The organism is Cupriavidus sp. 01T418, assembly GCF_056398885.1.
In genome coordinates this window covers 57,310-150,936 of sequence record NZ_JBFTQG010000011.1, presented here as the reverse complement: position 1 = coordinate 150,936, position 93,627 = coordinate 57,310, and the positions used below count along the sequence as shown (strand labels likewise).

The 93,627-nt window shown below is 61.6% G+C and carries 82 protein-coding genes and 2 pseudogenes; 50 read left to right on the top strand and 34 right to left on the bottom strand.

What is annotated here, in order from left to right; genetic code table 11:
- Positions 1 to 140 precede the first annotated feature (140 nt).
- The gene (locus AC1DQ3_RS14440; protein WP_477120864.1) at positions 141 to 818 is read right to left on the bottom strand and encodes an alpha/beta hydrolase; all 678 of its coding nucleotides are present in this window, start codon (positions 816 to 818) and stop codon (positions 141 to 143) included.
- 210 nt (positions 819 to 1,028) lie between these two features.
- On the opposite strand from AC1DQ3_RS14440, the gene AC1DQ3_RS14435 reads away from it, so the two are divergent.
- Positions 1,029 to 1,469 carry a GFA family protein gene (locus AC1DQ3_RS14435; protein WP_477120863.1) on the top strand — a complete coding sequence of 147 codons (441 nt, stop codon included), beginning with the start codon at positions 1,029 to 1,031 and terminating at the stop codon, positions 1,467 to 1,469.
- 170 nt (positions 1,470 to 1,639) lie between these two features.
- Here the strand turns inward: AC1DQ3_RS14435 and AC1DQ3_RS14430 are convergent, their stop codons facing one another.
- Positions 1,640 to 3,253 carry a methyl-accepting chemotaxis protein gene (locus AC1DQ3_RS14430; RefSeq protein ID WP_477120873.1) on the bottom strand — a complete coding sequence of 538 codons (1,614 nt, stop codon included), beginning with the start codon at positions 3,251 to 3,253 and terminating at the stop codon, positions 1,640 to 1,642.
- Between the two features lie 436 nt (positions 3,254 to 3,689).
- Here AC1DQ3_RS14430 and AC1DQ3_RS14425 point away from each other — a divergent pair, with 436 nt between their 5' ends.
- The 3 genes from AC1DQ3_RS14425 to AC1DQ3_RS14415 all read left to right on the top strand — a co-directional run bounded on the left by AC1DQ3_RS14425 (position 3,690) and on the right by AC1DQ3_RS14415 (position 8,636).
- The gene (locus tag AC1DQ3_RS14425) at positions 3,690 to 6,557 is read left to right on the top strand and encodes an ATP-binding protein (RefSeq protein ID WP_477120862.1); all 2,868 of its coding nucleotides are present in this window, start codon (positions 3,690 to 3,692) and stop codon (positions 6,555 to 6,557) included.
- A 322-nt stretch (positions 6,558 to 6,879) separates the two neighbouring features.
- A complete protein-coding gene (locus AC1DQ3_RS14420; RefSeq protein WP_477120861.1) occupies positions 6,880 to 7,569 on the top strand; it encodes a dienelactone hydrolase family protein in 690 nt (229 codons plus the stop codon).
- A 242-nt stretch (positions 7,570 to 7,811) separates the two neighbouring features.
- Complete coding sequence (locus AC1DQ3_RS14415) at positions 7,812 to 8,636, top strand: alpha/beta fold hydrolase (RefSeq protein ID WP_477120872.1); 825 nt, start codon at positions 7,812 to 7,814, stop codon at positions 8,634 to 8,636.
- Between the two features lie 73 nt (positions 8,637 to 8,709).
- Here AC1DQ3_RS14415 and AC1DQ3_RS14410 read toward each other — a convergent pair whose 3' ends face one another.
- Complete coding sequence (locus AC1DQ3_RS14410) at positions 8,710 to 10,362, bottom strand: winged helix-turn-helix domain-containing tetratricopeptide repeat protein (protein ID WP_477120860.1); 1,653 nt, start codon at positions 10,360 to 10,362, stop codon at positions 8,710 to 8,712.
- A gap of 71 nt (positions 10,363 to 10,433) precedes the next feature.
- On the opposite strand from AC1DQ3_RS14410, the gene AC1DQ3_RS14405 reads away from it, so the two are divergent.
- From AC1DQ3_RS14405 to AC1DQ3_RS14395, 3 genes are all read left to right on the top strand, one after another.
- The gene (locus tag AC1DQ3_RS14405) at positions 10,434 to 11,165 is read left to right on the top strand and encodes an alpha/beta hydrolase (RefSeq protein WP_477120859.1); all 732 of its coding nucleotides are present in this window, start codon (positions 10,434 to 10,436) and stop codon (positions 11,163 to 11,165) included.
- 82 nt (positions 11,166 to 11,247) lie between these two features.
- Positions 11,248 to 12,036: an alpha/beta fold hydrolase gene (locus tag AC1DQ3_RS14400; RefSeq protein WP_477120858.1), complete on the top strand. Its 789-nt coding sequence runs from the start codon at positions 11,248 to 11,250 to the stop codon at positions 12,034 to 12,036.
- Between the two features lie 151 nt (positions 12,037 to 12,187).
- Positions 12,188 to 12,928, top strand: coding sequence for a hypothetical protein (locus AC1DQ3_RS14395; RefSeq protein WP_477120871.1), 741 nt, complete (start codon positions 12,188 to 12,190; stop codon positions 12,926 to 12,928).
- Between the two features lie 63 nt (positions 12,929 to 12,991).
- Here AC1DQ3_RS14395 and AC1DQ3_RS14390 read toward each other — a convergent pair whose 3' ends face one another.
- On the bottom strand, positions 12,992 to 14,296 hold the full coding sequence (locus AC1DQ3_RS14390; RefSeq protein ID WP_477120857.1) for an MFS transporter: 1,305 nt from the start codon (positions 14,294 to 14,296) through the stop codon (positions 12,992 to 12,994).
- Positions 14,297 to 14,610: 314 nt separating this feature from the next.
- Positions 14,611 to 15,213: an NADPH-dependent F420 reductase gene (locus tag AC1DQ3_RS14385; protein ID WP_477120856.1), complete on the bottom strand. Its 603-nt coding sequence runs from the start codon at positions 15,211 to 15,213 to the stop codon at positions 14,611 to 14,613.
- Between the two features lie 131 nt (positions 15,214 to 15,344).
- On the opposite strand from AC1DQ3_RS14385, the gene AC1DQ3_RS14380 reads away from it, so the two are divergent.
- Positions 15,345 to 16,274, top strand: coding sequence for a LysR substrate-binding domain-containing protein (locus tag AC1DQ3_RS14380; protein WP_477120855.1), 930 nt, complete (start codon positions 15,345 to 15,347; stop codon positions 16,272 to 16,274).
- A 42-nt stretch (positions 16,275 to 16,316) separates the two neighbouring features.
- Here AC1DQ3_RS14380 and AC1DQ3_RS14375 read toward each other — a convergent pair whose 3' ends face one another.
- Genes AC1DQ3_RS14375 through AC1DQ3_RS14360 form a run of 4 tightly spaced genes read right to left on the bottom strand, consistent with a single transcriptional unit; the run spans position 16,317 to position 19,829 of the window.
- Entirely contained in the window at positions 16,317 to 16,619 is a 303-nt protein-coding gene (locus AC1DQ3_RS14375) for an aldo/keto reductase (RefSeq protein WP_477120854.1), read from the bottom strand.
- A gap of 46 nt (positions 16,620 to 16,665) precedes the next feature.
- Entirely contained in the window at positions 16,666 to 17,637 is a 972-nt protein-coding gene (locus AC1DQ3_RS14370) for a tripartite tricarboxylate transporter substrate binding protein (protein ID WP_477120853.1), read from the bottom strand.
- A 51-nt stretch (positions 17,638 to 17,688) separates the two neighbouring features.
- A complete protein-coding gene (locus AC1DQ3_RS14365) occupies positions 17,689 to 18,837 on the bottom strand; it encodes a CaiB/BaiF CoA transferase family protein (RefSeq protein ID WP_477120852.1) in 1,149 nt (382 codons plus the stop codon).
- A 20-nt stretch (positions 18,838 to 18,857) separates the two neighbouring features.
- A complete protein-coding gene (locus tag AC1DQ3_RS14360) occupies positions 18,858 to 19,829 on the bottom strand; it encodes a hydroxymethylglutaryl-CoA lyase (RefSeq protein ID WP_477120851.1) in 972 nt (323 codons plus the stop codon).
- A 132-nt stretch (positions 19,830 to 19,961) separates the two neighbouring features.
- Between AC1DQ3_RS14360 and AC1DQ3_RS14355 the strand changes: the two genes are divergently transcribed.
- Positions 19,962 to 20,891 (top strand): LysR family transcriptional regulator, encoded by a 930-nt coding sequence (locus tag AC1DQ3_RS14355; protein ID WP_477120850.1) that lies wholly within the window; start codon positions 19,962 to 19,964, stop codon positions 20,889 to 20,891.
- A gap of 34 nt (positions 20,892 to 20,925) precedes the next feature.
- Positions 20,926 to 21,510 (top strand): TetR/AcrR family transcriptional regulator, encoded by a 585-nt coding sequence (locus AC1DQ3_RS14350; protein ID WP_477120849.1) that lies wholly within the window; start codon positions 20,926 to 20,928, stop codon positions 21,508 to 21,510.
- 57 nt (positions 21,511 to 21,567) lie between these two features.
- Here the strand turns inward: AC1DQ3_RS14350 and AC1DQ3_RS14345 are convergent, their stop codons facing one another.
- The 4 genes from AC1DQ3_RS14345 to AC1DQ3_RS14330 form a co-directional block, all read right to left on the bottom strand.
- Positions 21,568 to 22,977: an efflux transporter outer membrane subunit gene (locus AC1DQ3_RS14345; RefSeq protein ID WP_477120848.1), complete on the bottom strand. Its 1,410-nt coding sequence runs from the start codon at positions 22,975 to 22,977 to the stop codon at positions 21,568 to 21,570.
- Positions 22,964 to 26,128, bottom strand: a complete 3,165-nt coding sequence (locus tag AC1DQ3_RS14340) for an efflux RND transporter permease subunit (RefSeq protein WP_477120847.1) — start codon at positions 26,126 to 26,128, stop codon at positions 22,964 to 22,966. The genes AC1DQ3_RS14345 and AC1DQ3_RS14340 overlap by 14 nt, the downstream gene beginning before the upstream one ends.
- A gap of 4 nt (positions 26,129 to 26,132) precedes the next feature.
- Positions 26,133 to 27,347, bottom strand: a complete 1,215-nt coding sequence (locus AC1DQ3_RS14335; protein ID WP_477120846.1) for an efflux RND transporter periplasmic adaptor subunit — start codon at positions 27,345 to 27,347, stop codon at positions 26,133 to 26,135.
- Between the two features lie 105 nt (positions 27,348 to 27,452).
- Positions 27,453 to 28,322, bottom strand: coding sequence for an alpha/beta hydrolase (locus tag AC1DQ3_RS14330; RefSeq protein ID WP_477120845.1), 870 nt, complete (start codon positions 28,320 to 28,322; stop codon positions 27,453 to 27,455).
- Positions 28,323 to 28,483: 161 nt separating this feature from the next.
- On the opposite strand from AC1DQ3_RS14330, the gene AC1DQ3_RS14325 reads away from it, so the two are divergent.
- On the top strand, positions 28,484 to 29,461 hold the full coding sequence (locus AC1DQ3_RS14325) for a LysR family transcriptional regulator (protein WP_477120844.1): 978 nt from the start codon (positions 28,484 to 28,486) through the stop codon (positions 29,459 to 29,461).
- A gap of 3 nt (positions 29,462 to 29,464) precedes the next feature.
- Here AC1DQ3_RS14325 and AC1DQ3_RS14320 read toward each other — a convergent pair whose 3' ends face one another.
- Positions 29,465 to 30,031: a TetR/AcrR family transcriptional regulator gene (locus tag AC1DQ3_RS14320; RefSeq protein WP_477120843.1), complete on the bottom strand. Its 567-nt coding sequence runs from the start codon at positions 30,029 to 30,031 to the stop codon at positions 29,465 to 29,467.
- Between the two features lie 251 nt (positions 30,032 to 30,282).
- Here AC1DQ3_RS14320 and AC1DQ3_RS14315 point away from each other — a divergent pair, with 251 nt between their 5' ends.
- Positions 30,283 to 30,420, top strand: a complete 138-nt coding sequence (locus AC1DQ3_RS14315) for a helix-turn-helix domain-containing protein (protein WP_477120842.1) — start codon at positions 30,283 to 30,285, stop codon at positions 30,418 to 30,420.
- Positions 30,421 to 30,719: 299 nt separating this feature from the next.
- On the opposite strand, the gene AC1DQ3_RS14310 is transcribed toward AC1DQ3_RS14315, so the two are convergent.
- Positions 30,720 to 32,141 (bottom strand): aldehyde dehydrogenase family protein, encoded by a 1,422-nt coding sequence (locus AC1DQ3_RS14310; protein WP_477120841.1) that lies wholly within the window; start codon positions 32,139 to 32,141, stop codon positions 30,720 to 30,722.
- A gap of 100 nt (positions 32,142 to 32,241) precedes the next feature.
- Between AC1DQ3_RS14310 and AC1DQ3_RS14305 the strand changes: the two genes are divergently transcribed.
- Entirely contained in the window at positions 32,242 to 33,165 is a 924-nt protein-coding gene (locus tag AC1DQ3_RS14305; protein ID WP_477120840.1) for a LysR family transcriptional regulator, read from the top strand.
- A 374-nt stretch (positions 33,166 to 33,539) separates the two neighbouring features.
- Positions 33,540 to 34,661: a substrate-binding protein gene (locus AC1DQ3_RS14300; protein WP_477120839.1), complete on the top strand. Its 1,122-nt coding sequence runs from the start codon at positions 33,540 to 33,542 to the stop codon at positions 34,659 to 34,661.
- Positions 34,662 to 34,985: 324 nt separating this feature from the next.
- On the opposite strand, the gene AC1DQ3_RS14295 is transcribed toward AC1DQ3_RS14300, so the two are convergent.
- From AC1DQ3_RS14295 to AC1DQ3_RS14285, 3 genes are all read right to left on the bottom strand, one after another.
- A complete protein-coding gene (locus AC1DQ3_RS14295; RefSeq protein ID WP_477120838.1) occupies positions 34,986 to 35,510 on the bottom strand; it encodes a DUF417 family protein in 525 nt (174 codons plus the stop codon).
- 126 nt (positions 35,511 to 35,636) lie between these two features.
- Entirely contained in the window at positions 35,637 to 35,954 is a 318-nt protein-coding gene (locus tag AC1DQ3_RS14290) for a hypothetical protein (RefSeq protein WP_477120837.1), read from the bottom strand.
- Positions 35,955 to 36,063: 109 nt separating this feature from the next.
- A complete protein-coding gene (locus AC1DQ3_RS14285) occupies positions 36,064 to 36,405 on the bottom strand; it encodes a CzcE family metal-binding protein (protein ID WP_477120870.1) in 342 nt (113 codons plus the stop codon).
- A gap of 339 nt (positions 36,406 to 36,744) precedes the next feature.
- Between AC1DQ3_RS14285 and AC1DQ3_RS14280 the strand changes: the two are divergent.
- The 5 genes and pseudogenes from AC1DQ3_RS14280 to AC1DQ3_RS14260 form a co-directional block, all read left to right on the top strand.
- Positions 36,745 to 36,891, top strand: a pseudogene (locus tag AC1DQ3_RS14280) (SDR family oxidoreductase); the annotation flags it as partial.
- Positions 36,892 to 37,203: 312 nt separating this feature from the next.
- Positions 37,204 to 37,743, top strand: coding sequence for a carboxymuconolactone decarboxylase family protein (locus AC1DQ3_RS14275; RefSeq protein WP_477120869.1), 540 nt, complete (start codon positions 37,204 to 37,206; stop codon positions 37,741 to 37,743).
- 348 nt (positions 37,744 to 38,091) lie between these two features.
- Complete coding sequence (locus AC1DQ3_RS14270; RefSeq protein WP_477120836.1) at positions 38,092 to 39,129, top strand: extracellular catalytic domain type 2 short-chain-length polyhydroxyalkanoate depolymerase; 1,038 nt, start codon at positions 38,092 to 38,094, stop codon at positions 39,127 to 39,129.
- 385 nt (positions 39,130 to 39,514) lie between these two features.
- Positions 39,515 to 39,670, top strand: a complete 156-nt coding sequence (locus AC1DQ3_RS14265; protein ID WP_477120835.1) for a hypothetical protein — start codon at positions 39,515 to 39,517, stop codon at positions 39,668 to 39,670.
- Positions 39,671 to 39,699: 29 nt separating this feature from the next.
- Positions 39,700 to 41,463 carry an MOSC domain-containing protein gene (locus AC1DQ3_RS14260; RefSeq protein ID WP_477120834.1) on the top strand — a complete coding sequence of 588 codons (1,764 nt, stop codon included), beginning with the start codon at positions 39,700 to 39,702 and terminating at the stop codon, positions 41,461 to 41,463.
- Between the two features lie 150 nt (positions 41,464 to 41,613).
- On the opposite strand, the gene AC1DQ3_RS14255 is transcribed toward AC1DQ3_RS14260, so the two are convergent.
- Positions 41,614 to 42,228 carry a CGNR zinc finger domain-containing protein gene (locus AC1DQ3_RS14255; protein ID WP_477120833.1) on the bottom strand — a complete coding sequence of 205 codons (615 nt, stop codon included), beginning with the start codon at positions 42,226 to 42,228 and terminating at the stop codon, positions 41,614 to 41,616.
- A gap of 279 nt (positions 42,229 to 42,507) precedes the next feature.
- Between AC1DQ3_RS14255 and AC1DQ3_RS14250 the strand changes: the two genes are divergently transcribed.
- The 3 genes and pseudogenes from AC1DQ3_RS14250 to AC1DQ3_RS14240 all read left to right on the top strand — a co-directional run.
- On the top strand, positions 42,508 to 43,359 hold the full coding sequence (locus AC1DQ3_RS14250) for an alpha/beta fold hydrolase (RefSeq protein WP_477120832.1): 852 nt from the start codon (positions 42,508 to 42,510) through the stop codon (positions 43,357 to 43,359).
- Positions 43,360 to 43,555: 196 nt separating this feature from the next.
- Positions 43,556 to 44,533 (top strand): zinc-binding alcohol dehydrogenase family protein, encoded by a 978-nt coding sequence (locus AC1DQ3_RS14245; RefSeq protein ID WP_477120831.1) that lies wholly within the window; start codon positions 43,556 to 43,558, stop codon positions 44,531 to 44,533.
- A 122-nt stretch (positions 44,534 to 44,655) separates the two neighbouring features.
- Positions 44,656 to 44,733 (top strand): annotated as a pseudogene (locus AC1DQ3_RS14240) (integrase); the annotation flags it as partial.
- Between the two features lie 153 nt (positions 44,734 to 44,886).
- Here AC1DQ3_RS14240 and AC1DQ3_RS14235 read toward each other — a convergent pair.
- Positions 44,887 to 46,230: an MFS transporter gene (locus tag AC1DQ3_RS14235; RefSeq protein ID WP_477120830.1), complete on the bottom strand. Its 1,344-nt coding sequence runs from the start codon at positions 46,228 to 46,230 to the stop codon at positions 44,887 to 44,889.
- A 1,519-nt stretch (positions 46,231 to 47,749) separates the two neighbouring features.
- On the opposite strand from AC1DQ3_RS14235, the gene ggt reads away from it, so the two are divergent.
- Positions 47,750 to 49,486, top strand: a complete 1,737-nt coding sequence (gene ggt, locus AC1DQ3_RS14230; protein ID WP_477120829.1) for a gamma-glutamyltransferase — start codon at positions 47,750 to 47,752, stop codon at positions 49,484 to 49,486.
- Between the two features lie 276 nt (positions 49,487 to 49,762).
- Entirely contained in the window at positions 49,763 to 50,215 is a 453-nt protein-coding gene (locus AC1DQ3_RS14225; RefSeq protein ID WP_477120828.1) for a VOC family protein, read from the top strand.
- A gap of 73 nt (positions 50,216 to 50,288) precedes the next feature.
- On the opposite strand, the gene AC1DQ3_RS14220 is transcribed toward AC1DQ3_RS14225, so the two are convergent.
- The 4 genes from AC1DQ3_RS14220 to AC1DQ3_RS14205 form a co-directional block, all read right to left on the bottom strand.
- Entirely contained in the window at positions 50,289 to 51,836 is a 1,548-nt protein-coding gene (locus AC1DQ3_RS14220; protein WP_477120827.1) for a class I adenylate-forming enzyme family protein, read from the bottom strand.
- A gap of 203 nt (positions 51,837 to 52,039) precedes the next feature.
- Positions 52,040 to 52,549, bottom strand: coding sequence for an acetone carboxylase subunit gamma (locus AC1DQ3_RS14215; protein WP_477120826.1), 510 nt, complete (start codon positions 52,547 to 52,549; stop codon positions 52,040 to 52,042).
- A 23-nt stretch (positions 52,550 to 52,572) separates the two neighbouring features.
- On the bottom strand, positions 52,573 to 54,897 hold the full coding sequence (locus AC1DQ3_RS14210; protein ID WP_477120825.1) for a hydantoinase B/oxoprolinase family protein: 2,325 nt from the start codon (positions 54,895 to 54,897) through the stop codon (positions 52,573 to 52,575).
- Between the two features lie 11 nt (positions 54,898 to 54,908).
- Entirely contained in the window at positions 54,909 to 57,053 is a 2,145-nt protein-coding gene (locus AC1DQ3_RS14205; RefSeq protein ID WP_477120824.1) for a hydantoinase/oxoprolinase family protein, read from the bottom strand.
- Between the two features lie 457 nt (positions 57,054 to 57,510).
- Between AC1DQ3_RS14205 and AC1DQ3_RS14200 the strand changes: the two genes are divergently transcribed.
- Positions 57,511 to 58,050: a lecithin retinol acyltransferase family protein gene (locus AC1DQ3_RS14200; RefSeq protein ID WP_477120823.1), complete on the top strand. Its 540-nt coding sequence runs from the start codon at positions 57,511 to 57,513 to the stop codon at positions 58,048 to 58,050.
- 300 nt (positions 58,051 to 58,350) lie between these two features.
- Positions 58,351 to 60,354, top strand: coding sequence for a sigma-54-dependent Fis family transcriptional regulator (locus AC1DQ3_RS14195; protein WP_477120822.1), 2,004 nt, complete (start codon positions 58,351 to 58,353; stop codon positions 60,352 to 60,354).
- A gap of 267 nt (positions 60,355 to 60,621) precedes the next feature.
- On the opposite strand, the gene AC1DQ3_RS14190 is transcribed toward AC1DQ3_RS14195, so the two are convergent.
- The 5 genes from AC1DQ3_RS14190 to AC1DQ3_RS14170 form a co-directional block, all read right to left on the bottom strand.
- Positions 60,622 to 61,575, bottom strand: a complete 954-nt coding sequence (locus AC1DQ3_RS14190; RefSeq protein WP_477120821.1) for a LysR family transcriptional regulator — start codon at positions 61,573 to 61,575, stop codon at positions 60,622 to 60,624.
- Between the two features lie 120 nt (positions 61,576 to 61,695).
- Entirely contained in the window at positions 61,696 to 63,162 is a 1,467-nt protein-coding gene (locus AC1DQ3_RS14185) for an N-acyl-D-amino-acid deacylase family protein (RefSeq protein ID WP_477120820.1), read from the bottom strand.
- Positions 63,163 to 63,199: 37 nt separating this feature from the next.
- Positions 63,200 to 64,315 carry a DSD1 family PLP-dependent enzyme gene (locus AC1DQ3_RS14180; protein WP_477120819.1) on the bottom strand — a complete coding sequence of 372 codons (1,116 nt, stop codon included), beginning with the start codon at positions 64,313 to 64,315 and terminating at the stop codon, positions 63,200 to 63,202.
- A gap of 11 nt (positions 64,316 to 64,326) precedes the next feature.
- A complete protein-coding gene (locus AC1DQ3_RS14175) occupies positions 64,327 to 65,298 on the bottom strand; it encodes a Bug family tripartite tricarboxylate transporter substrate binding protein (protein WP_477120818.1) in 972 nt (323 codons plus the stop codon).
- Positions 65,299 to 65,766: 468 nt separating this feature from the next.
- Positions 65,767 to 66,729, bottom strand: a complete 963-nt coding sequence (locus tag AC1DQ3_RS14170; RefSeq protein WP_477120817.1) for a LysR family transcriptional regulator — start codon at positions 66,727 to 66,729, stop codon at positions 65,767 to 65,769.
- 83 nt (positions 66,730 to 66,812) lie between these two features.
- On the opposite strand from AC1DQ3_RS14170, the gene AC1DQ3_RS14165 reads away from it, so the two are divergent.
- The 4 genes from AC1DQ3_RS14165 to AC1DQ3_RS14150 all read left to right on the top strand — a co-directional run bounded on the left by AC1DQ3_RS14165 (position 66,813) and on the right by AC1DQ3_RS14150 (position 69,407).
- Complete coding sequence (locus AC1DQ3_RS14165; RefSeq protein WP_477120816.1) at positions 66,813 to 67,034, top strand: hypothetical protein; 222 nt, start codon at positions 66,813 to 66,815, stop codon at positions 67,032 to 67,034.
- Positions 67,031 to 67,432 carry a hypothetical protein gene (locus tag AC1DQ3_RS14160; protein ID WP_477120815.1) on the top strand — a complete coding sequence of 134 codons (402 nt, stop codon included), beginning with the start codon at positions 67,031 to 67,033 and terminating at the stop codon, positions 67,430 to 67,432. Before AC1DQ3_RS14165 ends, AC1DQ3_RS14160 begins: the two co-directional genes overlap by 4 nt.
- Before the next feature lie 231 nt (positions 67,433 to 67,663).
- The gene (gene gstA, locus AC1DQ3_RS14155) at positions 67,664 to 68,275 is read left to right on the top strand and encodes a glutathione transferase GstA (protein ID WP_477120814.1); all 612 of its coding nucleotides are present in this window, start codon (positions 67,664 to 67,666) and stop codon (positions 68,273 to 68,275) included.
- Between the two features lie 163 nt (positions 68,276 to 68,438).
- A complete protein-coding gene (locus AC1DQ3_RS14150; RefSeq protein WP_477120813.1) occupies positions 68,439 to 69,407 on the top strand; it encodes an MBL fold metallo-hydrolase in 969 nt (322 codons plus the stop codon).
- A gap of 62 nt (positions 69,408 to 69,469) precedes the next feature.
- Here the strand turns inward: AC1DQ3_RS14150 and AC1DQ3_RS14145 are convergent, their stop codons facing one another.
- The gene (locus AC1DQ3_RS14145; protein WP_477120868.1) at positions 69,470 to 70,510 is read right to left on the bottom strand and encodes a GlxA family transcriptional regulator; all 1,041 of its coding nucleotides are present in this window, start codon (positions 70,508 to 70,510) and stop codon (positions 69,470 to 69,472) included.
- Positions 70,511 to 70,628: 118 nt separating this feature from the next.
- Between AC1DQ3_RS14145 and AC1DQ3_RS14140 the strand changes: the two genes are divergently transcribed.
- From AC1DQ3_RS14140 to AC1DQ3_RS14055, 18 genes are all read left to right on the top strand, one after another.
- On the top strand, positions 70,629 to 71,162 hold the full coding sequence (locus AC1DQ3_RS14140; protein ID WP_477120812.1) for a tautomerase family protein: 534 nt from the start codon (positions 70,629 to 70,631) through the stop codon (positions 71,160 to 71,162).
- 74 nt (positions 71,163 to 71,236) lie between these two features.
- A complete protein-coding gene (locus AC1DQ3_RS14135) occupies positions 71,237 to 71,698 on the top strand; it encodes a hypothetical protein (protein ID WP_477120811.1) in 462 nt (153 codons plus the stop codon).
- A 58-nt stretch (positions 71,699 to 71,756) separates the two neighbouring features.
- Entirely contained in the window at positions 71,757 to 72,221 is a 465-nt protein-coding gene (locus AC1DQ3_RS14130; RefSeq protein ID WP_477120810.1) for a MarR family winged helix-turn-helix transcriptional regulator, read from the top strand.
- An 80-nt stretch (positions 72,222 to 72,301) separates the two neighbouring features.
- The gene (locus AC1DQ3_RS14125) at positions 72,302 to 73,294 is read left to right on the top strand and encodes a carbon-nitrogen hydrolase family protein (RefSeq protein ID WP_477120809.1); all 993 of its coding nucleotides are present in this window, start codon (positions 72,302 to 72,304) and stop codon (positions 73,292 to 73,294) included.
- Between the two features lie 64 nt (positions 73,295 to 73,358).
- Positions 73,359 to 74,294 carry an SDR family NAD(P)-dependent oxidoreductase gene (locus AC1DQ3_RS14120; protein ID WP_477120808.1) on the top strand — a complete coding sequence of 312 codons (936 nt, stop codon included), beginning with the start codon at positions 73,359 to 73,361 and terminating at the stop codon, positions 74,292 to 74,294.
- Between the two features lie 72 nt (positions 74,295 to 74,366).
- Positions 74,367 to 75,719, top strand: coding sequence for an epoxide hydrolase family protein (locus tag AC1DQ3_RS14115; protein ID WP_477120807.1), 1,353 nt, complete (start codon positions 74,367 to 74,369; stop codon positions 75,717 to 75,719).
- A 165-nt stretch (positions 75,720 to 75,884) separates the two neighbouring features.
- Positions 75,885 to 76,517 (top strand): LysE family translocator, encoded by a 633-nt coding sequence (locus AC1DQ3_RS14110; protein ID WP_477120806.1) that lies wholly within the window; start codon positions 75,885 to 75,887, stop codon positions 76,515 to 76,517.
- A gap of 598 nt (positions 76,518 to 77,115) precedes the next feature.
- Positions 77,116 to 78,135, top strand: coding sequence for a zinc-dependent alcohol dehydrogenase family protein (locus AC1DQ3_RS14105; protein ID WP_477120805.1), 1,020 nt, complete (start codon positions 77,116 to 77,118; stop codon positions 78,133 to 78,135).
- A 118-nt stretch (positions 78,136 to 78,253) separates the two neighbouring features.
- Positions 78,254 to 78,880 (top strand): TetR/AcrR family transcriptional regulator, encoded by a 627-nt coding sequence (locus tag AC1DQ3_RS14100; RefSeq protein WP_477120804.1) that lies wholly within the window; start codon positions 78,254 to 78,256, stop codon positions 78,878 to 78,880.
- 322 nt (positions 78,881 to 79,202) lie between these two features.
- Positions 79,203 to 79,877, top strand: coding sequence for a YciI family protein (locus AC1DQ3_RS14095; protein WP_477120803.1), 675 nt, complete (start codon positions 79,203 to 79,205; stop codon positions 79,875 to 79,877).
- Positions 79,878 to 79,961: 84 nt separating this feature from the next.
- The gene (locus tag AC1DQ3_RS14090; protein WP_477120802.1) at positions 79,962 to 80,870 is read left to right on the top strand and encodes a LysR family transcriptional regulator; all 909 of its coding nucleotides are present in this window, start codon (positions 79,962 to 79,964) and stop codon (positions 80,868 to 80,870) included.
- A gap of 418 nt (positions 80,871 to 81,288) precedes the next feature.
- Complete coding sequence (locus AC1DQ3_RS14085; RefSeq protein ID WP_477120801.1) at positions 81,289 to 82,695, top strand: NAD-dependent succinate-semialdehyde dehydrogenase; 1,407 nt, start codon at positions 81,289 to 81,291, stop codon at positions 82,693 to 82,695.
- A 178-nt stretch (positions 82,696 to 82,873) separates the two neighbouring features.
- Positions 82,874 to 83,305, top strand: a complete 432-nt coding sequence (locus AC1DQ3_RS14080; RefSeq protein WP_477120800.1) for a tautomerase family protein — start codon at positions 82,874 to 82,876, stop codon at positions 83,303 to 83,305.
- Positions 83,306 to 83,569: 264 nt separating this feature from the next.
- A complete protein-coding gene (locus AC1DQ3_RS14075) occupies positions 83,570 to 84,280 on the top strand; it encodes a 3-oxoacid CoA-transferase subunit A (RefSeq protein WP_477120799.1) in 711 nt (236 codons plus the stop codon).
- Positions 84,277 to 84,924, top strand: a complete 648-nt coding sequence (locus tag AC1DQ3_RS14070; protein ID WP_477120798.1) for a 3-oxoacid CoA-transferase subunit B — start codon at positions 84,277 to 84,279, stop codon at positions 84,922 to 84,924. Before AC1DQ3_RS14075 ends, AC1DQ3_RS14070 begins: the two co-directional genes overlap by 4 nt.
- A 173-nt stretch (positions 84,925 to 85,097) precedes the next feature.
- Entirely contained in the window at positions 85,098 to 85,874 is a 777-nt protein-coding gene (locus AC1DQ3_RS14065; RefSeq protein WP_477120797.1) for an enoyl-CoA hydratase/isomerase family protein, read from the top strand.
- A gap of 1 nt (position 85,875) precedes the next feature.
- A complete protein-coding gene (locus AC1DQ3_RS14060) occupies positions 85,876 to 87,171 on the top strand; it encodes a CaiB/BaiF CoA transferase family protein (protein WP_477120796.1) in 1,296 nt (431 codons plus the stop codon).
- Between the two features lie 246 nt (positions 87,172 to 87,417).
- Positions 87,418 to 87,714, top strand: a complete 297-nt coding sequence (locus AC1DQ3_RS14055) for a DUF1330 domain-containing protein (protein WP_477120795.1) — start codon at positions 87,418 to 87,420, stop codon at positions 87,712 to 87,714.
- Positions 87,715 to 87,747: 33 nt separating this feature from the next.
- Here AC1DQ3_RS14055 and AC1DQ3_RS14050 read toward each other — a convergent pair whose 3' ends face one another.
- Positions 87,748 to 88,245, bottom strand: a complete 498-nt coding sequence (locus AC1DQ3_RS14050) for a winged helix-turn-helix transcriptional regulator (RefSeq protein ID WP_477120794.1) — start codon at positions 88,243 to 88,245, stop codon at positions 87,748 to 87,750.
- A 119-nt stretch (positions 88,246 to 88,364) separates the two neighbouring features.
- Between AC1DQ3_RS14050 and AC1DQ3_RS14045 the strand changes: the two genes are divergently transcribed.
- Positions 88,365 to 89,549, top strand: coding sequence for an MFS transporter (locus AC1DQ3_RS14045; protein ID WP_477120793.1), 1,185 nt, complete (start codon positions 88,365 to 88,367; stop codon positions 89,547 to 89,549).
- 31 nt (positions 89,550 to 89,580) lie between these two features.
- Here the strand turns inward: AC1DQ3_RS14045 and AC1DQ3_RS14040 are convergent, their stop codons facing one another.
- Together AC1DQ3_RS14040 and AC1DQ3_RS14035 are read right to left on the bottom strand one after the other, a co-directional pair.
- Positions 89,581 to 89,751 carry a DUF1059 domain-containing protein gene (locus tag AC1DQ3_RS14040; RefSeq protein WP_477120867.1) on the bottom strand — a complete coding sequence of 57 codons (171 nt, stop codon included), beginning with the start codon at positions 89,749 to 89,751 and terminating at the stop codon, positions 89,581 to 89,583.
- 155 nt (positions 89,752 to 89,906) lie between these two features.
- Complete coding sequence (locus AC1DQ3_RS14035; RefSeq protein ID WP_477120792.1) at positions 89,907 to 90,734, bottom strand: hypothetical protein; 828 nt, start codon at positions 90,732 to 90,734, stop codon at positions 89,907 to 89,909.
- Between the two features lie 595 nt (positions 90,735 to 91,329).
- Between AC1DQ3_RS14035 and AC1DQ3_RS14030 the strand changes: the two genes are divergently transcribed.
- Positions 91,330 to 92,882, top strand: a protein-coding gene (locus AC1DQ3_RS14030) for an IS3 family transposase (protein WP_477120791.1) whose coding sequence is annotated in 2 segments (ribosomal slippage) — positions 91,330 to 91,792 and positions 91,792 to 92,882 — 1,554 coding nt in all. Because the reading frame shifts where the segments join, the coding sequence is not laid out codon by codon here.
- Between the two features lie 61 nt (positions 92,883 to 92,943).
- On the opposite strand, the gene AC1DQ3_RS14025 is transcribed toward AC1DQ3_RS14030, so the two are convergent.
- Complete coding sequence (locus tag AC1DQ3_RS14025) at positions 92,944 to 93,546, bottom strand: cysteine hydrolase family protein (protein ID WP_477120790.1); 603 nt, start codon at positions 93,544 to 93,546, stop codon at positions 92,944 to 92,946.
- Positions 93,547 to 93,627 lie beyond the last annotated feature (81 nt).

The following is a 93,627-nucleotide window of genomic DNA, read 5'->3' as shown; positions in this document are numbered from 1 at the left end:
AATGCGGTAGCCAACCCGCGGATATCAGCGTGATCCACCGTCGAGACTTACTGCTACGTCGCCCTCAGGAAATTGGGTGAGGAACAACATGGAACTGTGAAACTGAATCAAACCAATCTCGATTGACACGGGGAGTCATATCAGCTCGCAGCCCGGCCAAGCCTTTGGCGGCTATCGAGATACTCCGCCACGGCGCGCTGGAACACGGGCAGCTTGCCGGTGAAGAAATGGTTCGCGCCGGGGACCACCACAACGGGCAGCGCCTGCGGGCGCGCCCAGTCGAACACCGCTTGCAGCGGTACGTTGGTGTCCAGTTCGCCGTGGATGACCAGGGCATCGGCAGGCACCGCGGGCGTGTCGTAGGTGCGCCCGCCGGCCGCCGGCCCAGCCGGCATGCCAGCCAGGATCAGGCGCGCGATCTGCTCGCCGTCCTCCAACAGTTGCTTGATCACTCGCGTCTGCACATAGGCGCCGAACGAGAATCCGGCCAGCGCCAGCGGCAGGCCCGGGTGCGCCTGCCTGAGATGCCGGACGACCACAAGCAGATCGTCGGTCTCGCCCTCCCCCGCATCGTGGCTGCCTTGCGTGCCGCCCACTCCCCGGAAGTTGGGCCGCACGGCCAGATAGCCCCGCGCCTGGAAGATCCGGGCCAGCGCCACCGGAATCTTGTGCCCGGCGCTGCCGCCAAGCAGCGGATGCGGGTGCGCGATCAGCGCGATGCCCTTGGGCGGACGATGCGGCGAATCCGTCAGGGCCTCGATGCGGCCGGCGGCGCCATCGAACCAGATGCGATTGTCTGAGGGAGGAAGCGAAGACATAGGGTGTACGGGGGAGGGCAAAAAAACGAGCCGCCAGCCTTGACGTCAAGACCACGACTGCAAGGCTGCATTGTAATGCCGGCGCCTGTCTTCGTTCGGCGCCATGCTGGACGCGGCCATCGCCGGATGACCGGCCAGCGGGCGCCGAGCAGCGTGGCGCGCCGCCAAGTAGAATGCCCCTCGTCGTTAAAAAGACAGGAGACAACGCCCATGACGATCCCCGCTACGTTGGAGTGCCTTTGCGGCAAGGTCCGGCTGCGCATTGCCGGAGCGCCAGTGGCCAAGGCCAATTGCCATTGCCAGGCTTGCCGGGATTACTATGCGGCGCCGATGTTTGCCGCCACGGCCTGGGAACCGGCCAACGTCGTGGTGGAGCGCGGCGCCGAATACCTGGTGACGTACCACCACAGCACCCGGCAACTTGAGCGCCAGTTTTGCCCGCAGTGCGGCGAGACGCTGTTCGGCACCAATCGCCTTGGCATGTCGGTCATTCCCAACAGCCTCTTCGCGCGGGCGGCCGGTGGAGAACTGCCGGAGGCTTTGCAGCCGGCCATGCACCTGTTTTACCGGCATCGCGTGGTGGACGTGGACGATCAGTTGCCAAAGTTCCTGGATGGCTGGGATGGTCCGCTGCATAAGGCAGGGTTTTGAGATGAAGAGCGGCTGACAATTTGCGCGCACCATCAAGCCGCAGAGGACCTATGCGTCTTCAGTCATGCGGATGCAAATGCGGATGCGGATGCGGATGCGGATGCGCGTGGCCTGACGGAGGCGACGGCCCACGACCGGGGCCGGCATCCTCCGTGGCAACGGCCCCGCGATCAGGCCACGGCGATGGAAACGGGGCTCCGCGCCTGCCTGCCGCCCGCCAGCGCATGCGTCGGCTCGGCGCCGGGCAGGCGGAAGAACGCCACCACCTCGTTGAGTTGCCGGCCCTGCTCCTGCAGCGCGAGGGATGCGCTGGCGGCTTGTTCGACCATGGCCGCGTTCTGCTGCGTCACCTGGTCCATCTGCGAGATCGCCAGGTTCACCTGCTCGATGCCGCGGCTCTGCTCCAGCGACGCGCCGGCGATGTCTTCCACGATGGTGCTCACGCGCGCCACGGCCTTGGTCACCGATTGCATGGTCTGCCCCGCTTCACCTGCCAGCGTGGCGCCGTCCTTGATCTGCTGGAGCGAGCCCGCGATCAGTTCCTTGATCTCCTTGGCGGCGCTGGATGAGCGCTGCGCCAGGCTGCGCACCTCGGTGGCCACCACGGCAAAGCCGCGGCCCTGCTCGCCGGCCCGGGCGGCCTCCACCGCCGCGTTCAGCGCCAGGATATTGGTCTGGAAGGCGATCCCTTCGATCATGCCGGTGATATCGGCAATCTTGGCAGAACTGGCGCTGATGCCCTGCATCGTATCGACGACCCGGCCCACCGCCGTGCTGCCGCCCTGCGCGATATCGGCAGCCTCCCGGGCCAGTTCATTGGCCTGTTTGGCACTCTCGCTGCTCAGGCGTACCGTGGCGGTCAGTTCCTCCATGCTGGCGGCGGTTTCCTCGAGCGACGCGGCTTGCTCTTCGGTGCGGCGGTTCAGGTCCGCATTGCCCGCGGCAATCTCCGCCGAGGCGTCGGCAATGCTGCCGCTGCTCTGGCGCACGCGGGAAACAATCTCGGTCAGGCGCTCGTTCATATCGCGCAGGGCCGACAGCAGCCGGCCGGTCTCGTCCCGCGCCACCACGGCAATCCTGCTGCCCAGGTCGCCGCGCGCCACCGTTTGCGCCACCTCGACGGCCATTTGCAGCGGCGCGGTGATCGCGCGCGTGATCAGCAGCCCGCCCAGCGCGGCCAGCACCACGGCGGCAATTGACATGACCATCACCAGGTTGCGCTGCGCGGCGTAGTCTGCTTCCATCTGGCGCACGGTATCGGCCTGTCGGGCCGCCGTGAATTCGGAATAGGTACCGGTGGCCTTCACCAGCGCGGCCAGCAAGGGCCGGCATTGCGCGTTCATCTTCTGGATGGCTTCATCGCGCTTGCCGGCAAGCGCAAGCCCGACGATGTCGGTTGCCACGGGACCATAGCGCGACTCCACGCGGTTGATCTCGCGTACCAGGTTGCGCGCGGTATCGCTGGCGTCGCTGGCTGTGGCCATCATCTCATTGAGCCGCGCCAGGCGCGCCTGTACGTCGTCATGGGCACGCAGCGCTTCGGCCTTTTCTATTGCCAGATCCTCGGGTGTGGTGACCAGCACCAGGTTGCGCGCAGCAATGGCGCGGCGGTCGACCGCGGTGCGCACCTTGGCGGCTATCTCGGCGCGTGCGTTCATGCCTTGCAGGTAGCGGGAGAAACCGTCCATCGTCTGATGCAGTGCGTGCAGCGATAAGGCGGAAACAGCTAGCGCGATCATGGCTAACGCGCTGAAGCTCAGCAAGAGCTTGCCCTTGATGGTCATGTTGGCGAATTTCACTGTCTATCCCCTTGTCCCGTAGGGACGTTGGCGCTAAGGATGGGCCCATAGGCCATGGCTGTAGTCGGCAAGCCTGGCCATTGCGCTGCCATCCCGTTCCCGTTTCAATTGTTTGCCGCGATCGTCTTCGCGTCGCGCCTTCTGCCTATGGCATGGGCAGCCACATTCCGAATTGGTTAATTGGTTAATTGGTTAATTGGCGAATGGATTCGGAATCAGACTGCACAAAGATTAACGGCAACAGTCGGGAGATATTCCCCCTCCTGAAGAGGGGGCAGTTTTTTGAATGACGGTTTAGGTGCTGTTATCGCCGCTTACGCAGGCGGGACGAGTAAGCGGCAATTCACGGCGGCCGTTCGTGTTCGATCGCTGGGACATAGCCTATGCTTTGTAAAACAAGCTTTCAGCATCGGGGGAACGCGTGTCTCCTGTCATCCCTCCGGTCGACGACGCCATCACGTTCGGGCCATTCCACCTGTTTCCGGCACAACAAATGTTGCTGCAAGCAGACAAGCCTGTTCACCTCGGAAGTCGCGCACTCGAAATCCTGGTTGCTTTGGTCGAGCAGCCAGGGGAAATGGTCAGTAAAAGGGACCTGGTCGCGCGAGTTTGGCCGGATACCGTTGTCGAAGACGGTAATCTCAAAGTCCATATCGCCGCACTGCGTAAAGCGTTGGGCGATGGTCGGGACGGCAATCGATACCTGGTGAATGTGCCTGGCCGCGGCTACAGATTCGTCGCGCCGGTCGTGCACCCTCGGCAGTCGGCGCAGCCGACTGCCCAAGTTGGTGCCGGCTCGCACCCTTGCCATATACCGTCTCCGCTTACACGCATCCTCGGCCGCGAGGATATTGTCGAGGCGATCATCGAGAAACTGTCCAAAAACCGCCTGGTGACCATCGTCGGACCGGGCGGCATCGGCAAGACTACCGTAGCGCTCGCGGTCGCTGCCAAGCTCGTCGGGACACAAAAGGACGGCGGCGGCTTCGTTGATCTGGCGCCGCTGGCCGACTCCCTGCTCGTGCCGAGCGCACTAGCCACCATGCTAGGGGTCCCGGTGCGTTCAGGCAATCCGGTCCCGAACCTGATTGCTTTCCTTGCGGACAAGCAGATGCTCATCGTGCTCGATAGTTGCGAGCATGTCGTTGCCGCGGTGGCGGTGACCGCGTCGGCGTTGCTCGAAGGTACCTCTGGCTTGCACATCCTGGCGACCAGTCGCGAACCGCTGAGGCTGCCAGGCGAAAGTGTCCAGCGCCTGCCGCCGCTGAAGACGCCTGCCTCGTCGGAGGCGCTGACGGCTGATAAGGCGCTCACCTTTGCGTCCATCCAGTTGTTCGTGGAGCGCACTGCCGAACGCTTTGATGCGTTCCGCCTGACCGACATGGACGCGCCGGTCACCGCCGATATCTGCCGCGAGCTCGACGGCAACCCACTGGCGATCGAGTTGGCGGCGGCCCGCGTGGACGCCTTCGGCCTTCAAGGTGTAGCGACGCAGCTTGACGATCGCTTTCGTCTGCTGACGAGCGGTTGGCGCAACGCGCCGCCACGTCATCAGACGCTCATGGTAACGCTCGACTGGAGCTACGATTATCTGTCGGGACTTGAGCGTGTGATCCTGCGCAGGCTGGGGATCTTCGCAGGCTATTTCGATCTGGCGGCAGCTGGCGAAGTGGCTGCAAGCGGTGCCGTCACGCAGTCGGACGTCCTCAATGGCGTCGCCGACCTCGTTGACAAATCGCTTGTCTCGGCCGATGTAGGCAGTACAGTCGCACGCTATCGTCTCCTCGACACGACAGCCGCCTATGCGCGCAAGAAACTGCTGAATCACGGTGAGTTCGAGCAGGCGGCGCGAAGTCATGCCAAATACTATCTCGGTCTGCTGGAGCGAGCGGCCGTGGAAGCTGCCCTGCGGCGCAATGGGGACTGGCCAGTCGCCTATGGAGCCCATGTCGACAATGTCCGCGCAGCGCTGGACTGGGCATTTTCCCCAAGCGGCGATCCCACCATCGGCGTGTGCCTTACCATTGCGGCAGTGCCGTTGTGGCTGCATTTGTCACTAGTGAACGAGTGTCGCCTGCGCGTAAATCGCGCGCTCGAAAGCGTGAAGCACAGCGCGGGCGGAGGCAGGTATCAGGAAATGCAGCTTTTGACCGCGCTCGGCGTGGCGTTGTATTCCATCGGACCTGGAGCGGAATCCGGAACCGTCTGGACCAGGGTTTTGGAAATCGCTGAGGAGCTTGGAGACATAGACTATCGATTACGCGCACTATGGGGGCTTTGGGTTGTGTGCGTCACGGGCGGCAAGCATCGAAGCGGGCTATCGCTTGCAAAACAATTTGCCGTTCTTGCTTCCAGGACGACGGATCCTGTGGCCCTGTTCGTCAGCGAACGATTGATCGGCACCTCACTGCATTTCCTGGGCGAGCAGCGGGGGGCACGACACCACTTCAATCTCATGCTTGGCCGCCCGCTCTCGGGCAGTATCCGAACACAGATTGTTCGCTTTCAGTTTGACCAGTCTGTCGCCGGACGCGCGTTTCTTTCTCGAATCCTTTGGTTGCAAGGGTTCCCTGACCAAGCCATGCACGAGGCCGAAGGCGGCGCTGCCGACGCGCAAGCACTGGGACATTCTCTCTCACTATGCTATGCGCTGGGGCAGGCGGCATGCCCGATTGCATTGCTCACGGGCGATATGACAGCAGCGCAACGGAGCGTATCAACGCTGCTCGAACATTCAGTGCAGCATGAACTGCCGCTCTGGCAGAGCATGGGCCGCTGTTTCAGTGGCATATTGAAGTTCAGGAGTGGCGATCGCAGGGCAGGATTGCTACTGCTTGGCGAAGCGGTGGATGAACTCCGTGAAGCAGGATTCGTCCTGTATCACACGGCGGCACTCTGTGARTACGCGGGGGCCCTGGGAAGCTTCGGGGAGATTGCCCGCGCGCGGGCGGCGATCAACGAAGCGCTGGCGCAATCCAGGCGTAACGACGAACTGTGGTGCATGCCGGAACTGCTGCGCGTCAAGGGCGAACTGTTGTTGCTCGAAGCCGGCTCCAACGGGGCGCCTGAAGCCGAGAATCACTTTCAGAAGTCCTTCGCGCTAGCGCGGCAGCAAGGCGCGCTGTCGTGGGAATTGCGTGTTGCCACAAGCCTTGCCCGGTTGCAGATGACGCAGGGCCGTGAGGAACAGGCGAAAGATCTGCTTGCGGATACATGCGCCCGCTTTACCGAGGGATTCGGCACTGCGGATATGCGAGCGGCCAAGGCGATGCTGGACAACATGCCCTGACGGGCATGGATGCCATAGGCAATTGGGCCTGCCTGCTGGCCGGCCACGCGCATGACGGGCGAGAGATCGCATTGCGCTCCCCGCCGGCGCGCGGGTTCGCGACTTTACCGGGATTTACCGCGATTCACCACGCTTGACCCGTCCTTGCCCAATTCCGACCTACACTTTCTTCCAATCGGACGCTGATCGTCCCAGGGGCGAGCGCCAGGAAAGCTGGCGGATAGATTCACATCACACAGCGCGGTGACACAAACGACGAGGCGCTATCGTCGTGAAGCGTGGGTGTGCCAGTCGGCAAGATCACCTATTCAGGATGAGCATCATGAACTCTCGCATTGACATCGTTACGCCGGACGGGAGTTTCTACGCCTATATGGCGGAGCCGAAAACCATACCCGCACCAGCAGTGGTTGTCCTCCAGGAGGCGTTCGGCGTCAACGCAGACCTCCGCGCGACCTGTGATGAACTCGCAGCGAACGGACTGATTGCCGTTTCTCCGGATCTCTATTGGCGTCAGGAACCCATGCTCCAGTTGTACGAGACGACCGACTCGCCAAAAGCATTTGCGCTCTACCGGGCGCTCAACCTCGATACGGCGGTCGCGGACGTCCAGGCTACCGTGGAACACGCAAGGGCCATGACGTGGTGCACCGGCAAGGTGGGTGTCATGGGATTCTGCCTGGGTGGCTTACTGACCTATCTGGTTGCCGTGCGGGGTGGCGTCGATGCAGGCGTCTGCTACTACGGCGGCAGGACTGAAGAGTTTCTCGGCGAAGGTCCTCGTTTGAGTGGGCCACTCCTGATGCACTTCGGCGATCTGGACGAGTACATCTCCACGACGGCACAGGCCGCCATTGCCAAGGAATTGGCGCCGAAAGGCGTTGAAATACATACGTATCCCGGGTGCTCCCACGCATTTGCCCGGCACCAGGGCACGCATTACGACGCGGCCGCCGCGTCGCAGGCAAACGCGCGAACGGTGGCATTTTTTCATGATCACCTTCGAGGTTGAACTGAAAGGCTGAACAGGAAGAGCGCATCACCACTAGTTCAGTGATTCAGTGATGGCAGAGAGGGAGAACTAACCATATGGAAAATCTGCATCTACCAACGCGGCTCATGGCAACGCGTCGTGCGCTTTTAAAAGCCGCCGCGGCCGTCGGTGCGTTCGCCGCGATGCCTTTCGCAACGTTTGCCGCCGGGCCCGCCACAAAGACTTCGGCCCCTGGCGGCCACAACCCTGGAGACCAGGCGATGAACACGATCAAGACCAAAGACGGCATTGACATCTTCTACAAGGATTGGGGAAAGGGCCAGCCAATCGTCTTCTCGCACGGCTGGCCGCTGAGCGCCGACGACTGGGACGCCCAGATGATGTTCTTTCTGAACCACGGCTTTCGGGTTATCGCGCATGACCGCCGGGGTCACGGGCGTTCGACCCAGACGGCCGACGGCCACGATATGGATCACTATGCCGACGACCTCGCGGCTGTTACCGCGCATCTGGATCTGAAGCACGCCATCCACGTTGGCCACTCCACCGGGGGCGGCGAGGTCGTGCGCTATCTGGCACGGCACGGCGAGAGCCGCGTGGCCAAGGCGGTGCTGATCAGCGCCGTACCGCCGCTGATGGTCAAGACGGCCACGAATCCGGGAGGGTTGCCCAAGGACGTCTTCGACGGATTCCAGACGCAGGTTGCCAACAACCGGTCGCAGTTTTACCGCGACATCGCCGCTGGACCGTTCTACGGCTATAACCGGCCGGGCGCCAAAGCGGCCGAAGGGGTCATCCAGAACTGGTGGCGCCAGGGCATGGAAGGGGGCGCCAAGGCGCACTACGACGGCATTGTCGCCTTCTCCCAGACGGACTTTACCGCGGATCTGAAGAAGATCTCGGTGCCGACGCTGGTGATGCACGGCGACGATGATCAGATCGTACCCTACGCGGACTCCGCGCCGCTGAGCGCCAAGTTGCTGAAGAACGGCACGCTGAAAACCTACAAAGGGTTCCCGCACGGCATGCCCACCACGGAAGCGGACACGATCAATGCCGACCTGCTGGCGTTCATCAAGTCCTGAAGGTGACGGCCAGGCGATCTGGGAACTTGCCCCCCGATTGCCTGCCGTCGCGCGACCGCGGCAAAGCCGATACTCAGGGAAGCGTGCTGGAGGATGTAGGCAATCCGGCTCTGTCGAGACCCTTCGCGATGCGGGCCAGATCCTCCGGATTCCTGAAGGGCATACGGGCGATGCGGTCGGCGAACGAGTAGGCCGGGTTGATGGCGATGAGCTCGTCCCAGATGCCACGCGCTTCGTCGAGATAACCAAGGTTCCCGAGTGCCGAAGCGAGATACGCCCGGCTCATGTCTGTCTGGGGGACAAGGAGGATGCGCTCCCGCAGGATCGCTACGGCTGTCTCATAGTCGCCGGCAACGATATGGGCCACGCCGAGATGGTGCAGATAGCCCTGGGTGAAATAGGGATCGAGCCGCATGGCCCGCTCCAGGTCGCGAATCGCCACCCGAGGGTGACCCGAATAGATGTTCAGCGTTGCCCGGAGAGACAGTGCCGGGGCGAAGTTCGGGTTGAGCGAGAGCGCTTCGTCGACTTCGAGAGCCCAGCGCCGAAAGTCTTTCCGGTACATCGCGACCAATGCGGCCACGCCGTGCGCGAACGGCTCGCCCGGGTCGCGCTCGATCGCTTTGTCGGCCAGTTCCCCGGCTTCGGCGAGCGAGCGTTCGGGGTCGTCGGTCCAGCGATTGTAATGGGCCTGGGCGAGGGCCATGCCTAGCGCCGCATAGGGGGCCGGATAGCCGGGATCGAGAGCGATCGCCTGCCGGAACAGGTCGCTCGTCCGCTCGAAGACGGCAACATTCTGCGTCGCGCCCCGCTGCATCGCCCGGCCACGCAGGAAGCACTGGTAGGCCTCCATATGCGTCGTTCCGCCGGATGCAACGCCGGGCCATAGCGCGACCTCGGCCGGGCTCAACGCGGCGCTGAGTTCGGCAACGATCTTTCGGGCGACCTCGTCCTGCACCGCGAACATGTCATGGAGCTCCCGGTCGTATCGTTCGGCCCACAAATGGCTACCGCTTATCCCATCACTCAATTGTGCGACCACGCGGATGCGGTCGCCGCTCTTCCGGATACTCCCGTCGACGATGTAGCGGGCGCCGAGCTCGCTGGCGATGCGTCGCACGTCCATGGGCATGCCCTTGTAGGCAAAGCTGGAGCTTCGGGCGATCACGATCAGGCCCGGGATCTTCGATAACGTCGTGACGATCTCGTCGGCCAGCCCGTCGGCGAAGAAGTCCTGATCGGTATCGTTGCTGAGATTGGCGAACGCAAGGATCGCCAGTGACGGCTTGGATGAAGGCTGGTCGACAGCCTCTTGCGAAGTCGTAATGGAAACCTTAAAGCAATATCCAATGCGCGGAATGGTGGTGATCCACCCCTCGCCGTCGGGCGCGAGGCCCACCGCCTTTCGCAGCAAAGCGATCTGAACCGAAAGATTGCTCTCCTCGACGGGGGTCCCGGGCCAGGCCGCATCCATGAGCTCCGCCTTGGTGACGATCTCTCCCTGCCGCCTGAGCAGAGCGGCCAGAAGCAGGATGCCCCGGCGCCCAAGCGCCACGCGCTCCCCCTTGCGCTGCAGCGTCCCGTTGTCGAGATTCAGTAAGAACGAACCAAAGGTGAAACGCTGTCCCTGCATATGACTCCGTGCCACAACAGTTTCGGGAATTATTCGGACATTATTCGGCAGCCCTTCAATACGCCAGCGCTTGCCGTCGCGATACTGCTCCACGACGCGGCGGCCCTTTGGTCCACCTGGCCGCGCGGAAAAATCACCGCAGGCTACAAGGGGAGGCAGACGAAATGACAATCCTACCATCGGCCGCGCCGTCGGTCGCGAACCAGACGGCCATCGTGCTCGTGCATGGCGGCTTCGTGGATGGCTCCGGCTGGGAGGGCGTCTACACGGTCCTGAAGCGGAACGGCTTCGATGTCAGCGTGGTCCAGAACGCCACCGAATCGCTTGCCGGCGACGTGGCGGCAACCCATGCCGCCATCGACGCGCAGGAGAAGCCCGTCATCCTGGTCGGCCATTCCTATGGCGGCGTGGTCATCACGGAAGCCGGCAACCATGCCAAGGTGGCGGGGCTGGTGTATATCACGGCGTTCGCACCGGACGCCGGCGAGTCCGTTGCGACGCTGATCGCCAATCCTGCGCCAGGTGCGCCTGTTCCGCCGATCCGGCCGCAGCCGAACGACTTTCTCCTGCTGGACCAGAACAAATTCGCCGAGGCTTTCGCGGCGGATCTCGCCCCTGCCAAGGCGGCCTTCATGGCCGACTCCCAGATCCCGTGGGGCCCCGACGCACTGAATGGCGCGGCCACCATGCCAGCCTGGAGGACGAAGCCGAGCTGGTACCTGATCGCCAGGGACGACCGGATGATCCCGCCCGACGCCCAGCGCGCCATGGCGATGCGTGCGGGCTCCATCGCCGTCGAACTCGACGGAAGCCACGCGATCTACGTGTCTCAGCCCGGTGGCGTGGCCGAACTGATCGAGGCGGCCGCCGAAGCGGTCACGGCTTCCACGATCTGAATGCCGCCGTGCAATTGACCTCCGACGGCAGTCACGCCTGACGAGCACATTCTTCCATTACATCCTGTCGACGAGGTATCAGATGCAACCCAAACCTGTCTCTTCCTGGCGCACCGTTCTTGGCGTGCTGGGCTTTGCTTCCCTGGCTATCGGTGCCATGTCGCCAAGCACTGCCGCTGCCGCCGACCGTGTTAACAACGTGGTACTCGTCCACGGCGGCTTCGTCGACGGTGGCGGCTGGGAATTGGTATACAAGCTCCTGAAGGCCAAGGGCTTCAATGTCAGCATCGTTCAGAACCCCACGACGTCGCTTGCGACCGATGTCGCTACCACCAAAGCGGTGGTCGATGCGCAGGAAGGCCCCGTGGTTCTGGTGGGCCATTCGTACGGGGGAGTGGTCATCACGGAGGCCGGCAACGACCCCAAGGTCTCGCGCCTGGTCTACATTGCGGCGTTCGCCCCGGACAAAGGCGAATCCGTTCAAAAACTGATCGCCAATCCCCCTCCCGGCGCGCCGGCGCCCCCCATCCTGCCGCCGGTCAATGGCTTCCTGATGCTGGACAAGACGAAGTTCGCCGCGGCCTTCGCTGGCGACGTGAAGGCCGAACGTGCCTCCTTCCTGGCGAACGCCCAGGTGCCATGGGGCGTGGACGCTCTGGCTGGTGAAGTCACCTCGGCTGCCTGGCGTGCGAAGCCGAGCTGGTACCTGGTCACCAAGGACGACAAGATGATTCCGCCGGACGCCCAGCGCGCGATGTCCAAGCGCGCCGGCGCCACGGTCGTTGAAACTTCGGGCAGCCATGCGGTATACGAGTCGAAGCCCGCTGCTGTCGCAGCCCTCATCGAGCAGGCCGCTATCTCGAAGCACTGAGCGCGGCGCTTAGTGCATGACGCCCTTCGAGCTTAGCCTTGAAGGGCGTTTTTCCAGGCGGGCCTCCACTTTAGAGCACCTCGGCATCCAGCGGCGGGTTTTTGATATCGAAGTGCTACATTACCCAGGCAGCCGCATTACACTGATCCAGATGAGCCACCGCCCTCAACAGCACCGAGTACAAGACCTCCTCACTTCCTATTTCTGGAGTGGCGATGCCATCCGCAGTCGACGCGTGAGTGACATCGTGCTGTCAGGCACGGTCGACGTGCCTGAGCCCCCTGCGCGTCTGCTTGCAGATTGGGCAAGGGAAACATCGTCCCGCCTGGTCCTGGAACCCGGGGATGTCGAGGCAATGCCTTTGGCACGAGCGCGAGCGCGCTGGCCGGACTACACGCGCTGCGTGCAGGCAGTGTCCGATTGGGCGTGCGCGCTTGGACTGCCTGGGGTGCTTGCCTCCAGTGACGTAGCCCTCATGGCCTGCCGCGGCGCGAAGTACCACCATGACGGTACGCAATATGGCGGTGCGGCCTTCTGCAATCTCTTCCTGAGCGAGGACAGGGGCCAGGACTTGCATTTTCCCTCTTTGGGTCATCGAATCCCCCTGTCCCGCGGCACCGCTGTGATATTCGATACTTGCCAGCCTCATGGCGTAATTCAACGCCGCAGCAGCGGTTTTGATGTGGCCGACTTCCCGCCCGACCAGGATTGCACCCAACTATTCCTGACCTGGGAGCTTCCCTTCGAAAATGCCCATGTCGGGCACGCACTTGAGGTTGCCTTCGACATCGCCCCTTCGACCTCGTTGCAACTGAATGAAGAGCAAGTCTGGCTTAACGGTGCAAGGGCCAGCGTGTGCCCGGATTCCGGTCGGTGGTGCCGGGCCGAATGACCGCTGCGGCAAGTTGGCCGATCATCTGCCGACCAGCAAGGCTGAGAGAACGGCCACGGGAGTCTATGTACGCCCAGTTTCCTGGATCTCGTTCAGCACCTCGGCCTCGACCTCCGGGTTTGATTCGCCATCCCTGGTAGCAATCAATGCTTTCGGCGTCAGCGGGATCAAKAGCAGGATCAGTGCGTACACCACGGTCGTCGCGATCACACAATATGTGAATCCGTGCGTTGGGCTGCTGTTATAGATCCATGAGCCCAGTAGATCGCCGGCACGCGCCGAGAGCGCGAAAACGCCATCCACCAGCATCATCAAGGTTCCTTGCAAGCCTGGCGGACACGACCGCATCGCGAGATCGAAGTATGCTGCCGTGGCTACACCGCCCATCAGCCCTATCGGTGCCGCCAATACAAGCGCGAGATTGGCCGAGTGAATGAATGCCAGCGGAATCATCTGCGGCACTGCGACGATCGTTCCCCACCACAGCAGCTTGTTCAGCGATACTTTCTTGCACAGAAAGCCATACAGCAAAAATGTCGGGATGAACGCGGCGGCAAAGATCCCGTTGTAGTACGAGTAAACGGCATCCGATGCATGCAGCTCATTGGTCAGATAGAACTGCAGCGGAGTGGCCGATCCTGGCGCGAAGTTCCACAGAAAGCAGATGAGAACCGCTGGATAGACGGCCTTATGCTTCACCAGCCGCCTGACATTCCCAACGAGATCCGCGCCCTTGGCTCGCGGCTTCTCGTAGATGTGGCCGAAGACGGAAACGGGCTTCAAGAGCCCCGACACGGCGATCAATAAAGTGACCATCGCCACCAGGAGGAAGGTTTCCTTCGCGGCAAGATGATCGGAGATGTACCCTGAAGCGAACGCTCCCGCAACGACCGGGACGGAGCCGACCACGTTCAACAGAGCGCTCAGGCGCCCGGACATGAGCTTCTCCTGGCCCACCAGAGCGATCAACCCCTGATAGGCCGCGGCGACAAATCGGGACGACAGCATTGCCAGCAGCATCCCGATGACCAGTCCCGCGTATGAGAAACCTGAAAACGCCATCCAGACGAATGCCACCGCGGTCACCGGAGCGAACATCAGGAAGAAGCCGCGATCCCGCATTCCCAGCGGGTTCCATTGGTCGCGCGCGAGGCCAAAAGCGAACGCGAAATACGCTGGTATGCCCGTAACCAGCCGGAATGTCGAGATCTGCGTCGCCGTCGCATGCAACTGGTTCTTGAGTAGGTACGACGTCTGTATATCAACCAGGTAACCGGCGGGCGTTGCCAGATGGATGAACAGGGTCAGCCAACCGAAGTACAGCAGGGTTCGGTCGCTGCCCTCGGAGCATTTGAAGTTCTTGGACATGGGGGACCACGTACACGTCCTCGGAAAACCGGAGAACCGGAGAACCGGAAAGCCAATCGAAGGGGCTCCCGTGAATGTGCGGGCTGTTCCACCGGAGCGGTTGTAAAAGAATACAGCGTCAGTCCGGAAAAAGTGTAGGCAAAAAATGGGATCCGATGTTCCTGCCTCATCGAAGCGAAAGCACCTTCCGGCCGTAGGCATTGGCACCCGGATACGATGCGGGCCGTTCGCAGGCCGAGCGTCCGCCACCCGTGGGGCGTGTCTGGGTTCTTGTGCGAAAGGCGCGATATACGGCGCCTTTCGCATTCCTTTTGCTATCCCAATTTGACGAGATTGTGCACCGGCAACGGGCCGCCCGGGATTTGAACCAGCCGGCCCCCGGCTTCGAGTGAACCCAGGTCGATGCCGAAGAAGCCGAGCCGCTCGATCAGTCCGCTCACTGCCGCCTTCGCATGCGCGTCGTCTCCCGCGAAGAACAGCACCCGGCGTCCGCCCTCGGCCTGCGGATCATCGGAGATGAGGTGCGCCGGAAGATGGTTGAACGCCTTCACGACGCGTGCGCCCGGCACGCGCTCCGCGAAGATGTCGCTCGACGTCCGGCCATGCAATTCCGCCGGTTTGAACAGTGGCGCCTCGATTGGGTTGTTCGCGTCAATCACGATGCGTCCGCCGAAGTCCGGCAGCCCGTGCAGGGCAGTCGGCAGCTTCGACCAGTTGACTGCGACAAGGACGATGTCCTGCGCGGCCGCTTGTTCGCGCGTTCCCGGCGTGATCGAAGGGCCGAGCTCGCGCGCGAGGTCTGCGAGTGAGCCCGGGCCTCGGCTGTTCGCAATGATGGCTTCGACGCCTTTGCCCGCCAGCGCTCTCGCGAACGCGGACCCGATGGCGCCTGCTCCAATGATACCGATAGTGCTCATGGCGATTCTCCTTGTGAATGTGAAGGGTGATGAATCAAGTAGTAAGGCCAGTGAATATTGCCGCCTTCATTACTCGATGATTAGCCAGGAATTGCTTGAATTATTTTCAATTAACGCTTTAAGATTCCCGGATGGAAACCCTCGCCAACCTCGAATCGTTCGTACGCAGCGCCGAAACGGGCAGCTTCTCCGCAGCCGCGCGGCGTCTTGCGCTGACGCCCGCCGCGGTCAGCCGGAACGTTGCGCTGCTCGAACGCAATCTTGGCGTGCGACTATTCCAACGCTCGACGCGCAAGCTCACGCTGACCGCGGCGGGTGAGCGCTTTCTTGTGGAAATCGGCGGCAATCTGGACGCGCTGCAGGCTGCGATTGCGTCCGTCTCGAACGATCGCAGCGAACCGGCTGGCGTGCTGAAAGTCAGCATGGCGCCGACCTTCGGCATCACGTACGTGATGCCGCTGCTACCGGCATTCCTCACGCGCTATCCGATGATTCGTCCGGATTGGCACTTCGAGAACCGACAGGTCGACCTGATCGGAGAGGGATACGATGCGGCGCTGGGTGGTGGATTCGATCTCGCGCCGGGCGTCGTGTCGCGCACATTGGCGCCCGCGCACCTCGTGGCGGTGGCGTCTCCGGCCTACATGGCCGGCCGCGTGCCGCCGACCGATCCCGGTGATCTTGCAGGCCTCGACGGCATCGTGATGCGCTCCGGCCGTACCGGCCGCGTGCACCACCGGACGATGCGCAACACCGTGGGCGGCGAAATGCTCGCGCGGCTCGGCGAAACCATGATGGTCAACGACCCGGCAGCGATCCGCGAGGCTGCGATTCTCGGACTGGGCGTTGCGCTGCTGGCCGTGTCGGACGTGCTGTCGTCGATCGAGCGGGGCGAACTCGTGCGATTGCTACCGCGCTGGTACGCGGATGCCGGCGCGATCTCGATCTATTACGCGACGCGAGCGCTGCTGCCGGCGAAAACACGGGTCTTTGTCGATTTCGTTGTCGAGACGTTCGAGCGGGAGCGGTTGGCTGAAAGGTTTGCGGGAAGCATCGAATGAGTCGCGCCCGGACGATCGCCACGCGCAAGCTTCAGCGCCGCTTCATCTCAAAGCGTCGAAGTCTCCTGGCGCCAGCCTGAGGGCGGCTGCGTGCACGTTATCTTCGAGGTGATCGATGGATCGAGTGCCGGATGTGCTCGCCGCGTGCGAGCGTCTCGGCATTGCCTTTCTGCCCTCAGCCAGGGCTCCGCCCGACTCGGCAAATGGCACGTTCGGATCAGGTGCATGGAACTGATACAAATCGATGCGCTCCAGCCGCAAGCGCTGCAACAGCGCTGCGCGCCGGGCATAGTCATCGGCATTGGCGCGCAGATTGCTGACCTCTTCCTGTGTCAGCTCGCGCACGGCTGTTCGCCGAGTTGGCAGACGGGCATGTTCTCGATGGGATGGATCATTCGACTTTCACGTTAGCCTTCTTCACCAGGCCGGCGTAACGGTCTGCTTCGGTATGGAAGTACTGGGCAGCGGCCTCGGGCGAGCCCGGCTTGATGACTGTTGCCTGCTTCTTCAATGCTTCCACCACCTCAGGGCTGGAAAACGCTGTGGCAAAAGCATCATGCACGCGCTTCACGTCGGCAGGCTTCATGTTGGCGGGGCCGATTACGGCGAACCAGCCTTCGACGCTGTAGCCGGGCAGGCCCTGTTCGGCGATAGTGGGCACGTCGGGTGCCACGGGCGAGCGCGCATCGCCACACAGGCCAATGGCACGCAAGGTTCCGGCCTTCAGATAGGGCAAGGCAGCATTGAGTGCGACGACGCCCATGTCCACCTGCCCGCCCAAGAGGTCAGTCACCATCGGGCCCGTTCCCTTGTAGGGGATATGATTGGCCTTGACGCCGGCTTCGCTGAGGAACATCTCGCCGGCGAGATGGATGATCGTACCGTTACCGGAAGACGCATAGTTGTAGGCGTCGGGCTTCGCCTTGAGGAGCGCGACCAATTCCCTGACATTCTTCGCAGGGACTTTCGGATTGACCACAAGCACGAGCTGCGTGGCGCCAATCACGCTGATGGGGGTAACGTCCTTGACCGGGTCGAAGGGCATGGACTTGAATACGCTCGGATTGATCACGTGATTGTTCGAGACCAGTCCCAGCGTCGTCCCGTCAGGCTGTGCCTTGACCACGGCAGCGGCGCCGGTGATGCCGCCCGCCCCTGGCAGGTTCTCGATCACCACGGGTTGGCCCAGCGCCTTGCCAAGCGCGGGGCCTGCGGTGCGTGCGATGGCATCGACGCCGGAGCCCGCGCTGATCGGCAGGATCAACCGCACCGGCTTGCCGCTTTGGGCCAGCGCGGGCAGCGCGGTGCAGAGCGAAAAGGCGGTGGCAGCGGCCACGGCCTTCCATCGGGGGCGTGAATTCATGGTTGTCTCCGTCATGCTTTGTTATAGGAACCAAGATACGGCGAGGCTTGGTTAGCCAGGCTTGGCAATTCGTCCGAGCACTTCCTCGTTATGCTCGCCGGGCTTCGGCAACGGATGCCTGACGCCGGGGCGCCTTCCCCCCATGAGCAGTGGCAACAGTACCGTGGGTGCGATCGAGCCGTCGTCCACCTGCATCGGCACCAAGCCACCACTTTCCTTCAGGTGCGGATCGTCGAACAACTGGTCCGGCCGGACGATCGGTGCATAGGGAATGCCGGCTACTTCGAGCTGCGGCATCAACGCTTCAGCGCGATGGTGTTGAAGGATTGCTCCCAGTTCTTCCAGCAACTGCGGTCGCACGGCCACGCGCGATGCGTTGTCACGGTATTCGGGCCGCTCAGTCAACTGCGGGTGGCCGAGCACGTGGCAAAGCGTCGCGAACTGCTTGTCGCTGACCGCGCCGATGAAGAGCTGCTCGCCGGCAGCGAGCGTGAACACGTCGTAGACGCTCCATGCCGACACGCGCGACGGCATCGGCGGCGGCGCTTCGCCCGTCATCGCGAACTGCTGCATATGCTGCGACGCCAGGAACACGCAGTTTTCGAACAGCGCGCTCTGGATCTCCTGTCCTCGGCCCGTATGGTCGCGTTCGCGCAGTGCAGCCAGTACGCCAATGGCACCGAACATGCCGCCCATGATGTCGTTGACCGAGGTGCCCGCTCGCAGCGGCCGGCCCTTCGGCCCCGTCATATAAGACAAGCCGCCCATCATCTGCACCACTTCGTCCAGCGCCAGGCGCTTCTCGTACGGCCCGGGCAGGAAGCCCTTGTGCGAGACGTAGATCAGGTGCGGGTACCTGGCCGCCAGCGTCGCGTAGTCAAGTCCGAGTTTTTCCATCAGACCGGGGCGGAAGTTTTCAAGCAACACGTCGCATTGGCCCGCCAGTTCAGCGGCCGTGGCGCGCCCTTCCTCGGTGGTGATGTCCAGCACCACGCTTTTCTTGTTCCGGTTGAAGGCACGGAAGAAGCCGATGCCGAGACCAGGAAGATTGCGGGTTTTGTCGCCGCCCGGTGGCTCCACCTTGATCACCTCGGCGCCAAGGTCCGCCAGGATCATGCCGCAGGTGGGCCCCATCACCATATGGGTGAATTCGACGACGCGAATGCCGGCCAGCGGCAGCGGTGTGCTCTCTTGTTGCATGGTTTGGTTCATGGTGTCGATCAGGCCGCCGCGCGGCGGGCACCGGCAGCAAATGTTCTGGGCAATCCGGCGCGCCACAGCGTGCCGTGCAGCGCTTCTCCGTCGAGCCAGCCTTGAACCTGCTGGCGTAGCGCCAGCAGCGCGTCGATGTCGACGCCGGTCTCGATGCCCATGCTGGCCAGCATGAATGCGAGATCCTCGGTCGTGACGTTGCCGCTTGCGCCGGGCGCGTGCGGGCAGCCGCCAATGCCAGCCAGGCAGGCATCGAAACGCGTGACTCCGGTTTGCACCGCCGCCAGCACGTTGGCCAGGCCCAGGCCGCGCGTGTCGTGGAAGTGGCCGCACCAGAAGCGCTCGCCGGCAATCGCGATGGCGCGCTCGAACAGTTCGCGCACCATGCGCGGATCGGCATAGCCGACCGTGTCGGCAAGGCTCACGCGATCGGCACCCGCATCGAGCAGCGCCTGCATCAACCGCAGCACGTCTTCGGGGTCCACATGGCCTTGCAGCGTGCAGCCGAAAGCCGTGCCCACGCCGCCTTCGATCAGCGTCCTGGCTCCGGCGGCGTCGCGCGCCGCGCGGATACGCGCCACCTCGGCCACCACGTCATCAGGTGTCTTGCGCAAATTCGCGAGGCTATGCGCATGGCTGGCGGACAGCGGCACGATCATCAGGTCGGCGCCGCTGTCGATGGCGCTTTCCGCGCCACGCAGGTTGGGCACCAGCACCGAGACAAACAGCCCCGGCAGCGTACGTGCATACGCAACCAGCTCGCCGGTATCGGCCAGTTGCGGCAGCAGCCTTGCCGGCACGAACGAGCCAACCTCGATCTCGCGCTGGCCCGCGGCATGGGCACCGCGAATCCACGCCTTCTTCTGCTCGGTGGGTACGATGGTCTGGATACTCTGGAGCCCGTCGCGCAATCCGACTTCGCGAATCACGGCACGCGCCGGCCAGGTGGCCAGTGGGGCAATGTCTGGAACAGTGGTCATAGCTTGCGATGGCAGAAAGGCGCCGGGGTTCAGGCGATACCGGCAACTTTATATCGTTCCAAAAACGAACAGAAGCGATCTTTTGAGATCCTCATCGTTCCGAATCGGAATGTCTCAGCCTACAATCAGGGCATGAGAGATCTCGATCTGACCACCCTTCGGCTGTTTGTCGCCGTGTGCGAAACACAGAACATTGCGCGCGCCGGCGAACAACAGCACATCGTGGCATCCGCCATCAGCAAGCGGCTGGCGCAACTGGAGGAGACCGTTGGCGCAAGCCTGCTGGAGCGGCGCCGGCGTGGCGTGGTGCCCACCGCCGCCGGCGAAATCGTGCTGACGCACGCGCGAGCCATGCTGGCTGCCGCGGATCGTGTTGCACGCGACATGGCCGACTTTGGCGCCGGCATTCGCGGTCAGATCCGTTTGCTGGCCACCGTTTCCTCGATGGCGGAGTCGTTGCCTGACGATATCGCCGCGTTTCTTCAGATTCCAGGTCACCAGGAAGTCGGGATCACGATCGAGGAAAGCCTGAGCATCGACGTCGTGCGGTCGCTGCGCGAAGGCTCGGCGCCGCTGGCCATTTGCTGGGACGCGGCCGATCTGGAGGGGATTCAGACGCGCCCATATCGAGCGGACCATCTGGCAGCGATCGTGCATGCCTCGCATGCACTGGCGCGTGCCGATCACTGCGAATTCTCACAAACCCTGGACTACAGGCATATCGGCATGCCGGCGCAGACCGCCGTGCAAACCATGCTGAACCGGCATGCCGCCATTCTCGGCCGCCGTATTGACTATCGGGCAGTCGTATCGACGTTCGACGCCGCGTTGCGCTGCGTGCGTGCCGATCTTGGGCTGGCCATCATCCCGCTTGAGATTGCGGCGCCTGTTGCGCAGGCGCTCGGCATTCGCGCCATCCCGTTGCGCGACGAATGGGCTCGACGCAGGTTCGCGATCTGTTCACGCGACTTCGATGCGCTATCTCCTGTCGGGAAGTTACTGGTCGATTTTCTTCAAGACCGCGCGCGTTGCGGCGAGCGCGTCCTGCAGAATATCCGTTAGAGTACGTGTATTGCTGCCCTGACCCGCAACGCCAATGGGACACTCACAAGCCTCGAAGCAGGCCACGCACGCGCGCATCGTCACGATTGCCGCGCGGCGCCTGCGCATGCACGGTCTGCGCGGCATTGGCGTGGCGGACATCATGGAGGAAGCCGGGCTGACCATGGGCGGTTTCTACAAGCACTTCGCCACCCGCGAGGCGTTCGTGCGCGAGGCGATGGCCGAGGCGTTTCTCGACACCGACCATTGGACGCAACGCGCCCGCGCCGACTTGCGGCAGGCCATCCGCGTCTACCTGAGTGCGTCGCATCGCGATGCGCCGGCAACGAGTTGCGGCATCGCGGCGTTTCTCAACGAGGCGGGCACAAGCGGCGGCGAGGCCCGCGCGCTCTACACCGAGCGGCTACGACGCCTGCTCGCGCTGATCGCCTCGGGGCTGCCGCCCGGCGCTGGCGACCGGGACGCCCGGGCGATGCTGATCTTCAGCGCCTGCGTCGGCGCCCTGACGATGTCACGTGCGGTGTCGGACCCGAAGTTGTCGCGCGAACTGCTCAACACGGTGGCCGCTCAGCTCATGGCGCTGGCCGCACCGCGCGACACCGCGCCTCCCGACGCCTGAGGCCGCTCGTTCGCCCCGCCCCGTTTCCCCCAACCTTTTCGTTATTGCGTTATTGCGTTATTGCGCCTGCCATCCGCCGCCGGCCGCGGCGAAGATCCGCACCAGCGACTTGCGCAGGTTCGCATCCGATGCGGCCTGGCGTGACTCGGCATCGAGCCGGTCGCGCTCCGCCACCAGGACATCGAGCAGGCCAACGTAGCCTTGGCGGAACTGCTTCTGCGCCAGCTCGGCGGCCTTGCGGTTCTGCGCCACGCCGGCGGTCAGCGAGGCATTGCGCGCATTCTCGTTGATATAGCCGGATAACGCGTTCTCCATGTCCTCCAGCGCATCGAGCACGGTCTGCTGATAGGTCAGGTATGCCTGGGTCTGTCGTTGATCGGCCGCGTCGATCTGCGAGCGGATACGACCGAAATTGAGCACCGGCTGGATCAGCCCGGCCCCGATGCCCCATGGCGTGGACGAGAACGGCGTGGCATTCTGCGCGCCGAAGAAGGCCGTCAGCGAGATATTGGGGAACAGCTCCGCCACGGCAGCCTTGCGCGCGGCGATGCTGGCCGCGAACTGCCGCTCGGCCGCGCGTACGTCGGGCCGCTCCCTCAGCACCGTTGCCGGTGCGGATACCACGATGTCCTGGTCGATCGGCTGCCATGCATGGGCATCGGACAGCGACGGGGCCAGCGACGAAGCCAGCGTACCGGGCGTGCGGCCAAGCAGGTTCGACAGCCGGTTCATGGCGCCGTCGTACCCGGTGCGCAATACCGGTAGCAGCGACTCGGTGGCCGATACCTGCGCGGCGGCACGCTGCACGTCGAAATTGCTGGCCAACGCACCACGCATCTGCGCCTGGATCAGTTGCAGTGTGCGGCGCTGGCTGTCCAGGTTCCGTTGCGTGATGTCGATCTGTTGCGCATCGTTGCGCAGATCGAAGTACGTGCGTGCCACTTCGGCCAGCAGCGCCACGCGTACCGCCTGCTGGCTGGCATCGGCCGATTGCAGGATTGCCGTTGCCTGCGCGGTGCGCGCCTGGTTGCGCCCGAACAGGTCGACCTCCCACGCGGCTGAGATGGCCACCTGGTTGATCGTGACGGGATGGTCGTTGGTCAGGAAGCCACGGTTGCCGCGTTCGCTGCTGGCCGTCGCATTGACCTGGGGCGCCAATGCTGACTGCGCCAGGAGGCGCCCCGCGCGCGCTTCCTCCACCCTCGCCTTGGCAATCGCCAGCGATTTGTTGTTGGCCAGCGCCTCGGCGACCAGCCTGTCGAGCGCGGGATCGCGGAACCGCGCCCACCAGGTCTGGTCCACGCTGGCGCCGGCATCGCCGGCCAGATAGCCGCCGCCCTGCCCGTCCGTCAGCTTCGCCCATTGCGGCGCGGCATCGATGCCCGACGATTGCGGCCCCACGGGCGCGGTGCATGCCGCGACCAGCGCCACCGCGGCCAGCGCGATGATTCGCTCAAGCTTCAACATGATGATGTACCTTCTCGGTCTTGGTGATGCGCTTCTCCAATGCACGCGCCATCACATAGAAAATCGGTGTCAGGAACAGGCCGAAGAACGTCACGCCGATCATCCCAAAGAACACCGCCACACCCATCGCGCGGCGCATCTCCGCGCCGGCACCATGCGACAGCACCAGCGGCAGCACGCCCATGATGAATGCGATGGACGTCATCAGGATCGGCCGCAGCCGCAGGTGCGCGGCCTCTACCGCCGCGGCGAACGTCGACTTGCCGTGGATCTCCAGTTCGCGTGCAAACTCGCCGATCAGGATGGCGTTCTTGCACGCGAGTCCAATCAGCACGAAGAAGCCGATCTGCGTAAACAGGTTGTTGTCGCCCTTGGTCAGCCACACGCCTGTGATGGCCGAGAACAGGCACATCGGCACGATCATGATGATCGCCAGCGGCAGGAATACGCTCTCGTACTGGGCCGTCAGCACCAGGAACACCAGCAGGATGCAGATCGGGAACACGATCAGCGCGGTGTTGCCGGCCAGGATCTGCTGGTAGGCGAGTTCGGTCCATTCGAACGTCATCTCACCGCTCAGCGTCTCGTCCAGGATCCGGGTGATGGCCGCCTGGGCCTGTCCCGTGGAGTACCCCGGTGCGGGACCGCCGTTGATGTCCGCCGAGCGATAGCCGTTATAGCGCGACGCGCTATCCGGCCCGCTCGTATCGCTGATCCTGACCACCGCGCCCAGCGGCACCATCTCGCCCTGGTTGTTGCGTACCTTCAGCTTCAGGATGTCGTCCCGCGAGGAGCGGAAGTCCTTGTCGCCCTGCGCGATCACCTGGTACGTGCGCCCGAACTTGTTGAAGTCGTTGACATAGAGCGACCCCAGGTAGATCTGCATGGTCTTGAAGATGTCGTCCACGTCGATGCCCAGCTGCGAAGCCCGGGTGCGATCCACATCGGCAAACAGCTGCGGCGTGGTCACGTTGTAGGTGCTGTACACCCTGGCCAGTTCAGGCGCCTTGCTCGCTTTGTCGAGCACGGCGCTGACGGTCTTGCTCAGTTCCACGTAGCCCGCGTCGCCGCGGTCCTCGATCTGGAGCTTGAAGCCGCCGGTATTGCCGAGCCCCTGCACGGGGGGCGGTGGAAACGCTGCAATGAACGCATCCTTGATACCCGCGAACTTCTGCTGCAGGCTGCCCGCCATCGCGGGTCCCGACGCGCCGGCCTCGCGCATTTCCTCGAAAGTCTTTTCGCCCAGGAACACCGTTGCCGCCGACGAACTGTTGATGAAGCCGTTCAACGACAGCCCAGGGAACTGTACCGCGTTGCGGAAGGCGGGTTCCGTTGCGGCGATCTCGGTCATCTGCCGCACGACCGATTCGGTGCGGTCCAGCGTGGCGCCATCGGGCAGCTGGATCAGGTTCACCAGATACCCCTTGTCCTGGATCGGCACGAAGCCGCCGGGCACCTTGCTGAACCCGAGCACCGTGGCACCCAGCAGGACCACGTAGATCAGGATCGATCCGCGCTTGCGGTGCAGCGCGCGCTTCACGCCGCCGCTATAGGCGTCGGAACTGCGCTGGAAGAACCGGTTGAAGCGCGTGAAGAAGCCGCCCAGCAGCCGGTCCATTGCGCGGGTCAACTGGTCTTTCGGCGCATCGTGGCCGCGCAACAGCAGGGCCGCCAGCGCCGGCGACAGCGTTAGCGAGTTGAACGCGGAGATGATCGTGGAGAACGCGATGGTCAGCGCGAACTGCCGGTAGAACTGCCCGGTCAGCCCGCTGATGAACGCAATCGGCACAAAGACGGCGCACAGCACCAGCGCGATGGCGATGATCGGCCCGGTCACTTCCTTCATGGCCTTGATCGTGGCTTCACGTGGCGCCAGGCCGCTGGCGATGTTGCGCTCCACGTTCTCCACCACGACGATGGCGTCGTCCACCACGATACCGATCGCCAGTACCAGCCCGAACAATGACAGCGCGTTGATCGAAAAGCCGAACACATGCATCACCGCGAACGTGCCGACAACCGAGACCGGCACGGCCAGCAACGGGATGATGGCGGCGCGCCAGGTCTGCAGGAACAGGATCACGACCAGCACCACCAGCACGATGGCTTCGAGCAGCGTGTGGGTAACGGCCTTGATGGAATCGCGCACGAATGTGGTCGGATCGTAGGCGATGCGGTACTCGAGCCCCTTCGGAAACCGCTTGCTCAACACCTCCATCTTGGCCCGCACGTTGTCCGATATCTCGATGGCGTTCGCGCCAGGCGACTGGAAGATCACCAGCGCCAGGGCCTGCTTGTTATCGAGCTGGGCGCGCAACGCATAATCGCTGGCCCCCATCTCAATCCGCGCCACGTCCTTCAGGTAGGTCACCACGCCGCCATCGCGCTTGACGATGATGTTCTCGAACTGGTCGACATCGGCCAGCCGCCCCTGCACGTTCACGGGCAGCTGGATCTCGACGTTGTCCTTGTACGGCGCCCCGCCGATCACGCCTGCGGCCACCTGGATGTTCTGCTTGCGGATGGCGGCCACCACCTCCTCGGGATTCATGTGCCGCTCGGCCACCTTCTGCGGATTGAGCCAGACACGCATCGCGTAGTTGCCCGAGCCGAACAGGTTGATCTGGCCGATACCGCTGATCTTCGCCAGTTCGTCCTTCACGTTCAGGCGCGCGTAGTTGCGCAGGTACAGATTGTCGTACTGGTCGTTCGGCGAGACCAGGTGAACGACCATGGTCAGGTTCGGCGAGCTCTTGATCGTGCTGACGCCGAGCTGGCGCGTCACGTCCGGTAGCCGGGGCAATGCCTCGTTCACGCGGTTCTGCACCAGTTGCGTGGCCAGGTCCGGGTCGGTGCCGAGCTTGAACGTCACCGTCAGCGTCATCACCCCGTCGCTGGCCGCCTGCGACGACATGTAGAGCATGTTCTCCACGCCGTTGATCTGTTCCTCGAGCGGCGTGGCAACAGTCTCGGCAATCACTTTCGGATTGGCGCCCGGAAACTGCGCGCGCACGACCACGGACGGTGGAACGACCTCAGGATACTCGGAGACCGGCAGCTTCGGAATGGCGATCAGACCGGCCAGGAAGATCATGACGGAGATCACGGCCGCGAAGTTTGGCCGGTCGATAAAGAATTTCGAGAGATTCATGGTGTCACTCCGCCAACGGGGCCGGTGCGGCGTGCTGCGCGGATGCGGTTTTTATCGTTTCCGGCGCCGCCTCGGTGGGCGCGACCACCACATCGGGGCGGACGAACTGCACGCCCTTGGTCACCACGCGGTCCCCCGCGTTGAGCCCGGCCAGCACGATATGGCGGCCGTCGATGCCGGCGCCCAGCGTGACCTCGCGATATGCGACCTTGTTGTCGGGACCCACCACGAAGACGAACTTCTTGCTCTGGTCACTGCCCACCGCCACGTCCGGCACCATCAGTGCGCGCGTGGCGGCACTGCCGGCCAGGCTGATCGACACGGACATGCCCGGCAGCAGCGCCCCATCCTGATTGGCGAACTTGGCCCGGGCGCGGATCGTGCCGGTATTCGCGTCGATGCTGTTGTCGAACGTGTGGATTTTTCCCTGATACACGTGATCGGTATCGCCCTGGATCTTCATGTCGACGGAAATTTGCTGCTCCCTGCTCAGCGTGTCGGCCTTGGCGCGGATCGAGCGAAGGTAGCTTTGCTCGTCGACCTCGAAGTCGGCATAAATGCCATCATTGGAGACAATGCGGGTCAGCACCGGCGCGTTGGGCCCCGGCTGCACCAGGTTGCCGAGCGTGACTTCCGCGCGGCTGATACGCCCCGGAATGGGCGCCTTGACGTAGGCATGGTCCAGATTGATGTCGGCCTGGCGCAAGGCGGCTTCCGCGGCCAGCACCGCGGCCTGCGCGGTCCGGTATTCGTTGGCCCGCTGGTCGTGCAGGCTCCTGGGAATGGCATCATCCGCAATCAGCCCCTTGGCCCGCTCATATTCGGTGGTGGAAAACTCCGCCCGCGCCTTCGCGGCGGCCAGATCGGCCTTGGCGCGCGCCACCGCCGCGTCATAGGGACGCGGGTCGATCACGAACATGATGTCGCCGGCCCGCACGGCCTGGCCATCGCGGACCCTGACCTCGACAATGCGCCCGCCCACCTCGGGCCGCACCAGTGCTTCGTCCACGGACTTCAGCCGGCCCGAGAAACTGGTCCAGACGCGCACGTCCTCCGGTTGCAGCGGCTGGACGGTCACCTGCGTGGGCGGCGGTGCGGCGGGCGCGGCCGCGCGCGTGTCGTTCAGCACCACGCTTGCGGTAATGCCCGCCGCCACCACGGCGGCGCCGATGCCAGCCACCACCGGGGGGCGACGGAAGATTGATCTGCGATGTTCCATGACTTCACTCCTGCGAAGATCCTGTCCGGGATCTCTGGGATTAGTAGGATTAGTAGGATTAGTAATGGGATTAGCGGGATTAGCGGGATTAGCGGGATAGTCGGATCAGTGTGATTCGGGGGGCCGCTGGGGGCGGCGCGGGACAGTCGCGGATGCCGATGCATCGAGCCTGCGCGCGAAGAACGCCGCCACGTCGGCGAGTGCGGGAGCGTGGGTGGCAATCGAGCAATGCGAGGCTTGCGCGTAGCGCGTGGTCTCGGTCGGGACGCCCGCGGCGATCAACTCGCTCGCATAGGTTTCCGCTTCGATATGGCAGACGTCCTGCGCGGCGCTGACGATCAGCGTGGGCGGCAGGCGCGACAAGCGGCGCGATTCAAGTGGCGCCACATACGGATGCAGTTGCTGCAGCACGTCGGGCAGGTAGGCGCGGTACGCCATGGCGCAGTCGCTGGCTGACAGGTCCACCTCATGCAGGTGGGCGATATCGGCCAGCCGCGTCATGCTGGGGTCCAGCAACGGTGCCAGCAAGGCCTGCGCGCGCAGCGTGAAGTCCTTGCGGTCACGCGCCATGGCGCAAATGCCCGCGGCCAGGTTCCCGCCGGCATCGTGCCCGGCGATACCCATGCGGCGCGCGTCGATGCCATATTGCCTGGCGTGGGCCTGTGTCCAGAGCGCGGCCAGATAGCCGTCTTCGAGCGGTACCGGGAACGGGAAGCGCGGCGCGAGCGAATAGCCCACGGCCACCACCACGGCCGGCGTGGCGCGCGCAAGAGTCGAGGCAGTCACCTCGGCCCGGTCGAGATTGCCCTCGACAAAGCCGCCGCCGTGCAGGTAAAGGATCACGGGCAACGCCTCGGTGGTCCCGTCGGGGATGTGAACGCGCAGGGGAATGCGCTGCGCGTGGCCAATGATGCTCACGCTGTTCACGTGGACCGATGACGTGGAGGAGGATGCCTTGGATGCCTTCTGGGCCATGACGGATTGCGCTGACGTGCAAATGTTGCGATGCATGAAGTCTGGTACATTGCCCTCATCTGGTAAACGCCTATAATCCAGAACACAATTTGGCGTCACCAAACAATCCGCCGCGAAACAGGCTGCAGGTTCTGCACGGCGCACTAAAGAAGGGCAGTACGATGGACAAGGTCCAGGCCATGGAAGTCTTCACCCGCGTGGTGGAGATGAACAGCTTCTCGCGCGCGGCGGAGGCGCTGGGGCTTTCACGCACCTCCGCCACCACGATCATCCAGAGCCTCGAAGCGCATCTGCACGTGCGGCTCATCAACCGGACCACGCGGCAGCTCCGGCTGACGCCAGAAGGCGCCGACTACTACGAGCGTTGCATGCGGATCCTGGCGGAGATCGCCGAGACCGAGGTGGCGTTGACGCGCTCGGGCCAGGGGCCGATCGGCAAGCTGCGCGTGGAAATGCCGGCGTCGATCGGGCGCATCATTCTCATGCCCCAACTGCACGCGTTCCACGAGCGCTATCCCGACATCGAACTGGTGGTGGGCTTTGGCGACAGGATGGCGGACTTGATCCAGGACGGTGTGGACTGCGCGATACGCGCGGGCTCGCTACAGGATTCAAGCCTGATCGCGCGTGGCCTGGGCGACATGCACATGGTCACCGCAGCCAGCCCGACCTATATCGCGCGGCATGGCCTGCCGCGCACACTGGCGGACCTCCAGCATCACACCGCGATCCACTACTTCTCCAACCGCACCGGGCGCACGCTGGACTTGAATTTCATCATCGACGGCAATCCGGTCGAGGTTGGCATGCGCGGCCATATCAGTTTCAACGACGCCGATGCCTACGTGGCCTATGGCCTCGGCGGCGCCGCCATTTTCCAGCCGCCCCGTTTCATGGTGCAGGAACATCTGCGCACCGGCGCACTGGTGGAACTGCTGCCGCAATGGCGGCCACGCCCGATTCCACTCGCCGCCATCTATCCGCAAAGCCGGCATCTGGCGCCGAAGGTACGCGTCTTTGTCGATTGGGTGGCGCAGATCTTCGAGGACTGCCCGCGGATGGCGGCAGGTGATGGCTGCGAAGCGCTGCGTCGGACGTCCGTGCCCGAAGACGCCGCAACGCGCGAGCTGGTGCTTTAGGCTTCAGGGCTGTGGCGTGCCCAGGCGGACAAGACCGTCTGCCACTTGGTCCAGCAGGTCGCGTGACAGCGTGGGATCGTCGGCGGCACGTGCCAGGCCCATCGCGCCAATGCTCGCAGAGAGCTGCAGGACGGCCATCGCGCGCGCGTTGGCATGCCCCTGCGCGGCCAGCAAGCCTTCCAGGAAGTCGAGCACGCGCTTGACCTCAGCGGTATAGGCATCGCGGGTCGCGTCGTCCGCGCGCGCGGCATCATGCACCAGTGCGACGAGCGGACACCCACTGCCTGGCGTGTCGCGATGCGCCACGCTGAGGTAGTTTCGCACTGCACTGGCAATATCCTGCGACGAGGCCGCCCAGGTATCGAGGCTGCGCGCGGCCTCATGGACCGCCTCGGCCAGCACGGCCTCGCGCGAGGCGAAATGCCGGTAAAACGCGGCCGGTGTGATGCCCGCCTCGCGTGCGATCTCCGCTAGTCCGACGCCAGAAAACCCGCGTTCCCGAAAGCGTCGCGCGGCGATCTCGAGAATACGTTGACGGGTGGATGCTTTGGCGGCCTGCGAATGACCCATTTGTGTTCGCTCCCAGTCGTATGAAGAGCGCCGGAGCGCATGGCCGATGCTGGCATGATCCTGCCCGGAAGACAATATCCCGGGTTACGAGCCCCCTGCGGCCCGCGTGGCGCGCCATGCCCACGTCGCGGGCACGGGTAACAGACAGCGTTATGGTTTGTCCATCGCACATGCCCGCACATGCATGGTTTCTCGCTTGGAAAAGCTGGCGCCGGTAGAATTGGGAACCACCCTCTCATCGGTGGAAGGCTATGGATCGACTCGAGGCGATGGTCATTTTGTTGGCGGCGATAGACACCGGAAGCCTTTCCGCCGCAAGTCGAAAACTTCGCATTCCCCTGGCGACCGTGAGCCGACGCATGTCCGAACTGGAGGCACACCTGCATTGACGAACTGGTGAAATCCGGCAGCCTCATGATGCTGCTGGAAGCCTTCGAACCGCTGCCAGCACCGGTCAACCCGATGTACGCGAGCCAGGGACAGATGCCGCTGAAGCGCACCGCAAGCTTGCGGCGGTCGTACCATGACCAACGGTCCACCACGCTCGTGCTGATTGCCCATCCTTCGCCATTCAGAGGAGATCAGCGGGCGCCTGCGCCAACCCCCTTTTGTCTTCCGGTACTCATAGACGCTGGAAGTCCTCCTTGCAGCCCGGCGAGTCGATTCAACGAGCGCTCGGGTTGCGCGATCACGAAGCAGTGAGAATGGCCTTCGGTTCGAGAAAAGCCTCGAGCCCGAACGTGCCATACTCGCGGCCGATACCAGATTGCTTGAAGCCGCCGAAAGGCGCGTTCGGTTCGTGTGCCAGCGTGTTGACCAGTACTCGACCCGCCTCGATGCGCAGTGCGAGCTCGCGCGCACGCTGGCTATCCGCAGAAAACACGTACGCTTGCAAGCCGTAATTGGTGTCGTTGGCGATAGCGACTGCCTCTTCGGTATCGCGGTACGCGATAATCGACAGCACAGGACCGAAGATCTCTTCGCGGGCAATCGCCATGTCGTTGGCCACATCGCTGAAGACGGTCGGACGCACGAACCATCCTGCGTCGATGCCATCTGGCCGGCCTTCGCCTCCCGCGATCAGACGCGCGCCCGAGTCGATGCCGATCCGGATATAGCGCTGCACGCGTTCCCACTGCTTCTGGCTGACCATTGGGCCGACAGTCGTCCGCGGATCGCGCGGATCGCCTGCCTGCGTGCGCGCAACTTCTTGCTGCACCCGCGCTTCGAATTCCGCGAGCCGCTGCTGCGGCACCAGAATACGCGTGCCCGCGATGCACGCCTGGCCGCTATTCATGAAGCCGGCCTGAATCGCGAGCGGTACCACCTCGTCGAAGTTCGCGTCGTCGAGCACGAGCACCGGCGACTTGCCGCCAAGTTCTAGCGTCACGCGCTTCAACGTCTCGGCACCCGCGCGCAGAATCGTCTTGCCGACCGAGGTCGAACCGGTGAACGACAGCTTTGCGACATCCGGATGCGAACTGATCTGCGCGCCGACCGTTTCGCCGCGCCCTGTCACGATGTTGAACAAGCCCGGCGGCAAGCCGGCATCGTGCAACGCTTCGGTGACGATGCGCGTCTGGATCGCGCTCATCTCGCTTGGCTTGATGACCGCCGTGCAGCCGGCTGCCAGCGCGGTAGCGAGCTTGCCGCAGATGAAGCCCGCGTTACTGTTCCACGGCGTAATCAGGCCGGCGACACCCAGCGGTTGCATCACGACCTCGGCAATACCCGCGCGGCGCGTGAACGCATAGTCCTGCAGCACCTTTGCCGCTTCGAGCAGCACATTGCTGGCGTGCTGCGCCATCCAGCGACCGCGCGATACGGGCGCTCCGTATTCCTCGGTGATCGCCTCGTACAGATCGTCCTCCTTCGCCGCGACGGCTTCGTGCATGCGCCTGAGCATGTCGATGCGCTCCCGCTTGCCGGTGCGGGAAAACGCGGGAAACGCGCGCTTTGCGGCGGCGATCGCATCGCGCGCGTCTTGCGCATCGGCGAGACGCACTTGGCCGATTACCTGCTCGGTCGCCGGATTGAAGAGGTTGAACAGTTCGTCGCCGTGCGGTGTAACGAAGGCGCCGTCGATATAGATTTTGTCGATGATCTGCATGGCTGCTCCCAGAAGAGGTTCCAGACGACTAAAGATAGACCCGATGCATTGCCCTGACTAGTCATACAATACGGCATGTATCGTTGAAAAATTTGAGACAATGAAGACATCGGGCTTGGGCGAACTGGAGGCGGTGCTGGCCGTCGCGCGTCATCGCAGCTTCCGCGCGGCCGCGACGGATCTGGGCATGTCGACGTCTGCGCTCAGTCATGCCGTGGCGGCGCTCGAAGCGCGTATCGGCGTACGGCTCTTCAACCGCACGACGCGCAGCGTGTCGTTGTCGGAAGCCGGCGTGCAGTTCGTCGACAGCGTTGCGCCTGCGCTCTCCACGATCCGCGTCGCGATCGAGCAGGCCGGCAGCTTCCGTGACACGCCGTCGGGCACGCTGCGTATCAATGCGTCAGCCGGCGCGGCCAGGCAGGTGATGCCGCTCTTCATCGAATTCCTGCAGCGCTATCCGGAGATGAAGCTCGATCTGGTCACCGAAGGGCGCCTGATCGATATCGTTGTCGAAGGCTTCGATGCTGGCATTCGGCTGACCGAAACGGTGCCACAGGAGATGATCGCGGTGCCGTTCGGGGACAGGCAGCGCTTTGCCGTGGTCGGCAGTCCAGCCTACTTTGCGCAGCAAAAGCCGCCGCGCACGCCTGCCGACCTGAACGCACACCGCTGCATCCGCTCACGCATGCCGAGCGGCGCGATATATCAGTGGGAGTTCGAGCGGCGCGGCGAAACGATGCGTATCGACGGCAAAGGCGCGCTGACGCTCGACGAGCCAGGCCTGATGCTGGCGGCGGCACGTGCCGGGATCGGTCTCACGTATCTGACCGAATGGAACGTCGCCGCGGATCTGGAAGCTGGTACGCTGGTTCGCGTTCTGGAAGATTGGACGCCCCCTCTCGACGGCCTCTGCCTGTACTATCCGGGCCGCCGCCACGTGCCAGCCGGACTGCGCGCGCTGATCGACATGATCCGCGAACACGCCGACGCGCGGCGGGCGCGCCGTCATCGCAAGTCCGCGTAGGGAACGGAGCCTGGCACACGGACTTGGTGCGGCCTTACGAGGTACGGGCGGCCGATTCCATCAATCCGTTGCGTTGGCCGGTTGAATCCGGCTCAAGGTTGGCGATCGTCGCATAACCTGCCTAAGCAGCCACTTGCACCTTCGATCATGTGATGCTTGCCTGACAACCTGTAGCTGCCATTGGTCGTCTTAACGCTTGACTTGAACGGGGGCACCAGTCGCCAGTGAGGTAGTGGACAGGAAAAACTGCCCCAATGGACTAGTCTTGACAATATCGCCCGGCTACCGGTGCAAGCCGGCGGCCTTGCAGTCCGCTGCTTGACGTGGCCGTTGGGTATTCGTCGATAACCGATCCTTCGAGGGGAGAAGAACCGATGAGTGAATCAACAAGTAGATCCATCAAGGTGGGCGTCATCACCGACATGACAGGTCCCCTCTCGTTCTTGGGTATCGCCAATGCAAATGTGGCCAAAATGGTGATCAATGAGATCAACGCAAGGGGTGGCTTGTTGGGACGGAAGATCGATCTGTACCTCGAGGACAGCGCAACGACCGATAGCGTTGGGGAGGCCAAGGCGAGGAAGCTCGTCCAGCAAGATCAGGTCGACGTTGTCTTCGGGGGCATCTACAGCTCCATGAGACAAGCCATCAAGGGCCCTGCTGTCTTGCAGGGCAAGAAGCTCTACATCTATCCGGAGCAATACGAGGGAGAGGAATGCCACCCGCTGATCTTCTGCACCGGCCCGGTGCCAGCTCAGCAGGTTGAATCCACGATTCCATGGCTGATGCAGAAAACCGGAGCAAAGAAGTTCTACTGCCCATCGGCTGATTACATCTGGCCGCACACGATGAACAGGAAGCTACGTGAGGTGGCAACCGTCCATGGCGGCTCGATTGTCGGCGAGGAGTACTTTCCGCTCGACCACACCGACTATAGCGCGACAATCGAAAAGATCATATCCAGCGGAGCCGAGGTGGTATTCAACACGATAGTTCCGCCCGGCCTGGGGTCGTTCCTCGAACAACTCCATCAGTCCGGCTTCATGAAGCGCGGCGGCCACCTCGTGTGCACGTACTTCGAGGAGAACTTCTTGGGCTTCTTTCCGCCGGAACAAGTGGAGGGCCTATACAGTTGCCTCGACTACTACCAGAACGTCAGCGATCCCTTTAGCAAGGAACTGTTGGCGAACTATGACAAGCTCTATCCAGGCGACGCCAAATTCACCGCTGGCAGCGCAGCCACCGGCATGTACCGGGGCCTGAAACTCTGGGAGGCTGCGGTAGAAGAAGCGGGCTCGCTAAGCCAGGATGATGTGGTCAAAGCACTGGACCACGCGAAGATTGCACAGGGGCCAGGCGGCCCGGCTGAAATGGTGCCCGGCCAGCATCACGTCCGGATGAACATGTATATCGCCCAGGTGAAGGGCATGAAATTCGAAATCGTCAAGAACCTGGGGGCCATGGATCCGAAGGAGTGTATGCAAGGAATGAAGTAAGCGACCAGGATTCCACGGCTTTGCGCGCTGTGCATCCAGTGTGACGCGTAACGGCTGTATCTGCCCCATCCGGATGACCGCGAAAGTCTTGCATTTCAGCCGGCCAATGCCATGAAACAGGAAGCACAGGCACCTGCCGAGCGTTACTGTTTGCATTTTGAAGTATTGCGGAATTGCGTCTGTTTGGGTTGGGTGACGCCATGGCAACTTGCGCCGAAGCCAGACAGAGAAAGCGCGCCAGGCCATAGCCCGGCGCGCTTCTGCCAATGCAATACACACGGCATCCTGACCGGGCACCCGTACTGCGTTCCTCTCAGTGCGCGGTCAGCTCGCAGCAGTGACGAGTGTTCCGCTAACGACAGAGCCTCGGGATTCAATCACTCTGGCAACGTCCTGCTTAAGCAGATAGACAGAGACGACCAGCAGCACAAGATCCTTCAGAAGGAAGGCCGAAACTATTGTCATCGCGGGGAAACCGCCAGCGGCAGCTTCCCATGCGCCAGGAACGAATGGCATGATTGTAAGCGTAGCAGTGAAGCTGAACGTTGAACCAAGAGCGCCCAACACCCCCAGTTTCTTATTCCAGAATCCCAAGAGCAATAGCGAGCCAAAGGTCCATTCTGCGGCTCCCAGGAATAGGCTCGTGCCTTTAATGCCCAAGACAGGGATCATCCAGAAGATGAGCGGTCCGTGGTTGATCAGTGGAAGCAGCCCTCTGATTTCGGCCTCGAACCATTTATCGTAGCCAAACCACGCGAATATGATCACCATCGCGGCGCGGAGAAGATGGTAATCGAGGTCGCGCTTCAGAAGACCCGAACGACCCAATATATCGATGAGGTATTTCATTTTTTCCTCCATGTTGGAGCTGTGAACCCTCCGGCCACGGTGCCGGGTTGAAGTGCAACGATTTGAACGTGCGACATTGGAAACTCCTTTCGACGGTCCGCTTCGTCAGTGAGACAAGTATGTGCGTCAGGCGTGATCCTTGTAACGCTCAATCGGCTCGAAAACATGCTCACCGTCAGTGAACGCGCTGCGCGGCTCATGTACCGACCGTGCACCATCGGTATAGGGGTCGCGTGGCGCAGTCACAGAACGCGCACCATCGAGAAACCGATCGCGCTTATCCGTAACGCTGCCTCCGGCAGATGCGTGAGGGCCCCAGGCGCCGGAAATGCGGGCATTCTTTTCGTAGGGGTAGTCGCCCTGCATTGCATGTACAACGGTCGTCGCCGCGCCGAGCGCTAAGGCAATGGTATTGACAACAATCGCTTTGGTGAGCAGTTTCATGATGAACCTCAAGTGTTGTTTATTTTGGAATCGCGCACGCTTTGCTCGCTGTACGCCACCAATGAATGGGATGACCGGATCCATTACAGTCGGTTGTCCCGTTAGGTCTTCAATGACCAGAAAATGCGTTTGAACCGTTCTGGTGGACCCAGACACCTCTTGCTGCAGGGATATCAGGGAGTAGGCTGACTAGTTCGACAGCCGTGTTCCCTGGGCGGGCGGCGAAGGTCCAGGCGGCGGACGTAGCTCCGAAGTCGAAGCGGACGGTTTCTCCCGCATGCACTGACACGGCCCGGGTCTGCGGTGTGACTCGCACTGTTCGCGCCCCATCGACAGATGAAGCTGCTTCGCCGAAAAGCCTGGCGACGGAGGATGCTGGCGGGCATCCAGGATCAACCGTTTGAGCCGCGAAGCAGGTTGCGCTTACCGCAGCCAGTGCAGCGACCGCCATGAGACGTACAGCGTTGCCAAGAGGAGTTCTGGTACCTCGGGAATGTCTGGTCATCGTTGACTCCATAAAGGAGGTTGTTGGTGACCTGTACTGTATGTCCTGCGCGTGAGCTTGTTGAGGCCTGAACGAGTCAAGATACTGCTCAAAAGTATCAGGCGGCCGTTCTTTCGTTCCTTGGCGCCTGGCTTGTGCCTTCGAAAAGCAAAGCCCGCCGGGGCGGGCTTTGCTTTTCCAGGCGAGCGTCGCAAACGCGGGCAATTTCCGCGCGATGGAAAGATGATCTCCCCTGGATGCAAGATTGCGCCAGGAGTCAGGATTTATGCCTGGCGAGACGGGTAGAAGCGATTTCTTTCCAGTGTGCCGATGAATCGCTTCGGCAAACCCGATGAGATCGCCACGGCAATCGAATTCCTGCTGTCAGAAGACGCTGCGCTCATCACAGGTCGGACGCTTTTCGTCGATGGCGGCGCGTCGGTCGGAAAGTCGCTGGTCCAGGGCCGTCGGCGCAAGCTCGCTACTCCGTTGGCTCGTACCCGGCTACAGTCGACTGGTCCAAAGGAAGACCATCCTCCTCGGCACGCTCATCGGCATGCGACGGAGCGCCGATGGTCCGACGCCACTGGGCGGGCGTCATGCCCAGCAGCTCTGTAAATGCCCGCCGGAACGCAGCGACCGATTGATTCCGCGACGGCAATAGCGATACTTTAGAGCATTCTTTTGAGTCTGTTAGGCCTCGGCAAGCTCATCTTGCGTACCTAGACTAGAGCCTCACCTAACCGATTTCCTCAGGAGTCAATGATGAGCCGTATTACCGTACCAGCAATCGATTCAGCAGTTGGTGCCACCGCTGATGTCTACGCACAGGTCAAGCGGGCGACCGGTGGTAGCGTCCCCAACCTCTTCGCAGCGCTCGGTCATATTGCGCCCGCCACGCTCAAGGCCGTACTGAACGCCGAGGGTGCTCTCGCAACCGGCGGCCTCAGCAAGCAAGACCTGGAGACGATCAAGCTGCTGGTCAGCGAACTGACTGGCTGTGACTACTGCGTTGCCGCACACGTCATGCTTGGCAAGATGGTCGGGCTGTCGCCCGAAACGGTTCGCCGCATTCGTGCAGGCGAGTCCACCGGCGACGCGAAGCGTGACGCGCTGATTCAGTTCGTTCGCACGATCCAGGAGACGAGCGGGACCCTCAACAATGAGGCGTTCACCGCGATCCGCAGTGCGGGGTACAACGATGCGCAACTGGCGGACATCGCGCTGACGATCGGCCTGACCGTGTTCACCAACACGTTCAATCGCGTCAACGACACGGACCTGGATTTCCCTCCAGCGAACTGACGTGGCAGCCGGGGAGGACGAACCGCGAGCCGTCCTCCCCGACCCGCCGCAGATGCGGGTTTCACCCTGGATCGGCGAAGCAATCCCGACATCGGCGGTCCGACGCTCGGGCGCGTCCTCTCGTATGTCGAAAGACGGCGCACGTGGGAAGCCGCACACCGCAGGCAGGGTGGTCAAGCGTATCTACACCACCGAGTTCGCCGTGGTCGGGGGCGGTCACGCGGGGTTTAAGGCAGGCGAGCTGGCGCGCGCGGCGTCAGCTTCAAGCGGCTTCAGTGTCTTATCAGCGCGCGGCTGCGCATGAGCAGGAACGACGAGAACTGACGATCACGATTGGAGCCCTGGCAAATGAACTACGAAACGCTGTCTCTCGCCGTCGTCGACGATATCGCTACCCTTACGCTGAGCAGGCCTGACGCGCTGAACGCGCTGGCCGCCAATGCGCTGCCCTCCTACGCTGGCGACCCGTCGCAGACATCAGTCTCCGGCCTGTCGTCGGGCGCCTTCATGGCAGTCCAGTACCAAGTCGCGTACTCGGGCTCGGTTGTCGGTGCCGGTGTGGTGGCAGGAGGTCCATACTACTGCGCGGCCGGGAACATCCTTAACACGACGATCTGCATGGGGCAGGTGCCGTTCGTGCCACCGAATCCGGCCCTGATGGTAACCGCCGCGAAGGGATTCGCGTCGCTCGGTCAGATCGACCTGCTATCGAATCTGCAGAAGGCCAGGATCTATGTGTTCAGCGGAACCAAGGATACTGTCGTCTACCAGCAGGCGGTCGACGCGACGGTGTCATTCTTCAAGGAAGCCGGTGTTCCTGCATGGAACCTGCAGTATGTGAACAATGTGGCTGCCGGCCATGCATTTATCACGCCGGCATACGGCAACGTGTGCTCCGATAACGCATCCCCGTATATCAGTCACTGCGCAGTCGCCAGGCAGAAGTACGATCAAGCCGGCGCGTTGCTTCAGCAGATCTACGGCACACTGAAGCAGCCGGCGAAGAGTCTGACAGGGAGAATCGTGCCATTCGACCAGCGCGAATTCGCGACGGCCGGGACAGGCATGGCGGATACAGGGTTCCTCTATGTACCAAAGTCATGCGATCAGGGAGCGACGTGCAAAGTCCACGTGGCATTCCATGGGTGCAAGCAGTCCGAAGCTGTGGTCGGCGATGATTTCTACGCGAAGACGAACTACAACAATTGGGCGGACACGAACAACATCCTTGTGCTGTACCCACAGGTGAATGCGTCTACCGCCCCCTTCAATCCGCGAGGCTGCTGGGACTGGTTCGGTTATACCGGCGCCGATTACGCGCTGAAATCGGGTTCGCAAATGCGTGCCGTCAACGCCATGGTTGACCGGTTGCTCGCGAAACCGTAAAGCAAATCGGGAATCACCCCTTTGCGGGGTGTCACACCGCGAGCAAGTCTTGGTGGACAGTCCGCAAAGGCCGATTATGCAAACCTGTCGATTATGGAAAGTAGCGGAGTGATTTACCGCGAAAATGGCAGCAGCAAGCCGGAAGACCGGCGAGGGAAGCGGACCTTGAGGTGACTGCTACCCGATACTATTGCGCTATCGACTCAAGGTGTGCCAATAGTTTGGTCCAGTCATTGACCTAGCGTGCGCCATGAATCCAGGACGAGGTACTCCACGTCCCCACCTTGGCGCAGTAGATTTGCACTCTCCTCCACCACGAACTACTCTGACGGGGGGAATACTTCTTCTCCTTGACAGTGTCCACCGGTTTCCCGTGGAGGTCCTCATGCCGGACGATCCCTTTGCCGAACTGAAGGCGCTACTGCGCGAAGCCTGGGCAGTGTTTGCGCCGTTGGAAGCGGTTACGACGGTGCCGGCGGCTGAATTGGTCCGCCATGCGCGCGATTTTCCACAGCAATCGGTACTCGACGTCGGCGCTTGACCTTCGGTTCAGCAAGAGAGCAGAGCGACATGGCTCGCCTAATATCAGTGAACGTCGGACTTCCGCGCGATATCGAGTGGAAGGGGCGCACGGTGCGCACCGGAATTTGGAAGAAGCCGGTGCTGGGCCGCTGTCGGGTCAACTGGTTGAATCTGGACGGAGACGGTCAAGGCGACTTGGCCGGGCACGGTGGCGAGCAGCGCGCCGTCTTCGTCTACCAGATGGAATCGTATCGCTACTGGCAGGAGCAGTTGAAGCGGACCGACTTCGTCCATGGACAATTCGGCGAGAATTTCACGATCCAGGGATTGCCCGACGATGCCGTGTGCATCGGCGACCGCTATCGGATCGGCAACGCGCTATTCGAGGTCACTCAACCTCGCGTTACCTGCTATCGCGTCGGCATTCGAATGAACGAACCCCGAATGCCGGCGTTGCTGACATCCAGCGGACGGCCAGGATTCTACTTCCGCGTCCTGGAGGAAGGCGAGGTGGGCGCCGGCGACGAAATCGTGAAGGTGGGAGAGGCGAAGGAGCGGATGACAGTCGCAGAGATTAATTCGCTCCTGTATTCGCCCAATCATGCGCGCGATCGACTCGAGCGCGCATTGCGCATCGCGTCGCTTTCCCCCGGTTGGCGCTCGTCGTTTGAGGCGTTAGCGCAAATTCAAACGACTACCACGGTGAGTGGTAACGCCGGCCTCGCGCCGGCGGCAGCGTCGCATCCTGCTGCACCGGGATTCCGGGCGCTCGCCGTGACGGGGATCGATCAGGAGTCCGCGGACGTCCTCTCGCTGACGATGCGGAGTCCAGACGGTCAGCCGCTGCGCAAGGCTCTGCCCGGCCAGTACGTGGTCTTGCGTCTTCACCGGACCGTCGGCGGGCCGCCACTATATCGCAGCTATTCGCTCTCGGGTCCCCTCTCGACGGAGTGCTATCGAATCAGTGTGAAGATTGAGCCGAATGGAGCCGCCGGAACCTACCTACGGGACCATATCCGGATCGGGGACGCTCTCGATGTCAGTTCGCCTCGTGGAAGCTTCACCTTGCAACGGGGAGACCGGCCAGTCGTGCTGCTCAGCGCGGGAATCGGGGCGACACCCGTTCTGGCGATGCTGCACGCGCTGGTGGCTGTTCAGTCGACCCGGCAGGTTTTGTGGCTCCATGGGGCTCGGAATCGGCAGCTCCATCCTTTTTCCGCGGAAGTACACCGGCTCATACTCTCTCTAGTGCACGGCCGCAGCTATGTTTGCTATAGCAGCCCGGGGGCGCGCGACAAGAGGGGGGAGGATTTCGACGCTACCGGTCACCTGTCGCGACTGGTCTTCGCCGAGATCGGCGTCCCGCGTGGGGCGGATGTTTACCTTTGCGGGCCGACTCGCTTCATGGCAGAGATGAAAGAGGCCCTCGCAGACCGAGGCGTGCAACCTGAGCAGATTTACGCTGAGATTTTCAACGGCGGTGAGTCATTGACGCCCGGTGTCCTGGACGTAGCAACGCGACGCCCGCATCAGCCGAAGGACGATGCCAACACCGGTCCGCTGGTGTCGTTCGCGCGCAGTGGCGTCGCCGCACACTGGAAGCCTTCGACCTGTCAGAGCATTCTGGAACTGGCCGAGGAGTGTGACGTGCCCGTCCGATGGTCGTGCCGCACCGGCGTCTGTCACAACTGCGAGAGCGGATTGATTTCAGGGTCCGTCACCTACCATCCTGATCCACTCGATCTGCCTGCGGCGGGTAATGTCCTGATCTGCTGCGCCCGGCCGGAGGACGATGTGGTGATTGACATCTAAGCGTCGCAAGTGGCGGCATGGACAGGGGCCGTCCACCTTCGAGCCGGACAAGGTCGAGGTATTTCTCAATGAAAACAAACTCGCCCTCGAGCCGGGTCAGTTGGGTCACGCCGCATGGGATCGACCGAGGACTGGTAGGCCATATTCGGCTTACCCCTCCTTGAGCCGCTTGCGGTGTGCCGCAACCTTGGCGCGGTTGCCGCAACTTGCCATGCTGCACCACCTGCGGGCGTGCCCGCGCGTGTGATCGGCGAACGTCAGTGTGCACCCCTTGCCCTCACAGGCCTTCACGTACCTGAAATCTTCCTTGCACACGAGCTTTGCCAGGGCCTCGGCTATCGGCATCAGCAACGACTCCGCTGATTGCCAACGCCGCTTGGCACGAAAGGCGAACCCCGAATCCGCAATAGCGACGATTTCTCCATACTGCTCATCACGCTCAAGCAAGCGGTTCAAGGGTTCGAGGTCCTTCAAGTCCTTGACAAGCAGGGGGCGTCCTTTTTTCTTCTGCACAAATCCCCTGAACCACTCTCGCAGGTCGCGTGCTTTCGCTGCGATTTCATCCAGTTGCGCAGGGGCGTACTGCGACCGCATCGCTCCGAGCACCTCGGTCGGCACTAGTCCAGCCTGTTCCAGCCAAGCCATCAAGCCTTCCCCATCGCTGATCCAGTCGACCTGTTCATCAACGGGCGTCGCGACCGAGTTCAGGAAATCGAGCCCTGGCGCATCGGCGACGAAGATCGCCGGAATCTGTCTGTAGTCCATATCGAACGATAACTGTTTCACTGCACATACTGTAACCACTAAAAACCATCTTGACAAGTTACAACGATGTAGTAACCTGTAAAACATACGAATGAGGGTTACCGAGTCGATACGTGGCTTATCCGTTGCCGGTTGGATCGCATGCGGATAAATGGGGTGTCGGCGGATCTGGTCAACGCTTATCGTTCGACTCGAAGCAAATGGGAAGCGTGACCCGTGAAGGCGAGCGTTGCTACCTGTTTCGCTCGAGAATCATTAGTTCACTTGTTGAAGGAATAAATGTCCATTACTACCTATCGCCATGCCGACGTTGACGGTTTCGAGGTGTTCTATCGGGAATCTGGCCGAGTGGGAGCGCCAAAGTTGCTACTGCTTCACGGATTTCCGAGTTCGAGTCACATGTTTCGGGACCTTATGCCCCGACTGGCGGCCCGGTACCATGTCGTCGCTCCAGATCTGCCGGGATTTGGTCTTTCCGACATGCCGAGCCGCGACACTTTTGCGTACACATTTGACAACATCGCGAGTGTGATCGACCGCTTTACCGAGGTGATCGGGTTCGACCGGTTCGCCATTTACGTGTTCGACTACGGTGCACCTACGGGATTTCGGCTCGCGCTGAAGCATCCGGAGCGAATCGCCGCAATAATCTCGCAAAACGGGAACGCCTATGAAGAAGGTTTGAGCGACGGGTGGAACCCTATTCGGGCATATTGGCAGGACGCTTCTCACGCCAATCGGGAGGCACTTCGCGTCATGCTGACGAAGGAGACTACCGTATGGCAGTACACGCACGGTGTGCGCGATACGACGTCTGTGTCCCCGGATGGCTACTCGCTCGACGACTACTATCTGAGCCGCCCCGGCGCAGACGAGATCCAGCTTGACCTGTTCGGCTACCAGAGCAACGTCGCGCTGTACCCCGCATTCCAGCAGTATTTCCGCAACCACAAGCCTCCCTTCCTTGCTGTCTGGGGGAAGAACGATCCGTTCTTCCTGCCCGCAGGGGCTGAGGCATTCAAGCGCGACATCCCCACCGCGGAAGTCCGCTTCGTCGATACCGGCCACTTCGCGCTTGAGACGCATGCCGCAGAAATTGCAGCGGCCATATCCGATTTCCTTATTGGATGACATGTGGACCCCAGTGCCAAGCATAGGAGTAGCCACATGCGCGAAATTGTGCTCGAGAACTTCCGGGTCTTGACTGACTCGTCCAAACCGAGTTGCCGGTAGAAAAGCGGCGCCACCTGATGGTGGCAAGTGACGGAAATGATTATCGAATGTCGGCGCTAGCTGCCGGCGGTGCTATTGCTATAGGAGTAGCGACGTGAAAGCGATTGTTCTAGAAGGTTTTGGTGGTCTCGAAGCTTTGGTGTACAAGGAAATCCCCAAGCCCGAGCCAAAGGAAGGAACCGTAGTCATCAAGATCAAGGCGTTCGGCATCAACCATGCCGAGATGCACATGCGTCGCGGCGAATGGGCTGAAGCCGCACCGGTGAGCGGTATTGAATGTGTCGGTATCGTTGAAGCATGCCCCGGCGGCGAGTTCGCCGTGGGCACCAAAGTAGCGACAATGATGGGCGGCCTTGGTCGTACGATCAATGGGAGCTACGCGGAGTACACGCGCGTACAGGCGAGGAACGTGGCGGTGATCGAGTCAGATCTTTCGTGGGCGGAGCTGGCTGCCATCCCGCAGTCATACGCGACAGCCTGGACATGTCTGTTCCGTAACCTGAAAATTCAACGTGGGCAGACTATTCTGATTCGCGGTGCGTCGTCTGCATTCGGGCTTGCCGCAGTCAACATGGCGGTGGCTGCTGGGCTGACGGTAATTGGCACTACGGTTAGCACATCGAGCTTTGAACATCTAAAGGCGCATGGCGTGGACCGTTGCGAGATAGAACGGCCCGATCTTGCGCAGCATATCGCGGAGCGCAAGCAATTGGATGCGGTGCTGGATCTTGTCGGTAACAGCACGATGCTGGATTCGCTGTCCATGGTTCGCCGTGACGGAAAAGTATGCCTGGCGGGCTGGCTTGGCGGACTGGCTCCGATTGCCGATTTCAATCCGCTGCTCCAAATGCCGAGCGGCGTGGATTTGACATTCTTCGGCAGTTTCGTGTTCGGGACGCCGGGTTTCCCTCTGTCGGATGTGCCACTTCAAACGATTGCAGCTGACGTCGCCGCGGGGAAGTACTCGGCAAAGCCGTGGAGGGTCTTTCGTTTCGACGAGGTTCCCGAGGCGCACCGCATCATGGAAGCCAAAGAAGCAAAAGGCAAGATGGTAGTTGTGCATGACGAGTAAACGTTCGGATTTGACCGGACGTGGTTGGCGATCGCGCGGGAGCGCGGTCGCGTGACCGAAGGCGACATCGAGGCAATCAAGTCGGCGAGCGACGATGACAGCCAGGTCATCGAGATTTGGCAAAACTTGAAAGCACGGTTCGATACTTGGGGATCAAAGTAGACGACGCGCTCGAAATGGCCGAGCAAACCGAAGTGTGACAACCTGATGGATGTTCGGCGAGCGGTCGCTTGCCGGCCATCTACGGTCGTTTACCGCGGCATCAAGGAGACCTTCGAGGGTCGGCCTCGCCGCATAGAACAGACGCTTGCCTGACTGACGCGCCTTGCCATTTGTGCAACGTGGATTGGCATTCAAGCTTCGGCAGCAGGAGTCAGGCCGGCCGCCTTCGCACCGGTCTTCTCCAGGTTGCCCAGGGCCAGGAACAGGCCAATGCCACCTAGAATCATCAGCGTGCCCAAGACAAACAGGCCATTGTTGAGACTGCCTGTCGTAGCCTTGATCCAGCCGATCATGGTGGGACTGAAGAAGCTCCCCAACTGACCCAGGCTGCTAATGACGGCAATCCCCCCCGCGGCGCCAACGCCAGAGAGGTAGCGTTGCGGAATCGCCCAGAAAACAGGCAGGGCCGAGAATGAGAACGTCACGGCAATGGCAAGCAACACCAGCGCAGCCGGCAGGCTGTGTGTCCAGAAGGCCAGGACGAACAACGCAATGCCGCCGCCGAACGTACAGGCGAGATAGTGCCAGCGTCGCTCCTGCTTCGCGTCGGAATGTCTGGAGATCAACAGGATTCCGATTGCCCCGATTCCGTACGGAATCGCGCTGAGATAGCCGACCTCAAAGATCGTCTTCGCACCGGCGCCCTTGATCACGGCCGGTAGCCAGAAGCTGATCGCCATCGTTCCACAGACCAGCGAGAAATAGGCAGCAGCCAGGAGATACACACGCGCATCCCTCAGCACGTCCCTCATGGAATTCGCTGCACCTTCAGTCTTCAGTCTGTCTTCTTCGCTCAGCCTGGCGAGCACGGTATCGCGCTCCTGCGGTGTCAGCCACGCGGCGCTGCGCGGACCGTCATCGATCATCCAGTAGGCCATGATCCCAAGTACTACCGCTGGAATTCCCTCCAGTATGAACATCCATTGCCAGCCTCTGAGACCATAAAGCCCATTGGTATGGTCGATGATCGTTCCGGACGCGATTCCGCCCACGACGCCGGCAACAGCAATGCCCGCGAACATCCACGAGATCGCGGAAGCTCGCCTACTTGATGGGAACCAGTAGGCCAGATAGAGTACGATCCCCGGGAAAAAGCCGGCCTCGAACAGGCCCAACAGGAAACGCATCACGTACAGTTGCCAGGGTTCAACGACAAATGCCATCCCGGCCGAAACCAGACCCCAGCATGCCATGATCCGCACGAACGTCCGGCGGGCGCCGATCCTGTGCAGGAGAAGATTACTGGGAACTTCGAACAGGAAATAGCCGAGAAAGAAGATCCCCGCGCCCAGCCCGTAAACGGCATCACTGAAACCGAGATCGCCCTTCATCTGCAACTGCGCAAAGCCAATATTGATACGATCAATGAAGGCAACAACGTAGGCAACAAAAAGGAAGGGAATCACGCGTAGAGTGACTTTCTTGTAAAGTGCGTCCTCCACCGCGGCGCAGCGGTGTTGATTCATGGGGGTCATGTTTGTCTCCGGATGCCTCTGCTTGCCAGCAGAAGTCGTTTTATGCAGCGCTGCCGTTTCCGTAGGCGCAACTGTCGATGAACAAGGCCGGTTCTTTCGGCCGCCCCGTGAAGCCAGGGGCTTGAATCAGCGATATAGGACAGGTTTCTCTGACCGTCACCGTCTTCGCGTTTGCGTGAATCCTGCCAAGCCTGACATCAGGCTGGAGAGTGGAAATTCTCTGGCCAACGTAGCCAGGTTATTGCCAACAATGCGCGCCGTGCATTCGATTCGAAAGCACCGTGAGCCGTCGCAATAATTCATTCGATCTCGTGGGCCTTGGCACTTTCGAACGTTTTGACTAATTCTCCGGTCGCCGGGTTGATTGGCTTATATTCCATCTTGCAGTCCTCGCTGTGTCAGTCGAATCCTTCAATCAAATGCCTTCGCATTCGCTCTCCCTGACATCGATCGGATTGCGCCAATGGACATCCTGAATATGGACGGCAAATGGTTGCAGATAGTGCCAGAGCCGTGCTGCCTGCATAGCGCACTGCAAATGCCGGGTGCTCGCCGGAGCTCCTGAATCTTGTCACCGTTCTTGCATCGTTGGCTCATTCTGGAACTGATCTTGCCGGCTGACAATTCCATTGGGAAAGGACGCAGCGTTCACTGCCAGTTAACTTGGCGCCGTCGACACCAGTCTCCAAAATCGGATGGGATGGGCACGTCGGTTAGTGCGCACCTTGTGTGGCCTCGTGTGACGCAGGCGGCCACTTCAGCCGCAGACATGATGTGTATTCCGACGGCCTTTTGGACGCGAAAGCACCGGCGGCCCGCAGTTTGGTCAGACTAAACCAGTGGTTTTAAGGGTCGATTGCGTCGCGGCGTCTCTGCCGTCGCTCGATCGTTGTGACGCCTCGCTGACAGCTACAGGCTCACTTCCTGGTATTCGACGCTGGATCCCGGGCTTCCAGGCTGCCGTCCGGACCAGTACCGGACTGCGGACGGCGGCCTCCGGGGCATTCGTCTGCCGCCGCGGCGAGCCCTGCCAGGGCTGGTTGGCCATCGTCGATGGACTGCTCAAGGTATGCAACACATCGGCCGATGGCAGGTTGATGACATTCGCCGGGATTCCGGCCGGCTCATGACCACGCACTTTGCAACAGGTACGAATAGCGGGGCCTTGTTCTACTTAGGCATCTTTGGCAAGGGACCTCGCCTTCGGCTGGTGTCTTAGGGTCGGGACGCCCCGCAGAACAACGGACGGGACCCGGATTGGCTGGTGTGTCGTCGAAGAATGACAATAGCCAGTGTCCGCGCCGTGATTCCCTTGTGGAGGGTACGCAATTTTTATGAGAAGATTGTGCGCCGGAAGAGCCGCGAAAGACCGTTGGGCTCGATGGTGCGTCCAACGCTTTCTCGCACATGCCAGGACCCAGCCATAGGCAAAGCTGCTGATCGGCGTTTCAGGTTGCGCCTTTAGCGGGATTCGCTTGCCTAAGGATTTCTGAATAGACGACATTCGCCAGGAGACTCGATGAATCCGAAACCAGGTTTGCGGTGGTGCGCCGCGATTGCGTCCCTTTGTCTGACGACGAGCTTCGCGCCGTCCTCGTACGCGGCTTCCGTTACCCCTGTTGCCGCTGAGAACGGTATGGTCGTAACGGCCCAACATCTGGCCACCAGGGTAGGCGTAGATGTGCTCAAGCGCGGTGGCAACGCTGTCGACGCTGCGGTGGCGGTGGGTTACGCGCTGGCCGTGGTGTATCCGGCCGCGGGCAATCTGGGCGGCGGCGGTTTCATGACCATCCAGTTGACCGACGGCCGCAAGACATTCCTTGACTTCCGCGAGGTCGCCCCAAAGGGTGCCACGGCGAACATGTACCTGGACAAGGAGGGCAACGTCATCAAGGGCGCCTCCACCAAGGGCCACCTGGCCGTAGGCGTACCCGGCACCGTGTCCGGCATGGAGTACGCTCGCCGGAAGTACGGCACGATGAAGCGCGCCGACCTGATGGCTCCGTCCATAAAGTTGGCCGAAAACGGCTTCAGGCTCGACCAGGGCGACGTGGACATGCTGCACACCTCGACCAAAGACTTCCAGGCGGACCCGGCCTCCGGCGCAGTCTTCCTGAACAAGGGCCAACCGTTCGAGGTGGGCCAGAAGCTGGTACAAGGCGACCTGGCCAAGACGCTGCGTGCGATCAGCGCCATGGGAACCGAGGGTTTTTACCAGGGCTGGGTGGGCCAGGCAATCGTCGCTTCCAGCCAGGCAGGTAAAGGCCTGATCACGCAGCAGGACCTTGACTCCTACAAAACGCGTGAACTGGCGCCGGTAGAGTGTGACTACCGCGGCTATCACGTCGTGTCGGCGCCACCGCCAAGCTCGGGTGGTGTGATCATTTGCGAGATGCTCAACATCCTGGAAGCCTATCCGCTCAAGGAACTGGGCTACCACTCAGCGCAGGCCGTGCACTACCAGATCGAGGCCATGCGTCACGCTTATGTCGACCGCAACAGCTACCTGGGCGATCCGGACTTTGTGAAGAACCCGCTGGACCGCCTTCTGGACAAGAACTACGCGGCTAAGATCCGTGCCGCGATTGACCCGAAGAAGGCGGGCGTGTCAAAGGACATCAAACCTGGCGTGGAGCCGCATGAGGGCAGCAACACCACCCACTACTCGATCGCCGACAAGTATGGCAACGCCGTGTCGGTCACTTACACGCTCAACGACTGGTTTGGCGCCAAGGTCATGGCGGCCAAGACGGGCGTGACCCTGAACGATGAGATGGACGACTTCACCGCCAAGGTCGGAGTGCCGAACCTGTATGGCCTGGTACAGGGCGAGGCCAACTCTATCGCCCCGGGCAAGCGCCCATTGTCCTCGATGAGCCCGACCATCGTCACCAAGGACGGTAAGCCGGTGATGGTGGTGGGCACGCCAGGCGGCAGTCGCATCATCACAGCCGTGCTGCAGACCATGATCAATGCCATCGACTACAACATGACCGTGCAGGAAGCCGTCGACATGCCTCGCTTCCATCAGCAATGGCTGCCGGACCTGACCAATGTGGAGGACTATGCGCTGTCGCCGGATACTCGCAAGATCCTGGAGGACATGGGGCACCACTTCGGCCCGCCACAGCCTGCCAACCATCTGGCGGCGATCATCGTCGGGGCGCCGTCGCTCAACGGCAAGCCAGTGGGCAACAACCGCTTCTATGGCGCCAACGACCCGCGGCGCAACACTGGGCTGGCCGCCGGTTATTGATCGTCATCGCACGATGGAAGCCCGCTTCGGCGGGCTTAATGAGATGGTCGCCCCCCACCCTACACGCGGGTAACGCGGTAGGGTGTTTTCTTTTCTGGAGGCCATCATGCAGAACGTCACGCTGTCGTCCCAAAACGTTTCCGCCGTTAGACTGACTGCATAGGTGGCTTCCAGAGGTGAGCAAGGTGCAAAGTCCATCGTCTGCCAGTTCGATCAGGCCAACTGTCACGCTCTCTTCCGTTCGGCCTATTTATCGTTAGACGCCAAGGAGACATCATGACAGTCAAGCGTATGGACAACGTCGGCATCGTGGTAGAAGACATCGACGCCGCCATTGAGTTCTTCACTGAACTCGGTCTCGAGCTCGAAGGGCGTGCGCCAATCGAAGGGGACTGGGCAGACGGCGTCACTGGCTTGCGCGACATGCGCGTCGAGATTGCCATGATGCGTACGCCGGACGGTCACAGCCGGCTCGAGATGTCCCGATTCCTCGCACCGCCCGTGGTCGCCGATCACCGCCGCGCCCCGGTGAACGCCCTCGGGTACCTACGCGTCATGTTCACCGTGGAGGACATTTACGATACGCTCGTCCGGCTCTGCAAACGCGGCGCGGAGCTCGTCGGCGAAGTGGTCCAGTACGAAGACACGTATCGGCTCTGCTACATCCGAGGCCCCGAAGGAATTCTCATCGGGCTTGCCCAAGAACTCGGGCAGCAGGCCACCCGATGAGCACATGTGACAGGTACAGACGTGATTGGGGTGCGCACTCGCGGAAGTCTAAGCTGAGACTCCGGTATTTCAGTCATGCAAGCCTCCAGCGCCAGGTTCTGGCATTCGCCTCTTCGCCAAGTTTGGCCAACCCATCGCGTAGCGCAGTCTTGAGTACCTTGCCGTTACTGTTCTTCGGTAATTCTTCGATGAACAGATAGGCTTTCGGCCGCTTGAATCGGGCAATGCGTTGCAAGCACCACTGGTCAAGCTCAGACATGGCCACCCGCATCCCGGTCTTCAGCACGACGAGAGCTACCGCTTCCTCTCCCCAGTCAGGATGGCGCCGGCCGACCACGGCGACTTCGGCCACCGCTGGATGAGTGAGCACAGCATCCTCCACCTCGCGCGGGTAGATATTGGAACCACCGCTGATAATCGTGTCCTTGCTGCGGTCTTTGAGGGTGAGCCGACCATGCGCATCCTGGCATCCGACATCGCCGGTGTGTAGCCAGCCGTTGCGCAGCGTCGCCGCACTGGCCCCCGGGTTGTTCCAATAGCCTTGCATAACGGTGGCGCCGCGCACCAGTACCTCGCCGATTTCCCCCACCGCGAGCGCACGGTCCTCGGCATCGGCGATGCGAATCTCCACGCCGGGCAAGGTACGCCCGACCGAAGACAGCGCTTCAAGATCGCCGGCGGCATGGGCGCCGGCGATCTCGGCGGGCGACTGAGCGGTGATCGTCATCGGACTTTCGCCTTGGCCGTAGATCTGGGCAATCTTGGGCCCCAGGCAGTCGAGTGCGGCGATCTCGTCCTCCACATAGAGAGGCGCGCCACCACAGACAACGACCTTGAGTCTGGAGAGGTCGGCTCGGGTCCGGCGTGCATACTCGACCAGGCGGTTGAGCATGGTCGGCGCCGCAAAAAAGCTCGTGCGTGGGTGTGCGGCGACGAGGCTGGCCAGCTCGGCGACATTGAAGCCTCCGGAAGGTGGAATCACTTGACTCGCGCCCTCGGCAATGTGGGGGACCATATAGAGTCCCGACCCGTGGGACATTGGCGCAGCATGAATCAGGCTGTCGCCAGGAACGATGCGTGTGACAGCGCTGGAATAGGCCCGGGACATGGCGGCGAGATTCCGGTGCGAGAGCATGACGCCTTTGGACTTGCCCGTCGTGCCGCTGGTGTAGAACAGCCACGCGAGGGCATCCTCGGCGACGTTGGTCACCGGCGTGCCTTGTGTCGCGAAGAGGGCGTGATAGCCAGTGGAGCCGACGACGATGGCCCTTGCGTCAGGCACTGCTTCGAAATCGGTGACAAAGCAGAGGCCGGCACCACTGTCCTGCATGATGCTATTGATTTCACGCGGATGCAGCTTGGCGTTGATCGGTACAGCACACAACCCCGCGTGCCAGATGCCGTACAAAAGCTCGATGTACTGCGGGCAGTTCTTCATGACCAGCGCCACCCGTTCTCCGGCATGTAGTCCGAGCCAGTCTCGCAAGCCGCAGGCGCAGCGCGCGACGCGGTCGGCAAGCTGCTCGAAGGTGCATAGCTGATCGGTGCCAAGGAAGAGCGCTGCCTGATCAGGATAGGCGCGGGCAGTGCGGACGAGCATGTGAGCAAGGTTGGGGTTCATGCTGCCTTCCCTTCAGGTACTGGCTGGATTCTTTCCGCGCAGGCCAGTCAGGCTGGGCGCGGCCGTGAAGTCGTAGGTCATGACTGCTTCTACCCGGACAAACGCCAACGTGGCGCTTGTCCGGGTCGTGCTGATATTCCCTGTTCCTCAGGGGAGCAGTTGTTCAGGGGGCAGGCATTGCCTGCCCCGCCCTCACCCGGCGATCAGTCCGGGGCGCGCTCCGGCACCGGCAGGTGTACCCATTCCTTATAGAAGGCCTCGATGTCTGGCTCGAAGTCGTGGATCACGGGATACCATGGGGTGGGGGCCTCGACGTCGTGCATGGTGCCGCACGCCGGGCAGTAGTACTCGCGATATACCTGCCACTGGGTATCCGGGGCCATCAGCCTGGGATAGACCTCGGTCATCGCCTCCTCGGTGTCTCGCACGTAGATCGAGGCATGCAGCTTCCAGTTCTCGCGGTAGTCGCAGAACTCGTGGCCGCAATCGCACTTGACCACCCACTTCCTGGTGCCGGCCGATTGCACAATATGCATGTGCGGGCCGAGCGGAAGCACGATGCGGTCCGGGAAGCTCACCTTGGCCTGCAGGGCGGCCAGGTACTGCTCGAACCGGCTATCATCCTTGGGCATCGAGAGCATGCGGAAGGTGGTTTCCCAGTCCAGGGAGCCTTCGACGAGGTGGGCGACCTGTTCATTGGTGTAGGCAGACATTCTTTAACTCCTTGATTCGGTGATTACTCTTCGACCTGGACGACGGTGGTGACGTCGGGCAGCAGGGAGAGGTCCATCCGGTGCTTGGCGCCGTAGGACGGCACGCCAAGTTCTTCCTCCAGCAACTGCCAGTCCGCGGGGAGATTCCAGAATGCCTTGAACTCCCGCGTGAACTTCTCCGACAGGGCGAAGCTGGTGGCGAACATGTGTTGCACCTGGACGGACGCGTGCTTGTTGAGGATGCGTTCGCGCTCTTCCTTCATCCATTCGCGGGTTGGCAGGGACCGGGCCAGGCGTTCCTTGCGGATCTCGGCACGGCGGGCCTGGGTTTTGCCTGCATCCACCGTGAACACGCCCTTGGCGTCCTGGGTGAAGACGGCGCCATAGACCTTCTGCGCATATTCCGGCAGCAGGAATTTCTGGTTGAGGTCCGCCTCGACGGCCTTCGGATCCCGGTCGATCGGGTCACCAAAGCCTGGGCCCCCGCGCAGGTAGTTGAGGTACAGGTCGTGGTTGGCGTAGCAGTCCTCGGTGGTGATGCACTGCTTGTCACGCTTGACCACGGCAGTGGCATCGATGTGGCGCTCGTAGTCCGGGTTGCCCGGATCGATGTCGCCGCCCAGAGGCAAGGAATCGCCGATGGCGATGCGTTTGTCCAGCCCTGTCTTGTGTGCCTCGAAGCGGTAGCCAGTGGCTGAGGGATAGCCGCCCATCATGCCCCAATCGCTATTCATGAAGCCGTTGCCCATGAAGAACATGGTCCAGTCCTGGGCATTCCACACCATGCGCAGCGTTTCGAAGCCGCAACCGCCACGGTACTTGCCATACCCGCCGGAGTTGGCCTTGACGTTCCGGCCGAGGTAGAGCAGTGGCTCGGCCATCTCCCAGATCTCGATGTCACCCATGTCGCCTTCCGGGTTCCAGATGGCGGCGGCGTGGTTGAGGCCATCCTTGACGGCGCAGGCGCCTGTACCGCAGGAGCTGGCCTCGAAGCTGTTGACCGCGTGGATCTCGCCATCCTGATTGATGCCGCCGCCTTGCAGCCAGTTGGAGGTGTTGGCATTACCGGCGTTGACCTCCTCCAGATATCCGCGGCTGAAATAGGACTGGGAAAGACCGCGCCACAGGGCCGCCCAGCCGGAGACCAGGAAGTGCCAGGCGTAGGCGTGGCCGGTGCGGCGGTCATCCGGGTTGCACCAGGTCCCTTTTGGCAGGCGGAACTCGGTGGCGAAGTAGGCACCGTCGTTGATGCGCTGAGTGGGCACCAGGGTCTGGCACATCATCACCCAGATTCCGGAAGTGAATGCCACCTGATGGGCGTTGAACGTGTGCCAGCCCCAGCGGCTCGCGCCTTCGAAGTCGAGGCGCCACTTGCCGTCCGGCTTGATAGTCATCTCCACCGGCGAGTGCATGATGGAGTCGAGCTTGGCGAAGGCGTTGGAGACTTGCACATCCTCGTGCTTGTATGGCACGTCGACAAAGGAGACCTTGCGGTATTTGCCCGGCAGGGTCATGGCCTTGATACGGCTCTGCAGTCCGCGGCGGCCTTCTTCGATGACCTCGTAGGTGAATTTCTCGTAAGCCTCGATGCCGTCGGCGCGAATCACCTCCTCCACCAGTTCGCGGATCATGTGGCAGCCGGCGATGCGGGTCTTTTCGTCGAGGATCCAGTACTTGGGCGTGCGCACTGAGCGCTGGGACTCGTGCAGCCAGTCGCGCAGCGGCTCGTCGTTCACGCCGGTCTTGCGGCAGGTGATCATGTAGCCGTCGCCGAAGCGCTGGGTCTGCCCGGTGGACATCGAGCCCGGCGTCACCGAGCCGGTGTCGATGACGTGGGTGACGCCGCCCACCCAGCCGATCAGGCGGCCCTCCCAGAAGATCGGCACGATGGTGGCGATATCACAGGGGTGCACGTTGCCGATGGCGCAGTCGTTGTTGGTGAACATGTCACCCGGATTGATGCCGGGGTTGAGTTCCCACTGGTTCTCGATCATGTACTTGATCGCCGCGCCCATGGTGCCGACGTGAATGATGATGCCGGTGGAAGTCAGCACGCAGTCGCCCACGGCGTTGTAGAGCGTGAAGCAGAGTTCGCCCTCTTGCTCGACGATTGGGCTGGCGGCAATCTTCTTGGCGGTTTCACGGGCATGGACCAGGCCGCCGCGCAGCTTGGAGAACAGCTTCTCGTAGCCGATCGGGTCGCTGTCACGGAATTCCAGCTTCTCGAGACCGTTGTAGTGGCCGGTGGCCTTGGTGCGCTCGATGATGCCGTCGCGGTGCTGCTTGAGCGTCTGGCCGTTCTGCAGCAGGTCGGCGAAGCCGACTTCTTTATTGCTCATCATGTTCATGGCGGGTCTCCTTACTTCACTTCCTTGAGATGGAACAGGCGGTGCTTGTCGATCGTGGTTTCGAAGCCGTCGGGCACGACGAAGGTCGTGGCGTCGGATTCGATGATGGCGGGACCCACAATGTGGTTGCCGGCCTTGAGGGATTCCATCTTCCAGAGCGCGGCATCCACCCACTTCTTGTGGCGGTAGAAGGGACGGGTACCGAGATAGGCTTCCTTGGGCGGCGTCGGGCCGGCATCCGTGTCTTCGGGCAGCACCGGCTTCTGGGTCACGACGGTGCCGCGCAGGATGGCGCCGGTGATCGAGAAGCCCAGTTCCGGCGAGCGGGCGGAGCTCGCGTAGACGCGGCCGTAGGTGTTCTCGAAGGCCTCGACGATCTGGTCCCAGTCGGCGGCGGTGGCGGCGCGGGTCACCGGCGAGACGATTTCGAGGTCGTTGAGCTGGCCCATGTACTGCATCTTGTAGCCGGGGATGAGCAGCACGTCCTCGGGCTTGTAGCCGTTGAGGACGAATTCGTCGATGACCTTGACAGCCAGTTCAGACCAGGCTTCCTGCAGGCTCTTGCAGGCGGCTTCCTTGTCGGCGTCGGGGGCGCGCTGGGCAACACCAAGGTCCACTGACTTGTCGTAGCGGTACTCGAAGTCGGCGCAGGCGCAGCCGAAGGCCGAGAAGCCGGCCGCCCAGGCCGGCACGACGACGTCTTTGAAGCCGACGCCCCCGGTGTAGCCGTAGGTGTGCACCGGGCCGGCGCCGCCGTAGGAGAAGCAGGTGAATTCCGCCGGGTTGTAGCCCTTGGCACTGATGTTGGCGCGCAGGTACTCGGAAAGGGTGAGATCGAGCAGCTCGATGACCCCGGCGGCGGCATCCTCGACCGACAGGCCGAGCGGGTCGGCGATCTGCGCCTTGATGTGGTCGCGGGCGCGCTGCACGTCGAGCTTGATGGCGCCGCCCAGGAAGTTCTCCGGGTTCAGGTAGCCGAGCACGACGTGGCAGTCGGAGACAGACACCGTGTCGAGGCCGCTTTCCGGCCAGCAGGTGCCGACGCGGTAGCCGGCGCTGTCGGGGCCGAGCTTGATCGACTTGCTGTAGGGGTCCAGGCGCACGAAGCTGCCGGCGCCGGCGCCGACCGAGTCCATCGCCACCAGGGGCAGCGAAAGGACCAGCCGGGCCATGTCGGGGTCGGACTTGATGGCGAAATTGCCCTTGGTGATCAGGGCCACGTCGAAGCTGGTGCCACCGATGTCGGAGCAGGCGATGTTCTCGTCGCCCAGGTATTCGCCCAGTAGCCTGGAGCCGATGACGCCGCCGATGGGGCCGGAGACGATGGTGCGTGCGAGTTCCTTGGCCTTCCAGCTGATTGTGCCGCCGTGCGTGGCCATCACCCGCAGGTCGAACCTGGCGCCGTGCTTCTTGAACCGGTCGCTCACCTTCTTCAAGGTCTGGCGCGAAGGCTCTGCGCCGTAAGCCTCGAGGATGGTGGTATTCATCCTGTGGCTCTCTTTGCGCGACGGGTAGTAGTCCACCGAGGCGAAGACCGGGATATCCGCCTTCAGCTTATTCAGCTCCTCGCGCACGATGTCACGGGCGCGCTGCTCGCTGGTTTCGTTCTTGTGGGACTGCAGCAGGCAAATGACGATGGCTTGTGCGTTGGCCTCTACCAGTTCCCGGGTAGCCTGGCGGACTTCGTCCTCACGCAACGGGATCACGACCCGCCCCTGCACGTCGGTACGCTCGGTGACGCCACGCGTGCGCGAGACGGGCACCAGAGGTTCATCGTAGCGGTGCGTGTTCAGGTGGATTCGGTCCTCCAATGCATAGCCCAGATAGCTCTGCAGGGCGCGGCCCATCGAATGAATCTGCTCGAAGCCGCGGTTGCAGATAAGGCCAACGGCGAGACCCTTGCGCATCAGGATGCGGTTGAGCATGGCCGTACCGGAATAGACACAAGTCACCAGTTCCGGATAGACGTCGTCCACTGTCCGGTCCCAGTGGGCGAGAGCATCTTCGGAAGAGTTGTAGATGGCAAGCGATTCGTCGCCGGGATTGCTCTGCGCCTTGCCGACCACGAAGCGGCCATCGGAGCGCACGAAGAATGTGTCGGTCATCGTGCCACCAGCATCGATGCCCATCACCTGTACGGTGGACTGCGATTGCATACTGCCTCCTGTCATTGATGTAGTCATGGTGGGATCTCCCACAACCCATCCATGGCAAAGCTTGTGCCAGACCTGGCCGGCACCAGGGAGCCGCCCCGCAAGGCGATTGAAATCAAGGAGTTGCCGGCATTCCTTGGCCACATCCCTGGCCACATCCCTGGTCGGGGGGCCAGGTGTCGCTGTCCGGATTCCCGACGCTCTGCGCAGCGGTGTCCGGGAATCGGACGCTTTCCGGACAGCGATCGATGCGAATGGCATCAGGCAAGCCCCGGCATTTACGAGTTGGAGACCTGACGGTTGCCCAATGCGGATCGCGCCAGGCGCGGGCACGTAGGCCTGCCTGTCGCCGCCGAGGCGAACTTCGACTTTCCTGTGCTCCGCCACGCAGATCGCTTGTAGCGCTGGCACGCGCTATGCGCTGGTTTCACGCGAATGGCAGCGGAACGTGGTGAAGCCCATGAAGAATTCGGTGAGGTCAAGGCGCCTGATTTTTGAAGCGGTTGCCGAAATGGACCTGGCGATCGGAACCCATCTTGTCACCGATCGGCTTTGCTACACGCATCATGGCGTCTATGCGGGGGCCGGCAAGGTCGTGCATTACGCGGGTCTGTCGCGGTCGCTCCGTCGCGGCCCGGTGCACGAGGTCACGCTCGCGGAATTCGCGCAGGGGCATGCGGTCTGGGTTCGGCAAAGCCCCGGCGCCAGGTTCGCTGGTGTGGAAGCCGTCCAACGCGCCTACTCCCGCATCGGTGAGGATCGCTATCGCCTGATTTCCAATAACTGTGAGCACTTTTGTATGTGGTGCTTGTATGGCGAGAGCCGCAGTGATCAGATCGACGTATGGAAGTTCTGGCCACGCGGTGTGCTGGCTGCCGGGTTCAAAGTTGTCAGGCGGCTCACGGTCACAACCTCGCTAAGCGTATCCGTGCTGCGAGCAGTTTTCCGATTCGGATTCGAGGGCAGGACGTTCGCGAACTCAACGCAATCCACTTCCTGAACCTGCGCGCTGGCGCATCGCGAAAGACCAATGGCTAGTCGGCACGGACGGCCTCCGCCACATCGGCCACCGTGCATACGCTCAGCCGTTCGTGGCGGCTGCGGCTACTGCTACCGTGCTTGTCGCGGGCGCATATTGGCGCTGTCCGGTTTCCGGACACCTGAAGCCGCGATGACCGGAAACCCGACACCTTCCGGTTGGTTTGTTGCAAAGCACAAATTATTGATTTGAAAAGAGATTGATTGACTTGGTGATGGCACGCGGATACGGTTACTCTAGTCAATTGAGAGCGATCGTCCCATGCCGTTTTCTCGTTGCGGCACCCTGATCCCCCGCATCGGCGACGAACCCATCGTGGCCTCCGCCTGGGAGCATTTTGTGCAGGACCAGCCCCTGGAAGTGGCAGGTGTGCGCAGCGTCGTCCTGGCATCGTGGCAGCGGTGCCGTTCTGAGGCCGTTGACCCTGCCAGGCACTCCGCACCGGGGGCTGCCGCCGAACGTGTCCGCCAGTTGCAGCGCCAGAACCGGGAACTCTGCGATGCCGCGCGTCCGGCACTCGAGAGCCTGCGCGATATCCTGCGGGAATGCGGAACCCTCATCATGCTCTGCGACCCGGGCGGCACCGTTCTCCACCTCAATGGCGAGACCAGGGCCCGCAGCGTTGGCGAGGGGATCAACCTGGCCACCGGTGGCTGCTGGAATGAGGATGTCATCGGCACCAATGCCATCGGCACCGCGATCGCCACCGCCGCTCCGGTTCAGATCCATGCCGACGAGCATTTCTGCCTGGACGTCAAGCGCTGGACCTGTGCCGCGGCTCCCATTCTTGATCCCTTTAGTCGCACCCTGCTGGGCGTGGTGGACGTTTCTGGCGTCAAGGAAACCTTCCATGGCCACACCCTGGGCCTGGTGGTGACTGCCGCCAGGCAGATCGAGAGCGAACTGGCCCGCCGCGACGTTGCGCTCCACGAGCGGCTGCTGACCCGAGCCATCGATCATTTCATCCGTTACGCCAGCGACTACGTTGTGCTCGTCGACAGCCGTGGGCGCATTGTTCGCACTAACGGCAATGCGCAGGCGGCGCGGGAGCGCTATGACGTGCGGCTGCCCTCGGAAGTTGGCGGCCAGGTGCCAGGACTCAACCTCGCACTGTCCGAGATCGATCGGTCCTGCCAACGCCTGGAATGGCTGCGCCCCGAATGGCTGCACCCCGTGAAGGACCATGACGGTATGCTGGGTACGGTGCTGGTGATTCCGCTCGGGGTGCGCCAGAATCGAACCGCGGTATTGCTGCCCACGGCCAATACAACGCCCGCAGGTAAAGATGCATTTGGCGAAATCATCGGCGAAAGCGAGGTTTTGCAGGCAACCAAGGCACGCGCTCGCCGTATCGCCCCTCTCGATCTGCCTGTACTGCTCTTGGGCGAGACTGGAGCAGGGAAGGAACTCTTTGCCCGCGCGCTGCATCGGGCGGGTAGCCGCGCCGAGGGGCCCTTCATTGCCGTCAATTGCGGCGCTTTCACCCGTGAGCTGTTGGCTAGCGAGCTCTTTGGCTATACCGATGGCGCCTTTACCGGAGCCCGTCGTGGTGGCCTTCCGGGTAAGTTTGAGCAGGCCGACGGCGGTACGCTGTTCCTGGATGAGATCGGCGAGATGCCACTCGACATGCAGCCCCACCTGTTGCGCGTGCTGCAGGATGGCATCGTGGTCCGCCTGGGCGATACCCGCGAGCGGCGCGTTACGGTACGCGTGATCGCAGCCACTAACCGTGATCTGCAGAAAGAGATCGCCGCCGGGCGCTTCCGCGAAGACCTGTACCACCGGCTATGCGTGGTCAGCCTGCAACTACCGGCACTACGCGACCGACCTGGCGATATCGAGGCAATCATCGAGCATCTCAACAGCAAACTGGCACACAAGTATGGCTGTGCGCCCAAGCGGCTCGAACCCGCCGTGCGCCAGGCGCTTCTGGGCTATCGCTGGCCGGGCAACATACGTGAACTGCAGAATGTCTTCGAGGTTATGTTCGCGCTCGGCGACGGCGACATCATCGATACCTCTCTACTACCCCCGACCATCGCACAGATGGCCCAGGGCTCTTTTGCCATATCCACCTCAACGTCAATCCCTGTTTCATGCGGTCGCCTTGAGGAAATGGAGAGACAAGCGATACTCGATGCGATTGCGAATGCCCAGGGAAATATGTCTATGGCCGCCCGAGCGCTGGGAATTTCGAGGAGCACGCTGTACGTCAAACTGGCCGCGATTCGGGCTCAGCTCAGCAATTCAAATGCCGCCATTTAGGGGCGCGCTCGCGCACTGACGGTTGCCTGGCGAGGAAGCGATGATCGACTGCCTCCGCATGGATGGCCGCTCGCTATCATTCAATGGCCGATCCTCGGACCTCCGCCGGCGCGTAAGGAAAATTGAAGTCGAGCTGGACTGCATTTTTTCGTCCTTCACCGTCGTTCGGTGAAGACGGGAACCCGGCGTCTACCGGATGGCCGGTTGGCCGCTTCTGACTGACTCGCGCGCCGGTCCGACGGACATGAGCACTTTGCAGGTGGCTCATTATCCTCTTGAGGGAAGACCTGATCTTAGCCCCCGCCGTGGCGCGCTCTCCCGCCACGGCGGCTGGGGCTTGAAGCGTGACTGCAGGAAGGAGAGGAACAGCTTGACCCGCGCCGACAAGCGCGCGCGGCTCGCGATCAGCGCCACAACGTCCGCATCCGGCAAGACCCAGTCGGGCAGCAGACGCACAAGGCGGCCGGAGGCCAGGCTTTCGGCCACGTCCCATTCCGACCGCAAGATCACGCCCTTGCCCTCGAGCGCCCATTGCCGGGCGACCTCGCCGTCGTTGGTGCTCAGGATCGCAGGCACGCGCACGGCGGCTTCCGTGCGCAGCTTGCGAAAGCGCCAAAGGGTCACGTCCTCGTGGTTCTCGCGCAGCACGATGCAGTCGTGTCGCGCCAGGTCCTTGGGTTCATGCGGCGCGGGGCGGCGCGCGAGATAGCGCGGGGATGCGCAGAGCAGCCGCGAGTTCGGGGCGATCGGGTAGGCGACCATGCTCGAATCCGGCAGGCTGCCGATATGGACGATCAGGTCGAACCGATTGGCCTCTGCCGCGGACACGACGTCGCTGAGCGTCAACGACACCATCAGCTTGGGATGCTGTGTGTGGAAGTCAGCGATGGCCCCCGCCAGGTAGTGCCGGCCGAAGCCGAGCGGGCCGCAGACATGCAGCGTGCCAGCCACCTCACCCGAGCGCTCGCGCACCGTGTCGACTAGGGCATCCAGGTCCGCCAGCAGCGCGACGGCGCCGGCATGGAACAACTCGCCCTCCTCGGTCAGGCTGAAGCGCCGTGTGCTGCGGTGGGCCAGCTGAGTGCCGAGGTTCAACTCCAGCTGCTGTAGCCGCTGCGATACTGCCGAAGGTGTCACGTCCAGCCGGCGCGCCGTCTCCGCCAGGGAGCCGCTCTCGGTGATGGTGACAAAAAAGCGCAAGTCGTTGATGTCATGTGGCATGGCCCGAATGTTACGCCCGTCCCCCCCGCATCGTCGACTCCCGCGTTAGCACTCGGCCGTGCTGCCGCAGCCGTGCTCCTCGTATGCGCGGGCGTTTCCGGTTGTTCCACCATTGGCAGGTCAGCTCTGCGCATCCTGCGGCTCGCGCGCCAGCACGCGCCCTGGCCTCGCGCCCGTCGACCGCCCGCCTTGCCAGACGAGGGCGCCGTTGACGATGACCGTATCGATACCGTGCGCCGGAGCTATCGGCGCCTCGTAGGTGGCAGCCGCGTCGATGGTGTCGGCGTCGAACAGGGCCAGGTCGGCGAACGCGCCTTCCTTGAGCACGCCACGGTCCTTCAGGCCGAAATTCTTCGCGGTGAGACCGGTCATCTTGCGCACGGCAGTCTCCAGGGGGAACAAGCCAAGGCTGCGGCCGTAGTGGCCCAGCACGCGGGGGAAACTCCCCCACAGACGGGGATGCGGAGATGCGTCGTGCGGCAGGCCGTCCGAGCCGATCATGACTTCGTCGTGCTTCAGGATGCGCTGCACGTCGGCTTCGTCCAGCCGAAAGTAAATCCCGCCCGCGGGGCTTAGGCGGCGGATCGCTTCGTCCTGGTCCACGCCCAGCTTGCGGGCGATGGCGTCTAGATCCTGCCCGGCGAATTCCGGGAGCGCCTTCGACCAGCTCACGATGACGCGAGACGAACTGGCCGCGCGGTCGGCCGAGAGGACCGTGGAGCCGGCGGTGTAGGGATAGCAGTCGATGCAGATCGGCTGAGTCGCCATGTTCCGCTCAATGAAGGACAGCGCTTCCTGCGACCGGCCCTTGTTCTTTTCGCCGACCACCTTGAGGTGCGAGATCACCACCGGCACGCCGACCTCGCGGCCAATGCGGAAGGTTTCCTCCAGCGAATCGAGCACTCGGTCCGCTTCATCACGCATGTGGGTGCAGTACACGCCGCCAAATGCCTTAAGCGGGCCGCAGACGTCGATCACCTCCTCGGTCGGTGCCGCGATCGAGGGCTCGTAGAACAGGCCGGTCGAGACACCGATGGCGCCGGCTTCCAGCGCTTCGTACACCAGGCTGCGCATCCGCTCGATCTGCGCCCGCGATGCCGGCTGCTCCAGATCATCCACGGTCGCTACGCGCAGCGTGGTGTGACCTACCAGCAAGGCGCAGTTGGTGGCCGCGGGCTTGCCGCGCAGCTCCGCGATGTAGGAGGCAAATGTGGGGAAAGCGAACCAGTCGCCCTTCTCGTCGAGCAGGTTCAGTGGCGGCGTGACCGGCTGCGGGATCGGCCGTGGCATCGGCGCGAGTGAGATGCCGCAGTTGCCCGCGATTACCGTGGTGATGCCCTGGCTGACCTTGGGCGCCATGTCGGGGCTGGACAGCATTAGACGGTCGTCGTGTGTGTGGGCGTCGATGAAGCCCGGCGCCGCGATGCGGCCTTTGAGGTCGATCTCCAACTCGCCGCGCGCGCTCCTCAAATCGCCGATGCGGGCGATGCGCTCGCCGCGGATGCCGATGTCACCCGCGTAACGCGGCGCACCCGTGCCATCCACGATGCTCGCGTTGCGGATCAGCAGATCAAATTTTTCGTCCATGGGGTCTCTTAAAGAAATTTTCGTGGCGCACCGGCGCTCACAACAGCGCGCCGCGCGCGGCAACCGGCCAAAGGGCCTCCACTCTGTCGCCGCGCACGCACACCAATTCATCGTAGAGATTGACGGTCGGGTCACAGTGGCCCGGCACCAGCATCAGCGCTTCGCCCAGCGACACTGCGGCCGCATCGCCGGTGGCCAAGACGCCATGTTCGTCGGCGGCCTTCACATAGCGCAGGTCGGGCCGCTGCCAGACGGCGGGCATGCCCGAATCCACGCTCGACGCCTTCAGGCCGGCATCCACGATCGCGCGCTGCGGAGTCGCCCGGCTCATGACGGTCGTGCGCACGAACAATGCGTGCTCGAAGGGCACATCGCCCTCGCCGCGTTCGTTGTCGCCGTAGTCGCGGTCCAGGAATATATAGGAGCCCGCCTGGAGCTCGTTGAAGACGCCACTGTCGCGTTCATGCAAGAAAGTGCCGGTGCCGGCGCCCGTGACACGCTCGACAGCGATACCGCAGGCCTCGATGGCGTCGCGCGTCATGCGCGCCGCCTCGATCGCCTCTTTGATAGCCGCGGTGCGTTGCTGCGGCGAGCGCAAATGCTGGGCGGGTCCGTGGTAGCACTGCAGCCCGGCGAAGCGCAGTCCCGCGCTGCCTGTAATCTGCCGGGCCAGCTGCGCTGCCTCGTCACCCGGCGCCACACCGCAGCGGTCGGCGCCGACGTTGACCTCGACATAGACGTCGAGAGTGACGGCATGCGCCTGCGCGGCGGCGGCCAGCGCCCGCACCTGCTGCGGATGATCGGCCAGCACGCCGATACGCGCCTTGCGTGCGAGCAGAGCCAGGCGGCGCAGCTTGGCGTCGCCGATCATCTGGTTGGTGACCAGAATGTCGCCAATGCCCGCTTCCACGAACACGGCTGCCTCGCTGACCTTCTGGCAGCAGATGCCCACCGCGCCCATCGCGACCTGCCGCAAGGCGATCTCCGGGCACTTATGGCTCTTGGCGTGGGCTCGCAGGCGCACATTGCGGCCGCGCAATGCATCAGCCATGCGCTTCAGATTGCGCTCGAACGCATCCAGGTCGAGCACGAGCGCGGGTGTGTCGATGGCAACGACGGGGTCGCCAGGTTGGGCAGCTTTCCAGGGACTCATGGGAATTTCCTTCAATCGATCTTGGCGCCTGAGAACTTCACGATCTTGGCCCACTTGACCGTCTCGCGGCGGGAGAGATCCAGGAATTCATCGGGCGTGCTAGGCGCGATTTCCGCCCCCAGCAACTTGAATCGCTCTCGCACCGCGGGGCTCTCCAGCGCGATGCGGATCTCGCGGTTGAGGCGGGTGACGATATCTTTGGGCATGTGGGCCGGGCCGATGATTCCGCCCCACGCCGACACCTCGAATCCGGGCACGCCGGATTCGGCAATCGTGGGAACGTCCGGATACGCAGCCGAGCGCTGCGCCGATGAGATGCCAAGCGCCCGCACCTTGCCCGTCCGGGCCATCGGAGCGGAAACCGGCGTGTTGATCATCATGAGCTGGATGCCACCGCCGATCAGGTCCGTGATGGCCGAGGTCGCCGCGCGGTAGGGCACATGCAGCATGTTGACGCCGGTCATCGCCTTGAAGAGTTCGACGCCCAGGTGCGCCGTGGTGCCGTTGCCATCCGATCCGAAGGCCAGCTTGCCCGGATTCTTTTTCGCATAGGCGATCAGTTCGGGAACGGTCCTGACGGGCACGCTGTTGTTGACGATCATCATGTTGGACAGGCGCAGCGTGTTCGCGATCAGCGTCAGGTCCTTCTCGACGTCGTACGGTACCGAGGGCAGCAGCGACTTGTTGGTCGCTAGGGAGACGATATTGCCGTAGGCCAGCGTATAGCCGTCAGGCGCGGACTTCACCAGGTCCATGGTGCCGATCACGTAGGAGCCACCGGGCTTGTTGTCGATCACGATGGGCACGCCCAATTGCTGTGCCAGCTGTGGACCGAGGGCCCGCATTAACGCGTCCGGAGCACCGCCGGGAGCCGACGGCACGATCAGGCGGATCGGCTTGTCGGGATAGGCCGCAACGGCTGGCGCCGCGGCGACGGCCATTACGGCAAGGAAGAAAATGGGGGGCAACAGACGTCTGAACATGGCACGGACGCATGGTGGGTGGAGTAAGACAGGAAGGGAAACGAACCTGTCCTTCGTACACCAGCTGCCACACGTACCATGTGCGGATTTGCGAGGACTGCGTGGGATCGAAGCCTGCAGCGCGACATTCTCGGCGACGACAGGCACGGGGTCCCGGGCCGGCTTCCTGAGCGACGCTGTATGGGCGAGGAGGCCGGGGGCACGGAAAGAGAGAAGGCTCACTGGGTTCCTTTTGGCGGTAGAGCCGCCGGCTACCACACGCTTGCGACTTGCGTGTGAACGAACGGTAAGCCTGCGCACTCAAAACAGAAACTAGCCCCAGCTACATTCAGTATTCAGCCGCGCTTACGAATAGCCGGTGTCGAAGCGTGCTAACTTCGCGGGTCTTGGAGAAGCGGGACACCCCTGCCCTACGCAGGGACGAGTCGAACGCGGTCCCATGCATGGAATTCACGCAGACTATCAGCCTCATTTTCGCGAGCCGGCGCGCTTCGCGTCAGCTTGTACCCGGACCTTGCCATCGCCTGCCGTGCGGCTCTTCACATGATCGATGAACGCGCGCAACTTCGGCATGATCTGCCGGTGGCCTGGATAGCAGAGAAACACCCCCGGTCTCACCGGCGCGTACGCCTCCAGCACCTGTACCAGTTTTCCCGATCTCAACCCAACAGCTGCCAGGGGCTCCGGCAACTGGGCAAGGCCCAGGCCTTCCATCGCCGCGCCAAGCGTGGTGGGAAAGTCACTGGCGATGAGGGGGCCGGATACGGCGATCTCGATCGTTTGGTCGTTGTCGTTGAATGACCATAGCGCGAGGGCGCCGTTGGATCGCCGCCATCGCAAGCATGCATGTTGGCGCAGGTCGTTCGGGTGTCTGGGCCGGCCGCGCTCCGCGAAGTAGGCGGGGCTGCCGACGACGATGAGACGAAATGGTGGCGTCATTGGCACCGCGACCATATCGGGAGCAACGAGGTGTCCCTGCCGGACAGCGGCATCGAATCCTTCGGCCGCAAGGTCGATCACCTCCTTGCTCGCAGCAAGCTCCACCTCGACCTCGGGATAAGCCTTGCAGAAGGGTGCGATCAGCTCCAGCAGAATCGGGATTACCGCGCGCGGCACCGAGAGACGCAGCAATCCGGCTGGCCGCTGGCCGAGTCCACGCGCAACTTCACTGGCGGCGACCAGTTCCTCGAAGGCAGGTTTTGCGCGCGCAAGAAATCGTTCGCCGGCTTCGGTCAAGCCGACACTGCGCGTGGTGCGTATGAAGAGCGCTGCGCCAATGCGCGCTTCGAGTATACGCACCGTCTGGCTGATAGCCGACGGCGTCACGCCGAGCTCCGCGGCTGCCTTGCGAAAACTGCGATGCTGGGCGACGCTCAGGAACACCTCCACGCCGTCGAGCGCGCCCTGTCTGACTGTGAAGTTCTGCTTCATAGCTTATCAACATTGTGATGAATAGTCGCTCACGAAAATCGATGGTACCTTGGCACCAGCAATTCACAAGTGAGGATTTTGCAATGACTGATGCACTTGATGGCGTACGCGAACACTATCGCGCGACCGGCCTGACCGATCGGCTGAAGATCGCACTCACGGTCCTTGGGCCGGAGGATCAGCCGCACACACCACGGCAACCGGGGGCCCTCGACCACTTTCACACGCGTGGGCTTGCTGCCACCGCCGATCTTGCCCAACTGACCGGAATCTCCGCCGACATGTCGGTGCTGGACGTTGGATGAAACGCCTTCTTCTTAATTTGACAACAGCCTCTGTGCTGGTCGCTTCTGCTGGAGTCTCCATGGCGCAAATCACCCCGATGCCAACCACGCCAACCACGAAGATATTGGCGATTGGCACCTTTCCGCCGGGCACGGACATGCAACTTGTCCAACACATTCTTCCGACCGAAGTTCGCGAGACGGCGCAGCTCTACCTCGAGGGCAAGATTGACCAGTGGTATTCACTGCAAGACCGGGCTGGGGTGGCGTTCATCCTGAACGTTACGGATGTCAATCAAGCGCATGAAATGCTTGAGGCACTTCCCTTGGGGAAAGCGCACTTAATGACATTCTCGCTCCTCCCAATAGGCCCACTGAAGCCGTTGAGTAAGCTTTTGAATCCGCCTCCCCCCCAGTAGAAAGCGCTATAGCTTACCGGGCTGCTGCGCCGCCGGTTTTCCTGGAGAGGCAGGCAACGCGGGCAGACTATCCCGCCGCTGTGGTTTGGTAACCTGGAGGTTACCGGATGATATCGGCGCGGACTGCTCATGGCGTCCTATGGCCCGTCACCATCAGATGCGCCGTGACGATCAAGGTGGGATCGATCGTAGCGCAATTGTTTTAAATCCTTGTCAGGATCAGAATCAAACATGAAGCTCTATTACTCGCCGGGAGCATGCTCGCTTGCGTCACATATCGTCGCACGCGAAGTCGGTATCGCAATTGAACTCGAAAAGGTGGACATTTCGTCGAAGCGCACGCAAGGCGAAATCGACTTTCTCACAATCAATCCAAAGGGAAACGTGCCAGTGCTCGCACTGGACGACGGGATCTTTCTTACGGAGGGTCCTGCAATCATGCAGTTCCTCGCGGACTTGAAGCCAGAACGCGATCTCGTTCCTCGCCATGGGACGATGGCGCGGTACCGTCTGCAGGAATGGCTTGGTTTCATTAATTCTGATTTGCACACGAGTTACTCCCCGCTCTTCAATCCCGCGACACCAGAACTGATCCGCAGCGAAAAGCGGGAAATACTCTTCAAATATTATGCATTCCTGGAGCGATCCCTGACGCCCCGGCCATGGTTGCTGGGAGAGCAATTCTCGGCAGCCGACGCCTATCTTTTCACGGTAACAAATTGGGCAAGACACGTTGGACTGGACTTATCGCGGCTGCCCGCCATCACTGCGTTTCAGCAACGCGTGGCTGGTCGCCCGCAAGTCCGGGAAGCACTTTTGGCGGAAGGTTTACTGCGGGACTGATCAGATAATGGCTCTTGCGGCGACTGTTCGCCACGCAAGGTGCCGGGTACCGAAATCGAAATCAATTCGGAGTTCAAGGGTAGTCGGCGTCAGGTAGCAAGCAGCAACGACAAACTCCTGAGCCTGGAATCCACTGGGAAACAGCGGCGCCAAGGAGGCGGATATGATTGAGCCGATCGACAGCCTGGAGATTACGGTCATAGTCGATAACGTTACCGATATCCTTTCATCGAATCCGACGTATGTGGAAACAGAGGTTGCCGGGGCCTGGCGGCGCGGGATGAAATCGCTTGGCGGAAAATGTCTTTGTTGCGCCGCTCACGGCTTGTCTTGCCTGATTACAGCCAGAATTGGCGACACGTCGCACTCGCTTCTGTTTGATACGGGGCCTGATGAGTGGGTATTCGAACGTAACATCGGCAGGCTCGGACTCGACCTCGGCCAGGTCGGCGCGATGGTGCTTTCACATGGACATTGGGATCATGCAGCAGCGATGCCACGGGCACTGCAGATGATAACTTTGGCAAACGGTGGAAAGCCTGTCCCAACCTATATGCATCCAGAAATGTTCGCATCGCGAGCGGTCAGGAATCCGCAGGGCCGCATGATGCCGATGGAGGATATTCCAAGCCAGCAGGTGCTTGCCGGTAACGGTGCAGAACTGATTATTACGAGAGTTGAACAGTCGGTTCTGTCGAAATCATTCTACGTTAGCGGTGAAATCCCGCGCGTGACAAGCTTCGAGCGGGGTATGCCTGGCCAGCACAGGCTTGGCCCTGACGGCGAATGGGCGTTGGACGAACTCCTCGTGGATGAACGATTCGTTGCCGTGCATATCGCCAACAAGGGTTTGTTTGTTTTTACAGCCTGTTCGCACGCAGGTCTCATCAACGTATTGACTCATGCCCGCAATCGCTTCCCTGACGTCCCGATCTACGGCGTACTAGGCGGCTTCCATTTGTCAGGTGCAACAGAAAGCATCATTCCAGACACTGTCGAAGCGCTGGAACAGTTCAATCTCAGTCTGATCGCCCCCGCGCATTGCACCGGTTGGCGGGCAATGGGCGCACTGGCAACACGATTCAAGGATCGAGTCGTATCATCGGCGGTAGGGAAGCGTTTCTTTCTTTGACCAGGGGACGTGGAGAACAGTGGCCATCCGGGAGCATTCCGCCTCGGCGGTTTTCCGGATTGTCAATCAACTATGCCATGCGACTCGCGTTCTATCTCGTCCGCGACAGCGGCGCGCGCAAATCGCATTTGATATTCGCTCGGCGAGAGTCCGGTCTTGCGCTTGAACAGTTGCCGAAATGTGCTGAGGTCTCCATAGCCGACGCGCTGGCTGACAATATCGAGGCCGATAGGTCTTGATTCCAGCAATTGTTTGGCCACTTCGATGCGCAGATTCTGCAGATACGCCAATGGCGCAAGGCCTAGCGCCTGCTTGAAACGTCGGTTAAGCGTCCGCTCGCTGACAGCGAGGCCCGCGGCGAGTTCACTCAGTCGAAACCCCTGATGAATTGACGCCTCCATGCGCTGTTGAGCTTGCGCGACGAGCGGATCCGCATGTCCGTGGTCGTCGAGAAGCTTGGCGTAAGAAGCTTGGGAAGTCCGGTTCATGTCGATCAATAGCGACTTGGCGGTCATCGCGGCAAGTTTCTCACCGGCGAATATTTCGACCAACCGCACGGCGAGGTTGAAATACGATGTCACTGAACCGCCCGAGATAATGCCATCCTGCCCGGTCAGGACTTCGTGGGCTCGAAGTTCGACACGCGGATAGCGTCGGGCGAAGTCAGCCGCTTTGGCCCAGTGTGTCGTGGCGACCCGGCCGTCGAGCAATCCCGCCTCGGCAAGCAGATAGTTGCCGGTGCAGTATGCGGCCAGCACGGCTCCCGCCTTGCGTTGGCTCCGTAGCGCCGAAGACAGCGCGTTCAACTGCTCCCGGCGGCCGATGAACTCATCCATGTTGGAAAAAAACGGGGCCGTAATCACAACGGCGTCTGCAGGCTTGCGTGGATCGATTTTGCCGTCCACCGCAATGCTTTGGCCCGAAGCAGCCCTGACCGGTTGCCCGTCAAGCGATTCCACGCGCCACGCGAACATGGGTAAAGGGTTGGGCCTCTGCATGCCTTCCCGCGCACTCAGGTGATTGGCTGCGTTGAGGACGTCGATGGTTCCCGCGACGCCGGATGCCAGAATTCCGTCATACACCCAGATCCGGATCGTGATCATTTGCCCCATTTGCGTATTTGTCCGATATTCCTCGAATGATGGCAATACTGCCACTTCCAGACTCTCCCGTAAAGCGCGATGATCGCCAAACCGAAACACATGACGAAGGACTGTGACCATGCCGATGATCGACGCGCTGTGGCCGGACGATGCCTTGACGCCTGAAGCGGAAGCACGCCTGGTTGGAGAACTGACTGACATCCTGATCAAAGCGGAAGGCTATGACCCGGGCAATCCGATTGCGCAGGGCGTCACCGTGCTTCATCTCCATCGACCGGCCGCGGTATTCGTCGGCGGGGAACGCTCGAAGGCAGCGCGCTACCGGATCATTCCTTCGGCGCCTGAAGGGCAATACACAGACGAGTCACGTAGAGCGTTGGTTAAGGCAGTCACAGAAGCGGTAGCCCGCGCCGAAAACCGACCGTTCGAAGAGGTCGCAGCGCGCGTCTGGGTTTTCCCGACGGAGATTCCGGACGGTACCTGGGGGAGTCGTGGCGCCATTTACACGCTGCCTGACATTCATGCACTTCTGGCCGGTGAATCTGAACGGCATGTCGGCGCGGAGCGACTCGCGCGGCGAAGGCGCGAGCAGGCACGAATCGCACTTGGCGCCGCTGTAGATGCCGCCAGCGCTGGCATTGCCAGGTCGTAGCCGCGTTCCTCGCGATTTGTTGAGCGGGGCCTGTGTTCGCTGACAACGTTCATACCATCGATGGAGTACCCAACATGAAATTCAACGATACGGCGCCAGTCCTGGCTCCTGCCGGCAGCCCGCCGTTCTGGCTGATCAGGCTAGCCGAAAATGCGACGCTTGAGGCGACCGTCCTGAAGCGTCCGGTCGAAGGGCGGGCCGACATCCTGTCGGTGATCAGGCACGCGGTCTCGCTCTACGAGTTCCAGCATCACGGCTACAAGGGCGAGACAGGCAACGGACTATACATGGAGTCCTACCGCGCGCAGATTCAGGGCATGCCGATCGAGACGCTACTCGTGGCGCACCTGAACGAACAGGGTGACGTTGACTCCGTGGTGATCAACCATCGTCCGCTGAATGCCGCGCTGCTGTTTTCGAAATTGATGTGGGAGCGGGTTGACGAGCGGTTCCGTGAACTCTATCTGACCGGACCGGAAGCCGACGCCGTGAATGCAGCGGGAGATACCTCGATCACGCTCGCGCAAACCAGATGAGTCGCTGGCAGTCTGGAATTTGTCCTTCGATGTATTGCATATGCAACATGAGCCGAGCATGACGTTAGACATTCAGCACAACGCAGGTAATGACGTGAGCAGCGAGATCGCGCGGCACTGCCTGCTGACGCGTACGCGGCAGATTTCGCGGGTCTTGACCGCGATTTATGACGACGCGTTACGGCCGTTCGGCATCAACGCCCCTCAGTTCAGCCTGCTCGTGCTTATCGTGGAGCATGAACCACTCAGCCGTTCGGATCTCGGTCGCAAGAACCATCATGACCGGTCGACGCTTACAAGGATTTTGCAACCCCTGATCTCGCAGGGGTGGGTCGCCGAAGGCTTCCCCGGAGGCGATGGCCGCAGTCGCCCCCTTTCGCTCACGGAACAAGGCAAAGCATTGCTCGGCAGCGCCGCATCCGCATGGTCGACTGCGCAGACAAAAGCGAGAGCCCAGCTGGGAGAGGCTGGGGCCGACGCGCTAATAGGCATCGCGGGCGAGTTGCCGCGGCGCACGAGCTGATTTTTTCCATTCTCAAAGTTGCATATGCAATACCACCAGGGGCGCCTGAGTGCCCATCTTTATCAGTCAAGGAGTTTGCAATGAAAGTCGTCAAAGCCGCCGCAGTCCAGATCAGCCCTGTCCTCTACAGCCGTGAGGCAACCGTCGAGAAAGTCGTGCAGAAGATCCACGAGCTTGGTGAGAAGGGGGTGCAGTTCGCCACGTTTCCAGAGACCGTAGTGCCTTACTACCCGTATTTTTCCGCGGTCCAGTCCGGCATTCAGCTTCTGTCCGGAACTGAGCAGCTGAGGCTGCTTGAACAGTCCGTGACGGTGCCCTCCCCCACCACCGACGCAATCGGCGAGGCGGCCCGCAAGGCGAGCATGGTGGTGTCCATCGGCGTGAATGAGCGTGACGGCGGCACCATCTACAACACGCAACTGCTCTTCGACGCGGACGGCACCTTGATCCAGCGCCGCCGCAAGATCACGCCCACGCATTTCGAACGCATGATCTGGGGCCAGGGCGATGGGTCGGGGCTGCGCGCCGTCGACAGCAAGGTCGGCCGCATTGGCCAACTCGCATGCTTTGAGCACAACAACCCGCTCGCGCGCTACGCGATGATTGCGGACGGCGAGCAGATCCATTCGGCCATGTATCCGGGGTCTGCCTTCGGCGAAGGGTTTGCCCAAAGAATGGAAATCAATATCCGCCAGCATGCACTGGAGTCCGGCTGCTTCGTCGTGAACGCAACGGCCTGGCTGGACGCCGACCAGCAGGCGCAGATCATGAAGGACACGGGCTGCGCGATCGGTCCGATCTCGGGCGGTTGCCTGACCACCATCGTGACACCGGACGGCATGCTGCTGGGCGAACCTCTCCGCTCCGGTGAGGGCGAGGTCATCGCCGATCTTGATTTCTCGTTGATCGACCGACGCAAGGCCTTGATGGACTCGGCCGGACACTACAACCGGCCAGAGCTGCTCAGTCTCCTGATCGACCGCACGCCCACCGCGCACATTCACGAACGCGCCGCGCACGCCAAGACGACCGTCGAACCGGGCCCGGACGATCTGCACGCCACGGTAGCCTGAGCATACAGGTTACGCGCAGCCGCCTCGTCCAGATTTATTTGAACCCAACGAATTGGTAAACGAAATGACTAATCAAACTACACATGATCGCCCGATCCTCGTCACCGGAGCAGCCGGCGCTATCGGTGGCATCGGTCGGCACGTCACCGAAATGCTCCTCGCCAAGGGGCACAAGGTGCGTGCCCTGGTTCGACGCGAGGATGAACGCGCTGAAGCCCTGCGTCGGCTCGGCGCCGAAGTCATGGTCGGCGATCTGACCGATCTTGCTTCGATGCATCGCGCGATCGAAGGCTGCTCGCGCATCTATTTCGGCATGTCGATCTCGGCGGCCTATCTGGAGGCCACGGTCAATATCGCAGCGGTGGCGCGCCACCACGGCGTCGAAGCCTTCGTCAACATGTCGCAGATGACGGTCACGCAGATGAGCGTCACGGAGACCACCGGCAGCCCTCAGCACAAGCTCCACTGGCTTGCCGAGCAGGTACTCTCATGGTCGGGGCTGCCCGTCGTCACGGTGCGACCGACGGTCTTCCTCGAAGGCTTCTTTCTGCGTCTCGCCGATGCTGGTGTGCGCGAACGCGACGAACTGGTGTTGCCGCTGGGCGGCAGCCGAACCTCACCGATCTCGGCTGCCGATGTGGCGCACGCCGTATCCGTTATCCTCGACGATCCGGCGCCGCACATCGGCCGTGTCTATAACCTGACCGGATATGAGTCGGCCGATCTCGAACACTATGCGCGTGCCTTTTCCGACGCACTCGGCCGCACGATCCGCTATCGCGATGTGCCGCTTTCAGCGTGGGCCGATAAGCTCCGGGAGGCAGGCGTGCCGGCCCATCTCGTCGATCATCTCGCCGTGATGGCCGAACTGCATGCGCAGGGACGATACGACCGCATGACAGACGACCTGTTCAAGCTCACCGGCAAAGCGCCGACGAGCATGTACGACTTTGTGAAGCTCCACGCCGGCGAATTCACTCGTGGCGATGCCCCCGCTTAACGCGCTTAACGCCTTCCTATTTCTGTCGTCGCCTTCTGTCGTCGCCTTCTGTCGTCGCCAATCGAGAATCTTATGTCAGACAACAACCCTCTCCAAACTCCGTCACGCCGTCGTTTCCTTGGCGTAGCAGCGGCGACCGTTGCCGCGGGCTCATTGAGCCGACTGGCGTTCGCAGAAGCGAATCCGTCGATCACTGAAGTCGCCAAGGCGACGGGCGGTGACAAGACCGCTATCCGTCCATTGCGTGTGCACGTTCCCGAATCACAACTTGTCGACTTGCGCAGACGCATCAAGGCAACGAGATGGCCTGACGCGGAAACGGTCAGCGACGATTCGCAAGGCGTGCCGCTCGCGACGATCCAGGAACTCGCGCGCCATTGGGCGACCGACTACGACTGGCGCAAATGCGAGGCAAAACTGAACGCGCTGCCGAACTTCGTGACCGAGATCGATGGGCTGGACATTCATTTCATCCACGTTCGTTCGAAGCACGAAAATGCGATGCCGCTTATCGTCACGCATGGCTGGCCCGGCTCGGTCATCGAGCAGTTCAAGATTATCGATCCGCTCGTCAATCCCACTGCTTACGGCGCGAGCGCGTCGGATGCTTTCCATCTGGTGATTCCGTCGTTGCCCGGCTACGGATTTTCGGGCAAGCCGACCGAGACCGGCTGGGGTCCGGAGCGCACCGCACGTGCCTGGGTCCTGTTGATGAAGCGCGTTGGATACGCGAAATTTGCCGCGCAGGGGGGCGATCTCGGCGGGATTGTCGCGAACGTGATGGCCAAGCAGGCTCCGCCCGAATTGCTGGGCATTCACATCAACTTCCCGGCGACTGTTCCCTCCGAGATTGCAAAGGCGCTCCAAGCCGGCAATCCTCCGCCGTCCGGCCTCTCTGATGAGGAAAAGCACGCATACGAGCAACTTAGCAATTTATCCAAGCGACGCGCCTACGCATTGGAACAGGGCACGCGTCCGCAAACCCTCTACGGACTGGCGGACTCACCCGTTGCATTGGCAAGCTGGCTGCTGGATCACCCGGACGGTTATACCCAGCCAGCAGCGGCACTGACCTCAGCCGTGTTCGGGCGCACGATCAACGGACACTCTGCAGGCGACCTGACACGAGACGACGTGCTCGACGACATCACGCTTTACTGGTTGACGAATACAGGAATTTCCGCGGCTCGCTTCTATTGGGAATCTCACTTCAACTTCTATGCCGCCGCCGACGCTTCCGTCCCGGCTGCCGTGAGCGCCTTTCCTGGTGAGAACTATCAGGCCCCGCGGAGTTGGTCGGAGCAGGCGTATCACAATCTCATTTACTACAACAGGCCCGAAAAAGGCGGTCATTTTGCGGCGTGGGAGCAGCCGAAATTGTTTGCGGAAGAGGTTCGGGCGGGTCTGAGACCGCTGCGCACGTAACGGAGCTGCGGAGCTTCTGGCCTCCTTTCTACGGTTTGCCCAAGCCGCTAGCGTCGAGCGCCCGAGTATGGGTGCGCTCTTTGCCGGGCACTCAGACTTACGCTTGAGTGCCCACATGACCCGTCAGGCGCCGGTAGTGGCATCGACCTTTTCTGGACTCCAAACATGACTGGAAACACCTACATCTCGACAAACCTGCTGCTTGCCTATGCGGCGTATTTCGTTGGCACCGCGAGTCCCGGGCCGAGCAACCTTGCCATTATGTCCATAGCAGCCAATCATGGCCGGAAAGCGGCGTTGATGTTCGCACTCGGTGTCATCTCGGGGTCGATGTTTTGGGCGATGGTGGCAACACTAGGCATGTCGGCTGCCCTGACCGCCTATTCCCAATTCATCATTGCAGTCAAGATTCTTGGTGGTCTATATCTCTTGTGGCTCGCCTTCAAAGCCGGACGCAATGCCCTTGCGACAGCAGCTGCATCCGAAATGAAGCTGGAACGAACACAGACATTGACGAGTGTCTACGCCCGCGGAGCGATGCTCCATCTCACCAATCCGAAAGCCATCCTCGTGTGGGTTTCCATTGTTGCGCTATCGTCGAACAGCACGGGATCTTCCCATAGTGCTGTAATTGCAGGCTGTGCGGCCATCGGATGTCTGGTGTTCGGCGGTTATGCCGTACTGTTTTCGATGGACTCGGTTCGCCGGATGTACGTGCGGACCCGTCGCGCACTCGAAGGATGCCTGGCCGTAGTATTCGGGATTGCCGGGATCAGACTCCTGACGTCGCGTGTCTAGCTGGGTTCAGTAACTTTGCTTGTCCGGTGTCGTACTGGGAAAGCAAGGTTGTCGCAAAGGGGTCCAGGCAGACCAGCGTGGTTTCCACCGATTCGCGACCAAGCCACCGTGCGATTACCGAGAGTTCAGCGCACGCAGGATAACCCTCCGGCCAAGCGCAAAGTGACTGAACCGCCATTGCTGTTTCCGATGTTGAGAACCGAGGCAATTCGCCTCGGTTCTCAACAGGAACACAGCCATGCCAGTCGCGACGCCTGCCGTCAGCCCGCTGTGCCAGCGCATGATCGAAGACATGCGGATGCGCAACCTCTCGGACAAGACCCAAACACTATCTCCGCGCCGCGCACCAGTTCGCGGCCTATCCCGGACGCTCGCGTCGGCTTCGGCAGCGTATTCCGGAGCGTTGCAGCCATTGCGACAACGGCGTGCGCGCACGATTCTCGCAATCCTGCTTGACAGTCGACAGCCTGACACCTAGTATTGATTGCGATCACAATCAAGGTTCGCAGTCAGGCTATGCGTGAGTCCGCAGCAACTTCGCCGACGAACGGCGCTTCGCCATGATCAACACCTTAACTTGAGCGAAGGAGAAAGCAACATGAAGGCCCTGTTCATCGAACGCAACGGCGAGCCGTCAGAGGTAGTCCACTGGCGTGAGTTGCCCGAGCCCACGCCCGGGCCAGCCGAAGTCCGCGTGCGGATGCTGCTGGCGCCCGTGCACCCTTCCGACTTGCACATCATCCGTGGACGTTTCGCCCCTCAGCGTCAGCCAAAACTGCCTGCTTCGCCTGGGTCCGAGGGCGTCGGCATCATCGACGCCGTGGGCAGCGACGTGCCGCGCACGCGGGTCGGAGAGCGCGTCGTTTTGCTGGACGTGCCCGGAACCTGGAGAGAGCAAGTCATCAGTCCGGCCGACCGCGCGATAACTGTACCGGCGGCGATCTCCGACGAGGACGCCGCACAGGCCCTGATCAACCCGATGACGGCATGGGCAATGACAATGGTGGAGCACCAGCTTGGACGCGGCGACTGGCTTGTCCAGAGCGCGGCCGGCTCGACGGTCGGTCGCTTCGTGCTGCAGATCGCGAAAGCGCAGGGATTCCACACCATCAACCTGGTGCGCCGTGAAGAGCAGGTCGCCGAGATCCGGGAACTCGGCGGTGACATCGTGCTGTGCACCGCGGACGAAAGCTGGCCCGAGCAGTTGAAGAAGGCCACCGGCGGCAATGGCATCGTGAGGGCGATCGACTGCGTTGCCGGCCGCACCGGCGCCACGCTTGCGCGTCAGTTGGCCCAGAACGGCCGCCTGCTCGTCTATGGCGCCCTGTCGTCGCACCGCCAGTCCGACCCGACGGCCTTCGAGATGCCGGTTTTCGCCCCGGCGCTGATCTACTCAAGTGCCGAGGTGCGCGGCTGGTTCATCTACTCATGGCTCGCACGCCAGGGGGTGAGTGACGGCAGCCGGATATTGCGCAGTCTGCTCGATCTTATAGCCGAGGGCCGCGTGAAGCCGCCGGCGGCGCGCCGCTACCACCTCGATGACGCACTCGAAGCCTTCACCGCCGCGGAGCGCGCCGGACAGGACGCCAAACCGCTGCTGGCGTTCGCCCAGGACTGAGCTTCGCCCGTGTCACCGTCGCAGGCGGCTTTGTGCCGCTCGGCGGCCGCGATTAGCGGGAGCGGATGAAGCTTGATCGAAGGTTGAAGCAAGACGGCATCAATCAGGCGCGGCATTCGTGAGTTATTCGCAGTACCCGTTTCTGGAGAACACCGTGGTGTATGTAAAACGCGAGCAATCCGATGAGAACCGCGAAGCGCTGCTGGCCACGGCCAGCCGGCTGTTTCGCGAACGAGGCATCGATGGCGTGGGCGTCGCGGAAATCGCGCGCGAAGCCGGGCTGACGCACGGGGCGCTGTACGCGCATTTCCGCTCGAAGGACGATCTGGCGACGGAAGCCTTTTCGCAGGGCCTGGCGCGGAGCCGCGAAGCGTTCCGGGGCGAGGCAACACGTCGCAAGCGCAGCGTGTCGGGGTATCTCGACTATCTGCTTTCGCCGCACAACCGCGACGAACCGGGCATGAGTTGTCCGATGACGGCGTCGGCGAGCGAAATCGGGCGGCATGGAAAGGACATCAGTGCGCGGTTCGCCAAAGGGTTCCAGGACAAGGCGAGCGCATTCGAGGCCGTGCTGGACGAAGCTATCCCCGAGGCTGAACGGCGCCGTCTGGCGATGACCATCGTCGCAGCGGAAATCGGGGCTATGGCCGTCGCCCGTGCCGTCGCCAAAAGCGACCCTTCATTGTCCGATGAAATATTGAAGGCGGTGCATGCCGTGTTGATGCAAGCATCGAAGGGGCGGTAAAGCGACATTCGAGATCTGGCTGCGCCACGTCACCTGAAAATGCGCCGGACGTTCGTCGCCGGCTGGCATGGCAGCGAGCTCATCGTCGGCATTGAAGAAAACCAACCAACCTTCATCAGCCCTACTCCCACTCAAGGACAACATCGTGTCACATGATCTGTCGCGTCGCCGCTTTCTCGTGTCCGCCGCCGCAGGCGTCGCAAGCCTCGCGCTTGCCGACATGCCCTCGGCCATGGCAGCGTCCTCCAAAAACGCTGCCGTGCCAGGGCCCGCGTCTTCGCTTCCCACGCTTTCTGAGGTGCTCTCAGGAAATCCAGGCCCAATGAAAATCGTGAACTACGCGACGTACGTTCAGGACCGGAACAGGGTGAACGCGGCCCGAGCCGAGCATCAGGTCTACGCGGATGCGCTTCGCGAGCACGACCGGCTAGTGACAGGCGGTCCGCTGCTCGACGACAACGGGCGGGCCCGCGGCGTCCTGCTCATTTATGACGTCACGTCGAAACAGCAAGCGGAAACGTTAGCGCAAAGCGATCCGTTCGCTCTGAAAGGTGCGATTGCGGACTACCGCCTGTCCGAGTTGACCATGCTCGACAGCAACCTCGAGTTGCTCACTGCCTCGCTCGTCCCGGAGGACCGGCGTGGTCCGCCCAAAGCACCGCGTGCATCCGGCGCCACGCCAGTCGAAGCGGGCGCGCACGCCGCCCGAACCTACGTCAATTACGCGAAATACGTTTCCGACCGCTCGCGCGTCGAGCGGACAAGGCCGGCGCACCGGTCGTATGCGCGGACGATCAAGGCGAACGGCGCGCTGATCATGGCGGGTCCTTTTGCAGATGACTCTGGCGCGCTGTTCATTTATCGGGCGCAGTCGAAAGACGAAGCGATGGCGCTGGTACTAGAGGACCCGTACCACGCTGAGGGCGTGTTCGAAACGTACGCGCTTTCGGAGTGGCGGCTGTTCGGGTTGAACGCGGGATTGATCCAGAGCAGTTGAAGTGCATACTGCCCAGGTCGTGCCTTGAGAAAGCGCGGCCCCAAAGCGAAAGCGCTCGCCGTTCCTACTCATCGAGTACGCCGAATGGACCTGAATCTGATCACGTTGTTTGTTGAGATTGTGGAGTGTCACGGCTTGGCCGCGGCAGCGCGCAAGCTCGATATGTCGAAGTCAAACATCAGCCAGAGACTCAAGGTTCTCGAGCGTGAGACAAGGGCGCAACTGGTTCGACGGTCGGCGCGCAGTTTCGAGCTGACCGAAGCGGGTCAGCTGCTCTACGCCAGCGGACGGCGTATGCTGGATGACCTGGATAACGCCCGTGCATCCATCGACATGCTTGGGCACACGCTGACGGGACGGATTCGCATCAGCGTACCCACCGGCATTGGCAGGTTATTTGTCGGATCGAAGCTACGCGAGTTCGCGCGGATTCATCCGGGAATCTCGCTGACGATCGCCTTCAATAACCGGATCGATGATCTGATCGCTTCCGAAGTCGACATTGCGCTTCGGATCGAGCGAGCACCGCCCCTGGATTACGTCGCTCGTGAAGTTTGTTCGATTGACTGGATCCTTTGCGCATCTGCGAATTATTTTCAAAGGTGCGGACCGATTAACTGTCCCGCGGATCTCGCGTCACAGACTTTTATTGGGGCGCCTCCAAGTCAGGAGTCGACGATCGAGCTTAGAAATCGAAGTGACGATACGGACGCCCAGATCATCCAGATCCAGCCAACGCTACAATCGGCAGACTACCCGTTTCTCATCGATGCTGTAAAGGAAGGCATGGGCATCGGTATTCTGCCGACGTATGCAATGCGCGGACCGACTGCTCAAAATCTGCAGCAGGTACTTCCGCAATACCGGATCGTCGGGCAGCTTAACAGGCTGTACATTCTCACGCTTCCAAGTCGTTTTCCCTCACCCGCAAAACGGGCGCTAATGGAATACCTTGAAAAAGAATTGACGGAATACGCTGAGAGCTGGAAATAAGCGCATTAAATTGTTCCGTTTCAGTACCTGGCGTCATCTTGTTGGCCTGTAGCTGTCAGTCAGGCGTCACAGCGATCGAGTAACGGCAGAGACGCCGCGACGCAATCGATCCTTGGAAGCATTGGTTCAGTCTGACCGGGACCGTCGGGATACACGTCATGTCTGCGGTGGAAATGGCCGCCCGCATCACACGAGGCCACGCAACGTGCGCACTGACCGACGTGCCCGGCCCATCCGATTTTGGAGACTGGTGTCGACGGCGCCAGTTAACCAGCAGTGAACGCCGCGTCCTTCCCCAATGGGATTGTCAGCCGGCGAGATCAGTTCCAGAATGAGATAACGATGCAAGGATGGTAAAAAAATTCAGGGGCTCCGGCATTTGATTGAAGAAATAGACTTATACAGCAAGGACTGTTAGATGGAATATAAGACAATCAACCCGGCGACAGGAAAATTAGTCAAAACGTTCGAAAGTGCCAAGGACCACGAGATCGACGGCATTATTGCGACGGCTCAAGGTGCTTTCGAATCGGATTGGCGGCATCGGTCCGTTGCGGATCGTTCGCGTATTATGGCGAAGGCGGCGTCCATCCTGCGAGACAAGGCGGAAGAGTATGCGCAGACCATCACGCTGGAGATGGGAAAGCGGATCGTCGAAGCACGCGTCGAAGTGGCGCTGTCAGCCAATATCCTCGACTATTATGCGCGGCGTGCACATGAATTTCTTGCACCGCAACAATTGCCGGATGTGTCCGGCGGCGCCCAGGTCCATGTTGCCCCGGTTGGAATCCTGCTGGGTATCGAACCGTGGAATTACCCCTACTATCAAATTGCGCGCGTTGCTGCTCCGCAGCTCATGGTGGGCAATGTACTCATATTGAAGCATGCCGAAAACGTGCCGCAAGCTGCCCTGGCGTTTGCTCGACTGTTCGAAGAAGCCGGTGCGCCTCCGGGGGTCTACACGAACGTCTTCGCGTCGATTGAACAGGTCGGGAGGATCATCGATGATCCGCGCGTGCGTGGCGTCACCCTCACGGGCAGTGAAAGAGCCGGAGCCGCTGTTGCCGAGCGGGCCGGGCGCAACCTGAAAAAAGTCGTGCTCGAACTCGGTGGCAACGATGCCATGATCGTTCTGGAGGATGCCCCGCTCGAATGGGCGATCAATACCGCGCTAATCGGACGGACTCTGAATTGCGGACAGGTTTGTGTCGGCGCGAAACGCATCATCGTCGTCGGCAAGCAGCGCGGCGAGGAATTCCTCAGCGGTTTCAAAAAGGCCATGACCGCCCTGCAGGCTGGCGACCCTGGGGACGCGAATACAACGCTTGGGCCGATTTCGTCAGAAAGAGCCCTCGATCACCTTCTCCGCCAGATCCAGCGCTCAGTTGACGCAGGCGCAGTTATCGAGTGTGGCGGCCATCGCATCGATCGGGAAGGGTTCTATATTGCACCCACAATACTTAGCAATATCAACACGAGCGATCCGATCTATCGGGAAGAGCTCTTCGGCCCCATCGCTTCTTTCTTCGTTGTTGAAAATGAAGAAGACGCCATTCGGCTCGCAAACGATACGCCATATGGGCTCGGAGGCTCCGTATTGACCGCCGATATCGGGCGCGGCGAGCGGATTGCCGCGCGCATTGACAGCGGTATGGTGTTTGTAAATCGACCGTTTGCGACGATTCCCCAGCTACCGTTTGGCGGTGTCAAAAACTCCGGATTCGGGAGGGAACTTTCGATGGCCGGTCTCGAGGAATTCGTTAATAAGAAACTGATCACGACGGACCCGGTGTGCACTCCGCCCACGAAGCCTAAAGGAATCTGATGGGCAGCGGGACCGCCTTCCCCAGGAATACTGGGTTTGCGAAAAGCATCGGTTTTATCAGGTAGCCTGTCCCTGGGCTATCGTTACCGCCGCCTCACTAATGTCACATCCTTTTTCGAAATAGAATCAGACGTCTTGACATAAGAAAAGCGGCATCTATGCAGCATGGAGACAAAAAATGCCTTTGTGGAATATCTATCATCCAGTCGGCGCCTACACGGCAGAAGAAAAGCAGGAGATGGCAAGGCGAATCGCCGATATCTACATCATTCCTCGCTTCTACGTAGGCGTTCTGTTTCATGAACAGCCGAAAGACTCCTTCTTCATGGGAGGCGAGTCGCGAGGCGATTTTGTCAGAATCCGATTGGATCAATTCGCCAGGCACATCTCCAAGGACGTCGAGTGGACAGCGTCCTGGCTCCGCAAAGCGAACGCCGCGATTGCGCCATTTGTCCAGGATCGAGGCTACCACTACGAGTTGCATGTCGGCGAAACGCCGCGAGAACTATGGTTGATCGACGGCATTCACCCACCCCGGCCCGATACGGTAGCCGAGAAGAGATGGAAGCTTGAAAACCGGGCATCGCCCTATGATGCGAGTGAAGGTTGAATGGGTCAGTTTCGTCTGAACCAATTCGGACGCTGATACGCAACAGCCTCGCGGTGAGGGCCGAGCCGTCACCGCAGTCTCCCCCAGCCTTCCGGCTGCTCGCCTCCCTCGAGATCGTTTTCCATCAAAACGGAAACATTGGTTCGAATCTTCGAGATTCGCAGCAGATCTCGTTCAGGGTCTGGTTCAAGACCGGGCAAGGGACGTCGACGGGCGCAATTTACCCAAGCGACCGGACACGCCAGTCGCCTTTGGATAATTCTCATGCTTAACAAGATTCTGGAAACCTGCGACGCCGCGCTAGAGGACGTCAAGGATGGTGCAACCATCATGATCAGCGGCTTCGGGCGGGCAGGCCTTCCCTTGCAACTGATTGACGCGCTGCTTGCGCAGGGTGCGCGTGATCTCACAATCATAAGCAACAACTCTGGAAGCGACGATTCGGGATTCGGCGCGCTCATTCGGCAGAAGCGTGTAAGGAAGCTGATTTGTTCGTTCCCACGGCTCGCCGGAGCAACCCTGTTTGACGCGGCTTATCGTGCGGGAGAAGTGGAACTTGAAGTGGTTCCACAAGGCACTCTGGTGGAACGGATCCGGGCGGCGGGCGCCGGAATCGGTGGATTTTATACGCCGACCGCCTATGGCACCAGGCTCGCGGAAGGGAAAGAATCCCGCCAGATAGACGACAAAAATTATGTTTTTGAATTGCCGCTGAAAGCTGATTATGCGCTCGTGAAGGCATACCACGCGGACCGATGGGGCAACATGACTTACAGGATGTCCGGCCGCAATTTTGGTCCCGTTATGGCCAGCGCAGCGACGACTACGATCGCTCAAGTCAACGAAATCGTCCCACTCGGTACTTTGAATCCGGAGACGGTTGTTACTCCAGGAATCTTTGTACAACGCGTTGTGCAGGTTTCGCAGTCACCTGCAAGTCGGGCGGAAAATTTAGAGACGAGATCGCAGAAATGAAAAAGCTCACACGGATCGAAATGGCGCAGCGAGTCGCGCGAGACATTCCGGAAGGCGCATACGTCAATCTGGGCATTGGTGTTCCGACGCTCGTGGCCAATCATCTGGATCCACACCGGGAAATCATTTTGCACAGCGAAAACGGCATCCTCGGAATGGGACCCGCGCCCTTACCTGGCGAAGAAGACGAGGACCTGATCAACGCAGGAAAGGAACCGGTCACGCTCCTTCCCGGAGGAGCGTTTTTCCACCATGCCGATTCGTTTTCAATTGTCCGCGGCGGACATCTTGACTACTGCGTATTGGGCGCGTTCCAGGTATCGGTCAAGGGCGACCTGGCGAATTGGCACACCGGCCAGGCAGACGCGATTCCAGCGGTTGGCGGTGCGATGGATCTTGCGTCCGGCGCAAAAAATGTCTACGTGATGATGGAACATCTGACTAAACAGGGCGAAAGCAAGATCGTCGAACGATGCTCTTATCCCGTCACGGGGATGGGCTGTGTGAGCAGGATATATACCGATCTGGCAGTTATCGATATCACGCGTTCGGGCCTGGAGGTGATCGAGATCTGCGCGGACATATCGTTCGATGAACTCTCCGAATTGACGGGCGTCCCGTTGCTCCGAGGGGCAGTCGGATGAACGCAACCTGGAAGCCCGTCTGACGCCTTCAATCTGAGCCAAGGGAATTTCGCAACGAACGTTGTCTGTGCAGAAGAGGATAGAAGAGCCTGCACACAGACACCTGCTCATGTTCGTGGCGGTCCCATTTCAATTCGACAACGCCTGTACTTACGACATGACATGGAGCAAGAATGAACGAACCGATCGTTTTGAGTGAGATAAAGGACCGCGTGACCGTACTGACGATGAATTTTCGTCCGCACAACCTGATGGGTCCAACGATGTACCGCGCGCTGCTCGACGAATTCGACGCGGCGGTCAAGCGCGGTTCGCGCGCAATCCTGTTGCGCAGCGGATTGCGGCATTTCTCGGCAGGCGCCGAGGTGTCGCTGTTCCCGGATCGCATTGCGCGACAGGGCAAAGGACTGGTCGATCCGCTCGAAGTGCTACGCGCGTTCGAGACGCTGCCGGTTCCGATCGTCGCAGCCGTTAATGGCACCTGCCTCGGTGGCGGCTTCGAAGTGGCGCTCGCTTGCGACTACAGCGTGGTCGCCGAATCGGCCAAGATCGGCTCCGTCGAGGTCGCGCTCGGCCTGCATCCGTTGCTCGGCGGTATCCAGCGCCAGGTGGTGCGTGCGGGACCGGCCCGCGCCAAGGAGATGTCGATGCTCGGCCGTCGCTATGACGCGGCAACGCTTGAACGCTGGGGCCTGATCAACCTGGTGGTGCCCGACGACAAGCTCGACGAGGCTGCGCTGTCGGTCGCTCAGGAACTGGCCGCCGGCCCGACAATTGCGCACGGCGTTACCAAGCAGCTTGTGCGCATCGCGCTTGACGAAGGCCTGAACGCAGCCGACGAGGCGATGTTCGAGCTGCAAAAGCCGATCTGGGCGTCGCAGGATCTCAAGCGGGGGCTCGAAGCCTTCGGCAAGACAGGGCCCGGCACGGCCGAATTCGAAGGAAACTGACATGACTGGACCACTAGAGGGACTCAAGGTCGTCGACTTCTCGCGGGTGTTGGCCGGACCGCTCTGTGCACGCACGCTCGCCGATCTCGGCGCAGACGTGATCAAGATCGAGCCGCCACGTCCAGACGTGTCGCGCGCGGCCTACCCGAACCAGGACGGCATGTCGGGCTACTACGCGCAACAGAACAGTGGCAAGCGCAACATCAGTATCGACTTGAACGTGGGGAACGCGCGCGAGCTGGTGCTGCGCCTTTGCGATGAAGCTGACATCATCGTCGAGAATTTCCGCGCGGGCACGCTCAGGTCGTTCGGCCTTGACTACGAGACGCTCAGCCAGCGCAATCCGAAGCTGGTGTACGTGTCTATCACGGGCTACGGCCAGACAGGGCCGTGGGCGTCGCGCATGGCCTATGCCCCCACGGTGCAAGCCGAAGCCGGCTTTACGCACAACACAATGCATCATTTCGAAGGTATCGATGCAGGCCGCAAGTGGACAGATCCGCTGTCACACGCCGACGTCTACGCGGGCCTGCAGGCAACCATTGCCGTGCTCGCCGCGCTGCGCAAGCGCGAAGTGACTGGCCGGGGACAGTACATTGACGTCGCGATGGCAGCCGTGATGCTGTCCATCAACGAGCGCGCGCATCTCGATCTCGCCGGTATCGATACCGGCGCGGAGCCGGGCGTGCTGGGCGCGACCGAAGGCCCGCACTTCGTCGGGCCGGGCGGCGAGGCGTTCGTCGCGGCGCAGAGCATCGTCGGCAGCAACACGTTTCCGAACTACCTGCGCGCGATGCGCCGGATGGACCTTGGGCGCGATCCGCGCTTCAGTACCGCTGAGCGGCGTCTGCAGAACTACGGCGCGCTGCATGCGGTGATCCAGAAATGGATGCTATCGTTCCGCGACCTGAAGACGCTCGATGCGCAGCTCGACGAAGCGAAGATCGCGATCGGCCAGATCCGCTCAATGAAGGAACTCGCCGAGACCGACTGGGCGAAGCAGTGGGGCGCCGTGCAGGAAGTCCCTGACCGGCGAGGTGGCTCGTATCTTATCCACGGCTATCCGTGGCGGTTTTCAGACGACGAGCTCGGCCCGCGCAGCGCGCCGGCGTTTCGCGGTGAGCACAACGAACAGGTGTTCCGCAGCGCAGGCCTGTCGGAGAGCGAAGTGCGCGCAGCCGTCGAGGCGGGGATTCTCGTCGGTGGCCTTCCGGACTCCGTGAAGAACGCCTCGTCAGCTGCGCTGGCCGCGTCGCCGGCGCAAGTGCAGGAGCTCGTCGGATCGAATCAGGACTAGCGGCCCGCATCAAGGCGGGTTGATCAGAGCAACGCTTTTGCAGGTCGAAAATCGCGCGGGCAGGATGCAACACACTTGAGCCCGCGCGAGCGAGAGCCAGAAGGCGCTGACGTGGGAGAACCGGCAGAACGGTCAATCTCTTCAGCACATTGCTCAACGGTTTGACCGCGATCACTCGTCTGTAGAGCGGATGGCTTACGTTAACGACATTACTATCGTCAAGTATTTTTCAACGGAGGAAGCGAAATGGCCAAAGGATATTGGGTGGCAGCATATCGAGCGATTCATGACGCAAGCAAGCTCGCGGAGTACGGCGTGCTTGCGGGAGCGGTGGTGAAAGCGGCGGGCGGAAAGTTCCTGGTGCGGGGCGGCGAGGTCGTTGCGTTCGAAGCGGGTCTGAAGCAGCGCACCGTCGTGGTCGAATTCCCCAGCTTCGAACAGGCTCTTGCCGCGTATGAAAGCGCGGCATATCAGGAGGCGCTGGCCGTACTGGGAGATGGTGCCGAAAGGGACGCGCGCGTCGTCGCGGGCGTTGACGACTGAGACGTGCGGCCAATGGCGAGCAGGCGATCCCACTCACTCCTCGCCAAGGATGGCCCGATTGCGGTTCTTGATCGATTCGAAAGTTCTCTCGGTTGCGCCCTCGCCAGCTTGCAGGCGGACATCGCGCAACCCGAGCGTGCGCGTGCCTACGCGCAATGCCACCGGCTCGACGGGCAGGCCGGTGCTGTGCTCGACGAGTTGCAACGGCGCCTGGTGCCCACACCACTTGTCGCCCCATTGCATCAGCGCGATCAGTACCGGGTAGAGCGCTTCTCCCTTGTCGGTCAGGCGATATTCGGCACGCTTCTCGCAGCCCTCGGCTAGCACGCGCTCGAGCACACCAACCTCCACGAGGCGGCTCAGCCGTGCGGTCAGCACGTTGCGTGCGATGCCCAGGCGACGCTGGAAGTCGTCAAAGCGCCTCGTGCCCAGCGTGCACTCTCGCACGATGAGCAGGCTCCACCACTCGCCGACCTGTTCAAGCGAGCGCGCGATCGAACAGTTCATGCCATCAAAAGTTTTACGGTACATAGCAGCGATCGTAGTCAAAAAAGTTGCGTCGCGCAACTTACGACGGTATAGTAAGTTTCGTCACAAAACTTATAGGGTCGCTCGGCCCCCAATCGGCTCGCGCCGTGGAGAATTTCCCCATGGATAGACGTCTTCTCATCCTGGCCGCCGGCATGTTCGCGCTCGGCACCGACAGCTTTGTCATCGCCGGCGTGCTGCCACAGGTATCGGCGTCGCTCAACGTATCCATCGCGCTTGCCGGGCAAATGGTCACGCTCTACGCGCTGAGCTATGCGCTGCTGTCGCCGGTCATCGCCGCGGCGGCAGCGCACTGGCCGCGCAAGCGTTTGCTGCTCACCGGCCTGGCGGTTTTCGTGCTGGGCAATATCATCACCGCTGTGGCGCCGAACATTGAGCTCGTGCTGGCAAGCCGGCTGCTGGCCGGCCTGGGCGCGGCGATGTTCAGCCCGACGGCGACGGCCACCGGTGCGTCGCTGGTGCCACCCGAGCAGCGAGGCAGGGCACTCGCCATCGTCATCGCCGGCCTGTCCAGCGCGACGGCGCTGGGCGCGCCGATGGGCACCTTTATCGGCGGTTGGCTGGACTGGCGCGCGACGATGTGGTTCGTCGCCGCTGTCGGCGCGCTGGCTGCGGCAGGCGTGGCCTGGCGCTTTCGGGACATTCCGACGCCACCGCCCGTCAGCCTTGCGCGCCGGCTTGCGCCGCTGGGCGATGCACGCGTACTGATCACGCTGCTGACCACCTGGCTCGTGTATTCGGGCCTGTTCCTGGTCTATACCTACATCGGCTCGAGCTTCGATCGTGCCACCGGTGGCGAGCCGCGCGTGTTGGCCGGGCTGCTGCTGCTCTGGGGGTTGGCCGCGACGGTTGGCAATCTGGCTGCGGGTCGGCTGACCGACCGCTTCGGCACCCGCCGCATTATCAACGTGGCCATCGCGGTGGTCGCGGTGGACTTCGCGCTACTGCCCTGGAGTTCGGCATCGTACGCGACCGCGGTGCCCGCACTCATCGTCTGGGGCCTGTGCGGCTGGGGGTTGCTGGTACCGCAGCAGCACCGCCTGATCAGCATCACGCCCTCCGCGGCGCCGCTGCTGCTGGGATTGAACTCGGCCGCCATCTATATCGGGGTCGCGATGTCGGGCCTGATCGGCGGCGCGGCCATTACGCGGGTCGACAGCCACGCGCTTGGCCTGGTTGGCTCGGTTTTCATCGCGGTGGCGCTACTTGTCGCCGAATGGGCGAATCAGCGTATTGCGCGGTCGGATCAGCTGACCAGCACGGCTGGCGCTCCTTCGGGCGCATAGGCGCGCCGGTTGGCGGTGCGCCAACCCAGGTTCAGGCGGGTGGGGAGCCCTCCTTGAGCAATGCCTTCAACTGGGCGCGCGGTTCGGGGGGGGCCTGATGCTGATGTACCGCCACGGCATGCCGGACTGCGGCTTCTAGCAGTTCGTTTTCACTGTTGACGCCAAGTGCCAGGGTGCAGTTGAGACGCCGCGTTTCCGAGATTGCAACCGAGTGTTGGTGAGACCGATTGCGGCCATGAAGCGTCGTTCGCACGGGCATCAAAGGCGACATTCGAATGTCGCCCTCTCTTTCGTATCGGCCCGCTAGACACGATGCAATGCGCATCGTTGTTAGGTTGGCTTACCATTGTCGCTGCCCTAATCGGCGCCAACCGATTTCAAGTGGTCATCGATAATCCGCCGTATAACCGACGAACGCACGAAATACGAGAGACCGGCATGCTGGCCCTGCTGCGCCGTGATGTGCCCTGCGTTCACTCCAACAATCATCATCCGTCGGAACCGGTGGCTCGGCTGTGGCGTGACGTTAGCTGGGGGAACTTTTGCAACTGCAATCACCGGGCTTCCAGAAGCGCCTCCGAAGCTGAACCCTTCGTAAAGCAGGATGTCGCCCCGATCCTCCATATCGAAGCTGTAATCGAATCTCGGATCACTAGCGACCGTGCCACCGCGAATTATTGCTCGGATGCCACGCGGGTCGTGGCCCGTTGGATAGCCCGGAAAGGTAAGGAGGTCGAATGGTTGCAAATCCGCAATCAATTCTTCTTCGGTCGCAACGTCGGAGTAATCAAAGCAGAAATCCCATCTTTTGTCGTCAGGCTTGTCCGGATTTCGGGTCTTTGCATCGAAGATTACCGCGACGTCGTTTCGTGTGTTCGAGTCGAACAAGATCGTATTGTGATCCATCGGCACGATGAATCGCTTAACGTCTCCTGGAGACCCGTCAGCGTTCCTGGCCCGCGTTTGGCAGATAAGGTGGACTAGCTTGTAGCCAACATACTTACGTCCGTTCTGACCGAATGTAAGGTCAACCACATGCTTGTTGGTGACTAGGATTAACGTCCCGTTGTTGTTGATAGTAAACGAGGTACCAAAGCCACTCTTTGATGAACCATCCGGCCCAGCGAATACCGCTTCGGTATGAACGGCCGCGTAAATCGTTTCGTGAGTCAATCCGTGATACATGCGGAAACACCTCTGAGGGAATACGGTTAGCGGGACGACTTGGCGGATCGTTTGAAATACCCTCGGCATTCCATATTCGTCACCTCAAGGATGATACCAAGCGGTGGACAAACGACTCGGCTAACGCGCGACAGTACGCGCACTTTATACCCGACCGCCAATGCCATGGAGCTACCGAGCCATGGGTATATCGCTGATGGCCGTTACCACCAAAGACCGGCCGCCTGCGGGACCCCAATTCGAATGCCCCCAAAGGGTCGGGAAGAGACGACCGAGTTGCAGCGGGCGGAGCTCTCTTTCCGGCCGATAGTGTTGAAAAACTCCCTGGAATCTGTTTTGCGGTCGTTATTGGGGACCTTACCCCTCAACCGCTGGGCGATCATGCAATACAGGCCGATCTGAGAGGTCAACTTCTGGCGATCACGGTCGGTTAGCCACTGGTATCGGGTTTTTCAACACAATCGGCCACAACCGGCCATTGAGCGAGCCGCACGACGCCCGATGGAGCGACTGCTTTGCTCCCCCCCGGCGTCAGAATAGTTGTCGTGTTACTGATTTCGATTGACCCAGTCTGGGGGCGGTAGAGTCACAGTGAATGAGAGCCTATTCAGCAGAGAGAAAGGAAGCGCTGTTGCGCCGCATGATGCCCCCCGAGAACGCGTTGGTGTCGGCGCTGGCAAGGGAGACGGGGATCACTGAGCAAACGCTGTATGCTTGGCGTCGACAGATGAAAGCGCAAGGAGTCCCGGTGCCGGGAGATGGAAAGAACCCCGAGGCCTGGTCCTCGGCAGACAAGTTTGCGGTGGTGCTGGAAACCGCGCCGCTCAATGAAGCGGAATTGGCCGAGTATTGCCGGCGCAAGGGTCTTTACGCGGAGCAGATCGCTGCTTGGCGAGAGGCCTGTCGATCGGCCAATACCAACGCGGGTGAACAGGCGCGAGAACAACGGCTGCAGTCCAAGGGTGACAAGAAGCGCATCCAGCAGCTTGAGAAGGAATTGCAGCGAAAGGAGAAGGCGCTGGCGGAAGCGGCAGCATTGCTCATCCTGAGAAAAAAAGCCCAGGCGATTTGGGGAGAAAAAGAGGACGACTGATCAGCGTCCCAGATCGCCGGTTGTGTATATCGTTGATTCGTGAGGCAGAAAGCTCTGGCTGCCGGCTGGCGCAGGCTTGCGACGAGTTGGGTCTGAGCCTGCGCACTTTCCAGCGCTGGGTTCGGGATGGCGACGAGGTGGTCGCAGACGCTCGCACCACTACTGAGCGGCCAGCGCCAGCCAATAAGCTCAGCGAGCCGGAACGCCAGCAGATTCTTGAGGTGGCCAACAGCGTGGAGTTTGCCAGTTTGCCGCCCAGCCAGATCGTCCCGACGCTGGCGGACCGTGGTCAGTACGTGGCCTCGGAGTCGAGCTTTTATCGTGTCTTGCGTAGTGCGTCGCAGCAGCATCACCGCGGTCGTGCGCGCAAGCCCTCGGCCCGGGTGGTGACCAGCCATTGCGCCACCGGACCCAATCAGGTGTGGAGCTGGGACATCACCTGGATGCCAGCGGAAATCAAGGGCCAGTATTACTACTGGTACATGATGCTGGACGTGTTCAGCCGCAAGATCGTCGGTCATGAAGTGCATCGGGCGGAATCGGCGCAGTTGGCGGCGTTGCTCATGCGGCGAGCCAGTTTGGCCGAAGGTCTGGCTGGACGTCCTCTGGTTCTGCATTCGGATAACGGTAGTTCAATGAAGGGCGCGACGATGCTGGCCACCCTGGAAAACCTGGGGGTGGTCGCTTCGTTCAGCCGGCCGCGCGTGAGCAATGACAATCCCTACGCGGAGTCGCTGTTCCGGACCTGCAAATACCGGCCGGACTACCCGCGCCAGGCGTTCGACAGCGTGGACGAGGCACGCGCATGGACGCAGCGATTCGTGCGTTGGTACAACCATGAGCACAAGCATAGTGGGCTGAAATTCGTGACACCGGCACAGCGCCACGGTGGCATAGCCCCGGCGGTGCTGGCGCACCGTGAAGCGGTCTATGCTAAGGCTAAGGCCAGAACGCCCGAGCGTTGGTCCGGGCCGACGCGGAACTGGAGTTTGGCGGACGAAGTCTGGCTCAATCCGGAACGGATTGAGCCAGCAGAACTCAAGCAGGTTGCGTGAGGTGACGCGACAACTACGTTGACAAACGCCGCTCCCTAAACTGTTGAAATGCCAGCAAATGCTAGGCAAGCAACAGCAAGGCATCAGCGAGCGAGAGCACCGTTGTGCGCGAATCGAACGCCGTTGAAAAAAGATGATCGTGCACGACCTGATCTGGGTCGTAGCAGCAATCCTTGACCGTGAACAAACGGAAGTCCGCATCGCTCGCGTACGCGACCGACGACAGCACTACACCGGTCGACGCAATGCCCACCATGAACAGGGTATCGATACCCTGCGCGGAAAGCCGCACCTGCAGATCGGTACCAAAGAACACGCTGGCACGATGCGCGATGATGAGCGGTTCAGTGGCCTGTTGGCCGAGTTCCGGCGAGATCTGGTCGTCGACGAAAAGACCAAGTTGCTTGATTCCCTGCCCGTTCCTGTTCAACGGACTGACTTCCGGATAGCCTGGACGAAAGTGGATTTTGGCGAAATAGACGCTGACGCCCTTGGCCCGCGCAGCGTCACACAGCTTGCGCGTATTGGAGAGCAACGTGGGCGCGACCGATGGAAATAACGCCAGGATGTCAGTCTGATAATGCATGACCACCAGAGCGGCTTGCGCTGGAACAATTGCCGGAATCTGCATGGCCACACTGCGCGCATCAGCGGCGCTTTCCATGCCCTGTTGATGGTCTGCTGAATCGATGGGTCCACGTTCAACGGGTGGCGACATAAGGCTACGCGATAAAGAATGATGATC

Excerpts from the sequence above, each read along its gene's own strand:
- AC1DQ3_RS14215 (WP_477120826.1), bottom strand. The coding sequence starts at position 52,549 with ATGTCTGCCTACACCAATGAACAGGTCGCCCACCTCGTCGAAGGCTCC.
- AC1DQ3_RS14350 (WP_477120849.1), top strand. The coding sequence starts at position 20,926 with ATGGGACACTCACAAGCCTCGAAGCAGGCCACGCACGCGCGCATCGTC.
- AC1DQ3_RS14345 (WP_477120848.1), bottom strand. The coding sequence starts at position 22,977 with ATGTTGAAGCTTGAGCGAATCATCGCGCTGGCCGCGGTGGCGCTGGTC.
- AC1DQ3_RS14135 (WP_477120811.1), top strand. The coding sequence starts at position 71,237 with ATGAAATTCAACGATACGGCGCCAGTCCTGGCTCCTGCCGGCAGCCCG.
- AC1DQ3_RS14130 (WP_477120810.1), top strand. The coding sequence starts at position 71,757 with ATGACGTTAGACATTCAGCACAACGCAGGTAATGACGTGAGCAGCGAG.
- AC1DQ3_RS14110 (WP_477120806.1), top strand. The coding sequence starts at position 75,885 with ATGACTGGAAACACCTACATCTCGACAAACCTGCTGCTTGCCTATGCG.
- AC1DQ3_RS14195 (WP_477120822.1), top strand. The coding sequence starts at position 58,351 with ATGCCGTTTTCTCGTTGCGGCACCCTGATCCCCCGCATCGGCGACGAA.
- AC1DQ3_RS14400 (WP_477120858.1), top strand. The coding sequence starts at position 11,248 with ATGCAACCCAAACCTGTCTCTTCCTGGCGCACCGTTCTTGGCGTGCTG.
- AC1DQ3_RS14270 (WP_477120836.1), top strand. The coding sequence starts at position 38,092 with ATGAACTACGAAACGCTGTCTCTCGCCGTCGTCGACGATATCGCTACC.
- AC1DQ3_RS14250 (WP_477120832.1), top strand. The coding sequence starts at position 42,508 with ATGTCCATTACTACCTATCGCCATGCCGACGTTGACGGTTTCGAGGTG.
- AC1DQ3_RS14085 (WP_477120801.1), top strand. The coding sequence starts at position 81,289 with ATGGAATATAAGACAATCAACCCGGCGACAGGAAAATTAGTCAAAACG.
- AC1DQ3_RS14090 (WP_477120802.1), top strand. The coding sequence starts at position 79,962 with ATGGACCTGAATCTGATCACGTTGTTTGTTGAGATTGTGGAGTGTCAC.
- AC1DQ3_RS14055 (WP_477120795.1), top strand. The coding sequence starts at position 87,418 with ATGGCCAAAGGATATTGGGTGGCAGCATATCGAGCGATTCATGACGCA.
- AC1DQ3_RS14310 (WP_477120841.1), bottom strand. The coding sequence starts at position 32,141 with ATGCAGATCATCGACAAAATCTATATCGACGGCGCCTTCGTTACACCG.
- AC1DQ3_RS14370 (WP_477120853.1), bottom strand. The coding sequence starts at position 17,637 with ATGAATTCACGCCCCCGATGGAAGGCCGTGGCCGCTGCCACCGCCTTT.
- AC1DQ3_RS14060 (WP_477120796.1), top strand. The coding sequence starts at position 85,876 with ATGACTGGACCACTAGAGGGACTCAAGGTCGTCGACTTCTCGCGGGTG.
- AC1DQ3_RS14045 (WP_477120793.1), top strand. The coding sequence starts at position 88,365 with ATGGATAGACGTCTTCTCATCCTGGCCGCCGGCATGTTCGCGCTCGGC.
- AC1DQ3_RS14125 (WP_477120809.1), top strand. The coding sequence starts at position 72,302 with ATGAAAGTCGTCAAAGCCGCCGCAGTCCAGATCAGCCCTGTCCTCTAC.
- AC1DQ3_RS14405 (WP_477120859.1), top strand. The coding sequence starts at position 10,434 with ATGACAATCCTACCATCGGCCGCGCCGTCGGTCGCGAACCAGACGGCC.
- AC1DQ3_RS14255 (WP_477120833.1), bottom strand. The coding sequence starts at position 42,228 with ATGGACTACAGACAGATTCCGGCGATCTTCGTCGCCGATGCGCCAGGG.
- AC1DQ3_RS14140 (WP_477120812.1), top strand. The coding sequence starts at position 70,629 with ATGCCGATGATCGACGCGCTGTGGCCGGACGATGCCTTGACGCCTGAA.
- AC1DQ3_RS14200 (WP_477120823.1), top strand. The coding sequence starts at position 57,511 with ATGAAGAATTCGGTGAGGTCAAGGCGCCTGATTTTTGAAGCGGTTGCC.
- AC1DQ3_RS14225 (WP_477120828.1), top strand. The coding sequence starts at position 49,763 with ATGACAGTCAAGCGTATGGACAACGTCGGCATCGTGGTAGAAGACATC.
- AC1DQ3_RS14120 (WP_477120808.1), top strand. The coding sequence starts at position 73,359 with ATGACTAATCAAACTACACATGATCGCCCGATCCTCGTCACCGGAGCA.
- AC1DQ3_RS14150 (WP_477120813.1), top strand. The coding sequence starts at position 68,439 with ATGATTGAGCCGATCGACAGCCTGGAGATTACGGTCATAGTCGATAAC.
- AC1DQ3_RS14305 (WP_477120840.1), top strand. The coding sequence starts at position 32,242 with ATGAAGACATCGGGCTTGGGCGAACTGGAGGCGGTGCTGGCCGTCGCG.
- AC1DQ3_RS14180 (WP_477120819.1), bottom strand. The coding sequence starts at position 64,315 with ATGAGTCCCTGGAAAGCTGCCCAACCTGGCGACCCCGTCGTTGCCATC.
- AC1DQ3_RS14170 (WP_477120817.1), bottom strand. The coding sequence starts at position 66,729 with ATGAAGCAGAACTTCACAGTCAGACAGGGCGCGCTCGACGGCGTGGAG.
- AC1DQ3_RS14105 (WP_477120805.1), top strand. The coding sequence starts at position 77,116 with ATGAAGGCCCTGTTCATCGAACGCAACGGCGAGCCGTCAGAGGTAGTC.
- ggt (WP_477120829.1), top strand. The coding sequence starts at position 47,750 with ATGAATCCGAAACCAGGTTTGCGGTGGTGCGCCGCGATTGCGTCCCTT.
- AC1DQ3_RS14220 (WP_477120827.1), bottom strand. The coding sequence starts at position 51,836 with ATGAACCCCAACCTTGCTCACATGCTCGTCCGCACTGCCCGCGCCTAT.
- AC1DQ3_RS14295 (WP_477120838.1), bottom strand. The coding sequence starts at position 35,510 with ATGAAATACCTCATCGATATATTGGGTCGTTCGGGTCTTCTGAAGCGC.
- AC1DQ3_RS14320 (WP_477120843.1), bottom strand. The coding sequence starts at position 30,031 with ATGGGTCATTCGCAGGCCGCCAAAGCATCCACCCGTCAACGTATTCTC.
- AC1DQ3_RS14360 (WP_477120851.1), bottom strand. The coding sequence starts at position 19,829 with ATGACCACTGTTCCAGACATTGCCCCACTGGCCACCTGGCCGGCGCGT.
- AC1DQ3_RS14115 (WP_477120807.1), top strand. The coding sequence starts at position 74,367 with ATGTCAGACAACAACCCTCTCCAAACTCCGTCACGCCGTCGTTTCCTT.
- AC1DQ3_RS14365 (WP_477120852.1), bottom strand. The coding sequence starts at position 18,837 with ATGCAACAAGAGAGCACACCGCTGCCGCTGGCCGGCATTCGCGTCGTC.
- AC1DQ3_RS14315 (WP_477120842.1), top strand. The coding sequence starts at position 30,283 with ATGGATCGACTCGAGGCGATGGTCATTTTGTTGGCGGCGATAGACACC.
- AC1DQ3_RS14395 (WP_477120871.1), top strand. The coding sequence starts at position 12,188 with ATGAGCCACCGCCCTCAACAGCACCGAGTACAAGACCTCCTCACTTCC.
- AC1DQ3_RS14160 (WP_477120815.1), top strand. The coding sequence starts at position 67,031 with ATGAAACGCCTTCTTCTTAATTTGACAACAGCCTCTGTGCTGGTCGCT.
- AC1DQ3_RS14420 (WP_477120861.1), top strand. The coding sequence starts at position 6,880 with ATGAACTCTCGCATTGACATCGTTACGCCGGACGGGAGTTTCTACGCC.
- AC1DQ3_RS14260 (WP_477120834.1), top strand. The coding sequence starts at position 39,700 with ATGGCTCGCCTAATATCAGTGAACGTCGGACTTCCGCGCGATATCGAG.
- AC1DQ3_RS14065 (WP_477120797.1), top strand. The coding sequence starts at position 85,098 with ATGAACGAACCGATCGTTTTGAGTGAGATAAAGGACCGCGTGACCGTA.
- AC1DQ3_RS14380 (WP_477120855.1), top strand. The coding sequence starts at position 15,345 with ATGGAAACCCTCGCCAACCTCGAATCGTTCGTACGCAGCGCCGAAACG.
- AC1DQ3_RS14205 (WP_477120824.1), bottom strand. The coding sequence starts at position 57,053 with ATGCAATCGCAGTCCACCGTACAGGTGATGGGCATCGATGCTGGTGGC.
- AC1DQ3_RS14095 (WP_477120803.1), top strand. The coding sequence starts at position 79,203 with ATGAAAATCGTGAACTACGCGACGTACGTTCAGGACCGGAACAGGGTG.
- AC1DQ3_RS14185 (WP_477120820.1), bottom strand. The coding sequence starts at position 63,162 with ATGGACGAAAAATTTGATCTGCTGATCCGCAACGCGAGCATCGTGGAT.
- AC1DQ3_RS14340 (WP_477120847.1), bottom strand. The coding sequence starts at position 26,128 with ATGAATCTCTCGAAATTCTTTATCGACCGGCCAAACTTCGCGGCCGTG.
- AC1DQ3_RS14235 (WP_477120830.1), bottom strand. The coding sequence starts at position 46,230 with ATGACCCCCATGAATCAACACCGCTGCGCCGCGGTGGAGGACGCACTT.
- AC1DQ3_RS14050 (WP_477120794.1), bottom strand. The coding sequence starts at position 88,245 with ATGTACCGTAAAACTTTTGATGGCATGAACTGTTCGATCGCGCGCTCG.
- AC1DQ3_RS14300 (WP_477120839.1), top strand. The coding sequence starts at position 33,540 with ATGAGTGAATCAACAAGTAGATCCATCAAGGTGGGCGTCATCACCGAC.
- AC1DQ3_RS14275 (WP_477120869.1), top strand. The coding sequence starts at position 37,204 with ATGAGCCGTATTACCGTACCAGCAATCGATTCAGCAGTTGGTGCCACC.
- gstA (WP_477120814.1), top strand. The coding sequence starts at position 67,664 with ATGAAGCTCTATTACTCGCCGGGAGCATGCTCGCTTGCGTCACATATC.
- AC1DQ3_RS14175 (WP_477120818.1), bottom strand. The coding sequence starts at position 65,298 with ATGTTCAGACGTCTGTTGCCCCCCATTTTCTTCCTTGCCGTAATGGCC.
- AC1DQ3_RS14290 (WP_477120837.1), bottom strand. The coding sequence starts at position 35,954 with ATGAAACTGCTCACCAAAGCGATTGTTGTCAATACCATTGCCTTAGCG.
- AC1DQ3_RS14385 (WP_477120856.1), bottom strand. The coding sequence starts at position 15,213 with ATGAGCACTATCGGTATCATTGGAGCAGGCGCCATCGGGTCCGCGTTC.
- AC1DQ3_RS14285 (WP_477120870.1), bottom strand. The coding sequence starts at position 36,405 with ATGGCGGTCGCTGCACTGGCTGCGGTAAGCGCAACCTGCTTCGCGGCT.
- AC1DQ3_RS14190 (WP_477120821.1), bottom strand. The coding sequence starts at position 61,575 with ATGCCACATGACATCAACGACTTGCGCTTTTTTGTCACCATCACCGAG.
- AC1DQ3_RS14325 (WP_477120844.1), top strand. The coding sequence starts at position 28,484 with ATGGACAAGGTCCAGGCCATGGAAGTCTTCACCCGCGTGGTGGAGATG.
- AC1DQ3_RS14330 (WP_477120845.1), bottom strand. The coding sequence starts at position 28,322 with ATGGCCCAGAAGGCATCCAAGGCATCCTCCTCCACGTCATCGGTCCAC.
- AC1DQ3_RS14355 (WP_477120850.1), top strand. The coding sequence starts at position 19,962 with ATGAGAGATCTCGATCTGACCACCCTTCGGCTGTTTGTCGCCGTGTGC.
- AC1DQ3_RS14075 (WP_477120799.1), top strand. The coding sequence starts at position 83,570 with ATGCTTAACAAGATTCTGGAAACCTGCGACGCCGCGCTAGAGGACGTC.
- AC1DQ3_RS14265 (WP_477120835.1), top strand. The coding sequence starts at position 39,515 with ATGCCGGACGATCCCTTTGCCGAACTGAAGGCGCTACTGCGCGAAGCC.
- AC1DQ3_RS14415 (WP_477120872.1), top strand. The coding sequence starts at position 7,812 with ATGAACACGATCAAGACCAAAGACGGCATTGACATCTTCTACAAGGAT.
- AC1DQ3_RS14070 (WP_477120798.1), top strand. The coding sequence starts at position 84,277 with ATGAAAAAGCTCACACGGATCGAAATGGCGCAGCGAGTCGCGCGAGAC.
- AC1DQ3_RS14025 (WP_477120790.1), bottom strand. The coding sequence starts at position 93,546 with ATGGAAAGCGCCGCTGATGCGCGCAGTGTGGCCATGCAGATTCCGGCA.
- AC1DQ3_RS14430 (WP_477120873.1), bottom strand. The coding sequence starts at position 3,253 with ATGACCATCAAGGGCAAGCTCTTGCTGAGCTTCAGCGCGTTAGCCATG.
- AC1DQ3_RS14440 (WP_477120864.1), bottom strand. The coding sequence starts at position 818 with ATGTCTTCGCTTCCTCCCTCAGACAATCGCATCTGGTTCGATGGCGCC.
- AC1DQ3_RS14335 (WP_477120846.1), bottom strand. The coding sequence starts at position 27,347 with ATGGAACATCGCAGATCAATCTTCCGTCGCCCCCCGGTGGTGGCTGGC.
- AC1DQ3_RS14035 (WP_477120792.1), bottom strand. The coding sequence starts at position 90,734 with ATGTATCACGGATTGACTCACGAAACGATTTACGCGGCCGTTCATACC.
- AC1DQ3_RS14080 (WP_477120800.1), top strand. The coding sequence starts at position 82,874 with ATGCCTTTGTGGAATATCTATCATCCAGTCGGCGCCTACACGGCAGAA.
- AC1DQ3_RS14210 (WP_477120825.1), bottom strand. The coding sequence starts at position 54,897 with ATGAACATGATGAGCAATAAAGAAGTCGGCTTCGCCGACCTGCTGCAG.
- AC1DQ3_RS14165 (WP_477120816.1), top strand. The coding sequence starts at position 66,813 with ATGACTGATGCACTTGATGGCGTACGCGAACACTATCGCGCGACCGGC.
- AC1DQ3_RS14145 (WP_477120868.1), bottom strand. The coding sequence starts at position 70,510 with ATGATCACGATCCGGATCTGGGTGTATGACGGAATTCTGGCATCCGGC.
- AC1DQ3_RS14435 (WP_477120863.1), top strand. The coding sequence starts at position 1,029 with ATGACGATCCCCGCTACGTTGGAGTGCCTTTGCGGCAAGGTCCGGCTG.